This is a genomic window from Colwellia sp. MEBiC06753 (assembly GCF_053470325.1).
Genome location: NZ_JBQMTM010000019.1, coordinates 1 through 81,740 on the forward strand (window position 1 = coordinate 1; position 81,740 = coordinate 81,740).

Annotated in this window: 75 protein-coding genes; 40 read left to right on the forward strand and 35 right to left on the reverse strand. The window is 41.4% G+C overall.

Annotation, left to right across the window (positions count from 1 at the left end):
- A partial coding sequence (locus ACOB82_RS14335) for a transposase (protein ID WP_448213663.1) occupies positions 1-303 on the forward strand: 303 nt, incomplete at its 5' end.
- Between the two features lie 24 nt (positions 304-327).
- On the opposite strand, the gene ACOB82_RS14340 is transcribed toward ACOB82_RS14335, so the two are convergent.
- Entirely contained in the window at positions 328-1,215 is an 888-nt protein-coding gene (locus tag ACOB82_RS14340) for a BadF/BadG/BcrA/BcrD ATPase family protein (RefSeq protein ID WP_448213664.1), read from the reverse strand.
- Between the two features lie 48 nt (positions 1,216-1,263).
- The gene (locus tag ACOB82_RS14345; protein ID WP_448213665.1) at positions 1,264-2,007 is read right to left on the reverse strand and encodes a copper homeostasis protein CutC; all 744 of its coding nucleotides are present in this window, start codon (positions 2,005-2,007) and stop codon (positions 1,264-1,266) included.
- 404 nt (positions 2,008-2,411) lie between these two features.
- Here ACOB82_RS14345 and ACOB82_RS14350 point away from each other — a divergent pair, with 404 nt between their 5' ends.
- The 3 genes from ACOB82_RS14350 to ACOB82_RS14360 all read left to right on the forward strand — a co-directional run bounded on the left by ACOB82_RS14350 (position 2,412) and on the right by ACOB82_RS14360 (position 9,532).
- The gene (locus tag ACOB82_RS14350) at positions 2,412-5,417 is read left to right on the forward strand and encodes a TonB-dependent receptor (protein WP_448213666.1); all 3,006 of its coding nucleotides are present in this window, start codon (positions 2,412-2,414) and stop codon (positions 5,415-5,417) included.
- Positions 5,418-5,505: 88 nt separating this feature from the next.
- A complete protein-coding gene (locus ACOB82_RS14355) occupies positions 5,506-8,352 on the forward strand; it encodes a discoidin domain-containing protein (protein WP_448213667.1) in 2,847 nt (948 codons plus the stop codon).
- Positions 8,353-8,557: 205 nt separating this feature from the next.
- A complete protein-coding gene (locus ACOB82_RS14360) occupies positions 8,558-9,532 on the forward strand; it encodes an isoaspartyl peptidase/L-asparaginase family protein (protein WP_448213668.1) in 975 nt (324 codons plus the stop codon).
- Positions 9,533-10,102: 570 nt separating this feature from the next.
- On the opposite strand, the gene pckA is transcribed toward ACOB82_RS14360, so the two are convergent.
- The 3 genes from pckA to hslR all read right to left on the reverse strand — a co-directional run bounded on the left by pckA (position 10,103) and on the right by hslR (position 13,284).
- Positions 10,103-11,713 carry a phosphoenolpyruvate carboxykinase (ATP) gene (gene pckA, locus ACOB82_RS14365; RefSeq protein ID WP_448213669.1) on the reverse strand — a complete coding sequence of 537 codons (1,611 nt, stop codon included), beginning with the start codon at positions 11,711-11,713 and terminating at the stop codon, positions 10,103-10,105.
- A 287-nt stretch (positions 11,714-12,000) separates the two neighbouring features.
- Complete coding sequence (hslO, locus tag ACOB82_RS14370; protein WP_448213670.1) at positions 12,001-12,867, reverse strand: Hsp33 family molecular chaperone HslO; 867 nt, start codon at positions 12,865-12,867, stop codon at positions 12,001-12,003.
- A 6-nt stretch (positions 12,868-12,873) separates the two neighbouring features.
- Positions 12,874-13,284 carry a ribosome-associated heat shock protein Hsp15 gene (gene hslR, locus ACOB82_RS14375; protein WP_448213671.1) on the reverse strand — a complete coding sequence of 137 codons (411 nt, stop codon included), beginning with the start codon at positions 13,282-13,284 and terminating at the stop codon, positions 12,874-12,876.
- A 202-nt stretch (positions 13,285-13,486) separates the two neighbouring features.
- On the opposite strand from hslR, the gene gspC reads away from it, so the two are divergent.
- Genes gspC through ACOB82_RS14435 form a run of 12 tightly spaced genes read left to right on the forward strand, consistent with a single transcriptional unit; the run spans position 13,487 to position 25,047 of the window.
- A complete protein-coding gene (gene gspC, locus ACOB82_RS14380; protein ID WP_448213672.1) occupies positions 13,487-14,449 on the forward strand; it encodes a type II secretion system protein GspC in 963 nt (320 codons plus the stop codon).
- A gap of 11 nt (positions 14,450-14,460) precedes the next feature.
- The gene (gene gspD, locus ACOB82_RS14385) at positions 14,461-16,569 is read left to right on the forward strand and encodes a type II secretion system secretin GspD (protein ID WP_448213673.1); all 2,109 of its coding nucleotides are present in this window, start codon (positions 14,461-14,463) and stop codon (positions 16,567-16,569) included.
- A gap of 2 nt (positions 16,570-16,571) precedes the next feature.
- Positions 16,572-18,203 carry a type II secretion system ATPase GspE gene (gene gspE, locus ACOB82_RS14390; RefSeq protein ID WP_448213674.1) on the forward strand — a complete coding sequence of 544 codons (1,632 nt, stop codon included), beginning with the start codon at positions 16,572-16,574 and terminating at the stop codon, positions 18,201-18,203.
- Positions 18,204-18,218: 15 nt separating this feature from the next.
- Positions 18,219-19,439: a type II secretion system inner membrane protein GspF gene (gene gspF, locus ACOB82_RS14395; RefSeq protein WP_448213675.1), complete on the forward strand. Its 1,221-nt coding sequence runs from the start codon at positions 18,219-18,221 to the stop codon at positions 19,437-19,439.
- A 2-nt stretch (positions 19,440-19,441) separates the two neighbouring features.
- Complete coding sequence (gene gspG / locus ACOB82_RS14400; protein ID WP_448213676.1) at positions 19,442-19,870, forward strand: type II secretion system major pseudopilin GspG; 429 nt, start codon at positions 19,442-19,444, stop codon at positions 19,868-19,870.
- A gap of 57 nt (positions 19,871-19,927) precedes the next feature.
- Positions 19,928-20,521, forward strand: a complete 594-nt coding sequence (gene gspH / locus ACOB82_RS14405; RefSeq protein WP_448213677.1) for a type II secretion system minor pseudopilin GspH — start codon at positions 19,928-19,930, stop codon at positions 20,519-20,521.
- Positions 20,521-20,949, forward strand: a complete 429-nt coding sequence (gene gspI / locus ACOB82_RS14410) for a type II secretion system minor pseudopilin GspI (protein WP_448213678.1) — start codon at positions 20,521-20,523, stop codon at positions 20,947-20,949. Before gspH ends, gspI begins: the two co-directional genes overlap by 1 nt.
- Positions 20,946-21,608, forward strand: a complete 663-nt coding sequence (gene gspJ, locus ACOB82_RS14415) for a type II secretion system minor pseudopilin GspJ (RefSeq protein WP_448213679.1) — start codon at positions 20,946-20,948, stop codon at positions 21,606-21,608. Before gspI ends, gspJ begins: the two co-directional genes overlap by 4 nt.
- A 5-nt stretch (positions 21,609-21,613) precedes the next feature.
- Positions 21,614-22,612: a type II secretion system minor pseudopilin GspK gene (gspK, locus tag ACOB82_RS14420; protein ID WP_448213680.1), complete on the forward strand. Its 999-nt coding sequence runs from the start codon at positions 21,614-21,616 to the stop codon at positions 22,610-22,612.
- A complete protein-coding gene (gene gspL, locus ACOB82_RS14425) occupies positions 22,613-23,827 on the forward strand; it encodes a type II secretion system protein GspL (protein ID WP_448213681.1) in 1,215 nt (404 codons plus the stop codon).
- Positions 23,824-24,294: a type II secretion system protein GspM gene (gspM, locus tag ACOB82_RS14430; protein WP_448213682.1), complete on the forward strand. Its 471-nt coding sequence runs from the start codon at positions 23,824-23,826 to the stop codon at positions 24,292-24,294. The genes gspL and gspM overlap by 4 nt, the downstream gene beginning before the upstream one ends.
- A gap of 9 nt (positions 24,295-24,303) precedes the next feature.
- Positions 24,304-25,047, forward strand: coding sequence for a type II secretion system protein N (locus ACOB82_RS14435; protein ID WP_448213683.1), 744 nt, complete (start codon positions 24,304-24,306; stop codon positions 25,045-25,047).
- A gap of 21 nt (positions 25,048-25,068) precedes the next feature.
- Here ACOB82_RS14435 and yrfG read toward each other — a convergent pair whose 3' ends face one another.
- Entirely contained in the window at positions 25,069-25,746 is a 678-nt protein-coding gene (gene yrfG / locus ACOB82_RS14440; protein ID WP_448213684.1) for a GMP/IMP nucleotidase, read from the reverse strand.
- A 141-nt stretch (positions 25,747-25,887) separates the two neighbouring features.
- Between yrfG and nudE the strand changes: the two genes are divergently transcribed.
- From nudE to ACOB82_RS14460, 4 genes are all read left to right on the forward strand, one after another.
- Complete coding sequence (gene nudE, locus ACOB82_RS14445) at positions 25,888-26,445, forward strand: ADP compounds hydrolase NudE (protein ID WP_448213685.1); 558 nt, start codon at positions 25,888-25,890, stop codon at positions 26,443-26,445.
- Positions 26,438-27,262, forward strand: coding sequence for a 3'(2'),5'-bisphosphate nucleotidase CysQ (gene cysQ / locus ACOB82_RS14450; RefSeq protein WP_448213686.1), 825 nt, complete (start codon positions 26,438-26,440; stop codon positions 27,260-27,262). The genes nudE and cysQ overlap by 8 nt, the downstream gene beginning before the upstream one ends.
- A gap of 24 nt (positions 27,263-27,286) precedes the next feature.
- Positions 27,287-27,859 carry a YceI family protein gene (locus tag ACOB82_RS14455; protein ID WP_448213687.1) on the forward strand — a complete coding sequence of 191 codons (573 nt, stop codon included), beginning with the start codon at positions 27,287-27,289 and terminating at the stop codon, positions 27,857-27,859.
- 104 nt (positions 27,860-27,963) lie between these two features.
- Positions 27,964-28,782: a MaoC/PaaZ C-terminal domain-containing protein gene (locus ACOB82_RS14460; protein WP_448213688.1), complete on the forward strand. Its 819-nt coding sequence runs from the start codon at positions 27,964-27,966 to the stop codon at positions 28,780-28,782.
- Here ACOB82_RS14460 and ACOB82_RS14465 read toward each other — a convergent pair.
- The 5 genes from ACOB82_RS14465 to ACOB82_RS14485 all read right to left on the reverse strand — a co-directional run bounded on the left by ACOB82_RS14465 (position 28,779) and on the right by ACOB82_RS14485 (position 33,856).
- On the reverse strand, positions 28,779-29,015 hold the full coding sequence (locus ACOB82_RS14465; RefSeq protein WP_448213689.1) for a YheU family protein: 237 nt from the start codon (positions 29,013-29,015) through the stop codon (positions 28,779-28,781). The genes ACOB82_RS14460 and ACOB82_RS14465 overlap by 4 nt on opposite strands.
- Complete coding sequence (locus ACOB82_RS14470; RefSeq protein WP_448213690.1) at positions 29,012-29,983, reverse strand: hydrolase; 972 nt, start codon at positions 29,981-29,983, stop codon at positions 29,012-29,014. The genes ACOB82_RS14465 and ACOB82_RS14470 overlap by 4 nt, the downstream gene beginning before the upstream one ends.
- 58 nt (positions 29,984-30,041) lie before the next feature.
- Complete coding sequence (locus ACOB82_RS14475; protein ID WP_448213691.1) at positions 30,042-30,731, reverse strand: flagellin; 690 nt, start codon at positions 30,729-30,731, stop codon at positions 30,042-30,044.
- A 390-nt stretch (positions 30,732-31,121) separates the two neighbouring features.
- Entirely contained in the window at positions 31,122-31,850 is a 729-nt protein-coding gene (locus ACOB82_RS14480) for a tetratricopeptide repeat protein (RefSeq protein WP_448213692.1), read from the reverse strand.
- A gap of 95 nt (positions 31,851-31,945) precedes the next feature.
- The gene (locus tag ACOB82_RS14485; protein WP_448213693.1) at positions 31,946-33,856 is read right to left on the reverse strand and encodes an ATP-binding cassette domain-containing protein; all 1,911 of its coding nucleotides are present in this window, start codon (positions 33,854-33,856) and stop codon (positions 31,946-31,948) included.
- A gap of 95 nt (positions 33,857-33,951) precedes the next feature.
- Here ACOB82_RS14485 and ACOB82_RS14490 point away from each other — a divergent pair, with 95 nt between their 5' ends.
- Positions 33,952-34,152, forward strand: a complete 201-nt coding sequence (locus tag ACOB82_RS14490; protein ID WP_448213694.1) for a YheV family putative zinc ribbon protein — start codon at positions 33,952-33,954, stop codon at positions 34,150-34,152.
- 70 nt (positions 34,153-34,222) lie between these two features.
- On the opposite strand, the gene ACOB82_RS14495 is transcribed toward ACOB82_RS14490, so the two are convergent.
- The 3 genes from ACOB82_RS14495 to ACOB82_RS14505 form a co-directional block, all read right to left on the reverse strand.
- Positions 34,223-34,567: a DUF3465 domain-containing protein gene (locus ACOB82_RS14495; RefSeq protein WP_448213733.1), complete on the reverse strand. Its 345-nt coding sequence runs from the start codon at positions 34,565-34,567 to the stop codon at positions 34,223-34,225.
- Between the two features lie 189 nt (positions 34,568-34,756).
- On the reverse strand, positions 34,757-34,987 hold the full coding sequence (locus ACOB82_RS14500; RefSeq protein ID WP_448213695.1) for a SlyX family protein: 231 nt from the start codon (positions 34,985-34,987) through the stop codon (positions 34,757-34,759).
- A gap of 4 nt (positions 34,988-34,991) precedes the next feature.
- The gene (locus ACOB82_RS14505; RefSeq protein WP_448213696.1) at positions 34,992-35,990 is read right to left on the reverse strand and encodes a WD40 repeat domain-containing protein; all 999 of its coding nucleotides are present in this window, start codon (positions 35,988-35,990) and stop codon (positions 34,992-34,994) included.
- A gap of 137 nt (positions 35,991-36,127) precedes the next feature.
- Here ACOB82_RS14505 and fkpA point away from each other — a divergent pair, with 137 nt between their 5' ends.
- Positions 36,128-36,913: an FKBP-type peptidyl-prolyl cis-trans isomerase gene (gene fkpA / locus ACOB82_RS14510; protein WP_448213697.1), complete on the forward strand. Its 786-nt coding sequence runs from the start codon at positions 36,128-36,130 to the stop codon at positions 36,911-36,913.
- Positions 36,914-36,995: 82 nt separating this feature from the next.
- On the opposite strand, the gene ACOB82_RS14515 is transcribed toward fkpA, so the two are convergent.
- Genes ACOB82_RS14515 through hutC form a run of 3 tightly spaced genes read right to left on the reverse strand, consistent with a single transcriptional unit; the run spans position 36,996 to position 41,272 of the window.
- Positions 36,996-39,020 (reverse strand): urocanate hydratase, encoded by a 2,025-nt coding sequence (locus ACOB82_RS14515; RefSeq protein ID WP_448213698.1) that lies wholly within the window; start codon positions 39,018-39,020, stop codon positions 36,996-36,998.
- A gap of 14 nt (positions 39,021-39,034) precedes the next feature.
- The gene (gene hutH / locus ACOB82_RS14520; protein WP_448213699.1) at positions 39,035-40,555 is read right to left on the reverse strand and encodes a histidine ammonia-lyase; all 1,521 of its coding nucleotides are present in this window, start codon (positions 40,553-40,555) and stop codon (positions 39,035-39,037) included.
- Positions 40,556-40,570: 15 nt separating this feature from the next.
- Complete coding sequence (gene hutC / locus ACOB82_RS14525) at positions 40,571-41,272, reverse strand: histidine utilization repressor (protein ID WP_448213734.1); 702 nt, start codon at positions 41,270-41,272, stop codon at positions 40,571-40,573.
- A gap of 195 nt (positions 41,273-41,467) precedes the next feature.
- Here hutC and hutI point away from each other — a divergent pair, with 195 nt between their 5' ends.
- Entirely contained in the window at positions 41,468-42,718 is a 1,251-nt protein-coding gene (gene hutI, locus ACOB82_RS14530) for an imidazolonepropionase (RefSeq protein ID WP_448213700.1), read from the forward strand.
- Between the two features lie 173 nt (positions 42,719-42,891).
- Positions 42,892-44,961 carry an EAL domain-containing protein gene (locus ACOB82_RS14535; protein ID WP_448213701.1) on the forward strand — a complete coding sequence of 690 codons (2,070 nt, stop codon included), beginning with the start codon at positions 42,892-42,894 and terminating at the stop codon, positions 44,959-44,961.
- A gap of 95 nt (positions 44,962-45,056) precedes the next feature.
- Here the strand turns inward: ACOB82_RS14535 and rraA are convergent, their stop codons facing one another.
- On the reverse strand, positions 45,057-45,542 hold the full coding sequence (rraA, locus tag ACOB82_RS14540) for a ribonuclease E activity regulator RraA (protein ID WP_448213702.1): 486 nt from the start codon (positions 45,540-45,542) through the stop codon (positions 45,057-45,059).
- 271 nt (positions 45,543-45,813) lie between these two features.
- Between rraA and ACOB82_RS14545 the strand changes: the two genes are divergently transcribed.
- Together ACOB82_RS14545 and ACOB82_RS14550 are read left to right on the forward strand one after the other, a co-directional pair.
- The gene (locus ACOB82_RS14545; RefSeq protein WP_448213703.1) at positions 45,814-47,820 is read left to right on the forward strand and encodes a putative bifunctional diguanylate cyclase/phosphodiesterase; all 2,007 of its coding nucleotides are present in this window, start codon (positions 45,814-45,816) and stop codon (positions 47,818-47,820) included.
- Between the two features lie 114 nt (positions 47,821-47,934).
- Complete coding sequence (locus ACOB82_RS14550) at positions 47,935-49,794, forward strand: methyl-accepting chemotaxis protein (protein WP_448213704.1); 1,860 nt, start codon at positions 47,935-47,937, stop codon at positions 49,792-49,794.
- Between the two features lie 48 nt (positions 49,795-49,842).
- Here ACOB82_RS14550 and ACOB82_RS14555 read toward each other — a convergent pair whose 3' ends face one another.
- The 5 genes from ACOB82_RS14555 to priA form a co-directional block, all read right to left on the reverse strand.
- Complete coding sequence (locus ACOB82_RS14555) at positions 49,843-50,220, reverse strand: gamma-butyrobetaine hydroxylase-like domain-containing protein (RefSeq protein WP_448213705.1); 378 nt, start codon at positions 50,218-50,220, stop codon at positions 49,843-49,845.
- Positions 50,221-50,222: 2 nt separating this feature from the next.
- Complete coding sequence (gene hslU, locus ACOB82_RS14560) at positions 50,223-51,551, reverse strand: HslU--HslV peptidase ATPase subunit (protein ID WP_448213706.1); 1,329 nt, start codon at positions 51,549-51,551, stop codon at positions 50,223-50,225.
- 37 nt (positions 51,552-51,588) lie between these two features.
- Positions 51,589-52,107 (reverse strand): ATP-dependent protease subunit HslV, encoded by a 519-nt coding sequence (gene hslV / locus ACOB82_RS14565; RefSeq protein WP_448213707.1) that lies wholly within the window; start codon positions 52,105-52,107, stop codon positions 51,589-51,591.
- A gap of 116 nt (positions 52,108-52,223) precedes the next feature.
- Positions 52,224-52,688: an SPOR domain-containing protein gene (locus tag ACOB82_RS14570; protein WP_448213708.1), complete on the reverse strand. Its 465-nt coding sequence runs from the start codon at positions 52,686-52,688 to the stop codon at positions 52,224-52,226.
- A gap of 189 nt (positions 52,689-52,877) precedes the next feature.
- Complete coding sequence (priA, locus tag ACOB82_RS14575) at positions 52,878-55,073, reverse strand: primosomal protein N' (RefSeq protein WP_448213709.1); 2,196 nt, start codon at positions 55,071-55,073, stop codon at positions 52,878-52,880.
- A gap of 247 nt (positions 55,074-55,320) precedes the next feature.
- Here priA and rpmE point away from each other — a divergent pair, with 247 nt between their 5' ends.
- The 6 genes from rpmE (at position 55,321) to alr (ending at position 60,408) form a co-directional block, all read left to right on the forward strand.
- Entirely contained in the window at positions 55,321-55,533 is a 213-nt protein-coding gene (gene rpmE, locus ACOB82_RS14580; protein WP_448213735.1) for a 50S ribosomal protein L31, read from the forward strand.
- A gap of 183 nt (positions 55,534-55,716) precedes the next feature.
- Positions 55,717-56,274: an RNA polymerase sigma factor gene (locus ACOB82_RS14585; RefSeq protein ID WP_448213710.1), complete on the forward strand. Its 558-nt coding sequence runs from the start codon at positions 55,717-55,719 to the stop codon at positions 56,272-56,274.
- A gap of 3 nt (positions 56,275-56,277) precedes the next feature.
- Entirely contained in the window at positions 56,278-56,769 is a 492-nt protein-coding gene (locus tag ACOB82_RS14590) for a hypothetical protein (RefSeq protein WP_448213711.1), read from the forward strand.
- Between the two features lie 54 nt (positions 56,770-56,823).
- Positions 56,824-57,774 (forward strand): DUF4097 family beta strand repeat-containing protein, encoded by a 951-nt coding sequence (locus ACOB82_RS14595; RefSeq protein ID WP_448213712.1) that lies wholly within the window; start codon positions 56,824-56,826, stop codon positions 57,772-57,774.
- 111 nt (positions 57,775-57,885) lie between these two features.
- The gene (dnaB, locus tag ACOB82_RS14600; RefSeq protein WP_448213713.1) at positions 57,886-59,304 is read left to right on the forward strand and encodes a replicative DNA helicase; all 1,419 of its coding nucleotides are present in this window, start codon (positions 57,886-57,888) and stop codon (positions 59,302-59,304) included.
- A gap of 6 nt (positions 59,305-59,310) precedes the next feature.
- A complete protein-coding gene (alr, locus tag ACOB82_RS14605; protein WP_448213714.1) occupies positions 59,311-60,408 on the forward strand; it encodes an alanine racemase in 1,098 nt (365 codons plus the stop codon).
- An 18-nt stretch (positions 60,409-60,426) separates the two neighbouring features.
- On the opposite strand, the gene ACOB82_RS14610 is transcribed toward alr, so the two are convergent.
- A complete protein-coding gene (locus tag ACOB82_RS14610) occupies positions 60,427-60,846 on the reverse strand; it encodes a secondary thiamine-phosphate synthase enzyme YjbQ (RefSeq protein WP_448213715.1) in 420 nt (139 codons plus the stop codon).
- Positions 60,847-60,923: 77 nt separating this feature from the next.
- On the reverse strand, positions 60,924-61,799 hold the full coding sequence (locus tag ACOB82_RS14615) for a LysR substrate-binding domain-containing protein (protein WP_448213716.1): 876 nt from the start codon (positions 61,797-61,799) through the stop codon (positions 60,924-60,926).
- 111 nt (positions 61,800-61,910) lie between these two features.
- Here ACOB82_RS14615 and metE point away from each other — a divergent pair, with 111 nt between their 5' ends.
- Positions 61,911-64,199 (forward strand): 5-methyltetrahydropteroyltriglutamate--homocysteine S-methyltransferase, encoded by a 2,289-nt coding sequence (metE, locus tag ACOB82_RS14620; protein ID WP_448213717.1) that lies wholly within the window; start codon positions 61,911-61,913, stop codon positions 64,197-64,199.
- A gap of 57 nt (positions 64,200-64,256) precedes the next feature.
- On the opposite strand, the gene ACOB82_RS14625 is transcribed toward metE, so the two are convergent.
- Positions 64,257-64,673: a VOC family protein gene (locus tag ACOB82_RS14625; RefSeq protein ID WP_448213718.1), complete on the reverse strand. Its 417-nt coding sequence runs from the start codon at positions 64,671-64,673 to the stop codon at positions 64,257-64,259.
- A 231-nt stretch (positions 64,674-64,904) separates the two neighbouring features.
- Here ACOB82_RS14625 and soxR point away from each other — a divergent pair, with 231 nt between their 5' ends.
- Complete coding sequence (soxR, locus tag ACOB82_RS14630; protein WP_448213719.1) at positions 64,905-65,369, forward strand: redox-sensitive transcriptional activator SoxR; 465 nt, start codon at positions 64,905-64,907, stop codon at positions 65,367-65,369.
- Positions 65,370-65,504: 135 nt separating this feature from the next.
- Here the strand turns inward: soxR and ACOB82_RS14635 are convergent, their stop codons facing one another.
- From ACOB82_RS14635 to ACOB82_RS14670, 8 genes are all read right to left on the reverse strand, one after another.
- Entirely contained in the window at positions 65,505-65,852 is a 348-nt protein-coding gene (locus tag ACOB82_RS14635) for a hypothetical protein (protein WP_448213720.1), read from the reverse strand.
- A 361-nt stretch (positions 65,853-66,213) separates the two neighbouring features.
- Positions 66,214-67,773, reverse strand: a complete 1,560-nt coding sequence (locus ACOB82_RS14640) for a phospholipase effector Tle1 domain-containing protein (protein WP_448213721.1) — start codon at positions 67,771-67,773, stop codon at positions 66,214-66,216.
- Positions 67,774-68,030: 257 nt separating this feature from the next.
- Positions 68,031-68,492 (reverse strand): chemotaxis protein CheX, encoded by a 462-nt coding sequence (locus ACOB82_RS14645; RefSeq protein ID WP_448213722.1) that lies wholly within the window; start codon positions 68,490-68,492, stop codon positions 68,031-68,033.
- A 72-nt stretch (positions 68,493-68,564) separates the two neighbouring features.
- Positions 68,565-69,077 carry a DUF6702 family protein gene (locus ACOB82_RS14650; RefSeq protein ID WP_448213723.1) on the reverse strand — a complete coding sequence of 171 codons (513 nt, stop codon included), beginning with the start codon at positions 69,075-69,077 and terminating at the stop codon, positions 68,565-68,567.
- A complete protein-coding gene (locus ACOB82_RS14655) occupies positions 69,058-71,424 on the reverse strand; it encodes a M1 family aminopeptidase (protein WP_448213724.1) in 2,367 nt (788 codons plus the stop codon). The genes ACOB82_RS14650 and ACOB82_RS14655 overlap by 20 nt, the downstream gene beginning before the upstream one ends.
- Positions 71,425-71,578: 154 nt before the next feature.
- Positions 71,579-72,016, reverse strand: a complete 438-nt coding sequence (zur, locus tag ACOB82_RS14660) for a zinc uptake transcriptional repressor Zur (RefSeq protein ID WP_448213725.1) — start codon at positions 72,014-72,016, stop codon at positions 71,579-71,581.
- Between the two features lie 101 nt (positions 72,017-72,117).
- Entirely contained in the window at positions 72,118-73,083 is a 966-nt protein-coding gene (locus ACOB82_RS14665; RefSeq protein WP_448213726.1) for an NAD(P)-dependent oxidoreductase, read from the reverse strand.
- 1 nt (position 73,084) lies between these two features.
- Positions 73,085-73,825 carry a substrate-binding periplasmic protein gene (locus ACOB82_RS14670; RefSeq protein ID WP_448213736.1) on the reverse strand — a complete coding sequence of 247 codons (741 nt, stop codon included), beginning with the start codon at positions 73,823-73,825 and terminating at the stop codon, positions 73,085-73,087.
- Positions 73,826-74,015: 190 nt separating this feature from the next.
- Here ACOB82_RS14670 and prmA point away from each other — a divergent pair, with 190 nt between their 5' ends.
- The 6 genes from prmA (at position 74,016) to purD (ending at position 80,654) form a co-directional block, all read left to right on the forward strand.
- On the forward strand, positions 74,016-74,903 hold the full coding sequence (prmA, locus tag ACOB82_RS14675) for a 50S ribosomal protein L11 methyltransferase (RefSeq protein ID WP_448213727.1): 888 nt from the start codon (positions 74,016-74,018) through the stop codon (positions 74,901-74,903).
- A gap of 182 nt (positions 74,904-75,085) precedes the next feature.
- A complete protein-coding gene (gene dusB / locus ACOB82_RS14680; RefSeq protein WP_448213737.1) occupies positions 75,086-76,054 on the forward strand; it encodes a tRNA dihydrouridine synthase DusB in 969 nt (322 codons plus the stop codon).
- Between the two features lie 13 nt (positions 76,055-76,067).
- Positions 76,068-76,364, forward strand: coding sequence for a DNA-binding transcriptional regulator Fis (fis, locus tag ACOB82_RS14685; protein ID WP_448213728.1), 297 nt, complete (start codon positions 76,068-76,070; stop codon positions 76,362-76,364).
- 226 nt (positions 76,365-76,590) lie between these two features.
- Complete coding sequence (purH, locus tag ACOB82_RS14690; RefSeq protein ID WP_448213729.1) at positions 76,591-78,189, forward strand: bifunctional phosphoribosylaminoimidazolecarboxamide formyltransferase/IMP cyclohydrolase; 1,599 nt, start codon at positions 76,591-76,593, stop codon at positions 78,187-78,189.
- A 258-nt stretch (positions 78,190-78,447) separates the two neighbouring features.
- On the forward strand, positions 78,448-79,290 hold the full coding sequence (locus tag ACOB82_RS14695) for a class I SAM-dependent methyltransferase (protein WP_448213730.1): 843 nt from the start codon (positions 78,448-78,450) through the stop codon (positions 79,288-79,290).
- Positions 79,291-79,367: 77 nt separating this feature from the next.
- Positions 79,368-80,654 carry a phosphoribosylamine--glycine ligase gene (gene purD / locus ACOB82_RS14700; protein WP_448213731.1) on the forward strand — a complete coding sequence of 429 codons (1,287 nt, stop codon included), beginning with the start codon at positions 79,368-79,370 and terminating at the stop codon, positions 80,652-80,654.
- An 81-nt stretch (positions 80,655-80,735) separates the two neighbouring features.
- Here purD and ACOB82_RS14705 read toward each other — a convergent pair whose 3' ends face one another.
- On the reverse strand, positions 80,736-81,188 hold the full coding sequence (locus tag ACOB82_RS14705; protein ID WP_448213732.1) for an RNA recognition motif domain-containing protein: 453 nt from the start codon (positions 81,186-81,188) through the stop codon (positions 80,736-80,738).
- Between the last annotated feature and the right edge of the window lie 552 nt (positions 81,189-81,740).

Genomic DNA, 81,740 nt, shown 5'->3' on the forward strand with positions numbered 1-81,740 from the left:
AGCTTGTATGCCGATAAAGGCTATGTCTCAGCGAACTTGAAGGAACAACTGGCCGAGCAAGGTATCGATTTTATTGCGGGTCAGCGAAGTAATATGAAGCGTCAGCCTATTTCGGTTTGGGACAGAGCTATGTTATCGAAACGTTTCATCATCGAAACCGTTTTTGATCAGCTTAAGAATATTGCTCAGATTGATCACACAAGGCATCGTAGCTGTATTTCGTTTATGGTAAATCTAATGGCAGGGCTAATTGCCTATACATTTAAAGCGAAAAAGCCGAGCATCAAAGTGACTCGGCTTTAGTTCTTATACAGATCTCAGGTTAATTTAACTTAATTGCTGTCTTGCCAACCATAACGCGCCTTGCTCAGCGTTAGAAATTGGGCTGTTTAATTGCGTTTGAAGGGATTTAGGCAACCAAGGGGTTATTTTCGAGGCAATCCCCCCCACTAAACATAAACGGTTGATATCGTGAGCTAATAAATGATTGGCGTATAAATCAATAAAGTCTGCGGCTTGTTGCACTATGTTAACCGCAATTACACAGCCTTTATCGGCATATTCAAAGACAATCGGTGCTAATTGCGCGAAAAAGTTTGGTTGGGCTGACAAGGCAAATGATAATAATTGCTCTAGGGTCTGGCAGTCGACGGTGGTTAATATTTGCTGGCTAAAATCAGTTGCTGGCTCCACGCCATCAAATACTTTTAAACCATATTGTACCGCGCTTAACCCTAAACTACTGCCACTGGCTTTATCGCCCAAATATAACCCATAGCCACCAAATTCACTGACCTGTTGATTAATGGTTAGTCCAGCACAAAAACCAGTGCCTAAAATTATCACGCCGCCATTTTGATCTTGATGGGCACCATAACACGCAATGGCCATATCGGTAGTGACGGTAAGTGACGCAAAAGGATGTTGCCAGTCTAAAAACTCTTGCTTAGCTTGTTCTACGTTGGCACCAGCAAGGCCAGCAACGGCATGAACTCGAGCTAGATCTTGATGGCTAAGCTTTGCTTGCATTAGCGCTTGTGAAGTTGCCGCCATAATTGAAGTAATTGTGCTACTGACCCCGCGAACTAAGTTAGCAGGCCCACCTAGCCCTTGGCCAATTAGCATACCTTGGCTATCTTCGATACGGGCACGACACTTAGTGCCACCGCCGTCGATACCTAAGAATAATGGTTTATTTTTGTTTGTCGTGTTCATCAGCGAGTTCTTTTTATTGTCAGTATTTAAATTCAGCGGCCAGTTTGGTTAGTTATCTGTAGTAGCTTTTAAACAGTGGATTGCCAAAGGATCGATTCTACCTTGATTATCTAGCACCTTGGAATAGGTATGTAACGAAACGGGGGTGACGCTTTGTTGACAGTGCTGCCAATATTGCTGAGCATTTTCTAGTGTCACACCGCCACCAACAACTAATTCAAAGCGTCCGGCAACTTGTTGGCATAGTGATGTTAGTTTTGTTAATCGCTGGTTTATCGTAGTTGGTTGCTGCCAACCGCCACCACTGGTTAGCAACCGATCAATGCCTAAATCGGCGAGTTGCTCAACCGCAAGCGCATAATCTTCAATCACGTCAAATGCTCGATGAAAAGTAACGGCCAACTGATGCTGTTTAGCGGTGGTAATTAATGCGGACATTACCGATAAATCGATAGTGTTTGTATTAGTTAATACACCAAAAACTACACCATCTGCACCTAGCTTGGCAGCATGGATAATTTGTTGATTCATTTGAGTTAATTCCTCATCAGAATAACAAAAGCTTTTATTGTGTGGACGGACCATTACTAGTAATTCACCATTTTTTAACATCGCCGATTTTGCTTGCTTGATAGCGCTTTCATCTGGCGTTAAACCATCTAGCATCATCTGCCCACAAAGCTCAATTCGTGCAGCACCTGCCTTAATACTTGCGGTAACATTATTGACTAAGTTTGCGCTGTCATCAGCATTGATGCAAATTTCTATTATTCGTTTATTTTTGTCTATCATTATGATTTTTATGTGTATTTTGGTTGGCTCTGGCTTTATTAAAAGTGCTAGTATTTGAATGGGCTTTCAGTCGTTTTATCAAATTTATTGCGGGTTACTCATAATTGTAAACTAAGGCAAATGGTGACAACTCGCTTAGTGTGATAATACAGCACTGAGTAAGAAACTGTATGAATAAAAAACAAAACGCCGATTTTATTGCACCACTAACCGAATTTATATTATCACTTTACTAACAGACAACCCTATCCTGAACATGGTTTTAAACTAGCATAAAATCCCATTTTTTAATGGGGATAAAAATAACAATAGTGCTCGCTCTAGCTACCTTTCGCTATTTCTTTTAGCTACTTAGGGTAGTGCTGTCTAATAGAACGCTTACAACAATCATTACGGAGAACGGAATGACTTATAATAACAAAGGTCGTACATCCCGGGGGAGTAAAGGGATCTATCAAAAATCTGCGTTAACGCTGGCTTTGATGACCGCATTTAACTTAGGTTACTCTCAATTAGGTTACGCTCAAGAAGCACCAGATGCTGACTCGGCAAATGAAAATATTGAAACCATTGAAGTACGTGGTATTCGCGCCAGTCAGGCGGAAAACTTAGCGATTAAACGCTTATCTACAGCCATCGTAGATGCAATTACCGCCGAAGATATCGGTAAATTCCCAGATAAAAACGTTGCTGACTCATTGCAACGGGTACCAGGGATTGTCATTTCTCGAAGTGGTGGTGAAGGTGAAAATGTTAGTATCCGTGGTTTGTCTTCTGATCTGACATTTACTCAGCTAAATGGCAATTTTATTGCGTCATCACCGGGCTCTCCATCGCGTTCTTTTAGCTATTCGTTATTACCTTCAACTATGGTGCAGCGAGTTGAAGTGTTTAAATCCTCAGAAGCACGTCTTGATGAAGGTGGTGTTGGTGGTACAGTTATTCTACATAGCCGTAAACCATTAGATATGGACGCTAGTTCAGGTGTATTAAACCTTGAATACACCTATGCCGATGTCACCGAAAAATATGAGCCGAACTTTAGTGGTGTTTATTCGTGGAAAAATGACAACGAAGATTTTGGCGTACTTGTTGGGTATACCCGTCAAGAGCGCACAAACCGTACATTAGGTGGCGATACAAGTGGGGCTGGCGGTTGGCGTTGGGCAACTAGCGACGATGTACCCGCTGCCGATATTCATGGCAATGAAATTACTGACAGCACTCGCCGCTTCGCAGCACTTGAAGATGCTTACGGCGGCATTACCGAAGGGGCATGGGTGCCACAGGTAGCAGGTGTTGGCGTTACCGAAGAAAAACGTGAGCGTGAAGGTTTTCAATTTACCGGTCAATGGTTACCAACCAATGACTTAAAAATGACCTTTAACTACTTCCGCTTTGCGTTAGGTCAAGATCGCACTAACTCGCGTTTATCAATTCCAGAATGGAAATACAACCCAGACCATTTAACCGGTGTTCACTTAGACTCGACTGGCACTGTGGTTAATGGTTTAGATTTCACTACTGGTGCTGGTGGTACAGAAGGTAATTTAGAGTTTCCTTGGATCAGCGGCAGTTATACCGAAGAAGAAGATACCTCAGATACCTTTGATTTAGGCTTAGAGTATGCCGGCGATAATTACGATTTACGCGTTACCATTGGTCATACTGAAGCAGAAGGTGGCCCCAAAGAAGCATGGAATACCGCTTATAAAAGTGGCCAGCCCGCTAAGCGCAGTGACTCTGGTTTAGTGGAAAATGCGGCTAGCTATGCAGGCTGGCGTTTAGGTAACCGCGTTTCACTTTATGCTGACCCTGAATTATTGAATAACTTAAGAGCAGGCGTTGCTGGTGACCCAGATCCTGGTTCAACAGGCTCAAGTTTTATTGTCAGTGATTTGGAAGAAAATTACGCACAAATCGATTTTGACTACCAGTTAGATTACGGCATTATCCAGACCTTACGTGTAGGTGCAAAATATCGTGATGCCAAACTTCATCGTGAAACCAATAACACCTTTTTTATTACCAAAGAAGGTGCGGCAGCCATTGAAAGTGGTGAGTTAGATCCATTTAGCCAAGGCGCCATTGATAAGGTTTCTTATCAGTGGATTGATGGCATGCCAGAGATGACGGATATCTTAAATAAGAAATCTGAGCAAAATATTACTGGCGGCTTTGATGTTAACGTGATGCCAACCATAAACTGGGATACTTATCGCGATATCGTCACTGATGAATACGTAAAATATACCCGTCGCGAACCAGACTTTGTCTTTGATATTGAAGAAGAAATTACTGCGTTCTATGCGCAAGCTGATTTTGCTTGGGAAAATGTTCGCGGTAACTTTGGTGTGCGTTACGTAGAAACAGAAACCATGATCATGTCGTCAGATAAAATCAATTACTATTTAGATGATATTGATGATGAAACCGAAGAAGATATTTTAGGTGACGAGCGGGTATTAAGTGTTGAAACTACCGCTCAGCGCGTGATTAAAGATGATCGCTTCTTACCAAGCTTTAACATTGTTTGGGATGTAACTGAAAATATCGTGGTACGTGGTGCAATGGCTAAAACCATGTCACGAGCGCCTTACAATGATATGGGCGCGCCAGAGCAATTAACCTTCATTTCTCAAGAATGGGCTGATGACCGTTTAGAGTTCCGCTCAAACCCAGTTGATCCAGGCTGGTCGGGTTCTGGTGGTAACAAAGCGCTAAAACCATTCGAGTCGGTGCAAACGGATATCTCTATTGAATATTATTATGGTGAAGGCTCAGCTGTAGGTGCCGCGTTATTTAATAAAGACGTGGACAACTTTATTGTACCGCTGATCATTACTTCAACCCGCCCGTTTGATGGCTTTACGAACCCGAATACTGGTCAAGTAGTGGTGCTGGCTGGCGATATTGTCGTAACGCCATTTAACACTACGGCAAATGGTACTAACGCTACCTCTCGTGGTATTGAACTATTCGCTCAACATGCATTTGACAATGGATTTGGTTTAAACGTCAACTACACGCTTAACGACACCAATCAGGCTGATATCAGTGTTGATGGTGAGAAAATCGGTGAGTCTGAGTTAGTTGGTAGTGCTGAAAACCAGTTTAACTTCTCTGCTTACTATGAAACCGACTTATATAGCGTACGTGCCTCTTATAACCGTACCGGACAAACCGCTCTAGGTTTATCCGATGGTTTAACCGTGTTCCAAGAGCCGTATCAGCAAGTTGATATCAATGCTTCGTATAACATCATAGATAACCTGATTCTCTCTGCCTCGGTCATTAACTTAACCGAAGAAGAACCAAGAACTTTCTATGGTGACGATACCAAAGCAAGGTTACGTAGCAGTAGTTATACCGGACGTCGTTTTTACGTAGGTATGACCTATCGTTTCTAGCACGAATTTATAAACACAATAAAACCAAATTGAATAGTCGGTAATCACGTCAGATCGAAATTACCGGTTAAAAATGCAAGGAATAATTATGAATAAGGCTAAAAATTTTAGACTTACGTTGCCTATGATGTTGGTTGCAAGCGCATTAAGTGCTTGTGGAGGCAGCAATGATCCGGATGCGCAAGACGTTCCGGTAACCCCAGACAATACTGCGGCAGAAGTTGCAGGTTCAGTAATTAAAGGCACTTTATCAGGCGCATCAATAAACGTTACGCCACTTAATGGCACAACCTTAACCGCAGCAAGCCAAGCAGTCACCGATGCCAACGGTCAATTCTTCGTTGAACTAAATGGCAAACCAGGTTTTGGTATCGACAGCCTAGTTAAAATTACAGTGACAGCAGACGCTGGTGCCAGCATGATTTGTGATGCGCCAGTGTGTGCCGGCATTAACTTAGGTGGCGTAGTGAGCGGCGCTTTTGTTGAAGGCACGCAATTAACGACGTTAAGCCAGTTAGCCGTACCTTATGGCAACAATGCCGACGGTCAAGCGGACTTAGTGACACAAGCGAATGCGCTGACGACATTAGCCACACAATTGATTGAGCAAGCCATTGCTGATGGGCGTAACGTTAGCTCGCCAGATTTATTAGCGTTAGCGCAAGCTGAATATTCCGCGTTGTTACTTCGCGCTCTAGGCTGGCAAACCAATAACACCAATGTTTTCACTACGCCAGTGGTGAGTGCTGAAAGTTATCATAACTTTGTCACCGGCAATAGCTGTGAACTAGCCGAGTCAGGTGAAGAAGTTTGCGCTGATACCTTAGTGACTGAAAGCCAAATTAAGCTTTCGTTTTTAAATGCTGCGTTTAGTCAGTTTGACGAAACTTCATCGCAAGCCGCGAACTTGCAATTGGCAAGTGAAAACCTAAGCGCTGCATTAGCGGGTGATCCAGAGGCATTAACCGCGTTACGCGAAGGTTTGTACCAAGCTATCGACCGCCATGAGGTGGCTTCAGAGCTTGGTTTTTCAGCCAGTGCCATTATTGATTTAGGCTTAGCGTTATTTGATGCTGAATCAACAGGTGGACCAATTCACGAAATTTCTACCCCTGATAATATTGCTGCGGCCACTATTACTGCGCGCTTTAGTATTAGTGAGTCGGAAAGCCAATATCAGCTATTTGATGGTGACGTTGAAACGAAATGGCTTGATCATAACGATTGGCAAGGTGCACCAACTGAAGCAGATCCTTCGTGGATGCAAATTGATTTTGCCGAGCCACAAGCGATTAATACTATGGTGATCACCAGTGCCAATGACGCACCAGCACGTGACCCTGAAAACTTTACGCTAGTGGCGTCGAATGACGGTGGCGAAACTTGGGTAACATTATTAGATGTAAAAGGCGCATCATTTGATGAGCGTTTTCAGGCGCAAAGCTTTGCGTTTGCTAATGAACTTAAGTACAGCAGCTATCGTTTTAATGTTACGAAAAATGCAGGTAACGACGGCTTAATGCAAATTGCTGAAATTAACTTCCTAGGGCCAATTTACACTAGCTTAGTGCATTCACATTCAGGTGTTGGCGTAGCGTCAGCGCGCAATAGCATTGGTGATGCCGAAAACCAAGACAAAGCATTTGATGGTGATGTTAATACTAAGTGGTTAGATCATAACGACTGGTTAGGTGCGCCAAGTGAAGCTGACCCGTCGTGGATCCAAATGGACTTCCCAGAAGCGGTGGCGGTTAACGTTGTCGCTATTACTAGTGCCAATGATGCCTCGTCACGTGATCCGGAAAACTTCCAGTTATTAGCGTCTAATGATGGCAGCAACTGGGAAGTTGTCGGTGATTGGGTAGGTGAAGCATTTGATCAGCGTTTTGAGCGCAAGGAATTCCGTTCAGCGAATCAATTGGCTTATACCAGCTATCGTTTGAATATCACTAAAAACAGCGGTAATGATGGTTTAGTGCAAATTGCTGAAGTGGAATTTATTGGTCCAGAGCTACCAAGTTTAGATCACAGTGTGATGGCCGGTGCTTCATATTCTGCGCGCTTCGCCATTAGCGATGCTGAAAGCGCTGCTCAAGCATTTGACCGCAACGTTGAAACGAAATGGTTAGATCATAACGATTGGCAAGGTGCTCCTACTGAAGCTGATCCTGCTTGGATACAAGTTGATTTACCATCAGCACAAGTGGTCAATACCTTAACTATTACCAGTGCTAATGACGCGCCAGCGCGAGACCCAGAAAACTTCACTTTATCAGCTTCAAATGATGGCGGTGAAACTTGGGTGGTTGTCGGTAGCTGGGTTGGTGAAGCATTTGATGATCGCTTTGAGCGTAAAACCTTTAGCTTTGCTAATACTCTGGCCTATGGCAGCTATCGTTTAAATGTTACCAAAAACGCTGGCAACGACGGTTTAATGCAAGTAGCAGAAGTAGGTTTAATCGGCCCACAGTACGCAGCAATAAACCATGCAACGCAAGCCGGTGCTATTTACAGCGCTCGCAATCGTATTGGTGATGCTGAAAGTGAAGCCAAAGCCTTTGATGGTGATGTTGAAACCAAATGGCTAGATCATAATGACTGGTTAGGTGCGCCTTCTGAGGAAGATCCATCATGGATTCAAGTCGACTTATTATCACCACAAATCGTTAGCAGCTTAGCGATAGTGAGTGCTAATGATGCGCCAGAGCGCGATGCTGAAAACTTCCAGTTATTAGGATCAAACGACGGTGGTGCAACATGGAAAACAGTGGCAAGCTGGGTTGGTGAAAGTTGGGATGAACGCTTTGAGCGTAAGCAGTTCGACTTTGTTAATGGCTTTGCCTACAGTAGTTACCGATTAAATATTACCAAGAACAAGAATAATGATGGTCTTGTACAAATTGCTGAAATCGAGCTAATTGGTATTGAGCAATAATCTTGCCTAGCAGGTTAGTTAAGCTAATTTGAGCTAATCAGCACTAACCTTTAGCTAGATTGAGTTAAGCGGTGTAGCAGCGGCTCGTGGTGGACAGCTGCTACGCTATTTTCAGGCCAATGTTGTAACCCAATATTGGCCTTTTTCATTAGCTAGTGGTCAGATATTAATAAGGGTTAAATTAATTGGTATATAAGGATTAATGATGAATCGTCGACAATTTATCTGGGCCAGTGCCCTTTCTACTATTGTGCCTAAGTGGTCATTTGGTCAGTCAAACTCAGCGGCAAATCGTAATAATCAAGCAGTGACCAAGCCAATTGTTGTTTCTACCTGGAACCATGGTATGCCTGCTAATTTAGCGGCATGGCAAGTTTTAGCAAACGGTGGCATGGCAATAGATGCGGTTGAAGCAGGTGTTCGAGTGCCAGAAGCGGATCCTGAGGTGATGACCGTTGGTTATGGTGGCTACCCTGATCGTGAAGGCATTGTAACTTTAGATGCCTGCATTATGGACCATCAGATGAATTGTGGCTCGGTGGCATTTTTACAAAATATTAAGCACCCAATATCCGTGGCGCGTTTAGTCATGGATAAAACGCCGCATGTGATGTTAAGTGGTGAAGGCGCTAAGCAATTTGCCTTGAGCCAAGGCTTTGTTGAAGAAAATTTGTTAACCGATAAAGCCAAACAAGCTTGGCTAGAATGGAAAAAGCAAAGCAAGTATCAACCGATTATTAATATTGAAAACCACGACACCATTGGCATGTTAGCACTTGATGAACACGGTAATTTATCTGGCGCCTGCACCACCAGTGGCGCTGCGTTTAAAATGCATGGCCGTATTGGTGATTCGCCAATTATTGGCGCGGGTCTGTATGTTGATAATGAAGTGGGCGCAGCGACAGCTACCGGTATGGGCGAATTAATGATGAAAACCGTTGGTTGTCATGCCGTGGTCGAGATTATGCGTCAAGGCGCTTCACCACAGGAAGCCTGCCAAGAAGCAGTTGAGCGAATTGCTCGCAAACTTGGTGATTACCAACAGTTTCAAGTGGGCTTTTTGGCGCTTGATAAAAATGGTCAATATGGGGCGCACTGCATTCAACCCGGCTTTAATTACGCGGTAAAAAGCGCCGAGCAGCAACAGCTCATTGATGCGTCAAGTAAGTTAGGTTAAGCGGTTAAATTGGTTGTTGAAATAGCCATTTTATCGTTAGTAAAGAATAGCTAAGTTTAGCTATGGCGACCTTTGATTTTTACACACGGGTTAAAGGTCGCCGCTTTTCTTTTTGTTCACTTAGTCATTCCGCTAAACAGTTTTGTGTTTTGATTTGTTATTAGCCAATAAATCATCACACTTGAAATCAACACCAACCTCATTGAAGCGGTTTAATTATGAGTAGGTAAAGCGTTTTGTTATGCGAGGAAGGAAGCCGAGCACTGATGTTGGTACATGGATGTAACATCATCAGGAATAACAAATAAGCACCGGCGAATAATTAAAGTTTGCCGCTGAATTGGGCGCTGAGGGAGATGAAAGAGGGAAACAAGCGCTTTTTCCCTCTTTCGTGCAGTCGCCACCGCGACAATATAATTCAAACGGTTACTTAATTTAAAAGTATTTAAAGTGACATTACGCTAAGTGTTGGCTGGTTTAATTCAATATAAAGCTAGTGACAATTTGAACAATAATAAAGGCCAGTAAGCATTCACTTACTGGCCTTTGTATTTAAATAAACACTTCAGTTTATAACTGAGGACCTGCTGCCACTAATGAAGCACCGTGGTCGTTGTCAGTGAACTTATCAAAGTTAGTGACAAAACGGTTGGCCAAATCTTTCGCTTTCACTTCCCAATCAGCGGAATTTTCGTAGGTGTTACGCGGGTCTAAAATCTCGCTATCACAACCATGAAGTGCGGCTGGCACAGTTAGGTTAAACAGTGGTAAGGTAGTCGTTTCTGCATGGTCGATTGAGCCATCTAAGATCGCGTCGATAATAGCGCGCGTATCTTTAATTGAAATACGTTTGCCTGTGCCATTCCAACCTGTGTTAACTAAATAAGCTTCTGCGCCAACAGCTTCCATACGCTTGCGTAACACGTCTGCGTATTGTGTTGGGTGTAAGCTTAAGAACGCTGCACCAAAACAGCTTGAGAACGTTGGTGTTGGCTCTGTAATACCGCGCTCTGTACCGGCTAATTTTGCAGTAAAGCCTGATAAGAAATAGTATTCAGTTTGTTCTGGCGTTAATTTCGCAACCGGCGGTAATACACCAAAGGCATCAGCCGTTAAGAAAATCACTTTCTTGGCATGACCTGCGCGAGAAATTGGCTTAACAATGTTATCAATATGATGAATTGGGTAAGACACGCGGGTATTTTCAGTTTTTGAATTATCGTCAAAATCTATTGTGCCATCAGCAGCAACGGTCACGTTTTCTAATAAAGCATCACGACGAATAGCATTATAAATGTCTGGTTCGTTTTCTTTGCTTAAATTGATGGTTTTAGCGTAACAACCACCTTCAAAGTTGAATACACCGTTGTCATCCCAACCGTGCTCATCGTCACCAATTAATTCACGCTTAGGATCGGTTGAAAGTGTGGTTTTACCTGTACCTGAAAGGCCGAAGAAAATTGCCACATCACCGTCTTCACCAACGTTCGCACTACAGTGCATTGAGGCGATGCCTTTTAGTGGCAAGAAGTAGTTCATCATAGAGAACATACCTTTTTTCATCTCGCCGCCGTACCAAGTACCACCAATTAATTGCACTTTTTCAGTTAAGTTAAATGCAACGAAGTTTTCTGAGTTTAACCCTTGTTCTTGCCAGTTCGGGTTAGTGGTTTTCGCACCGTTCATTACAATGAAATCTGGCTCGTAATCTTTTAATTCAGCTTCAGTTGGGCGAATGAACATGTTTTTAACGAAATGTGCTTGCCAAGCCACTTCAGTAATAAAGCGCACTTTTAAACGTGTATCTTCATTAGCGCCACAGAAAGTATCAACGACGAATAAACGCTTGCCTGAAAGTTGAGTGGTGACTAAGCCTTTTAATTCATTCCAAGTGTCAGTAGACATTGGTTTGTTGTCATTTTTACCTTGGTCGGCCCACCAAACGGTATCGCGGGTAACATCGTCACGAACAATGTATTTATCTTTTGGTGAACGGCCAGTGAAAATACCGGTATCTACTGATACTGCACCAAGCTCAGTTATGTAACCTTTATCAAAACCTGAAAGCTCAGCTTTGGTTTCTTCTTCAAATAAGAGTTCGTAAGAAGGATTGTAAACAATCTCTGCAACGTTGGTGATGCCGTACTGAGATAAATCAATCGTGTTTTCCAAAGCGGACATAGCTCATAGTCTCCAGTGGTAGAACAAAAGTTAAAAAATTGTTTCAGGCGGTTCCTGAGGCCGCTAATTCTAGGCGATAGTTGACTAAAACAAAAGCAAAAACTTATTGTGACTGAAAGTTTTCATCTTTTATTACAAAGATCGGATTAATTGCTAGTTTTTTTATGTAATATAACAACAAAACTGAAAAATGATTGTGATCTTGACCAAGCGGAAGCTAAGAAAAATTGGGCGGGTATGATAAAAAAAGGCGCTTAATAGCGCCCTTAATCTAAATTGTCGGTTAACTAGTGTTTTATCTCATTTATGTAAGATGATAATTGTTGTTCATCAAAGGCATAAGTGGTTAAACAATAGTCACAAGTCATGCTGATGGTATCTTGCTCTGCTAGGATAGATTTGATCTCGTCAATACCAAGTTGCGAAATAGCGGTTAAACATTTTTCTTCCGAACAACTACAACGGTAAGTGACGGTTTGCGGGTCAAATAATCGCACTTCTAATTCATGATACAAGCGATGTAATAACTCTTGCGCCGGTAAATTAAAGATTTCGTCGGCAGTGATGGTTTGAGTTAATGCACATAAATGCTCGTAGTCAGCTAATTGCTGCGCTTTATCGTCGCTGTCTGGTAGTAATTGAATCAAGCTACCAGCGGCTTTATTTTCTTTAATATCAGTAAATAACCAAACTGTGGTTGGAATTTGATCTGAGGTTTCGAAATAGTTAGCTAAACATTCTGCTAACGTCGGCTTTTCTAATGCAACTACACCTTGATAAGGTTCACCATTGGTTGGTCGAATGGTAATTACCATAATGCCGTTGCCAATTAATTCACCTAATGTCGATGCCTGAGTATCATGTTTTAATTTCGCTACCCCGCGCATTTGTTGCTGGTGATTGCCATTAATTGCCATGTAGCCGATCGGGGCATCGTCACCGCCTTGTAATTGCACGGCAATTTCACCTTCAAACTTTAATGTAGCCGTTAAAAGACAAGTAGCTGCTAATAATTCACCCATTAATGCTTTTACGCCATCAGGATAGTCATGATTTTGCAAAATATCTTGGTACGCTTGATGAATTTGTACCAGCTCGCCACGGGCATGCTTATGATCAAATAAATAGCGATTTAACACATCTGATTGAGACATGAGTAATTATATCCTTTCTTTAAATTGCCTGATTTGTCGGCGTTGTTTTTTATCTGGTTTGGTATCGGTCGCTGGGCTAAAGAATGCCCCTTGCTTACGAGCAAGTGTATTTCGCTCTCGGGTTTCGATACTGTCTGCAGTTTCTTCATAAAGTGTTTGAGCAAATGTCGCGTCTTTGCGCTTATCGGCAAGTGCAATTATCACTACTTCTTTCTCATCAAAACCTTGACGTACTTTTACTTTGTCGCCTATGGCGACAGCTTTGCCTGATTTTGTGCGCTGACCGTTATAAAACACTTTGCCGCCGTCAATCATTTGCTTAGCAATAGCACGAGTTTTATAAAAACGAGCTGCCCATAACCATTTGTCTAATCGAGTAACATCTGAAGTTGTCGATGGCTGTTGTTTTCCTGCCATATCGGTTTGCTACTTTCATTGAAAAAAATTTGCTGAAATGTACCATAAACCACGATTTTCCGCTATGGCTTTCACTTTCTTGATACGACTAATTACTGCGATGTTTTGTAAATATTAATTAAATTTTTAGCCGCTTACTTGTTGCATACACTTAGGTCAAGTATCATCGAGAGCAATAGGATATAAAATCAAAAGAATGACCATGCAGTTGCCCGATAATTTGGCTGCGTTGAATGAACAGCTTAACAAGTTGCCCCAAGTTCAAATCGCAAAAATATTCAGTGTTATTTTAGTTATTTATTGCATGTATTTGCTGGCGCAAATGACGTGGCAATTAGTACCGAGTAATCACACGCCAACTTTAACTACGCAAAAAAGCACAACCGTTAACACTACGCCAAACTCTTCCTCATTTGATTTAAATAGCGTAATCGGACTTCATCTTTTTGGTAACTATCAGCAAGCACCTAAAAAAGCTGCGGTTGAAGTGGTGGAAGAAGCGCCAGAAACTAAATTGAACTTAAAGCTTTCTGGGGTGGTTGCATCAAGTGAAAGCGAATTTGCTGCAGCTATTATTGAAAACCAGGGTAGCCAAGAAACTTATGGTATCGGCGAAAAAATTAATGGCACACGTGCATCATTAGAAAAAGTTTATGCTGATCGCGTGTTAATCAAGCAGGGCGGGCGTATGGAAACCTTAATGCTTGATGGTTTTGATTATAGTAAGCAAAGTCATGTCATCAATTCGTCACCTGAACGTGATATAAACCGCGCCCTTAATAACGACGCAATGAGTGCAGGGCCTTCACCTGCCGACGATTCAGTAGATTTACGTGATAATGAAGAATTAAGTGCGGCAGTTCAGCGATTACGACAAGAAGTTGCCGACGACCCTGGCAAAATCAGTGATTACCTAAAAATATCACCGAAAATGGAAGAGGGTAAAATAATTGGTTATCAGGTCATGCCAGGTAAAGATCCTGCCTTTTTCAAAGCGTCAGGTTTACAGCCTGGCGACGTCGCGTTGCTGATGAATGGTTTAGATTTGTCTAATCCAAGTGAATCAGCTCAGGCATTAAGTTTATTAAGAGATACCAGTGATATAGCGTTGTTGGTGGACCGTAATGGGGAGTTAACAGAGATTCTGTTTAGCATTGCACAATGATAATGAGAAGTATGAAAATCCGACAACGGGTAAAACCACACACGATAAATTTTAAGCGATTGTTCACACCATTAGCTTTTAGCGCAGCAATGGCGTTCACACCTATGGTAGAACAAGCATGGGCTGCTGAATTTTCACCGAACTTTAAAAATACTGATATTAACGAGTTCGTTAATATTGTTGGTCGAAATTTGCAAAAAACCATGATTGTTGACCCGAATGTTCGGGGCAAAATCAATGTCAGAAGTTACGATTTGCTTAGTGAAGAGCAGTATTACCAGTTTTTCCTAAACGTGTTGGAAGTTTACGGCTTTGCTGCCGTTAAAATGGACAATAACGTGATTAAAGTAATTCGTAATAAAGACGCTAAAACTGGCCCTATTCCTGTTGTTGCTAATGATGGTGATTTTAGCGGTGATGAAATGGTCACCCGTGTGGTTGAAGTAAAAAATGTTACGGTGCGTGAATTAGTGCCATTACTTCGCCAACTATCCGATCAAGCTGGTTCGGGCAACGTGGTTAACTACGACCCTGCAAACGTCATTATGATCACAGGTACAGCCGCCGTGGTAAATCGCTTAGTGAATATTATTGAGCGCGTGGATAAAGCGGGCGATCAAGACGTACAAATCATTAAGTTAAAGCATGCTTCAGCCAGTGAAATGGTACGTATCGTTGATGCGATGAATAAGCAGGCATCTAGTGCCAAAGCTGGTACGCCAACATTTCTTATTCCATCTGTGGTGGCCGATGACAGAACCAACAGTGTTATAGTTAGTGGTGAGTCACAAGCTAGAAAACGTATCGCTAAGTTAATTGAGCGTTTAGATAGTGAATTAGAAACCAACGGCAATACGCGAGTTTATTACTTGAAGTACTCAAAAGCGGAAGACTTAGTCGCCGTGCTTGAAGGCGTGAGTAAATCGATTGAAGCTGAAGAGAGTGCTGGCAAAACTACACGTGGTGCTAACAATAATAAACGTAACGTCAGCATAGATGCCCATAAAGACACTAACACCTTAGTGATTACAGCAGAGCCAGATATGCTGCGCTCACTAGAGGCGGTAATTCGTCAACTTGATGTCCGTCGTGCCCAAGTACTCGTAGAGGCAATTATTGTTGAAGTCTTTGAAAGCGACGGTGTTAACCTTGGTGTGCAATGGTATACCGAACAAGGCGGCTTTACTCAGTTTAATAATGGTCCAGTACCTAGTACTAGTTTAGCCGCGGCTGGTTATGCTGCTCGTGGTGAAAAAGGCACAACCGTAACGACAATTGATGGCAACGGTAACCCGGTTGTCACTAAAAACCCGGATACCGATGGCGATTATACGCTACTGGCGCAATTACTAGGCTCTGTTAACGGTATGATGTTTGGTTTAATTGAAAATGACTGGGGCGCGATTGTTCAAGCCGTAAGCTCAGATACCAATTCAAATATCTTAGCCACGCCAAGCATAACCACCCTTGATAATGAAGAAGCGTATTTTATTGTCGGTCAAGAAGTGCCGATTATTACTGGTTCAACAACCGGTAACAATAATTCCAATCCGTTCCAAACCGTTGACCGTCAGGAAGTGGGTATTAAGTTAAAAGTTACGCCACAAGTCAATGAAGGTTCTGGAGTTCAATTAACTATTGAGCAAGAAGTCTCTTCAGTAAGTGGTGCAACCGGCGTTGATATTTCAATTAACAAACGTGAAATTAAAACAACAGTCATGGCTGATAACGGCGCTACCGTTATTTTAGGCGGTTTGATAGATGAAGACGTTCAAGAAAGTGAGCAAAAAGTCCCGCTATTAGGTGACATTCCTATTTTAGGTCATTTGTTTAAATCAACCAGTAATAGTGTGCGTAAGCGCAACTTAATGGTGTTCCTACGCCCAACCATTATTCGTGATGGTAAGTTAATGAACGAAATGACTAAGGCGAAATATAACTATATACGTGCCGATGAAATAGCGAAAAAAGAGCGTGGCCTTAGTTTGATGGACGACGATAAACTGCCATTGTTGCCAGTATGGAGCGATGAATTAGCATTGCCACCATCATATGAAGAGCACATGAAAAAGCTTGAGCAAGAGAAAAAAGCAAAACAAGCACAGGGCGAACAAAATTAATTATGGCTGTTGAACAAAATAGTCTGAATGAAGAGACTTTAGTTAACGATGCGCTGGCCGATGAAGCATTAGCAAGTGCTGGCCTAGATGAGCTTGTTACTAATGTTGACATCCAAGCACAAAGTGAAGATGAAGTTGCTGTAACTAAGCGCTTACCCTTTGGTTTTGCTAAGCGTCATGGGGTCTTAATTTCAGAAATTGGCACTGAAGATCAGCATTCAGATGGTCAGCAACAATATGTATTACATTGTTTAGCTTCTGCTAGCCCTGAAATATTAGTAGAAGTCCGTCGATTTTTGGCTCATCCATATCATATCGAAGTGTTGACGCCGGTAGAATTTGAAAAGCGATTAACTGAGTCGTACCAGCGTGATTCATCAGAAGCTCAGCAAATGATGGAAGATATTGGCAACGAAGTGGATTTATATTCACTGGCCGATGAAATGACTGAAACTGAAGACTTGCTGGAAAATGAAGACGATGCGCCAATCATTAAGCTGATTAACGCCATGCTCAGTGAAGCAATTAAAGAAAACGCTTCGGATATTCATATTGAAACCTTTGAGCAAGTACTGCAAATTCGCTTCCGTATTGATGGCGTATTGCGTGAAGTATTAAAGCCAAATCGCAAACTGGCATCGTTGTTAGTCTCGCGAATTAAGGTAATGGCGAAACTGGATATTGCCGAAAAACGTATTCCACAAGATGGCCGTATTTCATTGCGCATTGCTGGCCGTGCGGTTGATGTCCGTGTTTCCACTATGCCAACCGGCCATGGTGAGCGCGTGGTACTGCGTTTACTCGATAAAAATGCTGCGCGTCTAGATCTACAAGACTTAGGCATGACTGATGAAAACCGTAAGTTGTTTTCAGCGCTGATTGACAAACCTCACGGTATTATTTTGGTTACCGGCCCAACGGGCTCAGGTAAATCAACCACGCTTTACGCTGGCTTAAGTCAGATTGATAATAAAGAGCGCAATGTTTTAACTGTTGAAGACCCGATTGAATACGCGATTGAAGGGATTGGCCAAACACAAGTTAACACCAAAGTAGATATGACCTTTGCCCGCGGCTTACGCGCGATTTTACGTCAAGATCCTGATGTGGTGATGGTTGGTGAAATTCGTGATTTGGAAACCGCACAAATTGGTGTGCAAGCCAGTTTAACAGGTCACTTGGTATTATCTACTTTACATACCAACACTGCAGCAGGTGCGATTACCCGTATGGAAGATATGGGAGTTGAACCGTTCTTATTATCGTCAAGTTTATTGGGTGTCTTAGCTCAGCGTTTAGTACGTACTTTATGTCCACACTGTAAAGAGCCGCATCAAGCTGATGAAGAAGAATGTCATTTACTGTCAATTTCCGCAGAGGATAAACCAACGATTTATCGTGCCGTTGGCTGTCAGGCGTGTAACTTTAAAGGTTATAAAGGGCGAACGGGTATTCATGAGCTATTAACCGTTGATGATAAAGTACGCGAACTTATTCATAATGGTCGTGGCGAACAAGTGATTGAAAAGTATATCCGTAAAACTACGCCTAGTATTCGTCGCGACGGCTTTGATAAAGTGCTGGCGGGCATTACCACGCTCGAAGAAGTGTTGCGCGTGACCCGAGAAGATTAACGGATGAGAATGTAAATGCCAGCGTTTGATTATGTGGCGGTTAATGCCAAAGGAAAAAATGTTAAAGGGGTTATCGAAGGTGATACCCCAAGACAAGCGCGCAGTTTATTGCGTGATCAAGGCTTAATGCCGATTGAAGTTAATGCCTCATTACGTAAACAATCCGCCACAGGCACCACGAAAGCCAGTAGCCGGAATAAAATCTCTGCTACCGATTTAGCGCTGATCACCCGTCAATTAGCAACATTAGTTGAATCTGGGTTACCACTGGAAGAATCATTACTCGCCGTTGCTGAGCAAAGCGAGAAAAATCGCCATAAAAGCATGATTATGGCGGTACGCACTAAAGTCACTGAAGGTTATGGCCTTGCCGAAAGTATGGCGGAATTTCCTCAGGTATTTTCGCAGCTATTTCGCGCCATGGTGGCAGCCGGTGAAAAATCAGGTCACCTAGATAACGTGCTTAACCGTTTGGCTGATTACACCGAGCAGCGCCAGCAATTGCGCTCGCAGATGATTCAGGCCTTGGTGTACCCCATTATTATGACGGTGGTGGCCATTGGCGTTATTGCAGTATTACTTACCGTTGTTGTCCCTAAAATTGTTAGCCAGTTTGAACATATGGGGCAAAGCTTGCCGGGTACTACTCAGTTCTTAATTAGCAGTAGTGAATTTTTGTCGAACTATGGCTTAGCCATTATTTTATTAATCGCCCTTGCAACATTGGGCTTTAATCAATTAATGAAGAAAGCTCAGTTTCGTTATAGTGCTCATCAGCGCTTAATCTCATTGCCATTAATTGGCAAAGTCGCACGCGGTTTAAATACCGCACGTTTTGCTCGGACCTTAAGTATTTTGACCGCCAGTGCCGTGCCCTTACTTGAAAGCATGAAAATTGCTGGTGAAGTATTAGAAAATTTGTATATTAAGCAGAAGATTAAAGAGTCGGCAGATAAAGTGCGCGAAGGTACCAGTTTACGGGTTGCTTTAGAGCAAACGAAATTATTTCCGCCGATGATGCTTCATATGATCGCCAGTGGTGAAAAAAGTGGTGAGTTAGAGCAAATGTTAGGACGCGCCGCCGACAACCAAGATCGTGAATTTGAAGCGTTAATGAATATCTCAATTAAGGCGTTTGAACCGGCATTAATGGTGAGTATGGCCGGTGTCGTCTTGTTTATCGTGATGGCTATTTTACAGCCAATTTTACAGTTAAATACATTAGTAGGAAGTTAGTTATGCAACAGCGTCAATCAGGTTTTACCCTGTTAGAAGTTATGGTAGTAATCGTTATTTTGGGTATTTTAGCTAGTATGGTAGTGCCTAACTTGATGGGTAGCCAAGAGCGCGCCAATGTGCAAAAAGCGGTATCTGATATTACGGCATTAGAAACCTCGTTAAGCATGTACAAAATGGATAACTATAACTATCCAACCACAGAACAAGGTTTAGAAGCATTAGTGACACAAACCGATGTTGAGCCACTGCCACGCCGTTTCCCAGAAGATGGTTACATTAAGCGTTTGCCTAATGATCCTTGGGGTAATGAATACCAGTTATTAAATCCAGGTGAAATGGGCAAAATTGATATATTTTCAATGGGGCCAGATGGTGAAGCGGGTACCGACGATGATATTGGTAACTGGAACCTAGGTGATTATCAATAACCTAGCGATGAATCAGAGCCAGCACGCTGGCTCTTTCTTTATCTTCATGTCATGCCTATGTGTTTAAAAGTTAATTCGTCTCGCGGCTTTACCTTAATAGAGGTCATGTTAGTGATCTTAGTGATTGGCGTAATCATGTCTGCGATTCAATTTACTTTTCAAAGTAACCAAAGCCATGAGCAGTTAGAACAAGCAAGTCGGCGTTTTGCTGGGGTGTTTGAGCTCGCCAGTGAATACGGCATGCTAAATAATGTTGAACTTGGCTTAGTGGTCACCGAAGAAAGTTACCAATTTGTTGGTTACGACGGCACTCGCTGGACTGAGCTGTCTGATGTTGACGCACTGGCAACTTATACCTTACCTGAGAACATTCAACTTGAACTTATATTAGATGATTTGCCGATTGAAGAAGGCGTATTAATGGTTTCTCGCGAAGACTTTATCAGTGAAGATGAAGACCAATACCGAGACCAGCCTCAAGAATTGATTCAACCACAAGTCATTTTGTTATCAGGCGGTGATTACAACCCGTTTAGTTTGGTATTTAGCTTTCGCGATGAATTCGAGCAAGGCAGTGTTAGCTATAAAGTTACCGGACTTTATAGCACGCAATTAGCCATTGAAGGGCCGATTGATGGGCGGGATAACTAGTGAAAACAGTGCCTAAAGTGAAAGCTGCGCCGAAAGTGACAGCCATGGCTAAAATCAACACTTTGAGTAACGGTTTTACTCTGATTGAAGTAATGTTGGCAATCGCTATTTTCGCCATCGCTGGCGTGGCTATTTTAGGCACAGCGCAAAATAATTTTGAAAACTTAAGTGCTTTAGAGCAGAAAACCATTGCTAACTGGGTTGCATCAAATCAGTTAACGGCAGCATCGTTAAGTAAAACTTGGCCACCCAAAGATAAATTAAAAGGCGAAGTGGAAATGGCTGGCACTCAGTGGTTTTGGCGACAAAAAGTGGTGGCGACACAAGATCGCCAGTTACGTTCAGTGACCATTGAAGTGCGAAAAAATCAAAGTGACGAACAGCCACTTACTGAGCTTACTACCTTCTTGGCGAGTCCTGATAAATGATCTCTCGCGGCACATCGTCAAGCGTCACAGTTAATCTCGCCAACGCTGGCTTTACCTTGCTTGAAGTGCTCATTGCCATGGCAATTTTCTCGTTAATTAGTTTATCAAGCTTCACTATTTTCGATACCGTATTTAAAAGTGACGAACAATCGCGCATTAAAAATGCTCGGCTCAATGAACTCAATCGAGCCTTTATTATTATTGAGCGCGATATGTTGCAAATTACTCGCCGGACAATACGGATTAATGGCGAAGCACCAGCCTCTGGCTATATTCATATTGATGATCAAGGATTTTTTTCTGAAACCAATGCCTTAGCCTTCGTTCGAGGCGGCTGGACCAATCCTGGCCTTATTTTACCGCGCAGCGATTTACAATCAGTGGCCTATCAACTCAGTGATGACGTGCTAAACCGGCTGCACTTTAATTTTGTTGACCCAGTCGTGGGACAAGAGCCATTTATTCGGCCATTGATCAATGATGTTAGCGATGTGAAATTTGAATTTTATCAAAATAATAAGTGGCAAAAAGAGTTTAAAGGGCAAGGTTTGCCACAAGCGATAGCGATTATTTTGCAAACCGAAGACTTTGGTGAGATTAGACGCCAGTTTTTGGTGGCAGGTGAGAGTGAAGCAGCTAATGCTAACGATGGAAACTAGTGCCAATGAAAGCAAGTAGCATCAAATCTGCTCGCGGCGTCGCGCTGATCACAGTAATGCTGATTGTGGCATTGGTGGCAATGTTAGCGACAGAAATGACGGCTCGTCTACAAATGCAACTGCAACGCACGGTAAATTTGCAATTTAATCAGCAGGCCTATTGGTATGCCATGGGCGCAGAAGCTTTTGCTAAGCGGGTATTATTACTGGATAACGAAAAAGACAAAGAAGTTACCCAATTACAGCAAAATTGGGCACAGGGTTACAACAAATATCCGGTGCCATATGGTGAAATTTCAGGCGGCATTTTTGATTTACATACTTGTTTAAATTTAAATGCGCTAAAAGCGGAAGTACCTCAAAATCAGGGTAGTGACACTGTGTTACCAAGCCGCGCTGCATTTCAACGTTTGTTAACCAAACTCAATATTGATGGGGTTAGTGACTTTGAAGCGGAAGCGATGGCTGATGCGTTAACTGACTGGTTAGATGCCGACGATAATATCTCTAGCAATGGCGGCGCCGAAGATAATGATTATGCCAGTAAAGAATACCCGTATTTTGCCGCCAACAGTTTCTTATCTAGCGTTAATGAACTCAGGGTAATCGAACACTTTACCCCGCAAGTTATAGCTGCGATATTACCCTATGTTTGCGTGTTGCCAGAGTCTGATAAGCATAAAATCAATATTAATACCTTAACCGAAGATCAAAACGTATTATTGCAAGCATTATTAGATATTAGCCAAGATGAAGCGCAGTCAATTATCGATGCCAAACCGCAAGACGGGTTTAGCGATATTAATGATTTTTATAACATGGCTGAATTAACCCAGCTAAATATTACTACCGAGCAAAAAGAACAGTTTGTTGTCGATAGTGAATATTTTACACTAAAGGCTAGTGCCGAGTTTAATAAGAGCTTTTTCAATTTAACTTCTGTAATGCATGTGATTGATAATCAAAAAGTACAAGTCATTAGCCGTACTGTAGGACGTTTTTAAATGAACGAAATTTTGTATATTCGTTTGGCCAGCCAAGCCGATTTACCGATTGCTTGGTTGATTTGGTCGACGAATCAACAAGAAATCATCGCCAGTGGTGAACTCGCTAATGCCGGCGAGCTTAGCAGTTTGCAGGAAAAAGCAAAAAACCGTCAGGTGACAGCGATTGCACCCGGACAAGATGTGCTGTTAAAAGCATTGAAGATGCCAAGTAAATCGGCCAAAGCAAACCGTTTAGCTGCGCCATATATGCTTGAAGAAGAACTGGCGCAAGATGTAGATGATTTATTTTTCGCTTATGGTCAGTTAAAACAAGATGATGTCGGCCATAACTGTTTTGTCGCGATTACCGCTCGTAAACAGTTGGAAATGTGGCAACACTGGCTGGCAACAGCCGGAATTTTTTGTCAAAAACTGATACCTGAAACGCTGTTGTTACCACTTCATGAACATGGTTGGAGCGCGATAACTGTTGCTGAACAAGTGGTTATTCGACAAGGGCAATGGCAGGGCGTCAGTGTTGATCAGCAGCAATGGCAGTTTATGCAAAATCAGTGGCAGCAGTTAGCACCTGTACCTGAAATACATGCTTATTCGCTATTGCCAGCATTGCCACAAGCTTTTCAACTGCACAGCGAACCTGAAGAGTTGCCAATGGCACTTTACGCACAGCAAGGCACTTCAGCGATCAATTTATTACAGGGTGAATTTTCGGTTAAATCAAAACGTTCACCAGCAGTTAAATACTGGCTGATAGCAGCCGGTTTGGCTGGTGTTGCTTTGTTATTAAACCTTGGGGTGAAGGCCAGCAACCTTTATCAATTAAATGATGAAATTGCCCAAATTGAACAGGAAATTATTAGCACTTATAAACAGGCTTTTCCTGATACCAAACGCGTGCGTATTTCGACGATTAAATCGCAGTTAAAGCGCAAGCTCGCAGAGGCGGGCGGTGGTGATGGAGATGCCAGCTTTTTAACGATTTTATCGAAAGTCGAACCAGCATTTAAACAAGTGCCTACATTAAAGCCGACTACCGTCAAGTTCGATGGCAAGCGCAATGAATTACGTATACAGGCAGAAGCGGGTGATTATCAAACCTTTGATAAGTTTAAAGCTGTATTGGAAAAAGCTCAGCTTACCGTTAGTCAGGGCGCTCAAAATAATCAAGATGATCGGGTAACAGGGTCATTTAGTATTAAGGATTCAAAATGAAGCAGTGGTGGCAACAGCTACAGCAACGTGAACAACAGTTAGTGTTAGCAATGGCGGCGGTTGTTTTAGTTTTTATTGGTTATCAAGGAATTTGGCAGCCAATTAACACAAGCTTGGAACAAGCTCAGCAAAAGCTGCAACGTACCGAGTCGTTACTTGCTTACGTTAATGAAAATACCGCTAAAGTGGCGGCTTTAGGCTCAGGTGCTAAAAAGCCTTTTGTTAATGGTAGTTTATCAAGCATTGTTAATCGCGCAGCTCAGCAATATCAAGTCACGATAGATCGTATTCAGCCTCAACAAGATGCCGTGCAGGTTTGGGTAGATGAAGTGCCGTTTGAGCAATTGCTGCGCTGGTTGGATAATCTCGACCGCCAATATGGTCTTACTGCCACTAGTGTTGATATTAGTGAACATGATACCGTGGGTATCGTCAAAGTTAGACGCCTTATTCTCACTCGCAACTAATTAGAATTTATGAAACAAAAACTCGCTATTGTTATAGGGGCTGTTAGCGCCTATTTAATTTTTGTTATCGCATTATTGCCAGCGAAAACCGCTATTGGTTGGTTTTCACTACCTAAAAATGTTGAATTAGGTTTTGTCTCTGGCAGTGTTTGGCACAGCCAAATTAGCGAAATACGTATACAAGGAATTTCAATTAACCAAGTACAAGCAGAAGTTAGTTTGTTGTCGTTATTGACCTTTGCTCCATCGGTTGATTTAACTTTTGGTACACCAACTGCGGCTGGCCCTAGCGGCAGTGCTTCAGTAACGCTAGCGGGCAACACAGTGCAAGTTAATGAGGCAAACATCAGCATGGCAGCTAGCGAAATTGCGCCTTTGCTACCGTTACCGATTCCAGTAAATGCTTTTGGCGGCGTTAAGTTAACGGTCAAAGAGTTAGCTGTTAGCCAAACGCAATGCTTAACTGCTGATGCCAAAGTAGCTTGGCAGCGCGCGGCAGTGAATGCTTTAGAACAAGATATTGAATTAGGCGATTTTGCGGCTGATATCCAATGTGAAAAGGATAATTTAGTGGTTAATGTTGTACCTGAAAACCGCTTGGGGTTAACGGTGTCCACTCAAATTCAGATGAATGGACGTTTTTCCGGTGAAGGTTACCTTCAACCTGGTGCTGAATTTCCTGCAGAGCTTAAACAAGCGCTACCATTTTTGGGTAATGCCGATGCCCAGGGGCGTTACCGTCTGAAGTTTTAATCGCGATAAACTCTTAATCGTCTATGTACTCACTGGATTGGCTAAAATTGCTTGAGTAAGTACACGAAAATCGGTGATAGCCGGATATTGGCTGATCTCGCGAGCCGCTTGCTGGCTGTCTGGGTTGGCAACCGCCAACAAATGCTTGATGCCAAACTGCTTGGCTGAATCTAAAATTGTCAGGCTGTCATCGACAAATAAGGTTTGCTTGTTATCAAAGCTAACCTTTTCCTGTAGCTGTTGCCATAGCTGCTGAGATTCCTTAGTCACACCAAATTCATGCGTTGAATAAAGTTGATCGAAATATTGATCAAGCTGGGTGCGCTCAATTTTCAGTGACAAGCTATCGGGGTGAGCATTAGTGACCAAAATTATTTGTCGGCCACTTTCGCGCAGTGCAGTTAAAAACTCATGCGCATCATCACGTAATTGAATCAAATGTTCTATATCGCGCTTTAGCTCGCGGATCGGTAATTGCGTTTGCTCAGCCCAATAATCTAAGCAGTACCAAGCGATAGTACCTTCTACCGCCTGATAGTGTGAAACCAGTTGTTGGTGTGCTTGTTCAACGGAAATTCCGGCACTTTCGGCATATTTTAACGGAAGGTGTGAAAGCCAGAATTGGTTGTCAAAATGCAAATCGAGAATGGTGCCATCCATATCAAGTAAAACTGTCGAAATTTTTGCCCAATCCAGCATAGATTTATTCCATGAAAACATCTTATTATGGCATTATAACAGGGCAGCTATTGATGATACCAATTGAAATAAATATTTAGTTCAATGGTGTTAAGCTGTTGTCACGATGAAAATTTCTTATAAAAGTGCTCGTAGGGAACCATGACTAATAAACATCAGTTACCAAACATTACTGCTCGTCGCACAGCCGCTAGAAGTAAGCTTTTTGCTATTGAGCAAATTGATCTAGAGTTTAGTAATGGTCAACTACGCGAATACGAGCGTATGGTTGGCAGTGGTCGCGGTGCAGTGATGATTGTCCCTATGATTGATGATGAAACTATGCTGCTGGTACGTGAGTATTGCGCAGGCACCCATAGCTATGAATTAGGCTTTCCAAAAGGTTTGATTGATCCAGGCGAAACGGGTGAGCAGGCGGCTAATCGAGAACTACAGGAAGAAATTGGCTATGGTGCTAGGGAATTTGTCCATGTTCACGATGTTGCAATGGCGCCGGCATTTTTCAGCGCTAATATGAAAATTTTTCTAGCGAAAGATTTATATCCATCGAAATTAGAAGGTGACGAACCAGAGCCGTTAGAGGTTGTATCATGGCCAATAGCCGACTATCGTTCACTAATAGCGCAACCCGATTTTAATGAGGCACGTTCAATTGCCGCGTTAATGCTAGTGAAAGATTTGGAGGCGATCAATGACTGATGAACAGCTGCTTACGATAGCGATAAATACCGCTAAGCTTGCCGGTAATGAAGTAATGTCGTTCTATCGCAAGCAAAATTTCACTTCCGAAATAAAAGATGACAACAGCCCTGTAACCAGCGCCGATATTGCGGCTAATAATACAATTATGGAGCAGCTTAAAACGCTGACCCCTGACATTCCTATTATTTCGGAAGAAGTAGGTACTGTGCCACTAGCTCAGCGCAAAGATTGGTCACGTTATTGGTTGCTTGACCCAATAGATGGCACTGGCGAATTTATTATTGGCAGTGGCGATTTTGCGGTAAATATTGCGTTGGTGGAAAACGGCTGGCCGTCAATTGGTGTTATTCATGCCCCCGAACATCACTTAACTTATTATGCACAAACAGGGCTCGGCGCATTTAAAGATAATGGGCAATCTAGCCATCAAATTTTTGTTGACCCATATCGCCAAGACAGGTCAATTAAAGTGGCGATCAGTCGTCGCCAAGAGTTGAGCTTAATGGGGCAATACTTAAATGATGCATTTGATTTTGAGTATATTGCCCTAGGCAGTTGTTCATTGAAAAATTGCCTGATTGCCGAAGGTGGCGCCGATTGTTACTTGCGCATAGGGCCAACGGGCGAGTGGGATACTGGTGCCAGCCAATGTATTTTAGAACAAGCGGGCGGGAGCATTCTTGATAGTGAATTCAACCCTATTAGTTATAATAAACGCCCGACATTAATGAACCCAGACTTTATTAGTTTAGGCGCCAGTGAGTTTGACTGGCAGAAAATTATTCGGCCACATCGAGCTAACCGAGATTTTTAATTTAAAACCTTCCAAGGAACGAACATGCGATTATTAACCTTATTTTTATCTTGTTGTTTATCATTACCTGCGATGGCGAATTGGTCATTAAGCAATGACTTTTCGAAATTAAGCTTTATCAGTACCAAAAAGGCCGATATTGCAGAAGTTCATTACTTTAAAACGCTCAGTGGTGACATTGCTGAAAGTGGTGAAGTAACACTGCGTATCGATTTAGCGAGCGTTAATACCAATATTGCCGTGCGTGACCAGCGCATGCGAGATTTCCTTTTTGAAACCGCTAAGTTTACTCAAGCTACCTTTAACGCCAAGGTTGATTTAGCCTTTATTGAAGCGATGGCGGTTGGCGATCAAAAGCAATTACCGTTAAAAGGCCACATTGATTTACACGGTATTAAAAAAGAAGTTAGCGTAAGTGTGCAATTAGTGAAATTAGCCAATGATAAAGTTGTGGTATCGGCACTTACGCCTATGATTATCAATGCTAAAGATTACGGTTTAGCAGAAGGTGTGGCCAAGCTACAAAAACTAGCATCGCTGCCTAGCATCAGTAACGCTGTACCGGTGTCGTTTGTTTTGACCTTTACTAAAGGATAAAAGGTTAAAAGCTAAAACGCTGAGCATTAACAACTCATTGTTAAAGCAAATATCATGAATATTAAAGCCAGCGCGATGCTGGCTTTTCCTTTTAAGAGCCACTTATGAAAGAAGTCGTTTGTCAGCAAGTATTTTCCAATTATCAGCTTTTGGTTAAGTTAGCAGGGCGCAAGCGAGTAGCATTTGAGCAATTTACCCCAATAGCTATTCGGCTAGAAAAACTGAGTGCTGACAGTGAAAAAATAGCAGCGTTTAAGCGATTATTTCAATGTGAGGCGTTGCCACTTAGCTTCGTATTTAATCTGAGTTATCGACATCTTGGACAACTGTTATCTCAGGCAAAAATTCCTAGCAAGCTATTGGGACTGATCCATATTTCAAGTCATTTCCAGCGATTAGCGGCAATTGATTGGCTGGCAGAGTTTGATTTAGTGCTGAGCCTTGATCGCTGTACTAAATCGGATAAGGGCTTTAACTATCAAATAACCACAGAGCTTTGGCAACATAATCAACTCTGTGTGATCAATATTAATCAAATACTAGATAAGCAGCCTGGTTACCAAGGTAAAAAACGCAAAGAGATATCAACACCTAACACGTTACCAGAGCTTGAATCAGTTGCGTTATCTGGCGCAGTAGCCCGCAGTTATGCTCGCGTTTCAGGTGATTACAACCCGATTCACTTATCGCCGTTAACGGCTAAACTATTAGGCATGAAAACCTTAGTCATTCACGGTATGTTTAATTTGCACTGGGCACTGTGCGAAATTCCACAAGCCAAAGACAGTAATAAAATTAACGCACACTTTAATCGTCCTTGTTACCTTCCTGAGCAAGTGACGCTGAATAAGATCAGTGATCATGAATACGGGATATTCTCTAAGCAATTAAGCGACAGGCATTTGCAATTGTTAATCAATTAATCTTCGATAATTTGCTGCTGATCGAATTGGCTTTTAGGTAAAATATTCACCGTTTCATGTAATTCTGAATAGACGATAACCGCGCTGCCCTCTTTAAGCTGACGCATTACATCATTGATTTTTTGCTGAATATCGGCATCTTCTAGCCCGTAATCTGTTCCTTCTCTAAGGACAAACTCACGAATTAAACTATCTAACGTATCAGCATTGATTTGCTGGTAAGGAATGATCATAAAAACGCCTTAAGAAAATTTGGTACACGTTGTTCAAGCCAGAACTCTGGTTTTAGCGGGTTGTTTCCAGAAACAAAGCCAACATGACCACCTTTTTCACTGATTTCAAAAGTTAAATGCTCAGGTAACGGCTGGTCTGGAACAATATCTTGGTGCGAAAGAAATGGATCATCGGCGGCGTGAATGAATAAGCTGGGAATCGCTATTTTGTGCATTACCGGCTTACCGCTAGCTTCGTGATAATAATGAGCGGCGTCATTAAAACCGTTTATTGGTGCCGTGACCATTTGATCAAAATCCCACAGCTTGCGAACAGCGGCTAACTTATTAGCTTGAATATCAGGCAATAGCTGTTGGTTTATCTTAATCTGAGTCGAGTTTTTCAGCATATCCACCAAATATTTTTGATAAACCTTAGAGAAGCCTTGGCTAATACGCTTGCTACAACTGGCTAAATCTAAAGGCGCACAAATAATGGACGCGGCACTAAATGGATGATCTTGATGTTGCGCAAGGTAGCGGGTGAGCACATTACCCCCCAGTGAAAAACCAATCGCTGCCTTTTTCATCTCAGGGAATTGCTTGTTTAACCACTGGCTAAAAAACGCAACGTCTCGGGTATCACCACTGTGATAAGACCTAGCTTTACGATTAGGCCTGCCACTGCAGCCGCGAAAATGCATTAACACACCAACCCAATTTTGCGCCTTAATTGCTTGTAACATGCCTTTGGCGTAGTGACTTTCTGCCGAACCTTCTAAGCCATGTAAAATTAGCACTAATGGCTTGGTACTGCTTTTTTCAGGTAACTCAGTCCAAGCAATATCAATAAAGTCATCATCCGGGGTTTCCAGCGTTGACTTATACCATTCAATATTGTCATGCTTATTTAGCCCTTTGGCTAAAATGGTTTGTAAGTGAGGGCTCGACAGCCACCAAGCAGGTTTAAATTTACTATTAATAATCATATGGCAATAAAAAAGCCCACGTGTAGCGAGCTTAGTATTATAGCGATTAACGGAGTAATTAAACTAGTTGATTAACTAAAAGCCCTTTACGCGCTTCTTCGTCTTTTTTCGCAATAATTGTGGTTTGCAATAAGGTATTTAGCTGTTCTTGTTCGGCAGTCACCTTAGCAAAGTCGGTATCTTGAATACGTGAGCGAGATGCGCTGACATTAACCACTGAAGTTTCATAAGTATTAACTTGGCTACTTAAGCCATTCGAGCTTGCACCTAAGCTGGAGGTTTGTTGGCTAATTGAATCATAGGCCGCCTCTAACGCAGCTTGCGTTGCTGCTGGGTCATTGGCGTCTAAACCAGAGATTAAATTAGGATCTCCAAGTACTTCTTCAGAAATGGTATTAATTTGCTCGGTGATTTGATCAAGTTCACCTTGAATTGCTGACGGATCGCTTAATGGACTACCAGACTGCACAGACAATTCATTTGCTCGTTGTAAGCTATCTGAAATTGCACTAAAGCTTGCTTCTTTAATGTTATTTAAATTGATTTGGTCTTGCGAATTAACGCTTAATTGAGCATCGCCATTGATTTGTGATGTTAGGCGATTGGCTATTTGTAAGCCAGCAGGGTCGTCCGCTGCGCTATTAATGCGCTTGGCAGATGCCAACTTTTCTTGTTTGTTCTCTTGTTCAACACGTAAGCGCTCAAGCAAACTTAGGGTTGGAGATTGCTGATTGACAGATAAAGCCATAACTACGTAACCTCTATTCTGTTCCAAGTAATACTTGGCAGTATAGCAAATTAGCAACAAAAAGTGTGCGAAAAATAACCGCTATTTCTGCGCAATTATTAGGTTACGTAATCATTATTATTAAGTGGTTGATATCATTAAGACGTTTCATTTATTTTTTTCATAAAAAAATAAATGTAATAACTACAAATAATCAACACTATGGCTAAACCGCCAAATGAAAACCAAAAAACAGGGTCATTAAAAAAAGATTTTAAGATGTCCATAACATGCTCCTTATATCGTGCTGATATTAATTGTATATAAGGAGCAGAAACGGATTGTGATGTAGATCAAATTCGCGGTTGAAAGTTTAATTCTTGATTACATTTACTTATATCTGTAGCTAATTTAATCGCTGCTTTTTGCACGAAGCTCCGCTTGAGCTAATAAGCTTTGGTATAAGCTATCTGCTTTTTCTCGGGCTTTTTGAATATCGGCAGTGCCCATTTTTCGCTCATCTAATATACGGCTATTTTCTGCAGGAGCGTAGCCGTTAAAACTGGCGATGGTATTCCAGATATATGATTGCTCTAAGCTCTTTTCAGTGCCTTTACCTTCAAAATACATAAGCGCCAAATTAAATTGTGCTAACGCATAATTTTGCTTGGCGGCTTTTTGATATTCATTAAATGCTTTGGTGTTATCTCGATAGGTGCCAATACCTTCAGCATACATTACGCCTAAATTAAATTGCGCACTGGCAAGCCCTTTGTCGGCAGCTTTTTGCGTGTATTCAAAGGCTTTTTTGCTGTCTTTTGCTACTGGCTCACCTTCGGTGTACATCAGTGCTAATTCAAATTGTGCATCGGGGTAATTTTGCTCAGCTGCTAGCGAAAAAAGTTCAAACGCTTTATTTAAGTCTTTTTTCATGCCCCAGCCGTTTTTATGCATTAAGCCCACTTGATATTGTGCAGGTGCATAGCCTTCTTCTAGCAGTGGTTCAAATTCTGTCATAGCCGCTTTAAATTGGCCGCGATTTAATTCATAAATACCAGTTTTTAAGTCGGCATTAGCATTGACGTTATAAGATGATAACACCACTAGTAAAACCGCAGTAATTTGACTTAGCTTGTTCATAGTAACTCTCTTCTTATTAAATGAACGTGTTATCAGTAGTGTAGCAAAGCGTTTTTAAATTCGCGTTGAATTTCATCTGTTTATCGCAATTTATTTCATTGTTGATTCATAATTGCGTCAATTTTTTCTTCCAAATCAAGCCATTCAATTTCGGCATTTTCAATTTGTTCTGACAACTGCGCCTGAGATTTTAATAGCTCTGCCAATTTGGTTTTATCGTCAGATTGATAAATAGCGCCATCGGCCAGAATTGTTTCAACTTCATCCAATTCGACCTGCCATTTACTCATTTGTTGATTCAGTTTTTCCACCTGCTTGCGCATTGGCGCGGTTTGCTTACGCAATTCAGCCTGTTGTTGGCGTTGTTGTTTTTTATCAATTGTCGTGTTTTCAGTTGCTTGTTCAGCTTTCGTGCTATTGCTTTGAATGGTTGCCTTTTTATCGTCATTTAACCATTGCTGATAATCGTCAATATCGCCGTTAAATTCAGTGACTTTACCTTGGCCAACCAGCAAAAACTCATCAACACATGACTCCAATAAATAGCGATCATGGGCAATTAAAATAATTGCCCCTTCAAAGTCTTGCAGCGCCATCACTAACGCTTGACGCATTTCTAAATCTAAATGGTTAGTTGGTTCATCGAGCAGCAATAATTGCGGCTTTTCTAAAACAATTAACGCCAATACTAGTCGCGCTTTTTCGCCACCCGACATGGTATCAACCACGGCTAGCGCTTGATCGCCGCTAAAGCCAAATCGCCCTAAGTAATTGCGAGCATCCAGTTCGCCAAATTCATTTTTTGCTCGCAGGATATGCTCAATCGCAGTAGAACCAGCGTGCAACTGTTCTAATTGATGTTGGGAAAAATAACCGACACTTAAATCCTGCGCGCAAAAACGTTGGCCTTTTAGTAACTCAATATCACCAGCAAGTGATTTAATCAGCGTTGATTTACCAGCACCATTGCGGCCAAGTAAACCAAGTCGAGTGCCCGGCACTAAGGTAATATTTACGTTATTGAGAATTTTGGTTTCGCCATAGCCACAGTCACTTTCGGATAATGATAATAGCGGATACGGCAAATGTGCAGGCTGCTCAAAATGAAAAGTGAACTGACTGTCGATATGCGCGGGTGCTAATTCGGGGAGCTTTTGCAGGCGTTTTAATCGGCTTTGCGCCTGTTTAGCTTTGCTAGCCTTAGCGCGAAAACGGTCAACAAACTTGGTTAAATGTGCGACTTCCCGTTGTTGCTTTTGAAAAGCGGCATCTTGTTGGGCTAAATGTTCGGCACGTTGACGCTCAAATGCTGAGTAGTTGCCGCTGTACAATTTAGCTTTCTGGTGTTCAATATGCAGAATTTGGCCGACAACATCGTCTAAAAAGTCGCGATCGTGGGAAATTAAAATTAAGGTGCCGTCGTAACGTTTTAACCAGCGCTGTAACCAAATAACCGCATCTAAATCTAAGTGGTTGGTTGGTTCATCCAGCAACAGTAAGTCAGCACGGCTGATCAGCGCTTGCGCTAAGTTAAGTCGCATACGCCAACCACCAGAAAAGCTTTTTACTGGGTTTGACAACTCGCTTTGACTGAAACCTAAACCATGAAGTAATTCACCAGCACGTGCTGGTAAGCTGTAACCGTTAATGGTATCGAGTTTATTAAGCAGCGTTGCTTCTAAATTGCCGTCGTTATTGACTCGGGCTACCTCTAATTGCTGTTCAATGTCACGATATTCAATATCGCCATCAATCACATAATCTAAGGCAGAGCTTTCTAAGGCTGGCGTTTCTTGTTTTACCGTGGCAATTTTCCAACTGCTCGGCATTTTTAATTCGCCGCTGTCGGGGGCAAGTTGCCCTAGAAACGCTGAAAACAGCGAGGATTTTCCACAGCCATTCGCCCCCACTAAACCGACTTTATGGTTGAGGTGGACAGTAAAAGTGGCAGCTTTTATCAGCGCTTTAGCGCCACGATAAATGTGTAAATCTTGTGCGGTTATCAAGCGAGTTTACCTAGCGAAACGAAAGTGGCGCATATTGTCGCTTTTACCCCGTAGGTGTTTCAAGTTAAAATAGCGACAATATTGATTGATTGTGAATGAATGTGAAAAAACGATTTATTGCTGGGGCTATTTGCCCGAAATGTAAAGCTATGGACACCATGGCATTAACTAAAGAAAACGGCGTGGAAAAAGTCACTTGTGTCAGTTGCGGCGAGCAAATGACTCAACCCGAAGCCCATGTTGAAAAACAAGTGCGCGCCAATGAGCAAGTGATAGGTGTATTTACGCCGGAATAGCGCGTTACCAAGTGGCAAACTAAATTTGGCTTTTACATTGAGTGACAAGTTAAGTGATTTGTTATTAAAGTTACTGGTATTTGCGTCCATTATGGATTAACCAACCGCCGATATGACGACCATTCGGATCATGGTGAGTCCAATGTATGACTCCACCTTTACTATTCCATTCATATTCACCAAAGAAATGAACTGTGTCTCCGACAGAAAGTGAAGCTATTCTTGGCGCTAAATCAATATTATGGGCAACTAATAGCGTTTGTCCTGACGACAATTTTAAAATAAACCGTTGATGCCTTGAGCCTTCGTTATCGTCAGATAGCATCTTGAGGACTTTCCCCGAACCTTCGATTTGAATATCACTTTGACGATTTTCAAATGCCTTTCTAAGCGAACTATCACTAGTGGTTTCTATTAGCTCAGGAACTGCCGCATTGACACTTGGAGCGACACTTGTTGGTTGTTCAGATATCTGTTGTTCTGATAGTTGCCATTGATAAAGTCCGGCAATCAAGAGAACAATGAGCAATATCTTTTTCATATTTCAAACCTTCCCTAGTTTTAAGACAGTTTTATTTTGAGCTTAATGATCACATTTTATTAATTAATAATGCGGCGGTGGTGGCTCATCCTCAGCTTTTACAATATTTGACGGACTGATATCCTTAATCCGTTTGGCAATAAATTGTAAATTCTCTTTAAGCACGGCGATATCGGCTTGATGAATGGCAATTTCTTGATTGAGCTGATCAATAACATGATCTTGAAAGGCATTTTTAGCTTCTAAGGTTTCAATACGTTGCTCTAATTGAGCAACCAATTCTTCTGATGTCATAGTGTTAGTTCGGTAATTGCCAAAGTTCGGCGAGCCCAGAGGAGCTTTCGGTAATAAAGTGGTCATTATCGCGGAAAGAGGCGCCATAAACAACGGCGCCAGCAGGACGAATATCTTCACGCGGTGTTACTCGCCAACTTTGTAAGCGCTGGCCGGTACCTATACTCCATAAACTGACTTTGCGGCTAGGTGCGCCCGTCAGTAACTGCGTGCCATCCGGTGAAAATTGCACGGTACTAAACACTTCTTGGCGATTGGTATATTTTAAACTGTTGACTAGCTTACCAGTTTTTAAATTCCAGATATGAGCATCTTTTTTACTGTCGGCGGTAAAGGCATAACGCCCTTGTGGATCTAGCGCGACTTTGGTGATGCGACTAGGGTGGTTAAATTGGTAAATGACTTGGCCGGAAACGGTGTCCCACACATAGGCAATATAATCATTGCCACCAGAAATAGCGACACGGCCATTAGGTAACATATCGACAGCGTTAATTTTTTCGCTATGGCCCAAAAACTCTAAACGTCGCCCAGTTGCTAGGGTGACATGAACGACCGTGCCATTCGATTTGCCGATTAGCAGGTAATTGCCGTTATTGGCGACAGCAATATCTCGGATGTTGGACTCTCTAACCTTCCAATAACCTTCTGACTGGCCGCTGGCAACATTCCACAGTGAAAAGCTGTCTTTGTTGGCGGTTAACACATGGGAATTGTTATCGGCAATATCGATTGCTAATACTAAGTTATCGGCACTGTCTTGTTGCTGCGACCAAGTATATTTCAGTGCGTTGTTATCAAGATCCCAAACACTAATGCCATGATGAATTGAAGAAACTACGCTTAATTTGCCGTTGTTGGAAACATCTGCCGCATAAGCTCCTTCTGCAGCATGGCGCCATTGTACTAATGGTTGGTTATCAGCAGGTTGGCATGCGCTAAGTAGCAAAGATAATATTGGAAGTATGTACAAGGAAAACAAGCGATTACTTATCATTAACATTTAATACTTTTTTCTAACGGCAATTGTCGTTAGTATAAGTCTTTTTTTACGCTATTGAACCAGAATAATAAAAATCGCAAATCATATCGGCGTATTATTCCTATTGTTCTAAATTATTTTCAGTTATGGAGAGTTTGATGAAATTGTTAAAGCCTACCGTGGTTGCTCTTGCACTTGTTTCAGTGTTTGGTTGCCAACAAGAAGTTAAAGAAGAAACTGCAGCGGTAAAATCACCAGTATTAGAAACTGAAATTGACAAGCAAGCATATGGCTTGGGCGCTTCAATTGGTATGTATATGGAGCGTAACTTAGTTGAGCACGAAAAATTAGGCTTAACATTAAGTAAAGACCTAATTGTAAAAGGTTTTGTGGAAAGCTTAGAAGGTAAGTCACAGCTTGCTCAAGAAGAAATTCAAAGCTTGTTGATGTCACTTGATCAACAAATGAAAACTAAGCAACAAGAAATGATTGCACAACAAGCAGAATCGGCTCTTGCAGACGGTCAAAAATACTTAGAAGAAAATGCTAAGCGTGAAGGCGTAATGGTTACTGAATCAGGTATTCAATACGAAGTAGTTAGCGAAGGCGAAGGTGAAAAACCAGCAGCAACTGATACAGTAAAAGTACATTACACAGGTACATTCACTAATGGTGAAGTATTTGACAGCTCAGTAGAGCGTGGCGAACCGGCTGTATTCCCGCTTAACCGCGTAATTCGTGGTTGGACTGAAGGTGTACAGTTAATGTCAGTTGGTTCTAAGTACAAGTTTACTATTCCTTCAGATTTAGCTTACGGCCCGAACGGTAATCCGCCGCGTATTCCTGGTAACTCAGTACTTAACTTTGAAATTGAATTATTAGAAATTCAAAAAGCTGAGCCAGCACCACAAGTAGGTGATGCAGCAGCTGACGCAGCACAATAATTAGTAAATTAATTAGTTGTTATTCAATATCAAAAAAGCCCGCTTAATGCGGGCTTTTTTATCTTTAGTCTTTTACTACACGTTAGAGTGATAACGTATTTAAGATCTCGTCATCTACAATATTGGCTAACGTCACTTTTAATTTCGGTGTCCGCTCCATTTCACGTTTAATTGCGAAAATTGCTTCATCGTTTCTTGCCCAGCTACGACGGGCAATACCGTTGTTAACATCGAACAATAACATTGATTTTAAGCGACGCTCAGCGCTCTCTGTGCCGTCAAGCAGCATACCAAAACCGCCGTTAATCACTTCGCCCCAGCCAACACCGCCGCCGTTGTGAATAGACACCCAAGTCGCACCGCGGAAGCTATCGCCAATTACGTTGTGAATTGCCATATCAGCAGTAAAACGGCTGCCATCGTAAATGTTTGAGGTTTCACGGAACGGTGAGTCAGTACCTGACACATCGTGATGATCGCGGCCAAGCACTACAGGGCCAATTTCGCCTGCATTAATTGCATCGTTAAATGCTTTAGCAATTTCCATGCGGCCTTGAGCGTCAGCATAAAGAATACGCGCTTGTGAACCAACTACTAGCTTGTTTTGCTTAGCGTCCTTGATCCAAGTGATGTTATCTTGCATTTGCTGCTGAATTTCTGCTGGCGATTCCGCCATAATTTTTTCCAGCACACGGGCAGCGATGGCATCGGTTTTATCTAAATCTTCTGGCTTGCCTGAAGTACACACCCAGCGGAAAGGACCAAAACCATAATCAAAACACATAGGGCCAAGAATATCTTGCACGTATGATGGGTATTTAAAATCAATACCATTTTCCGCCATAACATCGCCACCAGCGCGTGACGCTTCTAGTAAGAACGCGTTACCGTAATCGAAGAAGTAAGTGCCGCGTGCGGTGTGTTTATTGACCGCGTCAGCATGGCGTTTTAACGTTGCTTGTACTTTTTCTTTAAATACTTCTGGCTGCTCACGAATTAAGCGGTTTGATTCTTCATAAGAAGTATCAACTGGGTAGTATCCGCCTGACCACGGGTTGTGTAATGAGGTTTGGTCTGAGCCTAAATGGACAAAAATATCTTGCTCATAGAAGTTCTCCCACACATCAACCACGTTGCCGATATAAGCGATTGACACTACTTCTTCATTGGCTTGTGCAGTTTTTACGCGGGCGATTAGCTCGTCCATATTATCGATAAGTTCATCAACCCAACCTTGCTGATGGCGCTTAGTTGCCGCTTTCGGGTTAACTTCAGCACACACAGTTATACAATTGGCAATATTACCGGCTTTAGGTTGAGCGCCACTCATGCCACCAAGGCCGGCGGTCAGGAAAATTTTACCTTTAGGAGTTTCACCAGTTAGCCCTTGTGCCGCAAAGACTTTACGGAATGCGTTCATTACCGTAATGGTAGTGCCGTGAACAATACCTTGTGGGCCAATGTACATAAACGAACCGGCGGTCATTTGACCGTATTGGGTCACGCCTAACGCGTTAAATTTCTCCCAGTCATCAGGCTGTGAGTAGTTAGGGATCATCATACCGTTAGTCACTACGACACGCGGTGCATCTTCCGAAGACGGAAATAAGCCCATAGGGTGACCTGAATAGATATGAAGTGTTTGGTCGCTTTCCATTTCGCTTAAGTACTTCATGGCTAGTAAGTATTGCGCCCAGTTTTGGAATACTGCACCGTTACCGCCATAAGTAATCAACTCTTCTGGATGTTGAGCAACCGCTGGATCTAAGTTGTTATCAATCATCAGCATGATAGCGGCAGCTTGCTGGCATTTTGCTGGATAATAAGTAATACAGCGCGCTTGCATATCGTAACTTGGCTTAAAGCGGTACATATAAATACGACCAAAATCCTTAAGTTCTTGAGCAAATTCTGCGGCTAATTCTTGGTGCCAAGCTTTTGGGAAATAGCGCAGCGCATTGCGTAGCGCTAGCTGCTTCTCTTCAACCGATAAAATATCTTTACGCTTTGGTGCGCGGTTAGCATCTGCCGGATAAGGCTTAGCGGCAGGCAATTCGCTTGGGATGCCTTGCGTGATTATTTCTTGAAAATTCATTGCTGTTTTCATAATAAAAGGCTCCCTTATGCTGACTGACTTGGGTTAACGTTAAACGCTTGCGTTTTCACCATAGTGATAATGGCATCAATATCCGGCTTTAACAGGCGATCTTCTTCAAGCTTGGCAACTTTGGCGCGGATCACATTAAAGTTATGCTCGATAATGTCTGAACATTTGTTTGGGCGTCTAAAGTCAATGGCTTGTGCGGCATACATTAATTCAATGGCTAAAATCTTTTCTAAGTTACCTAAGATTTGATTGAACTTACGGCTAGAAATACTGCCCATCGACACGTGATCTTCTTGACCCATCGACGTTGGCACGCTATCAGCTGACGGTGGGAAACATAGCGATTTGTTTTCAGTCACCAAGGCTGCAGTTGCATATTGCGGGATCATCATGCCTGAGTTCAAACCGCCAGAGGTGGTTAATAAACGTGGTAAGCCGTGTAAGCCTTCAAGTAATAAATAACAACGGCGGTCAGCAATGTTGCCAAGTTCAGCGGCGGCAATTGATGCGTAATCAAGCACCATAGCTAGTGGCTGACCATGGAAGCTGCCACCAGAAATGGCTTCTTCATCGCTAATGACAATCGGGTTGTCGGTTACTGAGTTCATCTCAATTTCCGCTAACTCGTTTAAGTGGTTAAAGGCATTACGTGATGCACCATGTACTTGTGGAATACAGCGTAGTGAATATGGATCTTGCACGCGATCACAGTCAGTATGTGACGCCATATTTTCAGAGCCTTTAAAGAATTCACGCATACGGCTTGCAACTTCAATACAGCCAGCAAATGGGCGAGTTTCATGAAGCTCTGCTTTAAATGGTGAAGCACTGCCTTGCATACCTTCAATACTCATGGCACCCGCTAAATCGGCTAAGTCCAATAAATAGCGCATTTTGGTTAAACCAGTAATGGCATGCGATAAAATAAATTGGGTACCGTTAATCAAGGCTAAGCCTTCTTTAGCGTGTAAATCCATTGGCGCTAAGCCGTGCTCTTTTAGTTTTTGGGCTGCTGGCACGATTTTATCAACGCCATTTTCAGTTACCCAGAATTCACCTTCACCTAATAAAGGTAAGAATAAATGTGAAAGTGGTGCTAAATCGCCAGATGCGCCTACTGAGCCTTGCTCTGGAACCACTGGAATCAAATCAAGTTCAATGAATTTCAACATGCGCTCAACGGTTTCAAGGCGAATGCCCGAAAAGCCTTGGCTTAAGGCATGAACTTTGGTGATCAACATTAATTTTGAAATGGCTTTAGCAATGGGCTCGCCCACACCTACAGCGTGAGTGATCAATAAGTTTTTTTGCAGTAAATTAGTTTCTGCCGGCGTGATTTGGGTATCACATAGCGGACCAAAACCAGTATTAATACCGTATACCGCTTCATCAGACGCTGCCATTTTGTCTACGCGTGCTCGGCTGGTATTAATTTTATCAATTGCCTGTGGGCTAAGTTCAGCGTTAATAGTGCCATTGGCAATACCATTAACAATATCAAGAGTTAGACGGTCAATACCATAGTTAAACGTCATCTCAATGCTCCTAAATTAAAAAACTAAATGGCTGCCTAAGCGGTATTTGTTACCGGGCGCCGTTAATATTGCTAAGCTGACTACGCCCTGACTTGACCAGGTTCGACGCTTAACTTGTAAACATGGGGTTGTTTCATCTATTGCCAGTAATTGGCAGATATTTTTTGCTGCAAGAACAGCTTCTATTTCGTGAGTTGCTTCAGTAAGCGGCGCTTCAATAGAAAGGTATTCATGCGGTGTAATTTGAGTAAAGTTTTGTTGTAAGTATGCGGGTACTAACTTACCGTTAACATATCGCTGCTCAAGCTGAATTGGTTGCTCGTTTTCAAAATGTAATACTTCCGAATAGAACACTTGGTCGTTGTCTTTTACATCAAGCAATAACGCTATTTCACCAGTAACGGTAATGGCTTTTAAGGTGATTTGTTCTGCGTTATGACGATGACCTCGCTCATGAATTTCGTCGGCAATATTGCGTATTTCCAAAAGTGATGACTGAGATTTAAAGGTGGCAACAAAAGTGCCCGCACCTTGTGAGCGAATTAGAATGCCTTGCTCGGTTAATTCTTGTAATGCCCGTCTTGCTGTCATTCTACTAACCGAAAATTGCTCAGCTAGTTCATTTTCAGATGGCACTTTTTCATGTTGTGGCCATTTTCCAGATTCGATCATCTGGCAAATATAATCTTTAATGACAGTAAATTTAGCGGGCGCCATAGCAGTAATTAACCTGTTAGCTTTAAGTTGTATATACAATCTCATGTTTTATTAGCAAAAGCAATAGTTGTATATACAAGCTTGCTATCAAGCTTGCAATCGAGTACATTGCAGCCATTAACACCATAGTCGCAAATCACTTTTAACGCGCGTGCTTTGCGAATAAATTCAGTAAAAATACGATTGAGCATCACCATGATTGATACCAGCCAATGGCAAACACTTTTTATAAATGTTCACTTAGCAACGATGACAGATGGTGGCCAAAGTTATGGCGAAATAACTGACGGCGCGCTGGCGCTAAAAGATGGCAAGATTGCTTGGCTTGGCAAACAGCAAAATTTACCTGCTTATCACCCAGATGTTGAAGTAGTTGATGGTCAAGGGCAATGGCTGACGCCGGGCTTGGTCGATTGTCATACTCACTTAGTTTATGGCGGTAATCGTGCCAATGAATTTGAAATGCGCTTGCAGGGCAAGAGTTACGAGGAAATTGCTAAAGCGGGTGGGGGAATTGTTTCTACAGTAGCAGCAACGCGCAGTGCTTCTAAAGGTGAGCTGGTTGCGAGCGCATTGCCTCGTTTAAATGCGTTATTTAACCAAGGCGTAACTACCATTGAAATTAAATCAGGTTATGGTTTAGATACTGCCAATGAAATAAAAATGCTCGACGCAGCAGGTGAGCTGGCAAACCATGTACCGGTTACTATTCGTCGTACGTTTTTAGGTGCTCATGCATTGCCTGTTGAATACAAAGATCGTGCTGATGAGTATATTAGCTTAGTGTGTGATGAAATGATTCCGGCAATTGCCAAGGCTAAGCTTGCTGATGCGGTAGATGTATTTTGTGAAGGTATTGGCTTTAATTTAGTGCAAACTGAACAGGTTTTTGTAGCGGCAAAAGCTCATGGTTTGCCAGTAAAAGTGCATGCCGAGCAGCTATCAAACCTAGGTGGTACTGAATTAGCGGCGAATTATCAGGCGTTATCATCTGATCATATAGAGTTTTTAGACGAGACTGGCATTAAAGCCATGGCAGAGCATGGTACCACTGCCGTGTTATTACCAGGGGCGTTTTATTTTCTACGTGAAACTCAACTGCCGCCAATTGAGCTATTGCGCAAGCATCAAGTGCCAATGGCGATTGCCACCGACGCTAATCCTGGCTCATCACCGATTAATTCATTGCAATTAATGCTTAATATGGCTTGTACGCTATTTAGATTAACCCCTGCAGAAGCATTAGCGGGTGTAACTTGTCACGGCGCAAAAGCACTAGGTTTGGCAGATTGCAAAGGGCAACTTGCTGTAGGTTATGACGCAGACTTGGCGCTGTGGAAAATTCAGCAACCAGCCGAATTGTGTTACCAGTTTGGGGTGAACCCACTAGCAAGCCTATATATTAATGGTAAAAGCTATATTAACGGTAAAAGCACTGATAAATAATCATTATTCGCTAAAGTGTTGCTAGCTGGCTACATCTGTACAAAATGCCCTGTATTGATTACTCTTATTGAATATTCAGGGCTATGGATTTACAGAAGATGGAGTTGGTTAGTTTTCGTTCCCTTTTTTCCTTTAAATGGTTTGTGATAGCGGCTTTATTAGCAAGCGCCGGAATGCCTGTTTACGCCGCGCAAGATACAATCTTCTCTTTTGCCGATTTTAATATAGCCTTTGTTCTAGGTCTAAGCTTACCTATCTTATTAATTTCTATATTAATTAACCGTATTGTACCCAATCCTTGGTGGTATTTTGCTGGGTTAATGCTTAGTGCGATAGGCTTTTTATATAGCATCACCTATTTAGTTAACTATCAGGCGCCAGCGTTACTCACTTTTGCTACCACTACACTTTGCTTTATGTATCTGTGGGCACTAGCCAGTAGTAGCTTGTTTTATATTGACCAAGAAAGTGACTATTACCCGCATATTTCACTGGCAGTTAAATTATTGTCAGCGGCCAGTGCTATTTACGTCGCATTAATTTGGCTGGTACCTAGCCTAGATGCTTATATTGGCTGGCTGACATATACCGGCATTATCTTATTTGCTGGCGCTGTACATATCGCACTATTAGCAAAAATAGCACCCCAACATGTTATCCGTTTAGTAGGACAGTGGTTAGTTGTTGGGGCATTTGCCACGATTATGTTTTTCTATCTCAATGCTCAAGTTGGTTTAAATTGGCTAATTATCGCGTTTATTACCAGCTTTATTGTTGCTTTAGTTAATGGGAATTGGGAGTTAATTCATAAACTATATCAACTTGTTACTGACAATAAAGAACAGCAGGGTAAGCAACTAACCCCCGATCAATTATTTTCGTTTACTCATGATCCGGCAACCAATTTACCGTCTTATCAGCAGGCAATTATGCGTTTTGAGCAGTTAGCGAAGCAAAGCAAGTCAAATCAATACGCGATTATTGTTATTAAGCCGAAAAATTTTGAGCATGTGAATCGAGTCTTAGGTCATCAAAATTCAGATATTTTGTTATTGCAGTTAGCGTATTGCCTAAAGAGGGAAGTAAGCAAACTCGATTACTTAATGAATTTTGATTTTTCCGATATTAATGCCAAATTAGCGCGCTTACCTAGCTTAAATTTTATGTTGGCAATGGACTTGAGCAAACTTGAGCATAGCCGAGAGGTAGCTATAGACCACCTTTGCCAACAACTTGCTAGTGCTGTGCCACCAGCAATGAGTTTTAAAAGTTTCTCTTTGCGTTTTGAGTTAGCGTGTGGCGTCGCCTATACCGATGAACATGGTCATTCAATTTCCGAAGTGATTTCTCATGCTGGCGATGCGGTATTTATTGCTGAAAAGTTACAGGCATTATGGTCGCTATTTGATCGAAAAGTAGCGCAATATACCGACCAGCAATTGCATAAAATGGAACAATTAAAGCAAGATATTCACAACGATAAATTAGTTTGGCAAGTTTCACCGCAATTCGATATTGATAGTCGCCAAATTAAAGGCTTTACGTTGTTTCCTACGTGGCATTTTGGTGGCAGGAAAATTAATTCGGCTGAATTTATTGAGCTTGCTGAGCAAAGTGGCGAAATAAATAACCTGACGAAAAAGCAAATAGTGCAGGCATGTCATACCTTAAGTGAATTAAAACAGCTGAATGTCTATCAGTCGATAGGTATAGAGTTAAATAGTAGTGATTTACTAGAACCAGACTTAGTTGATTTTATTGAGGCGCAAATTGCTAAATTTCAAATTGCCCCGAAATATTTAATGATTCAAATGAGTGAATCGGTTATGCAGGTAGCTGTTGATCGGGCAAAGCAATTAATTGCACACTTAAAGTCTTTGGAAGTTGCTATTTGTATTGATGATTTTAGTGGCGGCTATGAATCGCTGCGCTATATCAGAAAACTTTCAGTTGATCAGGTCAAAATTTCTTGTAGTTATTTAGGCATGAGTGAATCGGGGAGTGCCGAAAAAGCGATTGTTAATTCTTTAATAAACCTTGCACGTACCATGGGACTTAATTATTTAGCCAGCGATATTCAAACGAAAGAAGCGCTTGAAGCCGTGGCTGTAATGGGATGTAAAGTTGTTGAAGGCGAAGTGTTAACACCGGCAATTAATATTGAAGAATTAAATAATTGGATTGAGTCGTGGTTTAAGCGTTATCCGGCTGCGCATACACGCAGCTCGGCAATTGATATTTAACTGGCTAGCGACTAACTCTAGCAACTAGCTTTCTTTGAGCAAATCGATAGATTAAATTGACTGCTGCAAAATCATACAGCAAAAATCAGTACGCGCTAGTCAATATCTAAAGGTTCAGGAGATAAAATCATGCCAGTGTTATCGGCATACAGATGATCATCAGGCAGGAAAGTCACGCCTGCAAAGTTGATGGCAAGATCGCTTTCGCCGATTTCACTATCAGAGGCTCCAACAGGAATTGAGACAAGCCCTTGAATACCTAACTCCAGCTCTTCAATTAAATCAACATCGCGTACGCTGCCATAACATACGATACCTTCCCAGCCATTTTTTGCGGCAAGCTCAGCAATTTCAATATCGATTAATGCGCGTCTTGTAGAACCACCGCCATCAATCACTAATACTTTACCTTCGCCATCTTCGGTTAAAATATTGCGAATCAATCCATTATTCTCAAAGCATTTTACTGTGACAACTTTTCCGCCAAATGAAGTTCTGCCGCCATAGTTACAAAAAATAGGCTCTAAAACATCAATAAGGTCAGCATAAATATTACATAACTCTGAAGTGTTATATTCCATGGATTTTACTCTTAGTTGTATTGAGTGAATGTTGTATTGAGCGACAATTCATTACCGTACTTTTAACTACTTTAAATAGTGTAGTAAAGCTAATTGACTGCTGCAAAATGTACATCAATAGTCAATACGCATTAATCGTCGCTTATAGTGAATAGCGACATTGTAGCAAGGGATTTAATTAATCGCTTGTTTATGTTGAATTATCTTGCTTGAAATCAAAAGAAAAACATTATTAAATAGTTAACTGAATTTTCAACGTGCCAAGGCGTTCATGAGCGAACAATTACTCGCTAATACATTTTTATATTTAACAAACGCTATTGTTTACGGCACATTAACCTTTTTTCTTTGGCGATTTTATCGCGGGTTTGGTCGTCAATATGTCAAATATTGGTTGTTAAGCCTTTCGGCACTTGCAGCTAGCCAATTGTTTCAAGCGTTCAAAGCGTATAACGCTTTATTACCCGAAACTCATCTTTATCAATATATTTTAGAAGCACTATACCAAAGCAGTTATTTTGTCTTTGTTGGTCTATTTGCCGGGGGACTTTATTCTGCCCAAACTAAAGTAAGGTTTCAGCGAAGAACCTTAGCACTAGTTACAGGACTATTAATTTCGGTTGCCTGGCTATTAACATCGATGTTCGCTTTTACTGATGCGCATCTTTATGATCGTTTCTTTATGCGAGAAACGCTACCAGCGTTCATCTTCGCCATAATGTATTTTGCTATTGCCTATGCTTTATATCGCGCGCAATCTAAACATTTCTCTAATCGTATTATGATGATTTTATGCAGTACCTTTGGTGCTCGCTATTTTCTATTTTCGATGTTTTCGACATTAGCCTTAACCGAACCTTGGTTTAACCAAGTGCAACGATTTGTCGTGTATTTTGATATTGGGTCGCATGCCGTTATCGGTTTTAGCATGTTAATTTGGATGCAAGGCGCTGAACGAAGTGCCGCGGTAACAGCTCGAAATAAGGCACAGTACTTAGGTCAGCATGACTCGTTAACTGGCTCACTCAATCGCGAGCAAGTATTGGAAAAAATGCCAGAGGCCATGGCTGATGCTGATGCCAGAAACAATAAACTGTGCATTTTCCTTATGGATATCAAACGCTTTAAATTCGTAAATGATACTTACGGTTTAAAAACAGGCGATTATATTCTAGGTGTCATTGCTACACGTTTAAAAGAAAGCTTATTTAAACCACGTATTGTTGGTCGACTAAGCGGTGACTCTTTTATTTATGTTTTTGAGTACAGTAATGAAGCACAAATCACTAAAGCATTGTCACATTTACATGAATTAATCGCTCGTCCGTATATCTATGAGCATAAAGAAATTATGTTGCAATGTAGCATTGGCTATAGCCAGTACCCTGAACATGCAGACAATGCCGAAAGTTTATTACAGCTGTCGAATTTAGCGTTATTCCATGCGGAATCTCGTAATGAAGCCAGCAAACAGTTTAGCCATGATATGCAAGTGAAAGGCCGACACTTATTAGAAATGGAAAAGTCGGTGAAATTGGCGATGAAGAATGATGAGTTTGAGTTATATTTCCAGCCGCAACTCAACTTATTAACCAACAAACTAGAAGGGGTGGAAGCGCTTGTTCGCTGGAATCATCCAGTTGATGGCTTTTTAACTCCGGCTAACTTTCTCGATGATATTGAAGCATTAGCACTCAATAGTGAATTTGATAACTACGTCCTTGATAAGGCCTGCCAAGCAATTTCACGTTGGCACAATGATTACCGGAAATGGGTTACTGTGGCCGTAAATATTACCGCAGTAGAATTTCAAGACCCGTTATTTGTTGGCAAAATTCAAACGCTATTGCTCAAATATGATGTGCCTCCTAACTATTTAGAATTGGAAATCACTGAAAATGTCGTGATGACCGACCTTGAGTCAGCGATGGATACCATAGTCACGTTGCAAAGTATGGGTATTAAGGTATCAATTGATGACTTTGGTACTGGTTACTCGTCATTGGCCTATTTACGTAACTTACCAATAGATAAAATTAAAATTGATCGCAGCTTTATTCAGGAAGTTGCAGAAAATGACTCTGATTTGACCATAGTTGATTCGATGATCAAACTTTCCCACGGCCTAGGAAAACGAGTGTTGGCCGAAGGGGTTGAAACCCAGACCCAGCTAAATGTCCTGCGTAAGCTTAATTGTGACGCTGTACAAGGCTACTTTATTAGTAAACCAATAAGTGAGTTATCTTTGGTGAACTATTTCAAACGCAAATCGGCATAACGTCCTATTAGCCAATAAAAACAAAGCGTTTCTTTATTTAAATCCTTGTCTATACTGAATTTAATCAAACGGTTAAATTTTAGTAAGCAACATGTTAAACAGGAAGGGTGTTAGATGTTAATTAAGCAAAAGCTAATCCTTAATACAGTAATTTTAGCGGTCAGTATGGTCTTGATGCTGCTCTTGCTATTTTTTTCGGTAACGGCACTGGAAGATAATATTGAAGTGGCGAGGGAGATTGGTAATGTTGAAACGGAAGTTTTGCAGTTAAGACGCCATGAGAAAGACTTTTTAGCACGCAAAGATATCGCCTATTTTGATAAATTTGATGCGCAAATGAAGTTGTTAAATAGCCATATTAATCGCTTAAATAGCTCATTTGAACAAGTTGGCTTGACGGTACCAGAAATCGCGTCGCTAAAAACAATCACCCAACAATATCAGCAAGCATTTAATCGTTTGGTTGAATCTCAAAAAGCCATTGGTTTATCGCCGACTGATGGTTTATATGGCAAGTTGCGAAGTGCTGTTCATGATGTTGAAACCTTGATTGGGGAAGATGACTACCAGTTACTTAGCGGCATGTTGCAATTAAGGCGCAATGAAAAGGACTTTATGTTAAGGCTCGACGAAAAATATATTGGGCGTTTGCAGACCAATACTGCCAAACTTATCTCTTCGGTGCAGGCCAGTGATTTAGACAGTGAACGCCGCAGCGGAATTGTCGAGCTATTAAATAAATATGAACAAGCATTTTTAGCACTCGTTGCTGAGCAGAAGAAGTTAGGACTTAGTCCAACCGAAGGCATTTTGGGTGAAATGCGCGAAATCATTCATCAAGTTGATAAAACGTTAGTTGAGATGATTAACGTTAGCGAGCAACAAGTAAAAGACTATACGCGCTTTGTTGATATTTTGGCGTTTGTTATCTTTTTCGTTGTATTAGTTATTGCCATTGCTTTTGCTGTTTATATTGCGCGCAGCATTTTAATCTCAATTACTAAGCTGCAAGATACAATGTTAGCCATTGCCGATACCAATGATTTAACTATTGCCATTGATACCTCAGGTAAAGATGAGCTAGGAAAAATGGCGGTGGTGTTTGACAAAATGATGGCTAGCTTTAGAAACTTAATTATTGAAGTAAACCATTCGGTCGAAACCTTAAATGACGCCACTAATCAGGTAACAGAAAACATTCACGCAACTACTGAAGGCGTTGATGCCCAAATTCAAGAAACCGATATGGTGGCGACAGCCGTTACCGAAATGGTGGCGACAGTAGATGAAATTGCTAAAAATACCCAAGAAGCTGCTAGTAAAGCTGAATCAACTAATGAAAATGCAGTAAAGGGTAGAACTGGTGTCGGCCAAACCATTTCGCAAATAGAGCAGTTATCATCAAATTTAATATCTTCTGAGCAAGTGGTGCAAGAGTTGGCTAAAGACAGCCAAACTATAGGCTCAGTACTTGATGTTATTCGCGGTATTGCCGAACAAACCAATTTGCTAGCGCTTAATGCTGCCATTGAAGCGGCAAGGGCAGGTGAACAAGGTCGCGGTTTTGCTGTGGTTGCTGATGAAGTCAGAACGCTGGCCAGTCGCACTCAAGATTCAACCCAAGAAATTGAAACCATTATTCATACCTTGCAAAACCGTACCAAGCAAATTGTTGAACATATGGCAGGCTGCCGCGTTCAGGGGGATGAAAGTGCATCAAAAGCAGATGTCGCTGGTAAAATGCTAGAAGAAATTACTCATGATGTTGAGACCATTATGGATATGAATACGGCAATTGCTGCAGCTATTCAGCAACAAAGTGCAGTTGCCTTAGAAGTTAACAAGCATGTGGTTTCTATTCGCGATGTTGCTGAACAATCCGGGCAGATGGCGCATCAAAATGTTCAAATGAGTGAAGAGCTAGCTCAGCAGGCAGAAGTGTTAAAAACGGAAGTCAGTCGATTTAAGGTTTGACCGTTATACTTGACCGTTAAGTTTAACCGTTAATTTGTTGTTCAGTGGTTAAAGCTGTTTAATATCTATGGTTGCTTCACGGGAATGACCGCTAGCGGCTAGTTGTTGTAGGTATTGCTGCCATAGTCTATCGCGATTTTCGTTAAGGTATTTAAAATCTGCAACAGAATAAATTTGGCTAAAGCCATCATCAAAAATCAGTCGGAAACCATGTTTGCCGACTGATTCTATAGAGCTCAATTTCACTAACTTTTTGTGAGTGGCCACGGGGGCTTTTGCTGAAGCATCTATTGCGACCACCCGCAAAAACTCGGTATTAAATGCCCAGTTTTCTTGCTCAACTAACGGCGCATTAGCCGTTGGGCCAACAGTTATGATTAACTGTTGGCCTTTTTCAGCGATAGTGAATTGAGTAATGGTTTTCATAATTACAAAATAAAGCGGCTTAAGTCTTCGTCTTGTACTAGCTCGTTCAAGGTGTTTTCGACATAAGCAGTATCAATAACGATACTTTCGCCACTGCGATCATTGGCGCTAAATGAAATTTCTTCCATCAAACGTTCTAACATAGTGTGCAAACGACGAGCACCAATATTTTCAGTGCTTTCATTGACTTGCCAAGCAGCATTGGCTATGGCGCGAATACCATCTTCACTAAATGAAATATCAACGCCTTCGGTTTTCATTAACGCGATATATTGCTCGGTTAATGACGCGTTCGGTTCAGTTAAAATACGAACAAAGTCTTCAGTAGTTAATGCTTTTAATTCAACGCGAATAGGCAAACGACCTTGTAATTCTGGAATTAAGTCAGAAGGTTTCGCCATTTGGAAGGCACCAGAAGCGATAAACAAAATATGATCGGTTTTAACCATACCGTGCTTTGTGCTAACCGTTGACCCTTCAACTAATGGTAACAAGTCTCGCTGTACACCTTCACGGGATACATCTGGCCCAGAGCTGTCGCCACGCTTACAAATTTTGTCAATTTCATCAATAAAAACAATGCCGTTTTGCTCAACAGCTTCAAGCGCTTTTACTTTGATATCATCTTGATTAACGATTTTTGCCGCCTCTTCTTCTTGCAAGGCTTTAAGCGCATCTTTAATTTTGAGTTTGCGTTTCTTTGTTTTTTCGCCCGACATATTTTGGAACATACTTTGCAATTGCGAAGTCATGTCTTCCATGCCAGGAGGTGCCATAATTTCAACGCCAACAGGGGCTGCGGTAATATCAATTTCCACTTCTTTGTCGTCTAATTGGCCTTCGCGTAGCTTTTTACGGAAAACTTGACGAGTACTAGAGTTTTCAGCCGTTTCATCATTACCAAAGGTATCACGCGGATTTGGCAGTAACACATCGAGAATACGCTCTTCTGCGGCTTCTTCCGCTAAATGTTGAACGCGAGCCATTTCCTGCTCTTTGGTCATTTTGATCGCCATATCCGTTAAGTCACGAATAATGGTTTCAACTTCTTTACCAACATAGCCGACCTCGGTGAACTTGGTCGCTTCTACTTTGATAAATGGCGCATTCGCCAGTTTTGCTAGGCGGCGAGCAATTTCGGTTTTACCAACACCGGTTGGACCAATCATTAAAATATTTTTTGGCGTAACTTCAGCGCGCAACTCATCGTTAAGCTGCATACGGCGCCAGCGGTTTCTTAACGCAATTGCTACGGCGCGTTTTGCATCTGCCTGGCCAACGATGTGGCTATCGAGTTCGTGCACAATTTCACGTGGGGTCATATTCGACATGGGAATTCCTTAATACGTAGCTTCTTAACTTAGCGGCTTATAATTCGTCGATAGTTTGTTGCTGGTTGGTGAATACACAGATGTCACCAGCAATAGTTAACGATTTTTCGACAATTTCACGCGCAGATAATTCGGTATTTTCTAATAAGGCAAGCGCAGCAGCTTGTGCATAATTACCGCCACTGCCAATAGCAATTAAATCATGTTCAGGCTGAACAACATCGCCATTACCTGTGATAATTAGTGATGCAGTTTCATCGGCTACTACCAGCATGGCTTCCAATTTGCGCAGGGCGCGATCGCTGCGCCAGTCTTTGGCTAATTCAACCGCAGATTTAGTTAAATGACCTTGATGCATTTCAAGTTTGCTTTCAAAGCGCTCAAATAATGTAAACGCGTCAGCGGTACCACCAGCAAAGCCAGCGAGTACTTTGTCATGATATAAACGGCGTACTTTACGAGCATTGCCTTTCATTACGGTATTGCCTAAAGAAACTTGGCCGTCACCGCCAATGGCAACTTTACCGTTACGTCTTACAGATACAATTGTAGTCACACTACACCTCAAACCTAAGGCTGCTCTATTAGCGAGCAGCATTTATTACATGAATCTAAGATGGGTGTGTATTTAGATATTTCAAGAGAGGAAAGGAAATTCGTGCCAGCTTTGCTTTAATTCCATAACCAAATCTGGCAAGTCATGATGTTATTGCGCTTAAGAATGTGCTTATCTTTCTCGGCTGAACGTTTTTTCGGGTAAGGACCCAACGCGACTTTATACCAAGTCCCATTACTGCCATTACTTTCGCTTATTTGTGCCACTAAACCGCTAAAGGCAATTTGTGCCTTCATCGTTTCAGCTTGTTCACGGGTTCTAAAAGAGCCACATTGCATTTTATATGGCCCTTTATTTTCGACTTCGTAATGACCACCTTCAATTTCTTTGCCTTGTTTAAGCTGATCAATGTAGTCCCATTTTTCATCGGGTGGCGCAGGTAATTCGTTATTTTGCTTAACCGTGTTCTTTGGCGGAGCAACAGGTGCTTGAATCGGTTCAACACTTTTTAAAAACCATAAGAAATAGCCGGCACCTATGATAGCGAACAAGGTAATAATGCCAACTAATTTGGCCTTCATTGAGATGCCTGTAGGTTGCGGTTGATTCTTTTTGTAAGGACTTTTCTTTTTGTTGCCTGAGCGAGAAACGTAATCCGTTGGCGCCATAAGGTAATAATTCACGGGGTAGATTTTTTCGCTATTGTAACGGAACTTACTAAAATTAAAACCCTAAAGTGCTATTGATATTTGCGGATATCACCAGCTGTATTACCAACTAAAATCGCTTGGGTCGACATCAATCGACCAGCGCACTTTATTTACCAGTTCATGTTGTTGAATATGTTCAACAATGGCTAACATCGCACTGTGCAGCGCTTTCCTGTTGTGACTTTGAATAATCAGGTGGTACCTAAATTTACCGGCCTTTTTCTCCATTGCCGCAGGTAATGGCCCAACAAACTGACAATGGTCGAAGGCTAGTTGACTCACTGCCGATAATATTTTCATTGGATAAGAAGGATAATTGGCTTCCGCTCGAATAAGCACTTGGTGGCTAAAAGGGGGTAATTGAGCAAATTGTCGTTCACCCAATGCTTGCCGAGCAAAGTGTTGATAGCCATTATTCACTAAATCTTGCAGCAGTGGATGCTGTGGATATTGGCTTTGAATGAGCACCTTACCAGGTTTACTGGCGCGACCTGCGCGGCCAGCAACTTGCACTAATAGCTGTGCCATTTGTTCGGGAGCGCGAAAATCAAAACTAAATAAGGCACCATCAACATCTAAAATTACCACTAAAGTAACGTCAGGAAAATGATGGCCTTTGGCTAACATCTGGGTGCCTAATAAAATATCGTATTCTTTATTATTGATTGCTTGTAGTAATTTAGTGAGCTCACCTTTGCGACGTGTTGAGTCTCTATCAATTCGCACCACTTTTTTATCCGAAAACCACTCGGCTAAGTGTTGCTCTAACTGCTCGGTACCTTGACCTACTGGAGATAACCGCGTGCTACCACATTGTTGGCATTGCTTGATGATGCGTTTTTGGCTACCACAATGATGACAAACCAATAGTTGATCTTTTTGGTGGAAAGTAAAGGGTTTATTACAGCGTTGACAATCGGCAACCCAATGACATTCTTTACAGTTAATAGCCGGCGCAAAGCCACGACGATTAAGAAACACTAATACTTGTTCTTGTCGTGCTAAGGTTTCACTCATCGCTTGTTTAACTGAAGCCGTTATGCCGTTAACCATTTGTTCTTGATTAACATCAACCAGTGCCAACTTGGCCTGAATGCTGTTACCCGCGCGTTTGGTTAATTGGTGGTAATGGTATTTACCTGAAAGTGCATTTTGTAGTGATTCTAAACTCGGGGTTGCACTGCCAAGGACTATGGGAATATTTAATTGGCGCGCACGCAATATCGCGCAGTCGCGGCCATGATATCGGAAACTGTCTTGTTGCTTTAAAGAGTTGTCATGCTCTTCATCAACAATAATCAACCCTAAGTTAGGTGCTGGGGTAAATATGGCTGAACGCGTACCGATAATAATAGCGGCATGACCGAGATAAGCAGCGCGCCAAGTATCAAGCCGTTCTTTATCGTTTAACCCAGAATGATGAAGGTAAATTGGCACATCAAAACGTTGTTCAAAGCGCATCAAGGTTTGCGGGGTTAGGCCAATTTCTGGCACTATCACTAACACTTGCTGATTAGCCGCTAGCACTTGCTCCATGGCTTGCAAATACACTTCGGTTTTTCCACTGCCAGTAATGCCGTCTATTAGGTGGCAAGAGAACTGCTGAGCACTTTGATTTACCGCAGAGACAATAATTGCTTGCTCAGCCGATAATGTTAAACGGTTTTCGGTGATTAACTGCTGTTGTTGCCAAGTAAATGCTGTCGGAATAATTTCTTTTTCAGCAATCAAGCCTTTATCAATTAATGCATTAAGTTGGCTTTTGGTAAAACCCAGCGTTCTAAGTTCCGGCCAGCTACTACCTTGACTATGATTTAAGAATTGAAGCAAGTCTCGTTGCTTTTTGGCGTTAGTGGCAACTTTCGACAGTGCCAAGTCAATATCGGGATCACTCAAAAACCATCGGCTTTGAAAGGTTAAATCTGGCTGCTGTATTTGGCGCAGCAGCACAGGCAGTGCTTGTTGGCAAATGTCGCCTAATGGATGATGGTAGTATTGGCTTAACGTGGTTAAAAATGTCATTAATGACGCGGGAGTAGGGTATTTATCGGTGACTTTTGCGGTTATCGGCTTAATTTTTTCCGCAGCCAGTGTCGCTGTCGTATTTACCTTAACTACTGTACCTATTAATTCGCGTCCGGCAAACGAGACACTTACGCGTTCTCCAACGGCTAAACTCGGTGAGTTTAACGGCTCAGGTACGCTGTAAGTAAATAATTGCCTCATCGGCACAGGCAGAGCGACTTCGATATACACTAATGACTAATTTAATTCGATTATTTTCCAGTTATTGTGACCCGAGCAAGCTACTAGTGCCAAGCTTTGTTGGCGGAAAATTTTCAAAAAATAGTTGTTGGCTATTTTTTTAGCAATTATCGTTTAATTTTGTTGAAGTTAGTTGAAGGATCCAATACAATTCGCCACCATTAATTTTAACTCGTATGGTGCTTAGCGGTAAATTTAAGCTGACTAAGTGGCGATACGGCCTATACAGAGGTTTCCCATGAAAGAAGGTATTCATCCTAATTACGTAGAGATCAAGGCTCATTGTTCTTGTGGTAACGTTATCGTTACTCGCTCTACACGCGCAAAAGATCTTCACTTAGACGTATGTTCTGAGTGTCACCCGTTCTACACAGGTAAGCAAAAAGCTGCTGAAACTGGTGGTCGCGTTGACAAATTCAACAAGCGTTTCGGTATGCTTGGTAAGAAGTAGTTTAATACTTCTTATAAAAGAAAAGCGCCTTATGGCGCTTTTTTTGTGCCTTAAATTTGCTTTTTACTGCTTTGCTAAAAAAAATTTTCCCTTTCATTTAAACCCTTTTTCGTCATACTGCATCTAATCTAATAAACAACGAATAGCATCGTTAAAAAGTAAATGTAAAAAGAGAAAAAATCATTGGATAGTCATCAAGTTATACAAGCGGAAGATCGCTTTAAACAAGATGAAGAGTGCAAGCTGATTAATCAAGCTAAGTCGGGTGATCAGCAAGCTTTTTATCAACTTTATGAACTGCATCATCGGCGGGTATACGGTTTATGCTGGCGGATGTTGGCGGACAAGGAAAGTGCTGAAGATGTGTGCCAAGAAGTATTTGTTCAGGTTTGGCAGAAGCTAGCAAGCTTTCAAGGTAATAGTAAATTTAGTACCTGGCTGCACAGTGTTACAACTAACATTGTTTTAAGCCATTTACGCAAGCAAAAAAACTGGTTGCAGCGAGTATTTAGTATTGAGGATCAGGTCATGGAAGAGGGCAGTTGTGATATGCCTGAAGTTTCAGAGCTTGATAAACATATTCTAAGATTACCTGAAAGAGCGCGATTGGTATTTGTGTTGTTTGCGGTTGAAGGCTATCGGCATGAGGAAATTAGCAAGATGTTAAATATGGCGGTGGGTTCAAGCAAATCCCAATATCATCGGGCAAAGAGTTTATTACAAGAGTGGCTGGAGGCATAAATTATGGCAATTTCAAATGAACAGCTACAGCAAAAAATAGCAGAGCTGCCAAAAGAGATTTCACCAGAGCGTGAACTTTGGACTGGCATTGAAAAAGCGATTAATGATACCGACACTCAAGCTATAAAAACCAAAGATGTGGTTTATCCAGTTGCTTGGGCGGCATCAATTGTTGCGGCGGTTATGTTAACTTGGGTGAATATTGCGCCCACAGATGTGAGCACTGCACAACCATCTTTAGTTGCTGCGCTTAATCAAGATTTTAAGCAGCAAAAGCAATTGATGCTAACCAGTTATGGTCAGCCTGATTTAACTCAATTACCAGCAGATATGCAGGAAGAGTTAGCCAAACTTGCTCAAGCTAGAGCATCGATTACCGCAGCATTAGAAAACGATGAAAACAATACAGATTTAATTAACTTATTGCAGTGGACGCAGCAACAGGAACTAGAGCTCATTAAACGTTTGTATGCACCTAAATGGCAAACAATTTAAGTGACAAACCAGATGAATGGCAAACAGATTAATGAAGTGCAAAAAGAGGTATATATGAAAAGCATTCCAATATTATTCGCTTTACTAACAACAGGATTTGTTTCAAACCTTTGGGCGGGTGAAGTGATAGATGAACAAATGTCAGCGTCTGACGTTTCGGTGATTAACATTGAAAATATTCGCGGTAGCGTCACCATCAATGGCTCAGATAATAATGAAATTACTGCAGTTGGTGAGCTTGGCGAGCATGCGAAAAAGTTTGTTTTTGAACGCAGTGGCAATATGGTGTTGATTAAAGTGGATTATGAAAGCCATAAGTATCACGGCAGTAATAACCGAGATGGTTCGCATTTTACGGTAACTATGCCGAAAAATGTGCGGATGAATTTTGAAAGTATCTCTGCTGATGTAATGGTTACTAATTTAAATGGCAGCGCTGAAGTAAAAACCGTCAGTGGCAATATCAATGCGACTAACGTAACAGAGTCAATTAATTTTAATACCGTTAGTGGTGATATCGACACCAATAATTTGTCAGGCAAAGTAAGATTATCAACGGTGAGCGGCGATATTGATGATAAAAACTCATCAGGTCGATTAAAGCTTAAAGTGGTCAGTGGCGAGATTAAAACTCATTCACAAGCCCGAGAAGTGTCATTAGGCGCGGTATCTGGCGATATTGACTTTCGCTTGAATGAAGTAGATGACTTAATGATTTCTAATGTTAGCGGCAATGTAAAAGGTTCACTTACTTTGCTTGACCATGGCGAAGTGAAAATGTCGGGGGTAAGTTCAGATATTGCATTAGAATTTCAGGATGGTGTTAATGCCGATTTTCGCTTAAATGCGAGTGCTGGCGGCGATATTGTTAATCGCATTACTCGTGACAAAGCAACACGTGCTAAATACGGCCCAAGCTCTGAATTAGATTTTGTTGCTGGTAGTGGAACCGCAACGGTACGTGGTAGTGTAGTTAGTGGTGAAATTAAGGTGACTGCGCGTTAATAGCTGCTTTTATCAAAACCTTTTGATAGCATAAGCAATCTTAGCAATACTCTTAGCAATAGAAGAAAAAGTAGCGCTTGCGCTGCTTTTTCGCGTACTTAGGTAGTCATCATGGCCGAATCTACGCCAGGCAAATATACAAAAGGTAAGAAAGACAATAAAGATGCGCAAATTGACGCATTGAAAATGCCGCCACATTCACTTGAAGCCGAACAATCTGTGTTAGGTGGTTTGTTACTTGATAATGAAACCTATGATCGCGTTAGCGAACGCGTTGTTGCACAAGACTTCTATAGCCGTGGTCATCGCATTATATTTGAAACTATTGGTGCTTTAATTGAAGAAGGTGGACCCGTTGATCTGGTTACCTTAACCCAAGCACTAGAAAACGATCAAAAATTAGAAGATGTTGGCGGTTTTGTTTATATCGCTGAAATGATTCGCAATACGCCAAGTGCCGCCAACATTACAGCTTACGCCACTATCGTCCGTGAGCGAGCAGTTACCCGCGAAATGATCAGTGTCGCTAATGAAATTGCTGAAGCGGGTTATGATACTCAAGGTCGCAACAGCGCGGAGCTGCTTGATTTTGCCGAAACTAAGGTCTTCCAAATTGCCGAAGCTCGCGCCAATAAATCGGAAGGCCCAGAAAATATTCATACGGTGTTAGAAAAAACCGTTGATCGCATCGAAAAACTGTATCAACAGCCCCATGATGGCGTTACCGGCGTGTCTACTGGCTTTGCTGACTTAGATAAAATGACCGCAGGCTTACAGCCATCAGACTTAATTATTGTTGCTGCTCGTCCATCAATGGGTAAAACTACCTTTGCCATGAACTTAGCTGAACATGCAGCGATGAATGAAGATAAACCGGCGCTAATTTTCAGCTTAGAGATGCCTTCAGAACAAATTATGATGAGGATGTTGGCATCCCTTGGCCGTATTGATCAAACCAAAATTCGTACCGGTCAGCTTGATGATGAGGATTGGGCGCGATTATCAACCACCATGGGCACCATGATCGAACAAGGAAAAATGTTTATTGATGATGCTGCCGGCTTAACGCCAACGGAAGTACGTTCTCGAGCCCGTCGTATTGCTCGTGATCATGGCGGCTTAAGTATGATTATGGTGGATTACCTGCAATTAATGCGAGCGCCGCAATTTGCAGATAACCGTACGTTAGAAATTGCCGAAATCTCCCGTTCATTAAAGGCATTAGCGAAGGAGTTACAAATTCCCGTCGTTGCACTTTCTCAGCTTAACCGTAGCTTGGAGCAACGTTCTGATAAACGCCCAGTAAACTCGGATTTAAGGGAGTCAGGCTCTATTGAGCAAGATGCCGATTTAATTATGTTTATCTATCGTGATGAGGTTTATCACGATGATTCTGAATTTAAAGGCATGGCAGAAATTATTATTGGTAAACAGCGTAATGGCCCGATTGGTCGCGTACCGTTAACCTTTAACGGTCAGTGGTCGCGCTTTGATAATTACGCGGGTCCGCATGTCTTAGAAGAAGACTAATATTTAATGACAGTTCGTACCGCTACTGCGGCCATTAATTTACAAGCGTTGGCTCATAACGTTCAGCAAATTCATCAATTAGCTCCTGATAGCAAAATAATGGCGGTGCTTAAAGCCAATGCCTATGGTCATGGTCTTGAGCGAATTGCTAGTGCATTGGCCGATCAAGCTGTTGATGCCTTTGGTGTTGCTCGCCTTGATGAGGCGCTTGCATTGCGCGCTTGTGGCGTGATCAAACCAATAGTGTTAATGGAAGGTTTTTTCAGCGAACAAGAGTTGCCGGTATTGGTAGTCAATAATTTACAAACGGTAATTCATAATCAACAACAATTAGATGCATTATTAAAAGCCGACTTAACAACACCAATTAAGGTATGGCTTAAAGTTGATACGGGTATGCATCGGTTGGGTGTTGATCCACAGCAGTTCAATGATTTCTATCAGGCGTTAAAGCAATCAGCCAATGTTCACAATGATTTAGTATTAATGAGCCACTTAGCGTGTGCTGATGATAGCCAAAGCCATGCCACCATTGAGCAAATTAGCTTATTTGAACAGTTAACTGATACACTGGTTGATGAAATGTCGATGGCAAACTCTGCTGGCGTATATCAGTGGCCTACTTGTCACTATCAATGGGTAAGGCCCGGTTTATTAATGTATGGCGTAAACCCAATGGCAACCGTTGATGCTACTGATGATAACGTGCCAGATATCAAGCCAGTGATGACATTACAGTCTAGTTTAATCGCCAAACGCTTTATCAAACAAGGGGAAGCAGTTGGCTATGGCGCCGCTTGGGTTGCCCCGCATGATACGTATATTGGCGTTGTTGCTATTGGTTATGGCGATGGCTACCCAAGACATGCTACTAATGGTACGCCTGTGTTAATCAACAATAGACGTGTGCCATTGGTGGGACGGGTTTCCATGGATATGATCACGGTTGATTTAGGTGCCCAAAGTAATGATGACATTGGCGATGTCGCGATACTTTGGGGTGAAGGGCTAGCCATTGAAGAAGTTGCTAAATGGGCAACGACTATCCCTTATGAGTTACTGTGTAATATTACCCGTCGTGTCAATATGACTATTTCTTCTTAAGATCAAACTTAACGTATCCTATTCGCCATTGATGGTGGCAACTACTGTTCTTACACCGCCATAATCTCGATGTTCACCAAGGTAAATACCTTGCCAAGTACCTAAATTTAATCGGCCATTGGTAATAGGAACACTGACACTACTGCCTAAAATGCTGGCTTTAATATGTGCCGGCATATCATCATCACCTTCATAGGTATGGCGATAATATGGAGCACGCTCTGGAACAAAGTGATTAAAATGCGACTCCATATCAACCCGTACAGTGGGATCCGCATTTTCATTGATGGTGAGTGAAGCCGAAGAATGCTTAATAAATAAGTGTAATAGGCCGCAATTAATTTGTGTTATTTGTGGCAATTCGCGCAGTACTTTATCAGTGATCAGGTGAAAGCCTCGATGGTGCTTTGCTAAGGTTATCTCGGTTTGGAACCACATGCTGCCTCCATGTTTTCATTCGCAAAGGGAGATTTCATCTTGCCAGTTTCAGCGTTCAAAGTAACGGGCTAAACATATTAGCTAGCCAGCAATTGATTAAATTTTTGTTGAGATGCATGGATTAACTGCTTAATGGCAAAGTGATGGGCTATGGCTGGCTTTATCCTTATATACAGTTTTTTAAGCAAAGGTTTAGGACCTAAAGAAATTGTCGTTATTTCACTGTGCTGTGAGTTATTAATTAGCCAGTTTGGCATGATAGCTACACCATAATTGGCATTGACCATTTGCAACATCGTTAAGGTATTGCTAACGGAGCGAAGGTGTTTGGGCGAGATCTTTGCTGGGCTCAGAAATCGACGAAAGGCATCCAGCTGATGTGCCGGTAATGGATAGGTTAACAAAGTCTCATTGGCTAAATCCTCAGGGATTATCTGTGAATGGTGTGCGAGTGGGTGGCTTTTATTGACAGTAAGTACCTGCTCAAATTGCCCAAGCTCGGCATAATGGTATTTACAATGGCTTGGTTTATCATCACTAAATAACAAATCTAAACTTAAGCAATCTGAAAATTGCTCGCCATGATAATCAAAAACTGTAGTAGGACTTTCTTGCTCTACCATTTGAATAATTGGCACAACCCACTGAAAGCATGCATGACATGCAAATCCTATTGAATAGTTTGAACGGGCTTTTTCAGGTGTTAGCTGGTTAACCGTCTGTTCTATTTTCGGTAAAACATTTTTAGCTAACTCAATAATTTTTAGACCATTATCAGTGAAGGTTAATGGCTGGCTTTTTCTAAGATAGACAGGTCCAGCAAGTTTACTTTCAAGTTCTTTTATTTGGTGAGATAACGCCGATTGGCTAGTAGAAAGTGCCAAAGCTGCCTTGGTTAAACTGCCTTGTTCATGTAATGACAATAAGGTGCGTAGATGCTTTATTTCTAACATGATGAAATTCCTTCAACACAAGTTGAAAATCCTGCGATTGTGATTTTCCTGAGAAATCCAGATTATAAACACCTAAACATCTAGACGTCTATATTCTTTTTTGGAGAACACATGAAAATTCATAATTTAGGGTTTCCTCGTATAGGTAAACATCGCGAATTAAAATTTGCCTTGGAAAAATTTTGGCAAAACAAAATTACTGAAGAGCAATTCTTGAATTCGGCTCAACGCTTACGCCAGCAACACTGGCAGTTGCAGGCCGATGCAGGTCTGGATTTGTTACCAGCAGGTGATTTTGTTCACTATGATCACATACTCACTGCTAGTTTAGCGTTAGGGGTCATACCTAAACGCTTTGGGGCTATCTCTGATAAGTTAGCGTTAGAATTTGCCATTGCTAGAGGCAGTGACAACGCTTGTCACAGCTGCGCGGCTAGTGATATGACGAAATGGTTTGATACCAATTACCATTATTTAGTACCTGAGCTTAACGAAACAATTGATTATGTAGTAGATCCAAGTCATTACCTTGAACAAATAGCGGAAGCTCAGCGTTTAGGAAAGGAAATAAAGCCAGTTATTGTTGGGCCGTTAACTTACCTGTATTTAAGTGAATATCAGGGACAAGATAAGTTAGCGTGTTTACCTGGCTTGTTAGAGGCCTATCAAGAATTGATCTCAGCTATTCAATCGGCTGGCTGTCAGTGGTTGCAAATTGATGAGCCTATTTTGGTGTTAGAGCTGGATAAACAATGGCGACAAGCGTTTATTGATAGTTATCAATCATTATCACTGTCGCAAAGTAAGATCTTACTCGCTACATATTTTGGTTCAGTCAGCCACCAACTTGACGTTATTGCTAAGTTACCGCTAGATGGAATTCATTTAGACACAGTTACTGTGCCATTTGATTGGCAAACTGTAATTGCGCAGTTACCTGAACACTGGGTGATTTCGCTTGGGGTAATAGATGGTCGTAATATTTGGAAAACAGATTTAGTGTCGGTCTATCAGAAGTTACAGCCCATTTATCGTCAGCTAAATCAGCGATTGTGGTTGGCACCTAGCTGTTCGTTATTGCATGTGCCGTATGACGTTACACTTGAACAAAGTTTAGATCCAGAAATTAAATCTTGGTTAGCTTTTGCACAGCAAAAATGTGATGAACTTGTGTTGTTAAAACAGGCGCTTTTAAGTGAGTGTAGCGAACAAATAACCCGATATTCAGCGCAAGTACTTAAGCGCTTAGTTTCAACCAAAGGCAACAACCCTGAAGTTGCCAAGGCAATTGAACAACTAGCTGGGCAAGATGGCTATCGCAGCCAAGGCTTTACTGAGCGTAAAAATATTCAGCAACAAACATTAAAGCTGCCGCTTTTCCCAACCACAACAATTGGCTCATTTCCGCAAACTAGCAACATTAGAACATTACGCGCGCAACTAAAAAAAGGTTTGTTAGATCAGCAAGATTATCAACGGCAAATCAAAGAAGAAATTGCCAATGTCATCGCTCAACAAGAAAAAATCGGGCTTGATGTGTTGGTGCATGGAGAGCCTGAGCGCAATGATATGGTGGAATATTTTGGCGAACTGTTAGATGGTTGCGCAATTACCGAATATGCGTGGGTACAAAGCTATGGCTCTCGTTGTGTTAAACCGCCGATAATTTATGGTGATGTTAGCAGGTCACATAATATGACCATTGAATGGATAAAATATGCCCAGTCATTAACTAAAAAACCAGTTAAAGCCATGTTAACGGGTCCTGTAACTATATTATCTTGGTCGTTTATTCGTGATGATATTGCCCGTGAACGTGTTGCTTTGCAGTTAGCGCTGGCGATTCAGGCAGAAGTTGATGTTTTAGTGGCTGAAAACATTGGAATTATTCAAATAGATGAACCTGCAATTAAAGAAGCAATGCCGTTAAAAGCAAGTCAGTGGCCAGCATATTGCCAATGGGCAACTAAAGCCTTCCGTTTATGTAGTGTTAATGTGCCTGCTGCGACACAAATTCATAGCCATATGTGCTATTCCGAATTTAACGAAATTCTACCGGCAATTATTGCTTTAGATGCTGATGTATTGACGATTGAAACGTCCCGTTCAAATATGGCGTTACTTAATAGTTTTGAACAGCAAGACTACCCTAATGATTTGGGCCCAGGTGTTTATGATATTCACTCGCCAAATGTGCCTGAAATTGATTGGATAAAGCAATTGCTTAACAAAGCCCAACATAGTATTCCAGCTGAGCGGTTATGGGTGAACCCAGATTGTGGGTTAAAAACGCGCTCTTGGTCTGAAACGGAACCAGCTTTAATTAATATGGTTTCTGCAGCAAAAGCACTTAGAGTAGAAAGTACTTCAAAACAGTTACCTGAGTTTGAGTCAGTATAATATTTAGAAGGCATAACTTGATGGCTGAGCGATCAGTTATGCCTTTGCTATTATGAGTTACTCGTCACTATTACGTTGGCTTGGTATATCAGATAAATATTCGACAAATTCAACTTCAAATCCTGCAGGATCTATATAGTAAATATTGCGACGATATTTATGTTCGGCGCCGGGTTTAGCAATTTGAAAACCCGCGCTTTCCATTCGCTCTATAAGCGCGGTTAAATTTTCAGTGACGAAGGCAAAATGGGCTAAACCTATCTGATGATCTGTTAAGTCGCGATTGCTGCCTTCACCATCATCATTAAAGGTTAAATAGTAATAATCGTCGCCAAAATGTAACCACCGACGCGGTTTGCCATACCAAGTTTGTTCGCCTTGGGCTCTAATGTGCCAATGAGGGAAAGCGGCTTGGTAAAATTTAAGGCTTGCTTCAATGTCATTGACCACTAAATTCAAATGTTCTAAATACATAAATAATCCTTAATTACTGTTTATTGGCCTTATTTGTTAGACATGGTTTGATTGAATAACAGAAACAATGTGTCGAAAAATTGTTGACTAAATAGCTTTTTGTTAGTGACTTGCCTTTCAATAGTTGTGGTTAATGTATTCATAATTTACTCCTTGTTATTTGTTACTTGCTAATGCTAAAACCTCAAGTAAACTTGAGGTAAAGTGTTTTTTGAAAAAAGTTGAAAAAATATGCAAGAAGCAACTTGGAGTGTCGGGCGCGTTGCCAAGCGAAGTGGTGTTAAAGTATCAACATTGCATTATTACGAACAAATTGGCTTAATTAAAAGTTGGCGTAATAGTGGTAATCAACGGCGTTATAAACCGGAAGTGCTTAGGCGAATATCTGTAGTGAAAGCTGCACAAAAGATGGGAGTTTCGCTTGAAAGTATCAAACAAGCCTTTGCTAAATTACCAGAGAATAGAACACCAACAAAAGCTGATTGGCAAAAGTTAGCAAGACAATGGCATCAAGAGCTCAATGCAAAAATTAAATATTTAGAAGAATTAAGAGATTCGATAGACGGCTGTATTGGCTGTGGTTGCTTGTCGCTAAAATCTTGCCCGATATACAACCCAGAAGATAGTTTATCAGCGCAAGGTGATGGCGCGGTATTGCTGGAACAAAAAGTTAAACAAAAGGTTATGCAACTCTAACTCTGCATATCGTCTTTCGAATTTAGCTGGGGTAGGGCTCAAATCCGACGATTTCCACCAAAAGCAGCTTGGCCTTTAGTCAAGGTTTCGAACACAGCAAGTAGACACAATACCTCGGACTCAATTGCCACCTGCTTAGTCTCTGCTCAAGTACACAATTGACATGGTTTTACGCAGACTTGTGCAACGGCTTTTGTCGAGCTTTTTACCATAATACTCGCCTTTATCTTCTGCCAATTTCTTCACAGCAATTGCTTTTATCTTATTAGCGCCGCTTAACTTATCTAATTCTTTCAGGCTCAATAACCTTAAGCGATTGTACTTTTTGCGATCATCATCATCACGCCCAAATTTATCGGCACAATAGGCCATAGCGCCGGTATTTGCGCCTAATTTGGTGGCATCTGATAGCAAATCAGCTTTCGCATTGGGTACTACTATGGTGAAAGCAAATGCCATGAACATTGCGAGCAACTTATTCATAAAATCTATCTCCAATTTTCAAAAACCTAACACCTGACCCGTCAGTTTTTCAGTATTAAACATTTACGCCATTACGATTGTAATTATAGCAGTTCTGGCTAAATTCGTTATGAGCCATGCCCGGAAAGTGATGCGTCGGCAAGCCCCCTTACCCTGATAAGGAGACATGTCCACAATTACAGTATTGCCTGCTCTGGCACCTTGGAGCACACCCGCTTTTTAGGTGGTGGCGTACTTGCTCGAGAACACTTGCGGATATAAACGGCTTCACTGTACGATGGACACAGTTTGCTTTATCACAAGTAAAAACAATGATTAAAGTGCCTTCGAAAGCGTTCGATTTAGCGTTGAACAATGAATGCTATTGTGTACGTTTTATCGTTACATCAATATAGCCAATATTATTGGCCATGGCTGATTTAACATCATTGGCAAATAACGTAAGTTCACCATCTTCAGTCACTTTATAGTGTGCTAAACATCCTACTTTTTTTGCCAATTTATCTGTACGACCTACAGATGCGCAAAGGGTAAACCAGTCGGCATCTTTGACTCGTTTCATTCTTCTTGCGAGTTTAATGGGTATTTCTTTCCAACCTAGGCTGACCTCGTCAGTATTCCAACCGCTAGCATTACAGGTAATTGAACCATCTGTCCAAGTATCGTGTTCAGCAGCTGATATTTGGTAAACCTCACCAACTTCAACCAGAATGCTACTGTGGTTAAATATTTTGGTTGAATCGATACTGATGGTAATGCTTTCTTCAGGTTCTAGCGCATGCCAATGTGGGCGCGGGTTTTTTACATAGCGCTTAACGCCAAATCCAGCTTCATTGCTTTGATTAAAACCGTACCAAACATGGTGTGATACGTTAGTTAAAGACTTGGGGCGATAGTCTTTATCAAAGGCTATTCGGTTAGGAATGGCGTTATGTAATACCGGTTTGTGCTGTTTTGACACTTTGTCATTGTCGATCACACAACATAGGCGATCATCTAATGTAAGCCAGTCGATAACTGGCCACCGGTCTTGTTGATGGTTTTTGCCAAGTTCATTGGCTTCGCGTTTTAAGTCGTCCAGCCCTAATTGATTTTTTAATTTAGCGGGCAGCGCTGTGGCTAACGCTTGTTGGCTCGGTAACTTTAGAGCAGGGTCTATTAAACCATGTTGCTTTACTTGGTATGCAATCCAGTTAATTAAATAGCTTAATGCGACATCTGATAAGCCGTCGCGATAATAGCCGCCACCAACGTCACTGTGAGCCCCCGAAAACCATAACTCGATAATTCGTTGTCGATCATAGTTCATTAGAGTCGGTTGAAATGCTTTTCTTTTGTCATCTAGGCTGACCATATGTGTTGCTTGTTTAATTATATGAGAAAGCGTACAGCCATTTTCGAATACAACATCATAATCAGGGCGTTCTGACTTATTTAAGTTTGGTAGGCCAATGCTGGCGACCGTGTCAAATACAGCGAGGTAAATAAAAGGTGCAGTGTTATCGTCGATCAAATCAGATTTTTCAATAATTTTTGCTGCAAAACGTCTCGCAAGTGCTGCGCCGCGTGAAAAGCCAGTTACGATAAGTAGGTCACCAGCTTGATAGACGTCATTGAAATCTTGATAGGCTTTATTGAGAATTGAGGCGACATCACGGTGTTCTAATGACAACCCTTGATTAAGCAATCGTTGCAGCCAGTTGCCATATGTGCCTATACCTTGGTAATAAAAACAATGCTTTACTGAAGAGTGGCTTGAACTGCCACGTTGCTGATCGGCATGGAGGTTGCCACCTGATAAGAAATGGAATTTCAAGACATTGGAGATGTTGTCGTCTTCCTTTTTTCCTTTTTTGATTTGTTGGTTGGCATCTTCCGGCTCATTTCCGGTTCCGTCGAAGTTAAAAATTAATAGTGCCATTATTTGTCCTTAATTTCCTTGGCTGTTAGGTAATAGTCAGGGTATTCCTTCGGTGTAATTCTTCACTAACTTCCTTCACTAACTTGCGTTAACTACGTTTACAAGCGTTCACCTACTGTGAAATTTACTATAGAAGACATTTTATTTTTCGTCTAATGGTCATTGTTTATTGTAATGTTTAGGGCACAAAAAAAGCTCCCTATGGAGCTTTTTTATGAATTTATTATCTCTATGCCTAGTCAAAGCATAGTTGAAGTTTAGTCAAAGCTAAATTCAATATAGGCTTTGCCGTGCGGTGAACTTAGTGGAATGATAACAATCGGTCCTTCCGCTTTATGGTTAATTGTGTGGTTGGTACCTGATACCACCATAGGTGTTGCCATATCGAATTCGAAGCCTTTCTCACTTAGCATACGTTTGGCACCACCAGTTACCATGTTAGTGATTTCGCCTACTAAGTCGGTAATTTCTTCATTAACAGTATCAGGTGCTTCACCTACCATGTTTTTCATGGTCGCAAGTGCTAACGAACCTTCAAACGTAATAGACAGCGAACCTTTTGCTTGATCACTAACCATACCTATCAAGCCAGAAACATCACCTTTAGCAACTTCTCCTTGCTTTAATTTCGGTTTTTCTGGTGTCAATTCCATCATCGCCATTGTAGACATTACATTTAACATCGAAGATAAAAACGGATTAATAAACTCTACATTCATGAAAAATACCGGGCCTTATGTTGCTCAGTGCTTGTGATTGCTAATAATTTAGCATAATTTTTTGATTTCGCACTACTTATTGTTGTCTATTGTGCCAACTTGCTGCGATTTATTAAAGGTTAAACTGACTTGAAAGTCATTATTTTCAAAATTCACAGTATTGACTTGTTTAGGGTAAGTATCGACGAGTAAGTCATTTTTTACCACTAATGGTATTAAAAACTTGTTTAAGCTCACTTCTTGATAAACATAAATTTTATCAAGTTTGTTTTCAACTCCTATCCAAGTTATCGGCAGCTGCTGATTTTCTTGAGAGAGATTAAAGTGGTCGGTTACATACTGTTGAATAAATAATTCGTATTGCGGGTGCTCAGGATTAAAGTGAGTATCGTTAATTCGAGCAATGGCATTTTCGACATCGTGTGCGGTTAATTGATGAATAATTTCGAGTCGTTGGGCTTGGTTATTATAGCTAATGTCAGTAATGGCAAAGAAGTATTTGTGAGCTGCAGCCGAAGCTGCAACTCCCATTAACATTGCGGTAATTAACCAAACGACAAAGGACTTATTTAGCTTTGTTGTCATTACCTGTTTCATCTTTATGTTCTGGCTCGTCGTTGATTGGCTTTAATTCAACATTATAGTCGCGCATCATGTCTTGTTTTTTCTGCTTGTAAAGTTCAAAGCGAGACATAACAGGACGAGCTGGCCAGTAGTTGTTGGTGGTATCGGTATCCGCTGTTTCCCAATTTGGATCTAACGCAATTTCTTTAATTTCTTTGTCGCGAATAAAGAGCTTAGATACTTTAGTTGGGCTTCTACGCCAAATTTCAGCAGGAATACGAACATGCTCTTTGCTGCCGTCTACATAGGTAATATCAAGTAAAATTGGCATCACTAAGCCACCTTTATTTGAAAAATCTACAATGTAGAATTTGCGCTCATCAACTAACAAATCTTTTTCCCATTGTTTCAGGTCTTTTTGTGATTTGTTGTACTTGTTGCGATCAGCATTGGTTGCAGTGAACTTATCATGTTCATTATAGAAATCTAACAACTCTGGCTTGTCATGAGTACGGCGCCAGTTGCCTTTATTTTTGATATCACTAATGAACTCTGGTTGTTCATTATATTGTGCGCGCTCCCAAGCTTCTTCAACATCAGGATTTTGGCTATTAGGACGGTATAAGTGCACAGTATCAATGGCTAAATCAACGTGATCTGTGGTGTAGAACCAGCCACGCCAGAACCAATCTAAATCTACTGCTGATGCATCTTCCATGGTGCGGAAGAAATCGGCAGGTGTTGGGCGTTTAAATTTCCAACGTTGAGCATATTCACGGAAGGCAAAATCAAATAATTCGCGACCCATAATAGTTTCACGAAGAATATTTAATGCTGTTGCTGGCTTACCGTAAGCATTGTTACCAAACTGTAAGATAGACTCAGAGTTGGTCATAATTGGTACTTGGTTGCTACTTTTCATGTAGCTGATCATGCCTTCAGCGTGACCGCGACGAGAAGGGTAGTTTTCTTCCCATGCTTGCTCAGCTAAAAATTGTAAGAAGGTATTTAGGCCTTCATCCATCCAAGTCCATTGACGTTCATCAGAGTTCACGATCATTGGGAAGTAGTTATGACCAACTTCATGAATGATCACCCCGATAAGGCCATATTTAGTGCGACGAGAATAAGTTTTTTCACCGGTTTCTTCGTTTAAGGTTGGACGAGGACCATTGAATGTGATCATCGGATATTCCATACCACCAACTGGACCATTTACCGAGATAGAAACAGGGTAAGGGTAAGCGAAGGTATATTTATTGTATTGCTCCATGGTATGGATGATCGCTTCAGTAGAATAGCGCTCCCATAATGGGTTACCTTCATTCGGGTAGAAAGACATGGCCATAGTATCTGTACCACCTTCTTTATAGCCTTGTGCATCCCAAATAAATTTGCGGCTTGATGCCCAAGCAAAGTCTCGAACATTTTCGGCTTTAAAGTGCCAAGTTTTAGTTTTAGTAGAGCGAGACTTTTCGTTTGCTAACGCTTCTTCAGGCGTAATAACTAATACCGGCTTTTTCGCGGTTTCAGCTTTGGCTAAACGATCACGCTGCTCACTCGTTAATACTTTTTTCGGGTTTTGTAAAACCCCTGTTGCCGCAACTACGTGATCAGCTGGTACGGTAATTTCTACGTCGTAATCACCAAACTCTAAGGTGAATTCACCGCGACCTAAGAACTGTTTGTTCTGCCAGCCCATTACGTCATAGTAAGCAGCTGCACGTGGGAACCATTGGGCTAATTCGTATAAGTAGTTATCGTCTTTTTCAAAGTACTCATAACCAGAACGACCACCTAATACTTTTTGCTCATGTAATTGATAGTGCCAATCAATATTGATTTCGACACTTTTACCTGGCTTAAGAGCAGTTGGTAGATCAACACGCATCATAGTGCCATTAATTACATAATTTAATGGCTTGTCACTGCTGTCAGTGACTTTAGTAATGGTGTAACCGCCATCAAATGCGTCAGTTTCAACTGTAGTTCTAAAGCCGTTAAACGTTACTTTATCCTTTGGTGCCGTATTCGTTAGTTTATAGTCAGAGTCAGACTTCATGCGATTTTGGTCTAACTGAATCCAAAGGTAACGCAGCGAATCTGGTGACTTATTTTTGTAGTCTAACGTTTCAGAGCCGTTTAAACGTTGGGTTTTGTCATCAAGGGCAATGCGAATTTTGTAATCGACTTCTTGTTGCCAGTATTGATGGCCAGGAGCACCAGAAGCAGTGCGGTAGGCGTTTGGCGTTGGTAGTAATTCGTCTAGCTGACGGAATTTGTCATCAAATGGTGCACCTTTTGCGAATGCTACACCTGATATTGCAACAGACAAGCACACGATGGCGCTTTGCAACGACTTTATCATGTTGTTTCCCGATTATTATTGAAGGTAGAAGTTAATCTTTCCTTTTATCACATATCAGGTGTGTGAATAACTGTAACAAAGTTAACTTGCGGTTAATTGGCAGGAATATACGATGAAGTGATGCTTGTTTAAAGAAAGTTATACAAAACTGAGGTTAACCTAAGCAATTTTGACAACGACCATGGGCTTCAACAATCTGGTGGCTAATAGTAAAACCACTGGCATCAGCCATTGCACGAAGTGCTAAATCTAAGTTGTTTGATTGTATTTCTTCGACATGGCCGCATTCATCACAAATTAATAATTGCACAGGGTGGTTGCAATCACTGATATGGTGACACATGACAAAGGCATTAATGGATTCGATTTTATGGACAAAACCCTGTTTGCTTAAAAAGTCTAAGGCGCGATAAATGGTTGCTGGCTTAGCACTGCTGTCGATTTTTTGCAGCTCTGCTAGTAAGTCATAGGCACCTACAGCCCCTTCATGATTGGCTAATAACTTTAATACTTCGGCACGTGCTTTGGTTAAGCGTGCTCCGCGCTTTTCACACACTTGTTGAGCTTTTTCGATTAAAGATTCTAGGTTCATAAACGGACTAAATTATTTTTTTAAAGAGTCTATCACAGGCTGTAAACGCTGAACAATTTATTGCATGAAGGTATTGCGGCAAGGTGTTGCTAATGCATTATTTAACTACCACAAACAAAGGTTTGTTTAAGTACAGTGCTATTGGTTAATGCTTGATTCGGCGGTAGTGGTTCATAGCCATCCAGCAAATATATTACTTTTAAACCTTGCTCTGCTAATTCGATAGCATGTTGAAAATTAATACTAATGGTTGCATCAATGGCTTGCGGATATTTTTCGGCATCGCGGCGAATATATTCTAAAAACTCTTGGTTTACGTGGTGATCATAAAAAACCGCATCGGCGAACTGACATGCTTTATGAGCCGCTAATGTTAGGCCATCAGGGGTGCCGGTCATGGTGTGAATAAAAGTGATCTCCCCCTCAGCAGGAGGCACTTCCGTTTTTAAACTGGTGATTAATTGCTGTTCGGCTTCGGTAATACGGCCGTTTAAAATATTTTGGCCGATATTGCCACGCAAGGTTGTTTCCCAAAATCGACGACGATTAGCCAGCCCTTTTACGCGTGCTTTAACATGATCACGGAATTTAAACGAAAACTCGGCAAGTTTGCCGTAGCCGGAAGGCATCATACGTTCAATTTGTTCACGTAACATTCGTACTAATATAGGCGCACTTCCTGAACTGGAAATGGCCACTATCATTGGGTCACGATCAATAATTGAAGGGGTAATGTAATTACAAAGATCAGGTTGGTCGACGACATTAACCAAGAGCTTTAGGCTTGATGCTTCTTGCTGCACTGTTTGATTGATAATGGCATCATCAGTGGCTGCAATGACGAGTGAATGTTCTGCCATAAATCCGGCTTGGTAATTATGGGGCAACCATTGCAAATCATGTTCAGAAATCAAACGCTGGACACTAATTGAAATTGTGGCGCTCATGATCGTAATGTCATTGGTTGCTTTTAATAACAACTCTATTTTTCGAGCCGCTACTTCACCGCCGCCAACAACTAGTGCGCTGATATGTTTGGCGTCTAAAAAAATAGGAAAATACTGCATATTACAATTGCCACTTATCGATAATTTGTTGATATCGCCCGTCTGATTTTATGTTTTCCAGCGCCGCTTTTAAACGCTTTATAACTACTGGCGATGTATTGACATTGGCGGCTAAATATAAATCTGAGCTAAAATCATTAACCTTGTACACAGTCGTTAATTGCTCGGGATCAAGTCCAGAAGACTCTACTTCGTGTCGCCAAATAATGCTATTAGTGAATACTAGATCTGTTCGTCCCTGAAACAGTTGGTGCCAAAGCGCATCATACTTTTTATTTAGATATAAATTTTTCTCGGGATCAAAGTGGTTATCTAATAAATATTGCTCTGCTAAGTCGTGACGTATTGAGCCAATGGCATATTGGTGGAGTTCAGCTTTATTTGATACCTGAATATCGTGTCGAGATTTTAACGCCATAAAAAACGAATCAATTTGGTAAATTTTGCCTATCCACTGAAATTTTTGTTCTCTGGATGGTGAACGCAACATTGAAAATATTAAGGTGTTAGGTTCAGTTAAGGCGATTTCATAACTTCTTGCCCACGGATAAATAGCTATTTGTCCTTCAAGCTCTGCTTCAGACAAGATCAAAGTGATGAGCTCGACCATGGCACCCGATAAGGAGTTGTCGGTTTGTTGTATTTGTAATGGCGGTAAGTCTTCGGTAACTACTCGAATTGATTCAGCGAAGGTTGCAAAGTTAATCGTTAACAGAAAGAATGCAATATATCTAAACATCATCACAAATTTACCTGACACTTTTACCGGTTAATAGTCGAATCAATCGCCTTAAATAACAATTTAAGTGATGAAACAAGAGGCTTATCCTACACCCAGCGCGCTTTTTAGTCACTAACCCTGTGATGGTAACTACCGAATGCCATTAAGGAGTGGTAAACTTCGCCTAAGTTTAACTTATACAGAGCTCCTTATGCCTTGGATTCAATTAAGGTTACAAGCCAATGAAGAAACCGCTGAAAAGTATAGTGATTGGTTAAGTGCCTGTGGTGCACAAGCTGTAACTTTTATCGACGCTAAAGACACGCCTATTTATGAACCTTTACCCGGTGATGAGGTAGTGTATTGGTCGAATACTATTGTTATGGGGTTGTATGATGCTGCCCACGACATGGATAAAGTTATTGCCTATTTAAAGTCGATTCATCCAGAAAAAGACAATATGGCATATAAGCTTGAGCAGCTGGAAGATAAAGACTGGGAGCGAGAATGGATGGATAACTTCCATCCAATGAAGTTCGGTCAGCGTTTATGGATTTGTCCAAGTTGGCGCGAAGTGCCTGAGCCTGATGCGGTTAACGTGATGCTAGACCCTGGTCTTGCCTTTGGTACAGGTACGCACCCGACTACGGCACTTTGTTTAACGTGGTTAGACGGTTTGGACTTAACCGGTAAAACGGTGGTCGACTTTGGTTGTGGCTCAGGTATTTTGTCATTAGCGGCGTTAAAGCTGGGAGCGAAAGAGGTTATTGGTATTGATATTGACCCCCAAGCGTTGCAAGCCAGTGCCGAAAATGCCAAACGTAATGGTTGTGAAGATAGATTGTCACTGTATTTGCCGAAAGATCAGCCTTCATTAAAAGCTGATGTTGTAGTAGCGAACATTTTAGCCGGACCGCTTAAAGAATTAGCACCAACCATTATTGAGTTTGTAGCGCCAAATGGTTTGCTAGCACTTTCAGGTGTATTAGAAGAGCAAGCACCGGAATTACAAACCATTTATGGTCAATGGTGTGAAATGGATGATATTCAGGTACAGGAAGAGTGGGTAAGGCTTTCCGGCAAACGCAGGCCAGAATAAAACCTCACCGTCAAGCAGAAAATAGTTAAAACTGATTATTTTCTGCTCGGCAAAAAATTAAATAAAAAGTCAATATTAAAAAGTCAAAAAAAATACAAATTTGTTCAATTTATATCCTTTTCAATCCCATTAAAAACACGTAAACTGTGCGCCCTTTTGACCAAGAGCTCAAAAAAGCAGCAGTGAAGATAGGTGCTTACCAGTTAGAAAGTAATGTAATGCTTGCGCCAATGGCCGGTATTACTGACAAACCATTTAGGCAACTTTGTTGTCAGATGGGGGCTGGCTTAGCTGTATCTGAAATGGTGTCTGCTAACCCTAAGGTGTGGAATACCGAAAAATCTAAATTACGAATGATACATAGCGCGGAAGCGGGTATACGTTCGGTACAGATTGCTGGTTCTGATCCCGAGGAAATGGCGTTTGCCGCTCAGGTTAATGTTGAAAGTGGCGCTCAAATTATTGATATCAATATGGGCTGTCCGGCAAAAAAAGTAAACAAGAAACTAGCAGGTTCAGCGTTATTAAAAGAACCGTCACAAGTTGAACAAATCGTGAAAGCGGTGGTCAATGCTGTAGATGTTCCTGTAACGCTAAAAATTAGAACCGGCTGGTGTGAGAATACCCGTAACGGGATAGAAATTGCGAAAATTGCTGAGCATAACGGCATTCAGTCGTTAGCAGTGCATGGTCGAACGCGATGTGACTTTTATAAAGGCAACGCTGAGTACAACACAATTAAAGCAATTAAACAGGCAATTGCTATTCCGGTAGTGGCTAATGGTGATATCACTTGTGCTTCGAAAGCTGCACAAGTACTAGATTTCACTGGTGCTGATGCGATCATGATTGGTCGTGCAGCACAAGGTAGACCTTGGATATTTCGAGAAATTAATCATTTTCTTGAGACTGGCCAACAACTACCTGAACCTTCAATGGATGAAGTGTGCACAATTTTACTTGGGCACGTTAAAGAATTGCACCAATTTTATGGTGACTTTATGGGGGTGAGAATCGCCCGTAAGCATGTTTCTTGGTATATGCAAACGCATGATCAAGGTAAAGCATTTCGATCAAGTTTTAATGCACTCGAGTCCACCAGCGAGCAACTCGATGCACTAAACACGTATTTTGATAATTTAACTAGATAAGAGTCTGAACTTTATGTTTGAACAAAATATTTCTTCTCCTTTCATTACTAATGTGACTAATGATATTCAAGCGCAATCAAAGGCATCTCCTTTACGTACGCAAGCAAAAATCGCCATCAAAAACTATTTATCACAATTAAATGGTAACGATGTTGATGATATGTACGAATTAGTACTTTCTGAAATTGAAGCGCCAATGTTAGAAGAAGTGATGACTTACACTCGTGGTAATCAAACACGTGCAGCTAACTTACTAGGTATCAATCGTGGTACTTTACGTAAGAAGCTTAAAAAGTACGGTATGAACTAATATCGCGCAGGCCTAGCCTGCATATGAAAGCACCTTAGGGTGCTTTCTTTGTTTTTAGCATAGTGAAAAACTCAACCAATCAGTCAGCTTTTGGCTATGCTTAATGCAATTAAGAATACAGTAATCGCAGGAGCGACCCTTGTTAGGTAAATTAACAAGTTATTGCCACGGATACACGTCATAGGCCAGACCAACATTTATTAAATTAAAGGTAATCAAAACAGCAATGGATACCCCACGCCCAATCAAACGTGCACTATTAAGTGTTTCTGATAAAACAGGTATTGTTGAATTCGCTCGTGCATTAGCACAAAAAGGTGTTGATATTTTATCAACTGGTGGCACCGCAAAATTACTAGCTGATAGCGGTATTAAAGTGACAGAAGTATCTGATCACACAGGTCACCCAGAAATCATGGACGGTCGTGTAAAAACTTTACACCCAAAAATCCATGGTGGAATTTTAGCGCGTCGCGGTACTGATGAAGCGGTGATGAATGAAAACAGTATCGATGCTATTGATATGGTTGTGGTTAACTTATACCCATTTGCTAACACAGTAGCTAAAGCTGATTGTTTACTTGAAGATGCAGTAGAAAATATCGACATTGGCGGTCCAACTATGGTGCGTGCTGCTGCGAAGAACCACCGTGATGTAACCATTATCGTTAACGCCCACGACTATGACCGCGTATTGTCAGAAATGGACGCTAACGAGAATTCGTTAACCTACAAAACTCGTTTTGATTTAGCGATTGCTGCGTTTGAACATACAGCAAGCTACGATGGCATGATCGCGAATTACTTTGGTCAAATGCTTCCTGCTTACGGTGAAGAAGGCGATGTAAATTTCGACGAGAAAAACAAATTCCCGCGTACATTCAATAGTCAGTTTATTAAGAAACAAGATTTACGTTACGGTGAAAACTCACACCAAGACGCGGCTTTTTATGTGGAAGCCAACCCTGAAGAAGCGTCAGTTTCAACGGCTACGCAATTACAAGGTAAAGCGTTATCTTACAACAACATTGCTGATACCGATGCAGCATTAGAATGTGTTAAAGAATTTGAACAACCAGCGTGTGTTATCGTTAAACATGCAAACCCATGTGGCGTAGCAATTGGTGACAATATTCTTGCTGCTTACGAGCAAGCTTATACGACAGATCCTACCTCTGCTTTCGGTGGCATTATTGCATTTAACCGTGAACTTGATGCTGATACTGCAGAAGCAATTATCTCGCGCCAGTTCGTTGAAGTGATTATTGCGCCAACGGTTTCAGAAGAAGCGGCACAATTAGTTGCAGCTAAGCCAAATGTTCGCGTACTTGAATGTGGTCAGTGGCAAACACAAACCACAGGTATGGATTATAAGCGCGTTAATGGCGGTTTATTAGTTCAAGATCGTGACCAAGGTAAAGTACAAGCGAGTGACTTGAAAGTAGTCACTAAGCGTCAGCCAACTGAAGACGAAATGCGTGATTTACAATTCTGCTGGAAAGTAGCGAAATACGTGAAATCAAACGCCATTGTTTACGTGAAAAATTCAATGACTATTGGTGTTGGTGCGGGCCAAATGAGCCGCGTATACTCAGCAAAAGTCGCTGGTATTAAAGCCGCCGATGAAAATCTAGAAGTAGCTGGTTCGGTAATGGCATCAGATGCATTCTTCCCATTCCGTGATGGTATTGATGCTGCTGCAGCTGCTGGTATTACCGCAGTTATTCAGCCAGGTGGTTCAATGCGTGATGAAGAAGTTATTGCCGCTGCCGACGAACACGGTATGGCTATGGTGTTTACTGGCATGAGACATTTCCGCCACTAACATTAAGCTTAGGTGATTAGGAAAAGCGTACAGTTTACTTATTTTGTTTAATTATGTTGATTGTACGCTTTTGCATTTTAGCTCATAAGCTTTATTTGATTTATTAAGCTAACTGATTAAATTTTCTTACAAAAATTTAATAGGAACAGCCACTAAATTCGTAGTTTTAGTGGCGTTAGCACTGACTCTCTTAGCGATTTCTGCTATAACACTATGGTTTAAATAAAAACTCAATTAACACCTTGTTATGGAAGAACTATGAAAATAATTACAACACTTGTTTCTGCATCTATTTTGTCCTTGTCGTGTGCAACTTCAGTGGCCTTTGCCCATGAAGACCATCACCATGATAAACATGCCAACGCCACTAACTTTGCGTTAATGAAGGCAATATCTGGTGAGCACCGCAGCGAAAAGAATAAAGCGCGTGATCAATATCGTCATCCAGCGAAAACTCTAGAGTTTTTTGGTTTTGAACCAACGATGACAGTGGTAGAAATGGCTCCTGGTGGCGGCTGGTATACCGAAATTCTTGCTCCGGCCTTAAAAGGAACAGGTAAGTTATACGGCGCTCATTACCCAGATACAGGGGGCGATGATTATTACAGCAAATCTCGTCGTAGCTTAGAGAAAAAGCTGGCGAGTAACGAAGTGTTTAGTGAAGTTGAATTAACTAACTTTACACCAAAAGTAGCATCAGCTATTGCTCCTGCTGGCAGCGCAGACCTTGTAGTTACCTTCCGTAACTTGCATAACTGGGGTGAGGAAGGTGTTTCACAAATGTTTAAAGATGCGTTTAAAGCGTTAAAGTCAGGTGGTGTTTTAGGGGTTGTTGAGCACAGAATGCCTGCATCGCAAAATTTTGAAGAAAACCGCAGTTCAGGTTATTTTCCTGAAGCGTTAACTATTCAATTAGCAGAAGGTGCAGGTTTTAAATTAGCGGCAAAAAGTGAAATAAATGCTAACCCTAAAGATACTGCAGATCACCCAAAAGGCGTTTGGACATTACCGCCAGTATTACGCTTAAAAGATCAAGATAAAGAAAAATACATGGCGATTGGCGAAAGCGATCGTATGACGCTGAAATTCGTTAAGCCATAAATATAAATTATACAGCAAAAGAAAGAGCAAGCGATTGATTGCTCTTTCTTTATTATTTTATTTAGGAAAAGTTATAAATGAACGTATTAGTTATTGGTAGTGGTGGCCGTGAACATGCTTTAGCATGGAAAGCCGCTCAATCATCACAAGTTGCTAAAGTATTTGTTGCACCAGGTAACGCTGGCACAATTACTGAAGATAAACTCGAAAATGTTGCTATTGGTGTAGATGATATTGCAGCATTAGTAACTTTTGCTAAAGAAAATAATGTTGAACTAACTATTGTTGGCCCAGAGCAGCCACTGGTTGATGGTGTCGTTGACGCATTTCAAGCCGAAGATTTATTATGTTTCGGTCCTTCAGCAAAAGCTGCTCAACTTGAAGGTTCAAAAGCCTTTACTAAAGATTTCTTAGCGCGTCACAATATTCCGACGGCAGCTTATGCGAACTTTACTGAAATTGAACCTGCACTTGCTTATGTTCGTGAACAAGGCGCACCTATTGTCGTAAAAGCTGATGGCTTAGCTGCAGGTAAAGGCGTTATTGTCGCAATGACTTTAGCAGAAGCTGAAGATGCGATTAAAGATATGTTAGCAGGTAACGCGTTTGGTGACGCAGGCCATCGTGTGGTTATCGAAGAATTTTTAACTGGTGAAGAAGCAAGCTTCATCGTAATGGTTGATGGTAAAAACATTTTACCATTTGCTACCAGCCAAGATCATAAGCGTGCTTACGATGGTGACCAAGGGCCAAATACCGGTGGTATGGGCGCTTATTCTCCGGCACCAGTTGTTACGCCAGAAATTCATGATCGCGTTATGAACGAAGTGATCATTCCAACAGTAGAAGGTATGGCGAAAGAAGATGCGCCATATACCGGCTTTTTATATGCTGGCTTAATGATCGCCGAAGATGGTACGCCAAAAGTGATTGAATATAACTGTCGATTTGGCGATCCAGAAACTCAGCCAATTATGATGCGTTTACAATCTGATTTAGTCGAATTATGTATTGCTGCTTGTCATGGTGAGTTATCAGGTAAAACGATCAATTTCGATCCGCGTGCTGCTGTTGGTGTGGTATTAGCTGCTGGCGGTTACCCTGGAAGCTATAGTAAAGGCGATGTGATTTCAGGTTTAGAGACAAATCAATTAACAGATCGTAAAACATTCCATGCTGGTACAGCACTAGTTGACGGTAACGTGGTAACAGCTGGTGGTCGTGTGCTTTGTGCAACGGCGCTAGGTGATACAGTGACTGCTGCACAAAAAGCAGCTTATGAATTATTGCATCAAATCAGTTGGGATAAGGTAGAGTTCCGTACTGATATTGCTTATCGTGCGATTGCCAGAGAGCAAGCATAATAACTTCAATAATAAAAAGCCCCGCTAATTAACGGGGCTTTTTATTATCTGCTTTATAAAACGCTAAAAATAATTTCGATATTATTCATCGTCGCCACGTTCAGGGCGTTCTTTTGCTTCTCTTACTTTTAGCGTACGTTGTTGAAACTCAGTATCATTTAATGCTGAGATAGCTGCGCCTGAGTCAGAGGCCGACATTTCAACAAAACCAAAACCTCGTCTTTTGCCTGTGTGCTTATCTTTCATAAGTCGTACTGAATGCACTGCTCCGTGAGCGGCAAATAACGTACGAACTGCCGCTTCATTTGCGCGGTAAGGTAAATTACCGACATACAGTGTTTTGATATCACTGTTCGATTGCTCAGAACTAGACTGGCCAAATAGCGAAGAAGCAATATTGCCGATTAACGCACCAAGGAAAGTACTAATAGCTATGGTATTTGCATCCTTGCCTAGGGCATTGGCTATCACATAGGCTACAACCGCTAATATTATGGCAACAACGAAAGTTGTTAGAAATTGAGAAGACTTCATAAGTTATACCTGATTATTGTTATTGAGATTATTTTTTGTAAAAAATTATTATAAATACAAAGCTATGTTACTTAGCTTATTAAAGAGTGCAAGATTAAGTTAATTAATCATGCTTAAAAAGTACACAGAAAAAGCAGTTAAATAGACATTTATAACGTTTTATTAATAATTTGATGGTTAAGAGCCGCCTTTTTAATATTGTAAAAGCCTTATTAACCAATCCTAGTTTCTTAAATGTAGGATCTTAATGACGAGTGGATTCGCATTGAAATGGCAATAGATCGTACAAAGATCGTACGGAATAGCCAATAATACATGCGGATTGTAGAATAATTGTCCAAACAGTAAATAAATTAAAAATAGTGCTTGATCCTTTCTAAAAAATCCCTAAAATGCGCATCCACTTCCCAGGGAGACTTGAGAAGGCTGTTTTGAACAGTTTAGTGTTAACGATTTAGCATTAAACGGGTCAGATAAGTTTGAAAAACTTTTTAAAACTTTTTTCAAAAACTTGTTGACATCGAAACAGGGGTGAGTAGAATACGCATCCGC

What these genes read in the sequence shown, in the direction of transcription:
- ACOB82_RS14340 (WP_448213664.1), bottom strand. Translation starts at nt 1,215, where the DNA reads ATGAACACGACAAACAAAAATAAACCATTATTCTTAGGTATCGACGGC.
- ACOB82_RS14345 (WP_448213665.1), bottom strand. Translation starts at nt 2,007, where the DNA reads ATGATAGACAAAAATAAACGAATAATAGAAATTTGCATCAATGCTGAT.
- ACOB82_RS14350 (WP_448213666.1), top strand. Translation starts at nt 2,412, where the DNA reads ATGACTTATAATAACAAAGGTCGTACATCCCGGGGGAGTAAAGGGATC.
- ACOB82_RS14355 (WP_448213667.1), top strand. Translation starts at nt 5,506, where the DNA reads ATGAATAAGGCTAAAAATTTTAGACTTACGTTGCCTATGATGTTGGTT.
- ACOB82_RS14360 (WP_448213668.1), top strand. Translation starts at nt 8,558, where the DNA reads ATGAATCGTCGACAATTTATCTGGGCCAGTGCCCTTTCTACTATTGTG.
- pckA (WP_448213669.1), bottom strand. Translation starts at nt 11,713, where the DNA reads ATGTCCGCTTTGGAAAACACGATTGATTTATCTCAGTACGGCATCACC.
- hslO (WP_448213670.1), bottom strand. Translation starts at nt 12,867, where the DNA reads ATGTCTCAATCAGATGTGTTAAATCGCTATTTATTTGATCATAAGCAT.
- hslR (WP_448213671.1), bottom strand. Translation starts at nt 13,284, where the DNA reads ATGGCAGGAAAACAACAGCCATCGACAACTTCAGATGTTACTCGATTA.
- gspC (WP_448213672.1), top strand. Translation starts at nt 13,487, where the DNA reads ATGCAGTTGCCCGATAATTTGGCTGCGTTGAATGAACAGCTTAACAAG.
- gspD (WP_448213673.1), top strand. Translation starts at nt 14,461, where the DNA reads ATGAAAATCCGACAACGGGTAAAACCACACACGATAAATTTTAAGCGA.
- gspE (WP_448213674.1), top strand. Translation starts at nt 16,572, where the DNA reads ATGGCTGTTGAACAAAATAGTCTGAATGAAGAGACTTTAGTTAACGAT.
- gspF (WP_448213675.1), top strand. Translation starts at nt 18,219, where the DNA reads ATGCCAGCGTTTGATTATGTGGCGGTTAATGCCAAAGGAAAAAATGTT.
- gspG (WP_448213676.1), top strand. Translation starts at nt 19,442, where the DNA reads ATGCAACAGCGTCAATCAGGTTTTACCCTGTTAGAAGTTATGGTAGTA.
- gspH (WP_448213677.1), top strand. Translation starts at nt 19,928, where the DNA reads ATGTGTTTAAAAGTTAATTCGTCTCGCGGCTTTACCTTAATAGAGGTC.
- gspJ (WP_448213679.1), top strand. Translation starts at nt 20,946, where the DNA reads ATGATCTCTCGCGGCACATCGTCAAGCGTCACAGTTAATCTCGCCAAC.
- gspK (WP_448213680.1), top strand. Translation starts at nt 21,614, where the DNA reads ATGAAAGCAAGTAGCATCAAATCTGCTCGCGGCGTCGCGCTGATCACA.
- gspL (WP_448213681.1), top strand. Translation starts at nt 22,613, where the DNA reads ATGAACGAAATTTTGTATATTCGTTTGGCCAGCCAAGCCGATTTACCG.
- gspM (WP_448213682.1), top strand. Translation starts at nt 23,824, where the DNA reads ATGAAGCAGTGGTGGCAACAGCTACAGCAACGTGAACAACAGTTAGTG.
- ACOB82_RS14435 (WP_448213683.1), top strand. Translation starts at nt 24,304, where the DNA reads ATGAAACAAAAACTCGCTATTGTTATAGGGGCTGTTAGCGCCTATTTA.
- yrfG (WP_448213684.1), bottom strand. Translation starts at nt 25,746, where the DNA reads ATGCTGGATTGGGCAAAAATTTCGACAGTTTTACTTGATATGGATGGC.
- nudE (WP_448213685.1), top strand. Translation starts at nt 25,888, where the DNA reads ATGACTAATAAACATCAGTTACCAAACATTACTGCTCGTCGCACAGCC.
- cysQ (WP_448213686.1), top strand. Translation starts at nt 26,438, where the DNA reads ATGACTGATGAACAGCTGCTTACGATAGCGATAAATACCGCTAAGCTT.
- ACOB82_RS14455 (WP_448213687.1), top strand. Translation starts at nt 27,287, where the DNA reads ATGCGATTATTAACCTTATTTTTATCTTGTTGTTTATCATTACCTGCG.
- ACOB82_RS14460 (WP_448213688.1), top strand. Translation starts at nt 27,964, where the DNA reads ATGAAAGAAGTCGTTTGTCAGCAAGTATTTTCCAATTATCAGCTTTTG.
- ACOB82_RS14465 (WP_448213689.1), bottom strand. Translation starts at nt 29,015, where the DNA reads ATGATCATTCCTTACCAGCAAATCAATGCTGATACGTTAGATAGTTTA.
- ACOB82_RS14470 (WP_448213690.1), bottom strand. Translation starts at nt 29,983, where the DNA reads ATGATTATTAATAGTAAATTTAAACCTGCTTGGTGGCTGTCGAGCCCT.
- ACOB82_RS14475 (WP_448213691.1), bottom strand. Translation starts at nt 30,731, where the DNA reads ATGGCTTTATCTGTCAATCAGCAATCTCCAACCCTAAGTTTGCTTGAG.
- ACOB82_RS14480 (WP_448213692.1), bottom strand. Translation starts at nt 31,850, where the DNA reads ATGAACAAGCTAAGTCAAATTACTGCGGTTTTACTAGTGGTGTTATCA.
- ACOB82_RS14490 (WP_448213694.1), top strand. Translation starts at nt 33,952, where the DNA reads ATGAATGTGAAAAAACGATTTATTGCTGGGGCTATTTGCCCGAAATGT.
- ACOB82_RS14500 (WP_448213695.1), bottom strand. Translation starts at nt 34,987, where the DNA reads ATGACATCAGAAGAATTGGTTGCTCAATTAGAGCAACGTATTGAAACC.
- ACOB82_RS14505 (WP_448213696.1), bottom strand. Translation starts at nt 35,990, where the DNA reads ATGTTAATGATAAGTAATCGCTTGTTTTCCTTGTACATACTTCCAATA.
- fkpA (WP_448213697.1), top strand. Translation starts at nt 36,128, where the DNA reads ATGAAATTGTTAAAGCCTACCGTGGTTGCTCTTGCACTTGTTTCAGTG.
- ACOB82_RS14515 (WP_448213698.1), bottom strand. Translation starts at nt 39,020, where the DNA reads ATGAAAACAGCAATGAATTTTCAAGAAATAATCACGCAAGGCATCCCA.
- hutH (WP_448213699.1), bottom strand. Translation starts at nt 40,555, where the DNA reads ATGACGTTTAACTATGGTATTGACCGTCTAACTCTTGATATTGTTAAT.
- hutC (WP_448213734.1), bottom strand. Translation starts at nt 41,272, where the DNA reads ATGGCGCCCGCTAAATTTACTGTCATTAAAGATTATATTTGCCAGATG.
- hutI (WP_448213700.1), top strand. Translation starts at nt 41,468, where the DNA reads ATGATTGATACCAGCCAATGGCAAACACTTTTTATAAATGTTCACTTA.
- ACOB82_RS14535 (WP_448213701.1), top strand. Translation starts at nt 42,892, where the DNA reads ATGCCTGTTTACGCCGCGCAAGATACAATCTTCTCTTTTGCCGATTTT.
- rraA (WP_448213702.1), bottom strand. Translation starts at nt 45,542, where the DNA reads ATGGAATATAACACTTCAGAGTTATGTAATATTTATGCTGACCTTATT.
- ACOB82_RS14545 (WP_448213703.1), top strand. Translation starts at nt 45,814, where the DNA reads ATGAGCGAACAATTACTCGCTAATACATTTTTATATTTAACAAACGCT.
- ACOB82_RS14550 (WP_448213704.1), top strand. Translation starts at nt 47,935, where the DNA reads ATGTTAATTAAGCAAAAGCTAATCCTTAATACAGTAATTTTAGCGGTC.
- ACOB82_RS14555 (WP_448213705.1), bottom strand. Translation starts at nt 50,220, where the DNA reads ATGAAAACCATTACTCAATTCACTATCGCTGAAAAAGGCCAACAGTTA.
- hslU (WP_448213706.1), bottom strand. Translation starts at nt 51,551, where the DNA reads ATGTCGAATATGACCCCACGTGAAATTGTGCACGAACTCGATAGCCAC.
- ACOB82_RS14570 (WP_448213708.1), bottom strand. Translation starts at nt 52,688, where the DNA reads ATGAAGGCCAAATTAGTTGGCATTATTACCTTGTTCGCTATCATAGGT.
- rpmE (WP_448213735.1), top strand. Translation starts at nt 55,321, where the DNA reads ATGAAAGAAGGTATTCATCCTAATTACGTAGAGATCAAGGCTCATTGT.
- ACOB82_RS14590 (WP_448213711.1), top strand. Translation starts at nt 56,278, where the DNA reads ATGGCAATTTCAAATGAACAGCTACAGCAAAAAATAGCAGAGCTGCCA.
- ACOB82_RS14595 (WP_448213712.1), top strand. Translation starts at nt 56,824, where the DNA reads ATGAAAAGCATTCCAATATTATTCGCTTTACTAACAACAGGATTTGTT.
- dnaB (WP_448213713.1), top strand. Translation starts at nt 57,886, where the DNA reads ATGGCCGAATCTACGCCAGGCAAATATACAAAAGGTAAGAAAGACAAT.
- alr (WP_448213714.1), top strand. Translation starts at nt 59,311, where the DNA reads ATGACAGTTCGTACCGCTACTGCGGCCATTAATTTACAAGCGTTGGCT.
- ACOB82_RS14610 (WP_448213715.1), bottom strand. Translation starts at nt 60,846, where the DNA reads ATGTGGTTCCAAACCGAGATAACCTTAGCAAAGCACCATCGAGGCTTT.
- ACOB82_RS14615 (WP_448213716.1), bottom strand. Translation starts at nt 61,799, where the DNA reads ATGTTAGAAATAAAGCATCTACGCACCTTATTGTCATTACATGAACAA.
- metE (WP_448213717.1), top strand. Translation starts at nt 61,911, where the DNA reads ATGAAAATTCATAATTTAGGGTTTCCTCGTATAGGTAAACATCGCGAA.
- ACOB82_RS14625 (WP_448213718.1), bottom strand. Translation starts at nt 64,673, where the DNA reads ATGTATTTAGAACATTTGAATTTAGTGGTCAATGACATTGAAGCAAGC.
- soxR (WP_448213719.1), top strand. Translation starts at nt 64,905, where the DNA reads ATGCAAGAAGCAACTTGGAGTGTCGGGCGCGTTGCCAAGCGAAGTGGT.
- ACOB82_RS14635 (WP_448213720.1), bottom strand. Translation starts at nt 65,852, where the DNA reads ATGAATAAGTTGCTCGCAATGTTCATGGCATTTGCTTTCACCATAGTA.
- ACOB82_RS14640 (WP_448213721.1), bottom strand. Translation starts at nt 67,773, where the DNA reads ATGGCACTATTAATTTTTAACTTCGACGGAACCGGAAATGAGCCGGAA.
- ACOB82_RS14645 (WP_448213722.1), bottom strand. Translation starts at nt 68,492, where the DNA reads ATGAATGTAGAGTTTATTAATCCGTTTTTATCTTCGATGTTAAATGTA.
- ACOB82_RS14650 (WP_448213723.1), bottom strand. Translation starts at nt 69,077, where the DNA reads ATGACAACAAAGCTAAATAAGTCCTTTGTCGTTTGGTTAATTACCGCA.
- ACOB82_RS14655 (WP_448213724.1), bottom strand. Translation starts at nt 71,424, where the DNA reads ATGATAAAGTCGTTGCAAAGCGCCATCGTGTGCTTGTCTGTTGCAATA.
- zur (WP_448213725.1), bottom strand. Translation starts at nt 72,016, where the DNA reads ATGAACCTAGAATCTTTAATCGAAAAAGCTCAACAAGTGTGTGAAAAG.
- ACOB82_RS14665 (WP_448213726.1), bottom strand. Translation starts at nt 73,083, where the DNA reads ATGCAGTATTTTCCTATTTTTTTAGACGCCAAACATATCAGCGCACTA.
- ACOB82_RS14670 (WP_448213736.1), bottom strand. Translation starts at nt 73,825, where the DNA reads ATGATGTTTAGATATATTGCATTCTTTCTGTTAACGATTAACTTTGCA.
- prmA (WP_448213727.1), top strand. Translation starts at nt 74,016, where the DNA reads ATGCCTTGGATTCAATTAAGGTTACAAGCCAATGAAGAAACCGCTGAA.
- fis (WP_448213728.1), top strand. Translation starts at nt 76,068, where the DNA reads ATGTTTGAACAAAATATTTCTTCTCCTTTCATTACTAATGTGACTAAT.
- purH (WP_448213729.1), top strand. Translation starts at nt 76,591, where the DNA reads ATGGATACCCCACGCCCAATCAAACGTGCACTATTAAGTGTTTCTGAT.
- ACOB82_RS14695 (WP_448213730.1), top strand. Translation starts at nt 78,448, where the DNA reads ATGAAAATAATTACAACACTTGTTTCTGCATCTATTTTGTCCTTGTCG.
- purD (WP_448213731.1), top strand. Translation starts at nt 79,368, where the DNA reads ATGAACGTATTAGTTATTGGTAGTGGTGGCCGTGAACATGCTTTAGCA.
- ACOB82_RS14705 (WP_448213732.1), bottom strand. Translation starts at nt 81,188, where the DNA reads ATGAAGTCTTCTCAATTTCTAACAACTTTCGTTGTTGCCATAATATTA.